The 81,222-nt window shown below is 43.1% G+C and carries 77 protein-coding genes and 4 tRNA genes (1 of these 81 only partly in view); 37 read left to right on the forward strand and 44 right to left on the reverse strand.

Annotated features, from left to right (window positions below):
- Positions 1–720, forward strand: the 3' portion of a protein-coding gene (locus B9T26_RS03490) for a glycosyltransferase family 4 protein (protein WP_086198420.1). Its footprint begins 381 nt before the window's first position; 720 of the gene's 1,101 nt are visible here — the last part of the coding sequence; its start codon lies beyond the left edge, outside the window; it ends in the stop codon at positions 718–720.
- A 93-nt stretch (positions 721–813) separates the two neighbouring features.
- Here the strand turns inward: B9T26_RS03490 and B9T26_RS03495 are convergent, their stop codons facing one another.
- The 3 genes from B9T26_RS03495 to B9T26_RS03505 form a co-directional block, all read right to left on the reverse strand.
- Complete coding sequence (locus tag B9T26_RS03495) at positions 814–1,221, reverse strand: GNAT family N-acetyltransferase (protein WP_086198421.1); 408 nt, start codon at positions 1,219–1,221, stop codon at positions 814–816.
- Between the two features lie 7 nt (positions 1,222–1,228).
- The gene (locus tag B9T26_RS03500; RefSeq protein ID WP_227518758.1) at positions 1,229–1,621 is read right to left on the reverse strand and encodes a hypothetical protein; all 393 of its coding nucleotides are present in this window, start codon (positions 1,619–1,621) and stop codon (positions 1,229–1,231) included.
- Between the two features lie 220 nt (positions 1,622–1,841).
- A complete protein-coding gene (locus B9T26_RS03505; protein ID WP_086198489.1) occupies positions 1,842–2,972 on the reverse strand; it encodes an endonuclease/exonuclease/phosphatase family protein in 1,131 nt (376 codons plus the stop codon).
- Positions 2,973–3,163: 191 nt separating this feature from the next.
- On the opposite strand from B9T26_RS03505, the gene asd reads away from it, so the two are divergent.
- The 5 genes from asd to truA all read left to right on the forward strand — a co-directional run bounded on the left by asd (position 3,164) and on the right by truA (position 9,080).
- Positions 3,164–4,282 (forward strand): aspartate-semialdehyde dehydrogenase, encoded by a 1,119-nt coding sequence (gene asd, locus B9T26_RS03510; protein WP_086198422.1) that lies wholly within the window; start codon positions 3,164–3,166, stop codon positions 4,280–4,282.
- Positions 4,283–4,428: 146 nt separating this feature from the next.
- Positions 4,429–5,865 carry a FimV family protein gene (locus B9T26_RS03515; protein ID WP_086198423.1) on the forward strand — a complete coding sequence of 479 codons (1,437 nt, stop codon included), beginning with the start codon at positions 4,429–4,431 and terminating at the stop codon, positions 5,863–5,865.
- Positions 5,866–5,935: 70 nt separating this feature from the next.
- Positions 5,936–7,252, forward strand: coding sequence for a hypothetical protein (locus tag B9T26_RS03520; protein ID WP_086198424.1), 1,317 nt, complete (start codon positions 5,936–5,938; stop codon positions 7,250–7,252).
- A 46-nt stretch (positions 7,253–7,298) separates the two neighbouring features.
- The gene (locus B9T26_RS03525) at positions 7,299–8,270 is read left to right on the forward strand and encodes an asparaginase (protein WP_086198490.1); all 972 of its coding nucleotides are present in this window, start codon (positions 7,299–7,301) and stop codon (positions 8,268–8,270) included.
- Positions 8,271–8,282: 12 nt separating this feature from the next.
- Entirely contained in the window at positions 8,283–9,080 is a 798-nt protein-coding gene (gene truA / locus B9T26_RS03530; RefSeq protein ID WP_086198425.1) for a tRNA pseudouridine(38-40) synthase TruA, read from the forward strand.
- A gap of 152 nt (positions 9,081–9,232) precedes the next feature.
- Here the strand turns inward: truA and B9T26_RS03535 are convergent, their stop codons facing one another.
- On the reverse strand, positions 9,233–10,240 hold the full coding sequence (locus B9T26_RS03535) for an AraC family transcriptional regulator (protein WP_086198426.1): 1,008 nt from the start codon (positions 10,238–10,240) through the stop codon (positions 9,233–9,235).
- A 231-nt stretch (positions 10,241–10,471) separates the two neighbouring features.
- Between B9T26_RS03535 and infA the strand changes: the two genes are divergently transcribed.
- Together infA and B9T26_RS03545 are read left to right on the forward strand one after the other, a co-directional pair.
- Positions 10,472–10,693, forward strand: coding sequence for a translation initiation factor IF-1 (gene infA / locus B9T26_RS03540; RefSeq protein WP_001284370.1), 222 nt, complete (start codon positions 10,472–10,474; stop codon positions 10,691–10,693).
- A gap of 135 nt (positions 10,694–10,828) precedes the next feature.
- Entirely contained in the window at positions 10,829–11,230 is a 402-nt protein-coding gene (locus B9T26_RS03545) for a hypothetical protein (RefSeq protein ID WP_086198427.1), read from the forward strand.
- 61 nt (positions 11,231–11,291) lie between these two features.
- On the opposite strand, the gene leuB is transcribed toward B9T26_RS03545, so the two are convergent.
- The 5 genes from leuB to B9T26_RS03570 form a co-directional block, all read right to left on the reverse strand.
- Entirely contained in the window at positions 11,292–12,371 is a 1,080-nt protein-coding gene (leuB, locus tag B9T26_RS03550) for a 3-isopropylmalate dehydrogenase (protein WP_086198428.1), read from the reverse strand.
- Positions 12,372–12,415: 44 nt separating this feature from the next.
- Entirely contained in the window at positions 12,416–12,979 is a 564-nt protein-coding gene (locus B9T26_RS03555; RefSeq protein WP_086198429.1) for a hypothetical protein, read from the reverse strand.
- Positions 12,980–13,084: 105 nt separating this feature from the next.
- The gene (gene leuD / locus B9T26_RS03560; RefSeq protein ID WP_086198430.1) at positions 13,085–13,735 is read right to left on the reverse strand and encodes a 3-isopropylmalate dehydratase small subunit; all 651 of its coding nucleotides are present in this window, start codon (positions 13,733–13,735) and stop codon (positions 13,085–13,087) included.
- Positions 13,736–13,849: 114 nt separating this feature from the next.
- Positions 13,850–15,283: a 3-isopropylmalate dehydratase large subunit gene (gene leuC / locus B9T26_RS03565; RefSeq protein WP_086198431.1), complete on the reverse strand. Its 1,434-nt coding sequence runs from the start codon at positions 15,281–15,283 to the stop codon at positions 13,850–13,852.
- Between the two features lie 243 nt (positions 15,284–15,526).
- Entirely contained in the window at positions 15,527–15,718 is a 192-nt protein-coding gene (locus tag B9T26_RS03570) for a hypothetical protein (RefSeq protein ID WP_086174008.1), read from the reverse strand.
- 183 nt (positions 15,719–15,901) lie between these two features.
- Between B9T26_RS03570 and B9T26_RS03575 the strand changes: the two genes are divergently transcribed.
- From B9T26_RS03575 to ovoA, 3 genes are all read left to right on the forward strand, one after another.
- Positions 15,902–16,156 carry a DUF2061 domain-containing protein gene (locus tag B9T26_RS03575; protein WP_086198432.1) on the forward strand — a complete coding sequence of 85 codons (255 nt, stop codon included), beginning with the start codon at positions 15,902–15,904 and terminating at the stop codon, positions 16,154–16,156.
- Positions 16,157–16,344: 188 nt separating this feature from the next.
- Entirely contained in the window at positions 16,345–17,217 is an 873-nt protein-coding gene (locus B9T26_RS03580; RefSeq protein ID WP_086198433.1) for a LysR family transcriptional regulator, read from the forward strand.
- A gap of 148 nt (positions 17,218–17,365) precedes the next feature.
- Positions 17,366–19,552: a 5-histidylcysteine sulfoxide synthase gene (gene ovoA / locus B9T26_RS03585; RefSeq protein WP_086198434.1), complete on the forward strand. Its 2,187-nt coding sequence runs from the start codon at positions 17,366–17,368 to the stop codon at positions 19,550–19,552.
- Between the two features lie 395 nt (positions 19,553–19,947).
- Here the strand turns inward: ovoA and B9T26_RS03590 are convergent, their stop codons facing one another.
- On the reverse strand, positions 19,948–20,193 hold the full coding sequence (locus tag B9T26_RS03590; RefSeq protein WP_086198435.1) for a DUF2789 domain-containing protein: 246 nt from the start codon (positions 20,191–20,193) through the stop codon (positions 19,948–19,950).
- 305 nt (positions 20,194–20,498) lie between these two features.
- The gene (locus B9T26_RS03595; RefSeq protein WP_086198436.1) at positions 20,499–21,149 is read right to left on the reverse strand and encodes an HAD family hydrolase; all 651 of its coding nucleotides are present in this window, start codon (positions 21,147–21,149) and stop codon (positions 20,499–20,501) included.
- Positions 21,150–21,331: 182 nt separating this feature from the next.
- Between B9T26_RS03595 and B9T26_RS03600 the strand changes: the two genes are divergently transcribed.
- Positions 21,332–21,808 carry an RNA pyrophosphohydrolase gene (locus B9T26_RS03600; protein ID WP_086198437.1) on the forward strand — a complete coding sequence of 159 codons (477 nt, stop codon included), beginning with the start codon at positions 21,332–21,334 and terminating at the stop codon, positions 21,806–21,808.
- 88 nt (positions 21,809–21,896) lie between these two features.
- Positions 21,897–24,194, forward strand: coding sequence for a phosphoenolpyruvate--protein phosphotransferase (gene ptsP, locus B9T26_RS03605; protein ID WP_086198438.1), 2,298 nt, complete (start codon positions 21,897–21,899; stop codon positions 24,192–24,194).
- Between the two features lie 7 nt (positions 24,195–24,201).
- Here the strand turns inward: ptsP and B9T26_RS03610 are convergent, their stop codons facing one another.
- Positions 24,202–24,393, reverse strand: a complete 192-nt coding sequence (locus B9T26_RS03610; RefSeq protein ID WP_086198491.1) for a hypothetical protein — start codon at positions 24,391–24,393, stop codon at positions 24,202–24,204.
- A gap of 285 nt (positions 24,394–24,678) precedes the next feature.
- The gene (locus B9T26_RS03615) at positions 24,679–26,340 is read right to left on the reverse strand and encodes an acyl-CoA dehydrogenase family protein (RefSeq protein ID WP_086198439.1); all 1,662 of its coding nucleotides are present in this window, start codon (positions 26,338–26,340) and stop codon (positions 24,679–24,681) included.
- A 94-nt stretch (positions 26,341–26,434) separates the two neighbouring features.
- Here B9T26_RS03615 and B9T26_RS03620 point away from each other — a divergent pair, with 94 nt between their 5' ends.
- Entirely contained in the window at positions 26,435–27,085 is a 651-nt protein-coding gene (locus tag B9T26_RS03620; RefSeq protein ID WP_086198440.1) for a TetR/AcrR family transcriptional regulator, read from the forward strand.
- Positions 27,086–27,150: 65 nt separating this feature from the next.
- Positions 27,151–28,098: an IS30 family transposase gene (locus B9T26_RS03625; protein WP_143222991.1), complete on the forward strand. Its 948-nt coding sequence runs from the start codon at positions 27,151–27,153 to the stop codon at positions 28,096–28,098.
- Positions 28,099–28,286: 188 nt separating this feature from the next.
- On the opposite strand, the gene B9T26_RS03630 is transcribed toward B9T26_RS03625, so the two are convergent.
- On the reverse strand, positions 28,287–28,724 hold the full coding sequence (locus B9T26_RS03630) for a hypothetical protein (RefSeq protein ID WP_086198441.1): 438 nt from the start codon (positions 28,722–28,724) through the stop codon (positions 28,287–28,289).
- 224 nt (positions 28,725–28,948) lie between these two features.
- A complete protein-coding gene (gene katG, locus B9T26_RS03635) occupies positions 28,949–31,141 on the reverse strand; it encodes a catalase/peroxidase HPI (RefSeq protein ID WP_086198442.1) in 2,193 nt (730 codons plus the stop codon).
- 386 nt (positions 31,142–31,527) lie between these two features.
- On the opposite strand from katG, the gene B9T26_RS03640 reads away from it, so the two are divergent.
- Entirely contained in the window at positions 31,528–31,968 is a 441-nt protein-coding gene (locus B9T26_RS03640; RefSeq protein WP_086198443.1) for a thiol-disulfide oxidoreductase DCC family protein, read from the forward strand.
- On the forward strand, positions 31,961–32,362 hold the full coding sequence (locus B9T26_RS03645) for a DoxX-like family protein (protein ID WP_227518759.1): 402 nt from the start codon (positions 31,961–31,963) through the stop codon (positions 32,360–32,362). The genes B9T26_RS03640 and B9T26_RS03645 overlap by 8 nt, the downstream gene beginning before the upstream one ends.
- Before the next feature lie 6 nt (positions 32,363–32,368).
- Here B9T26_RS03645 and B9T26_RS03650 read toward each other — a convergent pair whose 3' ends face one another.
- From B9T26_RS03650 to hcaE, 9 genes are all read right to left on the reverse strand, one after another.
- Positions 32,369–33,424 carry an MBL fold metallo-hydrolase gene (locus B9T26_RS03650; protein WP_086198445.1) on the reverse strand — a complete coding sequence of 352 codons (1,056 nt, stop codon included), beginning with the start codon at positions 33,422–33,424 and terminating at the stop codon, positions 32,369–32,371.
- A gap of 75 nt (positions 33,425–33,499) precedes the next feature.
- A complete protein-coding gene (locus B9T26_RS03655; protein WP_086198446.1) occupies positions 33,500–34,438 on the reverse strand; it encodes a cation diffusion facilitator family transporter in 939 nt (312 codons plus the stop codon).
- 289 nt (positions 34,439–34,727) lie between these two features.
- A complete protein-coding gene (locus tag B9T26_RS03660) occupies positions 34,728–35,636 on the reverse strand; it encodes a DMT family transporter (RefSeq protein WP_086198447.1) in 909 nt (302 codons plus the stop codon).
- A 467-nt stretch (positions 35,637–36,103) separates the two neighbouring features.
- Entirely contained in the window at positions 36,104–37,339 is a 1,236-nt protein-coding gene (gene hcaD / locus B9T26_RS03665; RefSeq protein WP_086198448.1) for a 3-phenylpropionate/cinnamic acid dioxygenase ferredoxin--NAD(+) reductase subunit, read from the reverse strand.
- Between the two features lie 11 nt (positions 37,340–37,350).
- A complete protein-coding gene (locus B9T26_RS03670; RefSeq protein ID WP_086198449.1) occupies positions 37,351–38,313 on the reverse strand; it encodes a 3-carboxyethylcatechol 2,3-dioxygenase in 963 nt (320 codons plus the stop codon).
- A 66-nt stretch (positions 38,314–38,379) separates the two neighbouring features.
- Positions 38,380–39,198 (reverse strand): 3-phenylpropionate-dihydrodiol/cinnamic acid-dihydrodiol dehydrogenase, encoded by an 819-nt coding sequence (gene hcaB / locus B9T26_RS03675; RefSeq protein ID WP_086198450.1) that lies wholly within the window; start codon positions 39,196–39,198, stop codon positions 38,380–38,382.
- A 2-nt stretch (positions 39,199–39,200) separates the two neighbouring features.
- Positions 39,201–39,527 carry a 3-phenylpropionate/cinnamic acid dioxygenase ferredoxin subunit gene (gene hcaC, locus B9T26_RS03680; RefSeq protein WP_005250582.1) on the reverse strand — a complete coding sequence of 109 codons (327 nt, stop codon included), beginning with the start codon at positions 39,525–39,527 and terminating at the stop codon, positions 39,201–39,203.
- Positions 39,527–40,045: a 3-phenylpropionate/cinnamic acid dioxygenase subunit beta gene (gene hcaF, locus B9T26_RS03685; protein WP_086198451.1), complete on the reverse strand. Its 519-nt coding sequence runs from the start codon at positions 40,043–40,045 to the stop codon at positions 39,527–39,529. Before hcaF ends, hcaC begins: the two co-directional genes overlap by 1 nt.
- The gene (hcaE, locus tag B9T26_RS03690; protein WP_086198452.1) at positions 40,042–41,409 is read right to left on the reverse strand and encodes a 3-phenylpropionate/cinnamic acid dioxygenase subunit alpha; all 1,368 of its coding nucleotides are present in this window, start codon (positions 41,407–41,409) and stop codon (positions 40,042–40,044) included. Before hcaE ends, hcaF begins: the two co-directional genes overlap by 4 nt.
- Positions 41,410–41,691: 282 nt before the next feature.
- Here hcaE and hcaR point away from each other — a divergent pair, with 282 nt between their 5' ends.
- Both hcaR and B9T26_RS03700 read left to right on the forward strand, forming a co-directional pair.
- Positions 41,692–42,591, forward strand: a complete 900-nt coding sequence (gene hcaR / locus B9T26_RS03695) for a DNA-binding transcriptional regulator HcaR (protein ID WP_086198453.1) — start codon at positions 41,692–41,694, stop codon at positions 42,589–42,591.
- Positions 42,592–42,880: 289 nt separating this feature from the next.
- Positions 42,881–43,552 (forward strand): DUF1345 domain-containing protein, encoded by a 672-nt coding sequence (locus tag B9T26_RS03700; protein ID WP_086198454.1) that lies wholly within the window; start codon positions 42,881–42,883, stop codon positions 43,550–43,552.
- Positions 43,553–43,623: 71 nt separating this feature from the next.
- Here the strand turns inward: B9T26_RS03700 and B9T26_RS03705 are convergent, their stop codons facing one another.
- The 7 genes from B9T26_RS03705 to B9T26_RS03735 form a co-directional block, all read right to left on the reverse strand.
- Positions 43,624–44,481, reverse strand: coding sequence for an alpha/beta fold hydrolase (locus tag B9T26_RS03705; RefSeq protein ID WP_086198455.1), 858 nt, complete (start codon positions 44,479–44,481; stop codon positions 43,624–43,626).
- A 294-nt stretch (positions 44,482–44,775) separates the two neighbouring features.
- Entirely contained in the window at positions 44,776–46,029 is a 1,254-nt protein-coding gene (locus B9T26_RS03710) for an OprD family outer membrane porin (protein ID WP_086198456.1), read from the reverse strand.
- A 427-nt stretch (positions 46,030–46,456) separates the two neighbouring features.
- Positions 46,457–47,476, reverse strand: a complete 1,020-nt coding sequence (gene dmpG / locus B9T26_RS03715; RefSeq protein WP_086198457.1) for a 4-hydroxy-2-oxovalerate aldolase — start codon at positions 47,474–47,476, stop codon at positions 46,457–46,459.
- 11 nt (positions 47,477–47,487) lie between these two features.
- Positions 47,488–48,384 carry an acetaldehyde dehydrogenase (acetylating) gene (locus B9T26_RS03720; protein ID WP_086198458.1) on the reverse strand — a complete coding sequence of 299 codons (897 nt, stop codon included), beginning with the start codon at positions 48,382–48,384 and terminating at the stop codon, positions 47,488–47,490.
- A gap of 37 nt (positions 48,385–48,421) precedes the next feature.
- The gene (locus B9T26_RS03725) at positions 48,422–49,219 is read right to left on the reverse strand and encodes a fumarylacetoacetate hydrolase family protein (protein WP_086198459.1); all 798 of its coding nucleotides are present in this window, start codon (positions 49,217–49,219) and stop codon (positions 48,422–48,424) included.
- A gap of 658 nt (positions 49,220–49,877) precedes the next feature.
- Positions 49,878–50,546: an HAD-IA family hydrolase gene (locus B9T26_RS03730; RefSeq protein ID WP_086198460.1), complete on the reverse strand. Its 669-nt coding sequence runs from the start codon at positions 50,544–50,546 to the stop codon at positions 49,878–49,880.
- A gap of 209 nt (positions 50,547–50,755) precedes the next feature.
- Positions 50,756–51,718, reverse strand: coding sequence for an RluA family pseudouridine synthase (locus B9T26_RS03735; RefSeq protein ID WP_086198461.1), 963 nt, complete (start codon positions 51,716–51,718; stop codon positions 50,756–50,758).
- Between the two features lie 764 nt (positions 51,719–52,482).
- Between B9T26_RS03735 and B9T26_RS03740 the strand changes: the two genes are divergently transcribed.
- From B9T26_RS03740 to B9T26_RS03765, 6 genes are all read left to right on the forward strand, one after another.
- Positions 52,483–55,845, forward strand: coding sequence for an Rne/Rng family ribonuclease (locus B9T26_RS03740; RefSeq protein WP_086198462.1), 3,363 nt, complete (start codon positions 52,483–52,485; stop codon positions 55,843–55,845).
- 196 nt (positions 55,846–56,041) lie between these two features.
- On the forward strand, positions 56,042–57,883 hold the full coding sequence (locus tag B9T26_RS03745; protein ID WP_086198463.1) for a long-chain-acyl-CoA synthetase: 1,842 nt from the start codon (positions 56,042–56,044) through the stop codon (positions 57,881–57,883).
- A 193-nt stretch (positions 57,884–58,076) separates the two neighbouring features.
- Positions 58,077–58,152, forward strand: a tRNA-Lys gene (locus B9T26_RS03750).
- 23 nt (positions 58,153–58,175) lie between these two features.
- Positions 58,176–58,251 (forward strand) — tRNA-Lys (locus B9T26_RS03755).
- Positions 58,252–58,310: 59 nt separating this feature from the next.
- A tRNA-Lys gene (locus B9T26_RS03760) sits at positions 58,311–58,386 on the forward strand.
- 221 nt (positions 58,387–58,607) lie between these two features.
- A tRNA-Lys gene (locus tag B9T26_RS03765) sits at positions 58,608–58,683 on the forward strand.
- A gap of 122 nt (positions 58,684–58,805) precedes the next feature.
- Here B9T26_RS03765 and B9T26_RS03770 read toward each other — a convergent pair.
- Complete coding sequence (locus B9T26_RS03770; protein WP_086198464.1) at positions 58,806–59,414, reverse strand: hypothetical protein; 609 nt, start codon at positions 59,412–59,414, stop codon at positions 58,806–58,808.
- A 308-nt stretch (positions 59,415–59,722) separates the two neighbouring features.
- Here B9T26_RS03770 and B9T26_RS03775 point away from each other — a divergent pair, with 308 nt between their 5' ends.
- Entirely contained in the window at positions 59,723–59,986 is a 264-nt protein-coding gene (locus B9T26_RS03775) for a PspC domain-containing protein (RefSeq protein WP_086198465.1), read from the forward strand.
- Positions 59,987–60,071: 85 nt separating this feature from the next.
- On the opposite strand, the gene B9T26_RS03780 is transcribed toward B9T26_RS03775, so the two are convergent.
- Positions 60,072–61,172, reverse strand: a complete 1,101-nt coding sequence (locus B9T26_RS03780) for an HPP family protein (protein ID WP_086198466.1) — start codon at positions 61,170–61,172, stop codon at positions 60,072–60,074.
- 711 nt (positions 61,173–61,883) lie between these two features.
- Here B9T26_RS03780 and glyQ point away from each other — a divergent pair.
- The 6 genes from glyQ (at position 61,884) to B9T26_RS03820 (ending at position 67,850) form a co-directional block, all read left to right on the forward strand.
- Entirely contained in the window at positions 61,884–62,852 is a 969-nt protein-coding gene (glyQ, locus tag B9T26_RS03790) for a glycine--tRNA ligase subunit alpha (protein ID WP_086198468.1), read from the forward strand.
- Positions 62,853–62,886: 34 nt separating this feature from the next.
- Positions 62,887–63,282: a tautomerase family protein gene (locus B9T26_RS03795; protein WP_086198469.1), complete on the forward strand. Its 396-nt coding sequence runs from the start codon at positions 62,887–62,889 to the stop codon at positions 63,280–63,282.
- 46 nt (positions 63,283–63,328) lie between these two features.
- The gene (gene glyS, locus B9T26_RS03800; protein ID WP_086198470.1) at positions 63,329–65,395 is read left to right on the forward strand and encodes a glycine--tRNA ligase subunit beta; all 2,067 of its coding nucleotides are present in this window, start codon (positions 63,329–63,331) and stop codon (positions 65,393–65,395) included.
- A 675-nt stretch (positions 65,396–66,070) separates the two neighbouring features.
- Positions 66,071–66,460, forward strand: coding sequence for a hypothetical protein (locus tag B9T26_RS03810; RefSeq protein WP_086198472.1), 390 nt, complete (start codon positions 66,071–66,073; stop codon positions 66,458–66,460).
- 361 nt (positions 66,461–66,821) lie between these two features.
- Positions 66,822–67,181: a hypothetical protein gene (locus B9T26_RS03815; RefSeq protein ID WP_086198473.1), complete on the forward strand. Its 360-nt coding sequence runs from the start codon at positions 66,822–66,824 to the stop codon at positions 67,179–67,181.
- A 204-nt stretch (positions 67,182–67,385) separates the two neighbouring features.
- Complete coding sequence (locus B9T26_RS03820; protein ID WP_086198474.1) at positions 67,386–67,850, forward strand: hypothetical protein; 465 nt, start codon at positions 67,386–67,388, stop codon at positions 67,848–67,850.
- Positions 67,851–67,949: 99 nt separating this feature from the next.
- On the opposite strand, the gene B9T26_RS03825 is transcribed toward B9T26_RS03820, so the two are convergent.
- From B9T26_RS03825 to B9T26_RS03835, 3 genes are all read right to left on the reverse strand, one after another.
- Positions 67,950–68,903, reverse strand: coding sequence for a 2-hydroxyacid dehydrogenase (locus B9T26_RS03825; RefSeq protein ID WP_086198475.1), 954 nt, complete (start codon positions 68,901–68,903; stop codon positions 67,950–67,952).
- Between the two features lie 112 nt (positions 68,904–69,015).
- Entirely contained in the window at positions 69,016–69,213 is a 198-nt protein-coding gene (locus B9T26_RS03830) for a hypothetical protein (protein ID WP_086198476.1), read from the reverse strand.
- Between the two features lie 142 nt (positions 69,214–69,355).
- Positions 69,356–70,636, reverse strand: a complete 1,281-nt coding sequence (locus B9T26_RS03835) for a hypothetical protein (RefSeq protein WP_086198492.1) — start codon at positions 70,634–70,636, stop codon at positions 69,356–69,358.
- Between the two features lie 120 nt (positions 70,637–70,756).
- Between B9T26_RS03835 and B9T26_RS03840 the strand changes: the two genes are divergently transcribed.
- Complete coding sequence (locus tag B9T26_RS03840; RefSeq protein WP_086198477.1) at positions 70,757–71,539, forward strand: class I SAM-dependent methyltransferase; 783 nt, start codon at positions 70,757–70,759, stop codon at positions 71,537–71,539.
- A gap of 10 nt (positions 71,540–71,549) precedes the next feature.
- Positions 71,550–72,164 carry a hypothetical protein gene (locus B9T26_RS03845; RefSeq protein ID WP_086198493.1) on the forward strand — a complete coding sequence of 205 codons (615 nt, stop codon included), beginning with the start codon at positions 71,550–71,552 and terminating at the stop codon, positions 72,162–72,164.
- Positions 72,165–72,208: 44 nt separating this feature from the next.
- Here the strand turns inward: B9T26_RS03845 and B9T26_RS03850 are convergent, their stop codons facing one another.
- The 3 genes from B9T26_RS03850 to B9T26_RS03860 all read right to left on the reverse strand — a co-directional run bounded on the left by B9T26_RS03850 (position 72,209) and on the right by B9T26_RS03860 (position 74,587).
- Positions 72,209–72,619, reverse strand: coding sequence for a GFA family protein (locus B9T26_RS03850; protein ID WP_086198478.1), 411 nt, complete (start codon positions 72,617–72,619; stop codon positions 72,209–72,211).
- An 83-nt stretch (positions 72,620–72,702) separates the two neighbouring features.
- Positions 72,703–73,905: a TIGR03862 family flavoprotein gene (locus B9T26_RS03855; protein WP_086198494.1), complete on the reverse strand. Its 1,203-nt coding sequence runs from the start codon at positions 73,903–73,905 to the stop codon at positions 72,703–72,705.
- Positions 73,906–73,912: 7 nt separating this feature from the next.
- The gene (locus B9T26_RS03860) at positions 73,913–74,587 is read right to left on the reverse strand and encodes an SAM-dependent methyltransferase (protein WP_171262926.1); all 675 of its coding nucleotides are present in this window, start codon (positions 74,585–74,587) and stop codon (positions 73,913–73,915) included.
- Between the two features lie 84 nt (positions 74,588–74,671).
- Between B9T26_RS03860 and B9T26_RS03865 the strand changes: the two genes are divergently transcribed.
- Both B9T26_RS03865 and B9T26_RS03870 read left to right on the forward strand, forming a co-directional pair.
- Positions 74,672–74,857, forward strand: a complete 186-nt coding sequence (locus B9T26_RS03865; RefSeq protein ID WP_086198480.1) for a DNA gyrase inhibitor YacG — start codon at positions 74,672–74,674, stop codon at positions 74,855–74,857.
- Positions 74,858–75,472: 615 nt separating this feature from the next.
- A complete protein-coding gene (locus B9T26_RS03870) occupies positions 75,473–75,661 on the forward strand; it encodes a hypothetical protein (RefSeq protein ID WP_086198481.1) in 189 nt (62 codons plus the stop codon).
- 34 nt (positions 75,662–75,695) lie between these two features.
- On the opposite strand, the gene B9T26_RS03875 is transcribed toward B9T26_RS03870, so the two are convergent.
- The 5 genes from B9T26_RS03875 to B9T26_RS03895 form a co-directional block, all read right to left on the reverse strand.
- A complete protein-coding gene (locus tag B9T26_RS03875) occupies positions 75,696–76,340 on the reverse strand; it encodes an MBL fold metallo-hydrolase (RefSeq protein ID WP_086198482.1) in 645 nt (214 codons plus the stop codon).
- A gap of 21 nt (positions 76,341–76,361) precedes the next feature.
- Positions 76,362–77,375, reverse strand: coding sequence for a ferrochelatase (hemH, locus tag B9T26_RS03880; RefSeq protein ID WP_086198483.1), 1,014 nt, complete (start codon positions 77,373–77,375; stop codon positions 76,362–76,364).
- A gap of 67 nt (positions 77,376–77,442) precedes the next feature.
- A complete protein-coding gene (locus tag B9T26_RS03885; protein WP_086198484.1) occupies positions 77,443–78,471 on the reverse strand; it encodes a DUF4062 domain-containing protein in 1,029 nt (342 codons plus the stop codon).
- 126 nt (positions 78,472–78,597) lie between these two features.
- Positions 78,598–79,470: a glutamate racemase gene (murI, locus tag B9T26_RS03890; RefSeq protein ID WP_086198485.1), complete on the reverse strand. Its 873-nt coding sequence runs from the start codon at positions 79,468–79,470 to the stop codon at positions 78,598–78,600.
- A gap of 48 nt (positions 79,471–79,518) precedes the next feature.
- Complete coding sequence (locus B9T26_RS03895; protein ID WP_086198486.1) at positions 79,519–80,130, reverse strand: DUF1285 domain-containing protein; 612 nt, start codon at positions 80,128–80,130, stop codon at positions 79,519–79,521.
- 188 nt (positions 80,131–80,318) lie between these two features.
- Here B9T26_RS03895 and B9T26_RS03900 point away from each other — a divergent pair.
- On the forward strand, positions 80,319–81,222 hold a 904-nt coding region (locus tag B9T26_RS03900; protein WP_143222992.1), incomplete at its 3' end, for an NAD(P)/FAD-dependent oxidoreductase.

Raw genomic sequence — 81,222 nt, forward strand, 5'->3', positions numbered from 1 at the left:
GCCCAGGCTGAAAAAGTCATTGCTGTATCCGACAGCGTGGTGAAATACATTAAGGACAATTACAAAAATTGCCCAGCACAGGATATTGTCCGGATTTACCGTGGCATTGACCCTACCGCTTTTCCACATGGTTATCAGCCCTCTGCAAAATGGCTGAATCAAACCTTTAAAGACTTTCCTGAACTGGAAAATAAGTTTTTAGTCTGTCTTCCTGGACGGATTACCCGCTTAAAAGGTCATGAAACCCTGATTGGATTGGTTGAAAAATTACAGCAACACTATCCCAATTTACATGCAGTCGTAGTGGGCGGAGCTGACCCGAAAAAAGCGGCCTATCTCAAAGAAATGCAGGAGAACATTCAAGCCAAAGGTCTTATTGAAAAAATTACTTTTGTCGGTCACCGTTCAGATATTCGTGAATGGCTGGCATTTAGCGATGTGGTGCTCTCCCTTTCCAATCAGGCAGAAACTTTTGGTCGTACCGCTTTAGAAGCCTTATCTGTCGGTACACCCGTGATTGGCTGGAACCGCGGCGGTGTGGCAGAGATTTTATCGAAGCTGTATCCGCAAGGTTTAATTGAAGTCGATGATCACACTGCGCTTTTCAATACAGTGAAGCATCATATGGATGATCCTCAAGAAGTTAAGCCAGTGATGATATTTAGCTTGAAAGAAATGTGCGATCAGACGCTGAATTTATATAAACAGATTCTGAAATAAAGTTAAGTGTATTTATCCCGGTCGCTTTTCATCTTGTCGTAACAGATTAAAGTGGACTGGGCAAAATATAAAATTGAATCAATCTAGAAATCATCAATGTTCTGTGCCTGCATAAATCCACATCGGTTCCGTTTGCCCTGCTCGAACAAAACCGATTGTCTGATAAAATTCTATGGCTTGATGTTCCGCAACCAGTATCTTTTGATGAAAATCTTTATATTTTAATAACATTGCTTTCATCATTAATCGACCCACACCCAAATTTTGAAAATCGGGATGTACCAGCAAATGTGGAAAATACACCACCAGGTGTCCATCAGATATCGCATTACCTAAACCAATGAGTTGTCCATCCTGCCTGGCTGTCACCAGACTATGTGAATGATGTAATGCCGCCATCAGCTGAGCTGGCTTTTGGGCGGATGACCAATGATTGGCCCGATAAATTTTTAAGACTTCTTCTTCATCAACTTCATCATGCATGGATATTGCAAAAGTCATCGCGTGATTACCCCTTCCACACTCTAAACCTTGCCATTAACCAGATCAGTAAAGGCCAGAAAATGGTATTGATCATATCGTGCATACTGGCCCCCACACGCCAATAACCATGATTAATCAAATCATCACGCGCATCAAACAGCTCTGCCGCAATTGCAACCATAACCACTGTCCAAATCGCCCAGCGTGATTTCACTTGCCGATGATGAATAAAGGCCACAATGAAGAACAGCAATAAACCCGCATAAATATGCAAAGAGTCACGTGATAAATCGGTAAAATTAACAATATAAATTTTAAGTTCTTGAAATTTTGATAAGTACATGGCCGAACGTTTATTTTTAGGATCTTCTATAAAAGCATAAACCCGAGTTCTGCATCCTGCAAAACTCGGGTACATGAGGTTGTGCTTTCACATCTTATTTTTATTATATTATTGCTATCCATTGCTGCATCATGTCCATGATGACTTTCTATCGGCCAGCGATTACGTCTTCCTTAATGGGATGTTCCTTTCCCGGTTCCTTGGCTGATGAATTTAGATTAAATGAATTTAGAAAAAAGAACCATTCGCAATTGACCTAAATCCCTGTAAGCCATTTCGTACACTTTTCTATTATTTACTCAGCTTGCTTGAATGTGTTTTTGTAAACCTGTGCAATTTCATCAGTCACTAATTTTTCTTCTTTCTCAGCCTTTTCTATCCCCTCTTGTATGGCTTCTCGTGCTTCCTGTTCATCCGTATCGCTCTGTTCTGGTTCGTCTTGCACCTGTTCAAACACCCGTCCGCTTTGTAAAACCACATAAACCGGAAAATGATCTGAGCCGATGTGAGGCAGGCGCTTCATGCTAATCAGCGCAAAATCGTTACTATGAAATACATGGTCCAAAGACCAGCGTAATAATGGATAATCGGCATGAAAGGTATTAATAAAATGTCGGCCAATTCGTGGGTCTAGCAAACCGCTAATCCGTTGAAACAATCGGGTCGTTCGTGACCAGGCCACATCATTCAAATCCCCCATCACAATACAGCTTTCATCCAGATCCTTGATCTGATCACCCACAATGAGAAGTTCTGCATCACGCAGGGTCGAATCTTTGGCTTCAGTGGGGCTGGGCGGTTTAGGGTGCAAGCAATAGAGTTGTACCGGTTGGCCTGAACGTAGAATCACTGTGGTATGAATAGAAGGAATTTCATCACTTAAAATGAATTTAACTTCGGTATCTTTCAACTCAAGACGGCTATAGAGATGCATGCCGTATAAATTATCCAAAGGGACAGGCACACGATAGGGATAATTTTTTTCAATCACGGAAAGTGCTTTTTGCCAGATTCGATCCGATTCTAAGGTCAGCACCAGATCGGGTTGATGCTTTTGAATTTGCTCAATCAATAAATGGTATTTGTTATTAGGAGCCAATACATTGGAAATAATCACAGAAATTTGCTTATCTGGATTCAGCTGATGCTTACGAACATGTTTGACCTGCTTTTTCCAGAGAAAGGTATAAGGCAGCACCATTTTCAGCTGGTACGCCAGTGCCGCAATCAAGGCAATAACAATCATTTCCCGCTGCAGATTCCAGGGTCGATCCCAGACCAACAATAGAATAAAAGCAATGAACCCTAAAACCAGAATTTGCAGTCGTGGAAAATCGGCACCCCGAATCCACCATTCATCTCGTGGAATCAGTGACCAGAATGTCAGCCATATGACAACAAATGCAATTATTTCCACCCAAACCATACGCATGCACTCTTATCAATTTTTCTTAATGTTCCCGAGGTCTTAAATCACTTTATCAATTTTGTATGTAACACAAACAAGATATTCCGCTCAATAATATTGATGTTTTGATTGTGTAGTACTTGCAGTTGCGGTCGCTTTTGATACACTCAAACCCCCTTTTATTTTTTAACGCACCGAGGCAAAGTGACATGAAAGTAGGTCTGGTCGGTTGGCGCGGGATGGTTGGTTCTGTCCTTATGCAACGTATGGTTGAAGAGAATGATTTTGCTCATTTTGAGCCATTCTATTTTTCTACCAGTAATGCAGGTGGTGAAGCACCTGCGTTTGGTGGTAAGACTGCCCCAGCACTTATGGATGCATCAGACATTAACAGTCTGAAGCAAATGGATGTCATTATTACCTGTCAAGGTGGTGATTATACTTCTGAAGTTTTCCCGAAATTAAAAGCGGAAAACTGGAATGGTTACTGGATTGATGCAGCATCTACCTTACGTATGGATGATGAAGCGATTATCGTGCTTGATCCGGTGAACATGAATGTCATCAAAGATGGTTTGGTGAATGGTACTAAAACATTCGTTGGTGGTAACTGCACAGTTTCATTGATGCTGATGGGCTTAGGCGGTCTGTTCCAAAACAACTTGGTGGAATGGGCAACTTCAATGACTTATCAGGCAGCTTCTGGTGCGGGCGCGCAAAACATGCGTGAACTCATCAATGGTATGGGCTACTTGTATAACAACACTAAAGATTTGTTAGACGATCCTAAATCACCGATTTTAGACATCGACTCTAAAATTGCAGCGCTACAACGCGGTGAAGGTTTCCCTGCTGCAAACTTCGGTGTGCCTTTAGCTGGTTCTTTAATTCCATATATCGACAAGCAGCTTGAAAGCGGTCAGTCGAAAGAAGAATGGAAAGGCCAGGTTGAAACCAACAAGATCTTAGGCAATCAACAGATTGTGCCTATTGATGGTCACTGTGTTCGTATTGGTGCAATGCGTTGCCATTCTCAAGCGATTACCCTGAAATTGAAAAAAGATCTTCCTCTTGATGAGATCGAAGATATTATTCGTCAATCTAACCCATGGGCTAAAGTGGTTGCCAATACCCGCGAAGCGTCAATGACTGACCTTACTCCAGTGGCAGTAACCGGTACATTGTCTGTTCCAGTGGGCCGTTTGCGTAAACTGAACATGGGTAAAGAGTACCTTGGCGCGTTCACTGTAGGTGACCAGTTGCTTTGGGGTGCTGCGGAACCATTACGCCGTATGTTACGTATTTTGATTGATTACAAAAATGCTTAATTGCTAGATGCAAGAAAAAAAGAAAAGCCGGTCTCAATTGATTGGCTTTTTTTATGTATCCTTTATGTTATTGTTTTACAATTCTTCAACAGCTAGTTAATCTATAACCGTCGCAATGCCATAAAAAAATCGAGCTAAAGATTAAGATGACCGTATATAACAAATTAAAGATAGCCATTTTAGCCATTATTGCTTCGCAGAATATTCATGCGATTACTATTGATCCTATTCAAATTCAATCTGCGCCAGGTGAATTACTGTATGCCGAAATGAATTTTCGCAATGCTGCTCCTCAGGCACAAATACAAGCCAGCCTGGCAAATGCAGAAGATATTGCAACTTTAGGGGTTGCCTATCAACCTCCCGGTCATCTCAATTTCTTTACCCGTCGCGATAGCTCGGGGAATGGCGTCATTACCATTACCTCTTCACGCCCTTTAACTGAAGCCGAACTCAATATTATTATTAAAATTCAGGAAGGCAACGCGACACGTTTACAGCATATTAAAACACCACTGCAACGTAGCTCGGCAAATGCTCAGGCACGAATTACCGGCAATGAAAAACCTTTAACCCCAATCACCATTGTCAGTGAAAAAGATATTGCTTTACAGCTGCCTGAAAGCAGGCAATATCAGGTTGCTCAAGCCCAGACCAGTACTGCTGCATCTTTTGACGCACCATTAAAGCTTCAAAAGTCAGCTCCGCCAAGCTTAAATACTGGCCTATCTGTACCGACAGTCGTTTCATCTATGTCCATGCCTGCAGCTCAAACTGTACAACCTAATCAAGCTGCAGCAGCTGCACAAAAAACGGCAACTCCCGAATCTGCCAGCACAAAAAATCCGATCAAAAGTACCAGTAACAGCCCATTGTCTGCAGATCCATTAGCGAAACAATATGCCGAATCTCGCTCTAAACAGCTTGCTGCAAATACAAGTGCAGAAAAACCGGCTCAGCAAACTGCTGAAAAACCTAAACCAGCTGCAACAGTGCCTACTCCATCCTCTCATCCTGCTGTTACCGCACAAACCACAAAGCATGTAGTGCAATCCAATGAATCGCTCTGGGCGATTGCAGCACGCGTGGCGACTGAGCAAAATCGTCCGATTGGCGATGTGATGAAACAAATCAAGGCCAACAACGAACATGCCTTTATTCAAGGCGATGTGAACCGTTTACGCCGTGGGGCGGCTTTGAATTTAAATACCACAGGCAACGCTAAAGAAGAGCAAAAAGCCAAAGTTACTCATTTAGCCAAAGCACCATCCCACCCTTCTAAGCAGTCGGCCAAGGCCAAATATCGCTTGAATCAGGCAGAAATGAGTCTGGTTGCAGAGAAAGAACAAGATTCAGCCAGCGGTTCTGCCAAAAAGAACACGGAAAAAAATCAAACTTCAAACGAGTTATCATTAAAAGTTATGACATCGCGTGAAAAAACCGTTAAATTACAGAGAAACGTAACACAATTAGATTTGGCACTGCGTCAAAAGGATCACAGAATTCAATTATTAAATACTCGTCTTGCTCAATTGCAACAACAATTGAAAGCACAGCAAGCAGAGAAAAAGCCAACACACTAAGGTGTTATACAATTTGATTTTTTAGGATGGGTTCCATTGATAACGACTCAATCCTGCAAGGGGTAACAACATGCTGCTTTATGTGATTCCGTTTATATTGTTATTAGTGATCGCATTTGTATTAAAAAAACGTGACTCAAATAAACAGGCAGAAGAAGCGTCAAAAGCGAAAACTAAAAAAGTCACTTCAACCAAAAAGTCACCGCAAAAAACTCAAATTGTGGAAAACTCGGTTGTTACCAAGAAAAAAACCACTCCTTTAGCTGCTGATGTACGCAATAAAATTGAAGGGCTAATTCGAGAAAACAATTTTTTCTCTGCTGAAGCACAAATTAACCAGGCTTTAAACAAAGACAATTCACAGCATGAGTTATATTTACTGTTGCTTGATATTCACATCTTGCAGAAAGACGAATTTGCAATTAGCCAGCTGATTAATCACCTGCGTTCATTAGAACTGGATGATTTTCTAGAACAAGCACTTGCAAAAAAAGCAGCCCATGAAAAAGAGTCTGTAAGCTCTAGAGATACCATTGATTTTCGACCAGAATCAACAGTGGCAACAACTCCAAATAACGAAGTTGCTACACCTAAAAATACCGCAGATTTTGATGCCTTGATGAATGATGCTGTTGCGCCAGCAGCAACAGCAACTGACCTGTCTTTTGATCAATTACCACAAGACAAGCTTTCTCCTCAAACAGAAACTGTTGAAGAAATAACCCCTCTTGATTTCAGCACTCTATCTCTGGATTCAACGGCAGAAACCAAAACTCCAGCAGCGGAAGAAGTTAAACCTTTAGATTTTGGTCATTTAAATTTCAATACAATCACGACTGAAGAAACAAAAGTAGAAACCGCTCCGGTTCAGGTCATTCAACCTTTAGATTTCTCGTTTAGTTTAGACACTGCAGCAGCTGAACAATCTCCCCCTACAGCTAATGCAACCGTAAATGCTGAACCTACGCTTGAAGATAAACCTGAATTTAATTTTGATTTCTCGCAAACAGAAACTGTTACAGCCCCTGAAGCCAAAATTGCGCAGCAAGAAACTAAGCCTGGCTTAGATCTGGACTTTAATTTAGAAGCTGCTACCCCGATTGAAGAGCCAGCTGTATCAGCAGCGCCAGCGAAAGCTGCTGGGGTAAGTTTCGATATTAGCAATGTCAGCGCTGCAGCAAAAGCTGACAAAAATGATCCATTGGTGCAATCTTTCCCCGAACTGGTTGAAGTCGATGAAATCAGCCTGAATCTAGAACTGGCACAGCAATATATTCAACTGGGTGCATTTGAATCGGCACGTGAATTATTGGCAGAGCAAGAAGCCGGATATACGGCTGAACAACGCCAACAGGCAGATCATTTGCGTAATCAAATAGCATCTTAAGCTATTTCGATCTACTATAAAGCAGTCATCCTTGGCTGCTTTTTTTATGATGAAAAAAATAGCGTTAATCTATATGGGCGGTACATTTGGCTGTATTGGTGATCCACTCAGTCCCATGCCGGCCGAGCAATTTATTCCAAAACTGCAACATATTCTTCCTCTAGATCAGCAGATCGAATGTTTTGTTGCACCGGTCATTCAAGACAGTAGTGCCTGTACAGCCCTAGATTGGCTGAAACTGATTCAGTATATTCAACGGCTTCAGCTACAGCAATTTCAGCATTTTGTGATTATTCATGGGACTGATACCCTCAGTTATGCCGGTGCCGTGCTGTCACGCTTTCTGGGTCAATCCGCGCATGTGGTCATGACTGGAAGCCAGTATCCGCTATTAAATGCTGCCGGCGACAATAGCCGTGAATTTACCGATGCCATTGATAATTTAAACTTCGCCTTAGACTGCGTGGTTAAATATCCTGTTGGGGTGTATTTAGCTTTTCATCATCATTTGGTTCATGCCCAAACTGCATTAAAAATCCACACCACAGAACTGGATGCCTTTAGCGGGGTCAATGCGGCACAGCCAATCACTCTATCCAGCCAATATCATATTGTGCAGGAGAATGATATCAGCAAGGCAGCGACATTTAACTGTTTAAGCCTGATGATGCAGCCGCTTGATTTGGCTCAGCAAGTGGCCAATCTGCAAAACATTTGCCAAGCCCCACCAAATTGCCTGATCCTGCAAGGTTTTGGTACAGGAAATCTGGCGGTAAATGAATCCTTCATTGCCTGCATTCAACAATTACAGGCAGCAGGTTGTGCCGTCATTTTAACCACTCAAGTGCCTTTCGGTGGTATCGATCAACGTTATGCCATCAACCAATGGACTGGGCAAGCCAATATTCTTCTGAATGATTGTTTGGGGCATGCAGATCTTTATGCAAAAGCACTGAAAATGTATTTACAATACGATGCTGTAGACCAATGGCAGGCTCATTGGCATGATCACGTGTAATTTGAGGTAAATATGCAACGTTTTGCGGTCGGTATTGAGTTTTCTGGGGTTGAGTATCGAGGATGGCAAACTCAGCAAACTGGCGTGCGTAGCGTACAGGAAACCATTGAAAAAGTACTGTCCAAAGTTGCAAATGAACCGATCATGCTACATGGCGCAGGTCGTACCGATGCCGGCGTGCATGCCACCAATATGGTGGCGCATTTTGATACTCAAGCCATCCGCAGTATTGATGGCTGGCTGATGGGCTCAAACAGCCAACTCCCTAAGGATATTTCAATACAATGGATTAAAGAAATGGATATGGCATTCCATGCCCGTTTCAAAGCACAAGCACGACGTTATCGTTACGTGGTGTATAACAATCCAGTGCGTCCAGCATTACTTTATAAACAAGTTACCCATGTATATTATCCGCTTGATTCAGACAAGATGATTGAGGCTGCGAAAAAATTTGAAGGCACGCATAATTTTGAAAGTTTCCGTGCCGCAGCCTGCCAGTCCAATCAGCCGGTTCGTCATGTCAGACATTGCCGTTTAATTCAACATGGCTGCTATCTGGTTCTGGATATTCAGGCTGATGGCTTCTTGCACCATATGGTACGCAACATCATGGGCTGTTTACTGGAAATTGGTCAGGGCATGTATGAAATTGACCATATTGACGAAATTTTTGCCGCTGAAGACCGTAAAGCCGCAGGAATCACCGCACCGCCAGATGGCTTGTATTTTATCCATGCGGATTATCCAGAACAGTTCGATCTTCCGAAACAGCCTTTGGGGCCGCACTGGTTAAATATGCCGGAATAAAAAGTATTTTCTAAATTTGAACTGTTCATTTAAAAATAACTACCTCCCCTAACCCCTCCTAACAGGAGGGGAAATTCCTCGCGTTAAAAATGCGTTTAGAAAAGTCCCCCTTTGAAAAAGGGGGATTTAGGGGGATTTTTTAATCAAAGAACTTAACGCTGCTTGCGTTTCCGATATTCCACAGGCGTTTCATTGGTCCAGCGCTTAAAAGCACGGTAAAAAGTACTCGGCTCGGAAAATCCGGTGAGATAGACAATTCGCTCTACACTTTCCGCTGTATTGGCCAATAATTTCTTCGCCAAACGACAGCGATAATCAGACAGAATTTGCTGAAAACTGGTATTGGCTTCACTCAGCTGGGTACGTAAACGGCGTGGAGTAATATTTAAATGGGTTGCTACGGTTTCCAAAGTGGTTTCGCCACTTTCTAACGTCGAGCCAATCGCACGGCGCACTTCCCCAACCAGATCATAACGCGCCAGCTCTTGCAGCTTTTCAATCGCCAATTGCTCATGCAACTGCAACAGCTCCGGTTCTGCTTGCCATAACTGGTAATCTAAAATTGCGGGATCGAAATATAAACGGGTTTCTTTTTGCCCTAAGCTAACCGGACATTCATAGACTCGGAAATACTCATCATCGGGCGCGCCCTGACTGAAGTTAAAATCGATATAGATCGGCTGAAAACGACCTTCGGTAATAAATTTGAAAAAACGCAATACGCCGGATAATGCACATTCGGAAAAATGCCGGTTGACGATATTTTCGCCCCAAGGCTGCTCACCATTGGTTAAATAGCAGCGATCATCTTCAATCACCAGTGTGGCATGAAAGGCATCACTAATCAGGCGCTGATAGGCCAAAGCACGCTTCAGCCCTTCACCAAAGTTTTCACTGGAAATGAAGAGGTGCTCAATGACCTGACCACGGTATAAAGGCAGGTGTTCACCCAAATGCAAACCAATATCTGGATCCTTACTAACCTCTTCAGCAGCCACCCAAAACGCATATTGAGCACTGAGCGGGGTACGATCATTGGTTTCAACCTGATTTAAGGCCACACCAGCTTTCATTAAAATTTCTTCAGTTGGCAAACCTGCACGACGAATGGCTTGATAACCCAATCGTAAAACAACTGATGCATCAGTTAGCTGACCCACGCAAAGACCTTCCTTGTATGTTCTTCATTTATACTTAAAAAGATTGATTTTAGATTAACTGCGATTGACCAAACTGACAACATGACAATGCGCTTTTTTACAGAAAATATTTATACGGCGGGTTCGCTTATTTAACTGACAGATGAACGAGCAAAGCCGCATTGCGCCTTGTTTTATGCAAAAAAATTGACTATAATTTGCGCCTTTCCAATTTATTCATTCAGGTAGGCTATGGCCAATAAAGAGGAACTCATCGAGTTCGAAGGCGTTGTCACCGAGACGCTTCCTAATACTATGTTCCGTGTACGTTTAGAGAACGGTCACGAAGTGATTGCCCACATCTCTGGTAAAATGCGTAAACACTATATTCGTATTTTAACTGGCGACAGTGTTAAAGTAGAAATGACTCCTTACGATTTGACGAAGGGTCGTATTACTTATCGTGCACGCTAAGTTTTAGCGTAAGCAAAAGCCACTTTTTATAGTGGCTTTTTTATTCAGCTTTATTCACTGACCGTTTATCAAATGACAACGTTCATGTAAATTTTCTCCGTATAAAATAAAGTTTTATCTTATGGAGAAAAGGCAATGTCATTTCTTCACTCTCTCGGTCTAATGACGGTATTGTGCCTGCTGTATGGATGCACAACCTCAGCAAGAACCAGTGCACAACAACGTGATGCCTATTTACAACAATTTATCGGGCAGTCCAGCCAAACTATTCAAACCAAGCTCAATTTGAGCAGTATCGGTTACCAGCAAGTCCTATCGCCTACCGTAGATGATCAGACACTCACTTATACGGTTATTCATCCTATTACCATTCCAATGCCTATGGCTCAAAATCCTGCTGACGTTGATTCTGGTAGTGTTCCCATACAAATCCCGCCTAGAGCGCAAAGTTATGATGTGAACTTGCAATGTAAAATTATCTATCGTTTGGAACACAACATTGCCAAATCGTTGTATTACACCGGCCGTACCTGTTAAAACGCTCTGAAAAGCAATAAAAAAACGCAGCTCATGGCTGCGTTTTTGGTGTTTGGTGAACTTAGTTCAAAGCAGCAACCACTGCTTGACCCATTTCCACGGTACCCACTTGTGTATTACCTTCAGACATGATGTCGCCAGTACGTAAACCTTGATCCAATACATTGCCTACTGCATCTTCAATGGCTTTCGCTGCTGCTTCTTCACGGAAGGTATAACGAAGCATCATGGCAACTGAAAGAATGGTGGCTAATGGATTGGCAATGTTTTGACCTGCGATGTCAGGGGCTGAACCATGGCATGGCTCATACATGCCTTTACCGTTTTCATCCAGTGATGCGGATGGCAACATGCCGATAGAACCTGTCAGCATCGCTGCTTCATCAGACAGGATGTCACCAAACAGGTTACCTGTCACGATCACGTCAAACTGCTTAGGCGCACGTACCAGCTGCATTGCTGCGTTATCTACATACATATGCGACAAGTTGATTTCTGGATACTGCTCTTCTTTCAATGCAGTCACTGTTTGCTTCCAAAGCTCGGTCACTTCAAGGACGTTGGCTTTATCGACTGAACATACCTTACCACCGCGAAGGTTGGCCATTTCAAAGGCAACTTTGGCAATGCGTTTAATTTCAGACTCTTTATAAACGTCAGTATTGAAACCTTGTTTCTCGCCATTTTCCAGCTCACGGATACCACGTGGTTGACCGAAGTAGATACCCCCAGTGAGTTCACGCACAATCAGGATATCGAGGCCTGATACAATTTCAGGTTTCAAGCTTGAAGCACCGGCAAGTTGCGGGTAAAGAATTGCAGGACGCAAGTTGGCAAATAAATTCAATTCAGAACGGATTTTCAATAAGCCACGTTCAGGACGAATTGAGCGTTCAATGCTATCCCATTTTGGACCACCGACAGCACCTAACAAGATCGCATCTGCGCCTTTTGCCTGTTCTGCTGTCACTGCAGGGTAGGGTTCGCCATGTGCATCAATCGCAGCACCACCCAATAAACCCTGTTCCCAAGTCAAACCCAGATTGAATTTTTCATTTACTCGTGTAAGCACTTGTTCAGCTGCTTTTACGATTTCAGGACCAATACCATCACCTGGTAAAATCAAAATATGTTTTGACATGAGTGTTTCCATTTATGAAGTCGATGGATTAAATCGACGGGATTTTAAATTTTCTTTTCTACAAATTCGCCCAGACCGGTTAAGGCATTATAGGGTCTGCAGAAACGTCGGATTGTCTTGTGTTCTTGTATGAGATCGACACACAAGGGTTCAGGTGCAGATACATTCAGCAAGCTGCCCTGCTGTTTGTTGCGATCACGATACATTTTAAAAATGTAATGGTGTTTCGGCTTAAACTGATGAAAAACATGAAGGGTTTCTGCCCGATCTTTGGAAATCGGATAAAAGCGGATCACCAGTTCATGTTGCCCCGGAGGGACTGAAAGATATAACGCATTCGGCTGATTTAAAGAGTTCGCCTGTAAACGTAAAATACCCGATTCAACTGCCGCGCTATTCACGCGACGCTGTGCTGCATCAATAATTTGAATTTTATCTAAACGTTCAAATTCACAGTTTGCAGTACCAGCACAGTAGATTAAGGCATTTGTTTTTGTGCTTTCAGTTTCTTTTATATGTTTAATGCGTACTGTATCAATGCTTTGGCATGCACTTAAGGATGCGACCATAAGACCAAGTACAGCAAGCTGACCGTAAACTTTTGTCATTATTCGAGCCCAACCCTCACCAATTAAAGCCAACTAAATATTTTTATGGATTCGATATTAGCAAGAGTTAAGCTCCGATACTACTAGCGCTGAAAATTCAAGTAATTAACCACGAATTTCCTGAAATACCCAAGGACGTGATTGCTTGGTTTTTTCTTCATAGGCACGAATATCATCTGCAGCTTGTAAGGTTAAGCCAATATCATCCAAACCATTCAACAAACAGTGCTTACGGAACGGATCGACTTCAAACTTGAAGGCTTCACCCGCTGGCGTACGTACTTCTTGTGCTTCCAAGTCGATGGTTAACTGATAGCCTTCTGTCGCAGCACATTCTTTAAATAACTGATCCACGATTTCTTCAGACAAAATCACCGGCAACATGCCGTTTTTAAAGCTGTTGTTAAAGAAAATGTCGGCATAGCTTGGTGCGATGACAGTACGGAAACCATATTCGTTCAACGCCCATGGCGCATGCTCACGGCTTGAACCACAACCAAAGTTGGCACGTGAAATCAATACAGTTGCACCCTGGTAACGCGGCTGGTTCAAAACGAATTCAGGGTTTTTCGGACGAACTGAATTGTCCTGACCCGGATAGCCTTCATCCAAATAACGCAATTCATCAAATAAGTTGTCACCAAAACCGGTACGTTTGATCGATTTCAAAAACTGTTTTGGAATAATTAAATCTGTATCGACATTGGCACGGTCTAATGGTGCAACGATACCTTGTTCAACGGTATATTTTTTCATGTTTATTTCCCAATGAATCCGTAACCTCTCCCTAACCCTCTCCTAAAATGAGAGGGAACTCCTTCTCTTGCGCCATTCATGGCTCAGGGAGAAGGTCGGGATGAGGGCTTAAACTTAGAATGAACGAACATCAACGAAATGACCGGCAATGGCCGCAGCTGCTGCCATGGCTGGACTCACCAAGTGAGTACGACCGCCATTGCCCTGACGACCTTCGAAGTTACGGTTAGAAGTAGATGCACAGTGCTCGCCCGGTTGCAATTTGTCAGCATTCATGGCCAAGCACATTGAGCAGCCCGGTTCACGCCATTCAAAACCAGCTTCTAAAAAGACTTTATCCAAGCCTTCAGCTTCAGCCTGCTGTTTCACCAAACCAGAACCCGGAACCACCATGGCCTGTTTAATTGAAGCAGCCACTTTGCGGCCTTTAATCACTTCAGCTGCGGCACGAATATCTTCAATACGCGAGTTAGTACACGAACCGATAAATACGCGGTCCAATTGAATGTCCGCCAATGCCTGACCGGCATTTAAACCCATGTATTGATAAGCACGGGTCCAGTCATTGCGTTGCACGTCATCTTTGGCCTGTTCCAAAGTCGGCACCGCTTGGGACACCGGAATCACCATTTCAGGAGAAGTTCCCCAAGACACTTGCGGTTCAATCTCTTCACCTTGCAACACTACTACGGTGTCAAAGTGTGCGCCTTCATCAGAATGTAAGGTATTCCAGTACTCAACCGCTTTATCCCAATCTTGACCTTTCGGTGCGTAGTTACGGCCTTTCACGTATTCAATGGTTTTGTCATCCACAGCGACCATACCGACACGTGCACCGGCTTCAATCGCCATGTTACATACGGTCATACGGCCTTCGATTGACATGTCACGGAATACCTGACCACCGAATTCAATCGCGTGACCTGTACCGCCCGCAGTACCAATTTTGCCAATGATTGCTAACACGACATCTTTTGAAGTCACGCCTTGACCTAATTTACCATCCACACGCACCAACATGTTCTTCATTTTCTTTTGAACCAGGCACTGGGTAGCCAATACATGTTCAACTTCTGAAGTCCCAATCCCGTGCGCCAAACAGCCAAATGCACCATGAGTTGCGGTATGCGAGTCACCACACACTACAGTCATGCCCGGCAAGGTTAAACCCTGTTCAGGCCCTACCACGTGTGCAATTCCTTGGCGAATATCATTGATATCAAATTCAACAATATCGAAAGTTTTACAGTTGTCATCCAAGGTTTGCACCTGGATACGCGAAGTTTCATCTTCAATACCGGCAATACCCTGTTCACGCTCAGTTTTTGAGGTGGGTACGTTATGGTCTGGTGTGGCTACATTGGCACTTAAACGCCAAGGTTTACGACCTGCAAGCTGCAAACCCTCAAAAGCTTGTGGTGAAGTTACTTCATGCAATAAATGACGGTCGATATAAAGTAAGGCTGAGCCATCATCGCGTTGTTTTACTAAATGGTCATCCCACAATTTATCATACAAAGTCTTTGCTTTTTGGGTATTGCCTGCCATGTCGACGCGCTCCATAGAACTGGGTAATGCTTTCATTAACTTCGATTATAACCACGTATTCACATAAATCTAATTTATCATTTTTATTAGTTTAAAAACTTTTTGGAATTAATATTAACCCGATTAAAACCCTGAATTTTGGCAAAATTTCATCTCTCAGTTTTTAAACCAAGTCGCAATCTCCTGATGTTAAAACTCAACTAATCCCGGGTTCTTTATCGCTCAAGAAATGAATGATTGAATTTAGTGCGACGAACTGTCTTTGGTTTCGATCAGCTGTTCAATCGCGCGGATGAGTTCTGCTTTCGCTGCACCGCACTGCGCCGCAGCCTGATTTTCGTCATCTTCATCATCGGCAATCTCATAAACCTGACTTCGCTTTTCCACCGCTCCCTCAAAAATATCAAGGAGGTATTTGATGTGTTTTATATCCATTCCTTTCATCCTCTAAAAAGTATCACTGTCCGATACCGTTGCCCTGTTGTTTATTGATTGTTAAGTTTGATCAGTTAATTATCAATAAAACCGATTAAAAATTAAAAAATATTCGTTTTTACAAATTAAATAAGACTGATTATCATTTAGCTATATCCCGAGGCAAAGATTGAGGAACAACCCATGGCTCATATTCAAAAATTTGTTGATAACAACCAGCGTATGTTTAAAAAAACCTTTAGCTATTACATTATGCACATCACCATTGCCATGTTGGTCGGTTATTTCGTGACAGGAAATATCTGGATGGCAGTTACGCTGAGCTTGCTTGAACCGACCATTCAGGCGATTGCCTTCTTCTTTCACGAAAAAATCTGGGAAGCAAAACCGGCTAAAAGACAAAATAGCAACCATATGGAAATGCTGAATCAGCAATAACAAAAGATCATGGGTTGCCACTTCTGCTTTATAAAGATCACTCTACTAATATGGAGTGATTTTTTTATTTTTACTCTTTAAATTCACATCTGCATACATTTTTCACTGTCTTTTTTTCAGATTAAACACCCTTTTTAGTATAAAAATATTTTATAATTATTTTAATATTTCATAACCAGATTATCCTTATGAATCTTGCTGCCTTTGAAGCGTTCATTAAAGTCATGGAAACAGGCTCTATTTCTATGGCCGCCGATTTATTGTTTATTACTCAACCTGCTGTGACCAAACGAATTCATAGCCTGGAAGAATATTTTGGCGTGAAACTGTTTGAGTCTGCCGGTCGTGGTGTTCAGGCCACCCATGCAGCACACTCTTTATTGCCGAAAGTGAAAAACTGGCTCAATGAACTGGGCGATATTCATCATACCCTCAGTCACGAACAGGAACAGGTGCAAGGCAAGCTGAAAATTGGCACCAGTCACCATATTGGTTTGCATCATCTGCCTCAGCATCTGCGCAATTATGTACAAAAATTCCCGGATGTGACTTTAGATGTGCACTTTGTTGATTCGGAGCAGGCACATGAGCAGGTACTCGCCGGTGATCTGGAATTGGCTTTCTTAACCCTTCCGCCCCAAGGTGATGAAAGGCTAAGTTATGTGACCATCTGGAATGATCCACTGGTGTTTGTGGCTGCACCTTTTCATCCGCTGGCGCAAAAAAAGCATTTGAGCCTGGAAGATCTGATCCAGTACCCGAGCTTACTGCCAGCATCGCAAACCTATACCACTCAAATCACCCTGGCAGAGTTTGAAAAGCAAGGGGTTAAACCGAAAATCACCATGAGCAACAATCCGCTTGAATCCATCCGCATGCTGGTTTCAATTGGTTTGGGATGGTCGGTACTACCAAAAACTTTGCTGAATCAGGACCTGCAAATGCTGGATATTAATGTGCAAATGCAACGTCAACTGGGCATGGTCTGGCATCCTGGCCGCACCCAATCACGTGCCGTACAGGAACTGGTGGCTATGATGCAAAACTCGCATCTTAGCTAGAATTTGCTTTAAATGCTGCATCGGTCGGGGTGCAGCATTTTGTTACCTAAATCCTCAGCACAGTAGCCGAGCTTTCGAGTACTTTTAAATACAGCATTTAAAACTTAATGCTTTAAATGTGTATAAGAATTCGACGGAGTGTGAGCACATGTTGAGGGATTTATTATCTGCGCGAGCTAAAAAAGACCAATCTGTAATCCACCCTCATAATTCCTGCGTGTGGCAAGGCGCGAAGATTTCCCTGCTACCGACTCCCAATTTAAACTTTGCCGATGAAGCCACTGCACGGCATGGCTTGCGTGATTATTTCCTGAATACTTTCGACAGCTATGAACTGCTGTTTGACTGTCTGAAAAATCCGGAAGGCTATTACCTCAAACCGATACCTTTACGTCATCCACTGATTTTTTATTTTGGCCATACCGCCACTTTTTTTATCAATAAATTGTTGCTAAGCAAACTGATTGGCGAACGCCTGAACCCGCAGCTGGAAAGTATTTTTGCTGTCGGGGTCGATGAAATGAGCTGGGATGATTTGAATGACCGGCATTATGATTGGCCGAGCATCGCAGAAGTCCGGGCTTATCGTCATCAGGTACGCAATCTGGTGCTGAATCTGATTGAGCATGCTCCTCTGACATTACCGTTGAACTGGCATAATCCATGGTGGTCGATCATCATGGGCATTGAACATGAACGGATTCATCTTGAAACATCCTCGGTACTGATTCGTCAGCAGCAGCTGAACTATGTGCACAATCATCCGCAGTGGCGTGCCCAGGTCATGACCGGGATTGCCCCTGAAAATACATTAATTGCAGTTCCTGCAGGACAGGTCAGTCTAAACAAAACTTTCGACAGCAGCTTCTATGGCTGGGACAATGAGTTTGGTCAGCATCAAGCTGATGTTAGCGCTTTTGAGGCTTCGCAATATCTGGTCTCTAATCAGGAGTTTTTGAGTTTTGTGGAAGATGACGGTTATAAAACTGATCGCCACTGGAGCGCAGAAGGACAGGCCTGGCTGAAATTTTCTCAAGCAGCATATCCCTGCTTTTGGCGAGAAACACCTGAAGGCTGGTCACTGCGTATTATGCTAGAAGAAATTCCCATGCCTTGGGACTGGCCGGTAGAAGTGAATTACCTGGAGGCCAAAGCTTTTTGCCACTGGAAAGCCGAAAAAACTGGTCAAAACATTCGCTTGCCCACAGAAGATGAGTGGTATCGGCTCTATGATGTGGCAGGTTTGGATCCTGAGCTGCCCTGTCCGGATCATGCCAATATCGAACTGAAATACGGAACCAGTTGCTGTCCGGTGAATTATTTCCAGCAAGGTGATTTTTTTGATATTCAGGGCAATGTCTGGCAATGGACTGAAACCTCGATTTATCCTTTTGAAGATTTTCAGGTGCATCCGATCTATGATGATTTCAGCACCCCAACCTTTGACGGACAACATAATTTAATCAAAGGCGGTTCCTGGATTTCTGCCGGCAATGAGGCTTTGCACAGCGCACGTTATGCCTTCCGCAGGCATTTCTTTCAGCATGCCGGATTCCGCTATGTTGCCGCCTCACAAGCGCTGCAGAAGTTTCAATCGCAGTATGAAACGGACCAGATGATCTCGCAATATCTGGAATTTCAGTACGGCGCAGAATATTTTAACGTGCCCAATTTTGCCCACAGCCTGATCAATATTGCACGCCCCTATTTTAAAGATCTTGCTACACATCAGGCATTAGATATCGGTTGTGCCACAGGTCGGGCCAGCTTTGAACTGGCAGCTTATTTTGATCAGGTTACAGGACTGGACTTTTCCGCGCGCTTTATTCAGCAGGCAGTACAGTTGGCACAAGGCGAAACGCTACGTTATACCCTGCCGATTGAAGGTGAACTGGTCGAATATAAAGCCTGTCACTTAAAAGAATTGGGTCTGGATGCCCATGCAGACCGGGTCAATTTTTTTCAGGCCGATGCCTGCAATTTAAAGCCACATTTTAGCGATTACAATTTTATTTTGGCTGCCAATTTAATTGACCGTCTGCATCATCCCAAAGATTTTTTAACCTCTATTCATCAGCGTTTAGCCATGGGTGGAGTTTTAATGCTGGCCTCTCCTTATACCTGGCTAGAAGAACATACCGCACGTGCTGAATGGATCGGGGGCTTTAAAAAAGATGGCGAAAATTTTAGTACGCTGGATGGTATTGCTGAACTTTTACAAGCGCATTTTGAAATGCTTGCTGAGCCGCAGGATATCGAATTTGTCATTCGTGAAACAGCGCGTAAATACCAACATACGCTGTCCCAAGTGACCTTATGGAAACGGGTGAGATAAAATTTTTATCTCAAAAAAAACAATCTACTGATTCAATACTGATCAGTTAAGGGATTTTACTATAAATGCCTTAGCTTTAAGTTATCCACAGCGGAGTCTTATCTTTTTAAATCAAATATTTGGAGCTCATTTGTTCTTTTGTTTAGCCAAATGAGAAGCAAAGCTTCGCAAGAAAAGCATCTGTCATTCGCAAAACTCGTCCACTACCACCGAGTAGTACATCTATCGCAGAAACAGTAATTTTTTAATCTTGCAGTGCAATGCACCTCATGCCTCAAACAGTTGCGAATGACGTTTCCGCGTATCAGAAACATAGTGAATTCAAAATAAAATACCAGTCAATTTCTTAACTGACTGGCATTCATTCTGTGGATTGGCTTTTTTCTCTTTGATCCTTATTGAATCACTGAATCTTCATGCAGCGATTCATTCAACTGGTCGACTATAATCGCCCATGAACCATCCGACTTGATTTTTTCTGCCAAGAACTGGCGCTGTGCTTCAGTCCAATATTCCGCTTCAGTAATTTTGGTGTGGGCATTCAGTTGATGCGTAGCAATAAACAGGGCGATCGCCTCTTCACTCGAGTCGAGTCCCAACTGCTCAAAAAGATTGGTCATTCTTGGACGTGTTTGGCTCATTTTGATCTCCCATTCTTCAAACTAAAGTTTAATTTTTTATCAGTACTGATCATCATCTTCATATCTAATATACGGCAAAGGCATAATGATAGTAAGGCTTATTTATAGTCTCTTGTTATAGCTTCTGGGTCGATATGACGCATCCAACTCGATTCGCCACATCGGTAAAAATTATCGCAAAGACAAAATGATGTCGGCACAATCCAGTTTTTTATTTTAAGGTTTATTTTTAACGTTTAAACCAGGGAGAACGGCGCTATTCCGCACGGTTCTCCTGTTACCCACAACATTTAAAAGTAGAGATGCTAGATTGACCAGTCCTGGATTTCCCAGTTTTGCTCTTTGGCTAAAATGGCTAAACGATCATCTGGATTGACCACAATGGCATGGTCGGCATGTTCCAACAGGAAGCGGTCATTGATTGAATCCGAATAAGCCCAGGATTCTTCCACATTGCGTCCTTCAAGCCATTGTTCCAGACGGATCAGCTTGCCTTTTTGGTAACACGCGGTATTGATCACTTTACCGGTGTATTTACCCTCAATCACTTCGGCATTGGTGGCAATAATTTCAGTAATGCCAAACTCATTAAAAATCGGTGCAGTAATAAAATCAGAAGTCGCGGTAATACCGACCAGTTCATGCCCTGCATCTTTGTGTTTTTGAATTGCAGCAAAACCTGCTGGACGCATTTGCGGGCGAATCACTTTTTTCATGAATAATTCATGTAATTCTTTCAAATAATCATTATCGTGCTGGGTTAAAAACTCAAATACAAATTCGTTATAGGCAATCGGGTCAAGTTGCCCTGCTTTATAGTCTTCATAAAACTTGTCATTCATCTGACGATGTCGGATTGGATCGACTAAACCCTCGGTTACTAAAAACTCACCCCATGAATAATCTGAATCGGTATTGAGGAGGGTGTGGTCGAGGTCAAATAAAGCCAATTTCATGAAAATACTCGTAAAAACTGCAATTTAAGAAAAAAATTGTAAATCTATCTCCGCTAGTCGATAGAAATTCGTTAAGATCATAGCAATTTTTAACATTTAAGCTGTGCTTTTTTTCGAGATGGATATAGAAATAACAATCCCCGAACAAAAAGTCATACATTACAGAAAATTTAGGTAGCCAAATGATCGACTCAGAAGGTTTCCGACCGAATGTCGGGATCATTTTGGCAAACGACATTGGACAAGTTTTATGGGCAAAACGCATTGGACACAATGCTTGGCAATTTCCACAAGGAGGTATCCAGTATGGAGAATCCCCCGAACAGGCACTTTACCGTGAGCTGAGAGAAGAAGTTGGCTTATTGCCCGAACATGTACAAGTTATAGCGCAAACAAAAGGTTGGCTGCGTTATCGTTTGCCGCAACGGTATATACGCTCGGATTCAGATCCAGTGTGTATTGGTCAAAAACAAAAGTGGTTTTTACTCAAACTGACGGCTCCAGCCCGAAATATTCAGCTGGATTTGTCTGACCCACCCGAGTTTGACCAGTGGCAATGGGTAAGTTACTGGTATCCATTAGGACAGGTCGTGAATTTTAAACGCGATGTATACCGTAAAGCGATGGTGGAACTGTGTAACCAGTTACCTTCCATCTAAACTTAAAAAATCGTATGAAAATGCAGATTTTTTAGTGACATGTTGTTATAAATAAAAATAGTTTTAAATCTTTTTTGGAGCAGATTTTATGTCGAATATGCAACTGGATACCTTAAGACGCATTGTGCAAGAAATCAATGCGTCCACCAGTTTGCATGAGTCACTCGACATCATGGTCAATCAGGTGGCCGAAGCCATGCATGTAGATGTCTGCTCCATCTATCTGCTGGATGAGCGTAACCAGCGTTATCTGCTCATGGCATCTAAGGGATTGAATCCTGAAGCTGTGGGACATGTTTCTTTGCACACCAGCGAGGGACTAGTGGGACTGGTGGGACAACGCGAAGAAATCGTCAATCTGGACAATGCACCAAAGCACGAACGCTTTATGTACCTGCCTGAAACCGGGGAAGAAATTTATAATTCTTTCTTAGGCGTTCCTGTCATGTACCGCCGTAAAGTGATGGGCGTTCTGGTGGTGCAAAATAAAGAATCTCAAGATTTTAGCGAAGCCGCTGAATCCTTTCTGGTCACTTTGTGTGCCCAGCTTTCCGGTGTGATTGCCCATGCCCATGCGGTCGGCAATATCGATGTATTCCGCAAGCCAAGTAACCTGCCCGCTTATAAAACCTTCCAGGGTGTTTCAGGTTCAGGTGGAATTGCCTTAGGTCGTGCCGTCATTCTCTATCCGCCTGCAGATCTGGCTGCCGTACCGGACCGTGAAGCGGATGACATCAGTGAAGAACTGGAACTGCTTGATCATGCGCTGAATGCAGTGCGTCAGGAAATTCAATCACTTGATGAAAAAATGCAGGATGCCTTAATGGCTGAAGAACGGGCTTTATTTAGCGTGTTTTTGCGCATGCTGGATGAAAATGCTTTACCTTCTGAAATTAAAGCTGAAATCCGCGATGGTAACTGGGCACAAGGTGCAGTCAGGAATGTCATAGATAATCACATTGCCCTGTTTGCACAAATGGAAGATGATTATTTACGCGAACGTGTGTCTGACCTGAAAGATCTGGGGCGTCGCATTTTAGCCTTTTTACAGGAAGCTGATGCCAGCCATCGCGAACTGACTGATGAAAGCATTCTGATTGGGGAAGAAATTTCAACGGCAGCCCTGGTTGAATTACCGGTCGATAAAATCGCCGCGATTGTCACCACTGAAGGTGCCATGAATTCACATATGGTGATTGTGGCACGTGCGCTGGGTATTCCAACTGTGGTGGGTGTGACTGAACTGCCAATCAATACCCTGGATGATGTCGAGATGATTGTCGATGCCCATCAGGGACGTGTATTTATCAATCCGCCTCGCCGTTTGCGTAGCCGCTATAAAGAAATCCAGAAAGAAGAAGAACAGCTTGCTAAAGACTTAAAGCAATACGAAACCAAAGATGCCATTACTCCGGATGGGGTGGCCGTTAAACTGTTTGTGAATACCGGTTTGATGATTGATGTAGTACGTGGGGTACAACGTGGCGCTAAAGGCGTCGGTTTATACCGTTCTGAAATTCCGTTTATGCTACGTGACCGCTTCCCCGGCGAAGAAGAACAGCGTGCCATTTATCGTCAGCAGCTTAGTCACTTTGCCAATAAACCTGTGGTGATGCGGACCCTCGACATTGGTGCAGATAAAGATTTACCCTATTTCTCGATTGAAGAAGAAAACTCAGCGCTGGGCTGGCGCGGCATCCGTTTTACCCTGGATCATCCTGAAATTTTTTCTGCACAAATTCGTGCCATGCTCAAAGCCAGTATTGGTCTGAATAACCTGCACATTTTACTGCCCATGATCACCAGTGTCAGCGAAGTAGAAGAAGCCTTATATCTGCTTGACCGTGACTGGGCCGCAGTGCAGGAAGAAGAGCAGGTTAAAATTACCAAGCCCAAAATTGGCATTATGGTTGAAGTACCGAGTGTGCTGTTACAGATTGAAGAATTTTCTGAGCTGGTGGATTTCTTCTCGGTCGGTTCCAATGACTTGACCCAGTATTTGCTGGCAGTTGACCGTAATAATCCTCGGGTTGCCAATGTCTATTCTCACTTCCATCCTGCGGTTTTACGTGCCTTGACCCGTCTGGTTCAGGAATGTCATAAATACGATAAACCGATCAGTATTTGTGGAGAAATGGCCGGAGATCCATTGGCGGCTGTACTGTTAATGGCGATGGGCTTTAATACCCTGTCGATGAGTTCAAGTAATATTTTGCGGGTGCGTAAAGCGATTTGTCATGTTCCAATGACCGACGCGCAGGAACAGCTGGAACGGGTATTAAAAATGAGTAATCCGCTGATGATTAAAAGCTGGATGGAGTATTACTTCAAGACCCATGGTCTGGGGGATATGGTGAAATCTGCAACCCGTATTGTAGGTGCTTAAAAAAGATTTATAGAACAGCAAATACTGTGCAAGAAAAAGGGAGATAGTCATTTGAGTATCTCCCTTTTTTGTGCTTGTCATAGCCACGTTTTGCATTTTTCTTGCGGTCTACAAAGACCTGGCTTTTGTTGACTTCATACATATGTTTTGCCACAAAGTTGTGAATCACAACCTCTGGCAGTACTTTTTTCTTTGCCATTTTACTCACCTGTTTTTCAAGTTTCACATCATGGATGATGTTGAACATATATTGCGCTATTTTCTTAAAATTTCAAGTGGATTAAGCTTTTCGATTTAGCTATATCTAACTATCTGCTAAATAAAAATCTCCTCTACTTTTAAGGCAAGAAATTATTCTTTTCTAGACTAAACAAAAACTTAAAACTGTATCCAATACTAGTTGATCACTACAATGATTCAGCAAGAGGGAAAATAATATTATTTACCTCTCCCTAACCCTCTCCTAAAAGGAGAGGGAATATTCTCAAGATGCAAAAGCCCTTTCCAACACACGCTCCACATCTACCATTTTCGCATCCAGCATACCCACCACACGCCCATGAAATGCACTATACCGGCTTTGAATAAAACCATTCGCTACATAGTCAGGTGCATAACGTTTTAGTAAAACTGCTTGCGCCAAAATCACCAGACGGCTGACCAGACTACGCCCCATAAACTGCAACTCATCAGCAGGTTGCTGCAACAGTTTAAACAGGCTTTGTAATTCATTTTTTAAGGTTTCATGTTGCATCGCCGTTGATGCCAGATCTTTAAACAATAGCTCAGTCGATTCAGGTTCACGGCCCATCGCGCGCAGCACATCCAGGCACATGACATTGCCCGAACCTTCCCAAATGGTATTCACCGGGGCTTCTTTAAAAATACGCGCCATGATGCCGTTATCCACATAACCATTGCCGCCAAAGACTTCCATGGCTTCACCTGTCAACTCGACTGCCCGCTTGCAAATCCAGAACTTGGAAGCTGGCGTCATGATGCGTTTCCAAGCTACGGACAGCTCATCATCCTGTTCATAACAATGCGCCAGATGAAAACTGAGTTGCATTGCTGCTTCGGTTTCCAAGGCTAAATCGGCCAATACAGCGCGCATTAAAGGTTGTTCGGCCAGACGTTTGCCAAAAGCCGTACGCTGACGGGTATAAGCAATGCACTGTACCAATGCCTGACGCAGCATGGCTGTGCTGCCAACGGAACAGGTCAGGCGGGTGTAATTTGCCATTTCAATAATGGTCGGAATGCCGCGCCCTGCTTCACCAATCATGATGCCCCAAGCTTCTTTAAATTCCACTTCGGAACTGGAGTTACTGCGGTTTCCGACTTTGTCTTTAAGTCGCTGAATGTGAATTTTATTTTTTGTGCCATCTTCCAGCCAGCGCGGCACAAAGAAACAGGCCAAACCATCCTGTTCGGTTTTCGCAACCACCAGATGAGCATCACACATCGGCGCGGAGAAAAACCATTTATGCCCGGTCAGTAAATAGGCCTTACCCCGGCCTGATTCAGCGACAGGAACAGCTAGGGTTTCATTGGCCCGCACATCGGAACCGCCCTGCTTTTCGGTCATACCCATGCCCAGCCAAATCGATTTCTTCTGGCTGATGGGTAGGTCACGTTCATCGTATTCGGTAGATAATAGTTTCTCGCCAATTTTGGCCCACAGTTCAGGTTCACGCTGAATTAAGGGAATGCTGCCCAAAGTCATTGAAGTTGGACACAGACTGCCGCATTCGACCTGTCCGCTTAAGTAAAAACGCGCTGCCCACTCTACCCATTTGGAGGAAGATGCCGCATGGTTAAATGGATGGGCATGGCTGTCGAATTTGCGGTTTAAAGCCATCCATTTATGCCATGCAGGATGAAACTCGATGTAATCTTTACGGCGGCCACGGGCATCAAAGGCATGCAGAATGGGCGTGTGCTTATTGGCTAAATCGGCATATTGATAATATTCGGCTGATCCCACCACTTTGCCCATATCACACAAGGTTGCTTGATCATGGCTGCCATAACGCTTCAATATTTCATGTAAAACCGTATCGGATGAAAATAGATTGTAATCTTGCAGTTCATCAAACTGGTTGCTGATTTGATGGGTCATCCATGTCTGATTCGATATATGCATCGTCTATACTTCCTGCTTGTTGTTCTGGGCTTTTCATTCCAGTATAGAGAAAAAATAGCCGCAGGTTGTTCGGCTTTGTTTGATCAAGAGTTTTATGAAAAATCCCGAGATTCAAGTACGGCGTAAGCCACGTCAGTCCAGAGCCAAGCTGACTCAGGAAGCCTTGCAGGACAGTTTTGTTCGGCTTTTGCATGAGCGTGCCGCACATGACATTACCATTCGCGAGATTACCGATTTGGCCGGTGTAGGCTTAGGCACGTTTTATGAATATTTTTCCAAAAAGGAAGATTTGATTGCGCTGACCATTTACAGACACGTAAAAAACAATGCCGAAGACTTAAAAACTTATGCACAAAGCCTGATCAAGTTATCCACAGATATGGCTCTGGATGATTATTTAAAACCGGTGATTCACTTTCAGCTTAAGCAGATTCAGGCACAGCAGTTTTTATGGGCACAGACTTTTTTGCTGGAACGGCAGATTTCCAATATTGAGAGTTATCGCAAGAGTTATGAGATGATGGTGCAGATGTGGCAAAGCATTCTTGTGCCATTTATTCAGGATGCTGAACAGCTGAAACGCATGAGTTTAAATGTGCAGCGGGTATGTTATGGCTTTGTGTCGCAGACGTTGTTGGTAGAGCCTGAGTTTGGGGAATGGAAAATTTTAGAGGAGGACATTATTCAAACTTTTGCCAATATAATTTTTAACTTAGATTCTCAAATGAAGTGCAACAGAGATTAAATTATTGGAAAGAAGCAAGATGAGCTAGCATTCTGCTTCCGACCGACCAAAGTCAAAGTTGCATCATGAACTATACTCATCTTACCCAAGAAGAAAGATATCAGATTTATACCTTGTTACGTGAAGGTTTTTCTAAACGTTATATTGCTTCGAGACTGAATCGTTCCCCTTCAACCATTTTTAGAGAAATCAAACGTAATCGAGCCAGAAATGGCTATTTCGCTAAACATGCCCATAAACTAGCTCGAAGACGCCATTGTCCCAATCCTAAAACAATCCCGGGTGAAATGTGGGCACATGTCACCTCTTATCTTGAGCTTCAATGGAGTCCTGAACAGATCGCTTCTCGTGTTCCAGTCAGTTTGCATTCAATTTATCGCTTCATACGCCAGGATAAAAACAAGGGCGGTACACTCTTTCACAACCTACGTTTCAGAAATCAAAGAAAGAGGAAATACGGCTCTACTGAAACCCGTGGTCAGTTGAGCAACCGTAAAAGTATTCATGACAGACCTATGGAGATTGAGCAGCGCACTCGCTTTGGGGATCTGGAAATAGATACGATTGTGGGTAAGAACCATCAGCAATCATTGGTTTCAATTGTAGATCGCAAGACAGGTTATTTATGGCTGAAGAAGTGCAGCTCACGCAAGGCAGAGGAAATTTGCCAAGCAACCATCAGTTTGCTTAAGCCGGTCAAAGATCAGCTACAGACGATTACCGCAGATAACGGTAAGGAGTTCAGCCTGCATGAGTATGCTGCTGAAGAATTAGGGATAGACTGGTATTTCGCTGATCCTTATAGCGCCTGGCAACGAGGCACGAATGAAAATACCAATGGCTTAATCAGGCAATATATTAGAAAAGGCAGTGATTTGAATGCCTATACGGATGAATATATCTCAGAAATTACTCAACGTTTGAATCATCGGCCAAGAAAAAGACTCGGCTTTAAAAGTCCGAGTCAGGTATTATGGCAACAACATGGTGTTGCACTTCAAATGCTAATCTAAGTAATTAAAAATGTCCTTTTTTGAAGTTAAATATCCGTTTTTAATTGACAAAACACATCAAAATCGCTCACAAAAAAACCGACTTGTTTCCAAGCCGGGATTCTGCTGATCTTTTAACTTTTTATTTTATCTTAACATGTTGATATTAAAACATTATTTAAATTTAATTTCGTATAACGGCCATTATGTTAAATGGGATACTCATCATGGATATTAGAACCAAAAACTACTCTTCCATGATGAATGTATAGTCCCCAATTTAGGCTATTATCAAAAATTGATATCTCATCAGAAGAGTAATAAAAATCATCGAAAAACTTTACGAAAATTTTCCAGTTAGTACTAACAGCAATATCAGGTTGCCAAACGACATAAATATCTTTTTGAAAAGCTAACCCTGTATGAAATAACCATTTTTTTATTGTTTTATCTTCGGCATTAATTTCTCTAAAACAATTAAAATTCTTTTTTTCTATCAAGTTTTTAGTAATTTCAGAACTATAATTCCAAAGGAAATTTGAAGCCTGTGGAGTCATAGGCTTTATTTGATCTAAATGTATCTGATTAAGCTGATTATAAGAATCATCGTCAAATCTCCAATGTATTGGAAATTGATCAAATGACATTATGAAATTGTTTAAACTTTTTAAATCCATAGTTATTAGAAAGTCTTTAACTTATTCTAAAATTAACATAATACACCTTATACGAAATTCAATATAAGTTAAATAAGATCAATATTTTAAAATCTATAAAAAGCTAAGTGAGTAGAAATTCAGCTTTTTACATGACATTTCTACGTTCATTAAAAAACCGCCCCTCAAGGCAGTTTTTTACATCTCAATGCAAATTATTTCTTCACATCAAAACGGTCTGCATTCATCACTTTGGTCCAGGCAGCAACAAAGTCTTTGATGAATTTTTCTTTGTTGTCATCTTGCGCATACACTTCTGCATAAGAGCGCAGAATCGAGTTCGAACCAAACACCAGGTCCACACGTGTTGCAGTCCATTTCGCTGCCCCCGTCGCACGGTCTACAATTTCATAACGGTTCTTGCCGACTGGCTTCCAGTTGTACGCCATGTCAGTCAGGTTCACGAAGAAGTCATTGCTTAACACGCCTTCACGGTCTGTGAGCACGCCTTCTTTCGTACCCGCATAGTTGGTGCCTAGTACACGCATACCACCGACCAGTACCGTCATTTCAGGGGCAGTTAAACCCAGTAACTGAGCACGGTCTAACAGCAATTCTTCAGGTTGCGCAGTGTAGTCTTCTTTTAGCCAGTTACGGAAACCGTCATGTTTTGGCAACAAGTCTTCAAATGAATAGACATCGGTTTGCTCTGGGATGGCATCCCCTCGTCCCGGCGTGAATGGAACTTGAATGTCCACACCCGCAGCCTGCGCCGCTTTTTCCACCGCAGCCGTACCGCCCAGTACAATCAGGTCGGCAATGCTGACTTTCTTCTCCAGACCGGACTGAATTTCTTCAAGTTTCGCCAACACTTTCGCCAGACGTTCAGGTTCGTTACCGACCCAGTCTTTTTGCGGAGCGAGACGGATACGCGCACCGTTCGCACCGCCACGGTAGTCCGAACCACGGAAAGTACGCGCGCTGTCCCATGCGGTGCTGATTAACTCGGCAGTGCTTAAACCGCTGTTAAGTAATTTGGCTTTGATTTCTTCAACTTCTGCTTCAGACAAAACGTAGTTCACCGATGGAATCGGATCTTGCCAGATCAGCTCTTCATTCGGCACATCGGCACCTAAATAACGCGATTTTGGCCCCATGTCACGGTGAGTCAGTTTGAACCAGGCACGTGCGAACACTTCCGAGAAGTAAGCAGGATCTTTGTAGAAACGCTCTGAAATTTTGCGATATTCAGGGTCAATTTTCAGTGCCATATCGGCATCTGTCATCATCGGGTTACGGCGGATATTCGGGTTGTGTGCATCAACAGGTTTGTCTTCCTCTTTGATGTTGATCGGTTCCCATTGTTTCGCGCCTGCTGGGCTGATGGTTTTCTCCCACTCGTAGGTGAACAATAAATGGAAGAATTCGTTGTCCCATTGGGTTGGATGGGTAGTCCAGGCACCTTCCAGACCACTGACCATAGTATTGGCACCATTACCGGTACCTTCAGGGTTATGCCAGCCTAGACCCTGGAATTCAACATCTGCACCTTCAACGTCTTTACCCAGCAATTCAGCTTTACCGTTACCGTGTGCTTTACCAATGGTGTGACCACCTGCAGTCAATGCCACAGTTTCCTCGTCATTCATGCCCATACGGTCGAATGTCACACGCATATCCTGTGCAGTACGAAGCGGATCCTGTACACCATCCACACCTTCTGGGTTCACGTAGATGAGGCCCATCTGAACCGCAGCAAGTGCATTGTCTAATGTCTTACGGTCTTGGTCATTCTCATAACGGTTTTTAGTTGCGTCTAACCATTTATCTTCAGAACCCCAATTAATATCTTTTTCAGGATGCCAGATGTCTTGACGGCCTCCGGCAAAACCAAAGGTTTTCAAGCCTGCTACGTCATAAGCGACTGTGCCTGCCAGTACGATTAAATCGCCCCAAGAGATTTTGTTACCGTATTTTCTCTTGATCGGCCAAAGCAGACGGCGGCCTTTGTCGGTGTTGACGTTGTCTGGCCAGCTGTTCAAGGGTGCAAAACGTTGGTTACCGGTATTGGCACCGCCGCGACCATCCTGCTTACGGTAAGAACCGGCCAAATGCCAGGCTGTACGCACAAACATGCCAATGTAGCTGCCATAATCTGATGGCCACCACTCTTGGCTGCTGTTAATGAGTTCACGTAGATCTTGTTTTACTGCTTCTAAATTCAGTGAATTGAATGCCTTCGCATAATCAAAGTCTGGATCTAGCGGATTGGTTTTTTTGTCGTGTTGGGAAAGAAGATCAAGATTGAGTGCATTCGGCCACCAATCTCTGTTTGAGCGGGCAGCATGGCTATGAGCACCCTGTTGGTGAAATGGGCATTGCCCTGCAACTTGTGTATCGTTACTCATATCTAAACTCCAAATGAATTATCTATATGATTATTGTCATGAACCGTTAAATAAAATTTTACTTTATGAATATAGCTTGTTTAGAGAGCTTGCTAAAACTCATTTTATAAATAAAAACCATCGTTTTATTCTATCTAAGATACGAGGAAAAAAAGATTTTTTAAAATTCAGAAAATTATTTTCTGAAGATATAACGCTCTATTTAAAATCCATATAAAAAAAAATTTTTTCATATTTCGATCATCATTTTGACTAAAAAATACTGAAAATTTCCCTAAAAATCATTTTGAATTTTAGATTTACAAGCTGCTGATCCAAACAATAAACTGTATACAATATATACAAATCGTTGTAATTTATAACTCGAGAAAATAGGGCTTAGACCTATGCAAAATAAGATTGAGCACATCATTCAACAACATGACATTATTTTATTTGACGCGATTTGCGTCATATGTAATGGCTGGGCTAAATTTTTGATCAAGCATGATCGGCAGGCAAAATTTAAACTGGTTTCCGCACAATCCCCTTTAGGTGAAGAAATCCTGAAATATTATGCGATGTCGACCGAGCATTACACCACCATGCTGGTCATTAAAGATGGGCAACTTTATACAGAGTCGTCTGCTTTGCTCAAAGTTATGCAGCATCTCGGATTGCCATTTTCCCTGATGAATTTAGGTTATCTCATGCCGCGTTTTATTCGGGATTTTCTCTACAGACGTGTAGCCTTAAATCGCTATCAACTTTTTGGAACCACCAATAACTGCCTGCTTCCATCAGCTGAGAATAAAAGCCATTTTTTGGATCATGCCATTCGTGAATGATAAGCTGCAATTAGAAAGACCCCTTCGACTTATTCAGATCACGCTTGCGGTACTTTGGATTTATCAGGGATTGATACCCAAAATCCTGTTTCAGTCGACTGCGGAAATCGAAATTTGGCAGAGCTTGGGCTTAGAACTGGCTCTGTCAAAAAGCTGTGTTGCACTATCGGGCATGATTGAAATGATATTTGGCTGTAGTTTTCTGATTTGGCCACGAGCCATTTTCATCCATCAGCTTAATATTTTGGGCTTAAGTGGATTATTAGTGCTAATTATGCTCACGAATCCCTTACAACTCACCACTGCATTTAATCCAGTGGTGATGAATATGGCCATGATCGTCATTTCAATGGTTGCCATTCAAATTTTAAAGCTCAGAAACCAGCAACCTTAACAAAGATCAGACCACCAAACGCCGCCCTTCCCGTATACAGATAAAAGGTGTCATCAGTTTAGAGGTATTTTTCATCGCGATCTTTAAGTCGATTTCCGGCTGTTCCCGACTTTCATCGGTTAACTGGAAAGTTCGATAATGAATTCCAAGTGAACATTTTGAATGTAAATCCTGATGCGCCTGAAAAGCCTCTTGCGGGTTCATGTGCATATAACGCATGAGCTCGCGCGGTTCATACGCGCCTATCGGCAACAATGAAATACGTGGAGCACCCAAACGGCTGTGAATTTCTTTAAAGTGTGGCGAATAACCGGTATCACCAGCAAAGAAACAATGATCTTTGCCATTCAGCACCGAAAATCCGCCCCAGAGTGCCCGGCTATGATCGCGCAGGCCGCGACCGGAAAAATGCTGCGCCGGGGTATAGATAATTTTTAACTCATGCAATAAAGACGATTGCCACCAATCCATTTCCAGCACATGGAAACTTTTAGGCAAATACCAGGAGTTGCCCAGTCCGGTATAAATCGGCATGGCAAATTTATCATGTAGCCACTGCAAGCTGGCCAGATCCATATGGTCATAATGATTGTGACTCAGCAGCACCGCATGAATAGTCGGCAACTCTTCCAGAGCAATGCCCGCAGGAATTACCCGTTTCGGACCTTTGCCTTGCGCAGGGCCGGCATATTCACCCCAGACCGGATCGGTTAATAAATTATAGGGTCCGATCTGCAACAGCACAGTGGCATGTCCGACAAACCACACCTGCCAATCATCCATATCCGCCTGAGGCCGATCCTGGGGAATGGCACGTTTGTTTGCATGGAATTCGGCATGCTCCTTAGCGCTATCGACATTCCATGTGGATGACTTACGGGTTAACAGCCATTTTATCAAGTCGGCGCGACCACGCCCTGCTGGCCGTGGTAAGACATTGACGAATCGCTCACCATTATGGTGATTCGAATACATAAACTGAAATGAAGGCTGACGCCAGGTATGTGACCAGCATGATTTGGTCGGGAGTTGAAAGTGTAATTGCTCAGGCTTTTGCTTCATGTACATTTAATTTCTTAGTGTGACCGCAACATCCAGAATCCGATATTCTGAATGCCATGCCATATATATCACGTTTTATTCCAAACGTCCTTGCATACGTTCCAACCACACCTGTTTGGTTTGCGGTTTAATAAACAATGCCACAATTTCCGGATGAATCTGTTTAATTTTCGCTTCAATTCTGTTGACGCAAGCCTCAATATCATCCGAACTCAAATTATCTTCAAATTCCAGACTTAAGGAAGCCAATACTTGATGTGCCCCCATCTGTTCAGTCAGCACGCCATTGGCCGACTGTACCGCCTCATCTTGCTGCGCAATCAGCAGAATGTCATTACGCAGTTTTGGATCGGCCGTTTCACCCAGCAATAAGCCCTTGGTTTCTCGCGCCAGTAAGATAGCAGAAACCGCCAATACTATACCAATCAGGATCGAAGCCACGCCATCGAGTTCAGGGATATTCAGGGCATGCGCCAGATAAATCCCGATTAAGGCAATGAACAGTCCGCATAAAGCAGCGGTATCTTCAAACAAGACGGTAAAGGTGGTGGGATCTTTGCTGCGCCGAAACGCCTCAAAATAGCCTTGCTTGCCTTTCACCTTGCGGAACGCTTTCAAGGCCACAAACCATGAAGTACCTTCACATACAATGGCAATCACTAAAACAATATAATTGATGCTGGGATTGAGCATTTCTTCAGGATGCAACACATGCTGTATGCCCTGATAAATAGACACAATGGCACCCAGTGCAAAAACCATCAGTGCGACAATAAAGGCCCAAAAATACAGTTCACGGCCATAGCCAAAAGGATGCTTGTAGTTTGCCGGCTGCTGGGATTTTTTCATGCCATAGAGCAGCAGAATTTCGTTCAGGGTATCCACCACCGAGTGAATGGCTTCACTGAGCATGGCTGAACTATTGGTGATATATGCCGCGACAAACTTGACCAGTGCAATCGCCAGATTACCTGCCAGCGCAGCATAAACCACAATCTTGTTCGAATCAGACATTCAAGTTTGTCCTACATTTATTTTTATCAAATAGATCTATTTGATTTTTCTGTATATCCAACTGCATCTTACCTAAACTGCTGCAATAAATTGTTTATTGTTTTGTTGTTATATCTCTTAATCGGTGAATCACTAGAGCAATACTTTCACAGTCACATGCGACAGCAAGAAAGTTAGGTGAGGCATCGTCATTTTTATCCCTATAAAAAAGGAAGCCAAAGCTCCCTATTTAAATTTCAAAATCTGCTTTTTTAATCTGCTTTTTTAAGCTGTTTTTTCAAGTCGAATGTTAAAGTTTAGAAAAATACTGCTCGCGCCATTCTTTCCAGAAATACAGCACAATTCCGAACATCACCACCACAATGCCGGCAAAAGCATTTGGACTGATATGTTCATGATTTAAGGTTGCTCCCAGTACCAGTGCAATCACCGGCGTCATGACATTACTCAGTGATACAGTCGATGCAGCCAAACGGCGAATCAGCCAGAAGTAGCATAGCATCGCGACGATAGATGACATGATCATGGTAAAGACAAAACCAATCATGGCCTCGGTGCCTGGAAGACGGGTTGGCATATGCTGCCAGATAAATGGAATCATCAATACCGAACCCAAGGCAGAAACCAGCAGTGAACCTGCGGCTTGTGACATCGGGCTGAGTGGTGCATTAATCTGTTTGACCCAGAAGATCGAGCTGATATAGGACACCATACTGATCAGCATCAATACTACACCAATCGGATTTATTTTACTGTCGGCAGAATCGGCAAAGACAAAAGTTAAACCCGAAACTGCAATCGCCATACCCAGCCATTGCAGCCAGATCAGTCTTTGGGTTTTTAAAATCACATGCCCGATCAGGCCGGCGATCAACGGTGAAAAGCCGAAGATCAGCGCCATTAAACCGGAAGTTAAATAGTTCGCCGCAATGTAAATAAACAGCTGTGCCCCGATCAGGTTCAGGCTACCTGCCAGATAACTTTTTAAAGAAGTCTGATCAAAAGGCAGCGGATCACGCATCAGCTTTAGCAACAAAAGCGCAATGATGGATGCGCCGAAATAACGGATAATCAGCACCCACATTGGATGGACTTCCTGCACGCTCCAGACAATGGCGAGCGGCGTGGTGGCCCAGATCAGCACCAGCAAAGCATAAATACTTGCCGTGACAACAAGTGGCGAAGAATTAGAATTCATAAGCTCATCAATCGCAATTTAAATCAGGGATCAGACTAAAAATCGAGTCCTCCCCATCATTAACTATGCTGGGGGCGACATGGATGTCGCCTGTAGTGCTGGGGGATATGGATGTCCCCTCAGCACTACAGAAGATTTTTGTTACTTTTAATCTCTTAAAAGTAAAAAATGCCTATATAACAAGTACCAGTCAGTTAAGCAAAATGATTGCTTAAATAATGAGGAATCTCCCCTAGCCCCTCTTTAAAAAGAGGGGGATGATCAAAACTGAATCAGTTTCTAGCAAGAATAACTCCCTCCTTTGAAAAAGGAGGGCTGGGGAGGATTTAAATCATCTTTTAACTGATCAACATTACCTATACAGCTGCCTTTCAATTCAAAACACATAATGTGGCAGTGACAACAAAGCCAAAGACATAAAAAAGCAGACCTAGGTTGCCCAAGGTCTGCCCTTTTGTAAACTGAAATTACTTCACAAGCTTACGAAGATCTTGGCTAAGATCCAAATACTTATCCGCTTCAAATGCTGCATTCTTGCTGATCAATTTTTTCAAATGGCGCATCTCTTTCGCAGCATTCACGGTAATACCACCCACGATAATATCGTTGCTCACACCGAAAAGCACAAAAGAAGAATCCGCACGTTGTTCAGCATTTACATCACCACGTGCAACCCATTGCTCAGCCGCCATATCACCGACAAATTGATAGTTGATGTTCAACTGATCGGTCCAGAACCACGCTGGATTTGGCGTAGGATGCTCAACACCCATCACATGACGCGCAAAGATACCCGCTTGAAGATTGGCATTTTCCCAAGTTTCCACGCGGCGGTGATTACCACAGTCACGAAGTTGAGTCGCTACATCGCCTGCTGCATAAATGTCAGCATTTGAAGTCTGGCAGTTCTCGTTCACTTTAATTGCACAGTCAACATCTAAACCAGCATCTGCTGCTAGCTGCATATTCGGCACAATACCAATGCCGTATACTACCGCGTCGGCACGAAGCTCTTCGCCACCTTCTAAAGTGACCACAACTTCTTCACCATCCAACTTACAATCCGCAATGGCAGTTGAAAGACGCACATCAACACCAGCAAGACGTTGCTGCGCCAATAAGAATTCACTCAACACGCGTGGAGACGAACGTCCCATCACCATAGGACCCATTTCAATTACAGTCACTTGACAGTCTTTGTAACGTGCTGAAGATGCAAGCTCTAAACCGATTACACCACCACCAATCAAGATCAGGCGACGACCTGCTTGAAGTACAGGAACCAGTGCTTGTGAATCTTCAAGGTTACGTAGCGTATAAACGTGTTTACCCAAAGCATCGAAGTTTGGTAAACGGCGCGCTGCACCGCCAGTAGCAAGCAATAACTTGTCATAAGCAACTATATCGCCATTTTTAAGTTCAATGGTTTTTGCGTCGCTGTTGATTTTCACCACGCCATTGCCACGAATGGTTTCCACACCCAAATCTGCCAGTTTTTGTTCTGACAGAATTTCGATTTTGGTTTCCTCCGGCTTTAAGATCACATCTTTAGACAAAGGCGGACGTTCATACGGCAGATGTGTTTCATCACCCACCAAAATGATTTTGCCTTCGTATTTGTTGGCACGGAGTTCTAAAATGGCGCTAGCACCAGCTTGACCAGCACCGACGATAACGATGGTTTCGATAGCATTTTGGCTCATGGGTTCAATCCTTATTTCAATTCTGCAGATACGATGCCGAAGCCCGCAATCCACTCACTAATATCTTCGTAGCAATGAGTTGTCATTTCATACTCACCGACTTCATGTAATGCAGCAAAAGCAGCCATCCAGGAACGGACTTCCTGACCGCCACGACCACCCTCGACACGAATTTCAGCTTCGGTCATTGCCTCAATTGCAGCAAAGTCTGCTTTGGCAAAAGTTTCCAGCAATGCGCGATCCCACTCAGGGTTCAACGGTACGGCAATTGATTTATCACCTGCAGCCAGTTTTTGACCAACCGCAATAATCTTGGACTGACGGTTATGACGCGACTCTTCAGACGGGTTACGACCACAAATCAGGAACTCTTCCACTTCCGGAGGAACCGAACCCATTTGTGGCGTTGGTGGATCATGAGAAAGACCGCCAGTACCGAGTACCAGTACACGTTCGTTTTCAAGGTTCAATGACTTGATGAACTGACCTACTGCACGACCCAGCGCCACAGTGCGCTTGGTGGTTGGCATCGGCGCAGCTGCACCATTGATGAAAATCGGAATCGTTGGATAACGGTCAAGTTTGCCACCACACAAGAAATGCAATGGTTGAGTTACGCCATGGTCAGCTTGCATACGATATGAGTACGCAACATCCACACCTTCATCCAACACACGACGCACTAGATTAATGGCTGTTTCTTCAGGCACATCAATGTGGTCATTGTCTTTACCGTAATCCCAGTCCCCTGCGGCTTTGGCACGAATACCCACGCAGAAGCTTGGCATCAGGTCATAAAAGAAACCATTGAAATGGTCTGGACCAAAAGTAATGATTAAAGTCGGATTGTAGTCTTCAACTTCTTGGGCAAGTTTGGCAAAAGCTTCACGAACGGCTTGTTCTTTATGCTTTTCTTGCGGTGAAGCGAATTCCATTAATGGGCTGTGCGATGCACAAATGAGTTTAACGGCCATGAGTGACTCCTAAACGGAAGGCAGCCTGATCAGGCTGCCGAGTAAGTCCATTACGATTTAGGCTGATTAGATCTCATCAAAGAAGCCGGCACGTGGCTGACGTAAACCACGAATACCTAAGCCACATTCCGCGTTAATTAAAACGCCGGTCAATGGGCGGTTGTTTTGACGAGAAGCCAGTAATACATATGAACCAGTCATATCTTCAGGTTCTGGTAAGAAGCCAAGCGGCATACCACGTCCAATTTTTTCAGGATCGCGGGCATCCAATAAGCCAAGGTTTTCCTGGCCTAAAGATGCTGCACCTTTGATATTTACATTCATACCTGAGGGTGCAACTGCGTTCACTCGTACTTTAGGCGCAAGCTCATAAGCCAGTTCTTTCATCACGCCCACACCAGCATGCTTAGATGCAGTGTAGATAGGGCCTCCGCCTGCTGAGTACAGTGCAGAGTTAGACAAAGTAAATATGATAGAACCTTCAGAAGCTATCAATGCATCCAGTGCAGCCTTGGCACCCAAGATGAGAGATTTGGTGTTAATGCCCATAATCTCATCAAAAGCTTTTTCCAGCTGTTCACCAGAGGTATTGACGATATCTGCGTAGTGATCCCAGATACCTGCGTTTCCAACGAAACAGTCGAGCTTGCCGAAGCGCTCAACGGTTGCGTTCACGGCACGGACGTTGTCTTCATAGCTGGCTACATCGCCTTCGATCGCAAGAACTTTACCGCCAAAGTGTTCATTTAATGCATCCACTTTTGCTTTTGAACGCTGAAGTACGGCAACTTGTGCACCTTCTTCTAAAAAGCGCTCAACCAATGCCCAGCCTAAGCCTGAACCACCACCGGTAATAAGTGCAACTTCGCCTTGTAGCCAACCCATGATTACTCTCCTGCCATTTCTACAAACAATTGACCATCTTCAACAATCACCGGGAAAGTTTTGATTGGATCAGTTGCAGGTAGACATAATGCTTCACCTGTTTTCAAACAGAAACGTGCTGAATGCAGCGGGCATTCTACTGTGCCGTCATCTTCAAGATAACCTTCTGACATAGAAGCGTTACCATGTGAACAGCGGTCGTTCATAGCGAAGAACTCACCGCCATTGTTGAAAACTGCAAGCGCATCGATACCGTTTACGCCGCAATCCACTTTCAATGCTTCGCCTTCGTCTAATTCATCAACTTGGCAAACAAAAATCTTATTCATTAGAAGAACACGCTCAGGTTATGTGAGTTATAAGTCACCTGATCAAGGGTGATCTTACGATTGAAGATCTCAAAGCCTTGTTCAGTATCGACTTTACGGATTTTGTCGTGACGCTTACCACAGTAGATGGTGACATCTTTTTCTTTCTGGGTACGGTACAACAAGTAAGTCACGTAAACGTCGTATTCGCCTTCAACTTCCGTTGCCTCAACAATGATGTTAGACACCATGTGAGTGGTACGTGAAGGAGGTTCTTCAGCCCATGCCATACCGGTCTCAAGACGGGCAACACGGCGTTCCAGCAAATCTTTGGTATCGTTAAATACCCAAGTTGTAGGCGGCTCGATTGAACGGCGACGGTCACGTGTTTGAGCGTTTGGTGTAGTACGCAGGGTGTAAGAAATATCTTCTGACAGCACCGCTAACCAATCGCGGAATTTCCAGTCGTCCAGCATTTTTGCTTCACGATAGAGGAACTGACTAATTTGATGTTGAAGTTCTAAACTGATCTGACTCATTTCATAAGCTCCTTCTCATATTCGTCAGCTGCTTTTTCCACGTCTTCCCATTTTTCATGGATCAATAAATCTGCCCAACGGCGATACATGCCACGTGCTGCAGTTTCAGAGAAAATATAGTTGGTGATACCCGGAATACCGTCTTCACGAACTTTCTCGTTGCCTTTACCCATTTCCATGATCAGGCGGTTTTTACGCGCTTTATAACCACGAAGTACTTTTTGGATTTCGATCCAGTTTTCAGAGTCATCTTGCTCTAGGAAACCAGCAGGACCGAAGGCACGCGTTGCAGAACGTTCAAATGCTTCTTTCACTTCTTGAGAAGCTTCAGCATCGGCAATACAGAATGCCCACACTTCAGTTTTGTTTGGACCACGTGGGTGCCATACGCGAAGTGTTGCAGTACCGTTCAACCAAGACATGGTTGGGAACATGGTGTTGTGACCTGCAAGACGAAGCGCACGAACTTCACCCAGACGTTCTTTTACTTCTTCATACGTTTCACGGAAGTAGTTTGCTACTTCACCATCAACCCAAACGTTCGCATCTGGTTTTTCTGTAAAGAAGAAGCCTGAACCGTGACCACGTGAACCGTACTGGATCGCATCTTTAGCCGTTTCCCAAACCGGACGTGCGGTTTGTGCAGCACCTAATTTTTTAGATGATTCATCATCTGGTTTCGCGCCCAACACCTGAATGGCAGATGCGTGAGAGAACAATGCGTGATATTGGTCAGATGCGAACTGTTCAGCTGCAAATTTCCAGTTACACTCGATTTCCCATTTGTGCACACCACCGATGATTTCAGTACCACCCGGACGACGGTCAACTACACCATCGAGGTACCAGGCGATATCACCCATGTATTCTTCCAGATCTGGAGTGGTTTCATCCCAGCATCCGAAGATTAAGCCTTTGTATGACTTCACACGGTTAACTTCAACCAGACCCCATTGCTCTTTGCATGCACCTTGCGGGAAAGCACGCTCTTCAAGCGGGATGTCTTTTAAAGAACCGTCAATACCGTAAGACCAGCCGTGGTATGGGCAAGTAAATGCACGGGTATTACCACAGTCTGCGAAGCTCACACGCATAGAGCGGTGACGGCACTGGTTTAAGAATGCTTTGATTGAACCGTCTTTTTGACGTGCCACAATAATTGGATCTTCACCCATGTAGGTATTGAAGAAGTCACCAGCCTTAGGAATCTGGCTTTCATGGCAAAGGAACAACCAGGTACGACCGAACACACGTTCAAGTTCTAATTCGTATAGATCAGGGTCTGTATAGATCGACGGCGAGATACGTCCATTTTGTGCATCGACTAAAGCGTCGATTTCGCGCACATCAATTTTTCCACTCATGAAAAGCTCTCCTGTGACCAGTAACGGCACAAAGTAAATAGACTCAACTTTTCAGCGATAATGGATTTTTAGCCAGTTTTGGTGAAATATTTTTTTTGTTTCAATTAAGATATTTTATGGATTATTTAAAACTGTGGTTTATATATTTAAACACTAATAGAAAACGCAAGACCATTTATTTTCTAAATGACAGAATAATCTTCACCTAATAGTTGTTTATAGATTATACTGCTACAAAAATATAGTAAGACATTTTTTGGATTACTCTTTTGGACGAGTTATATGGAATTACGACACCTACGCTATTTTATCACCGTTGCAGAAGAACTTAACTTCAGTAAGGCTGCACTAAAGCTTTATACCGCTCAACCCTCTTTAAGCCAGCAAATTAAAGACCTGGAAGAAGATGTCGGAGTAAAACTGCTTTATCGTACCAAACGCAAGGTTGAGCTGACTGAAGAAGGTGCCGTATTTCTTGAACAAGCCCGCTTAACCCTGGCCCAGGCAGACAAAGCCATTGCCATGGCGCGCCAGGTGTCTCAGGCCAAACAGCAAATGCTGCGTATAGGCTTCGTTCCGGTGGCGGAAATGAAAATTTTCCCCTATGTGCTGCCGAATTTACGCGTGCAAAACCCTGATTTAAAAATTGATTTGCTCAGCTTAAACAACAATGAACAAATGAAGTTGCTGAAAAAAGGCGAACTTGATGTCACCTTTACCCGACACAACTTTAATAGCGATGAAATTGAAAGTTTATTTGTACTGCGCGAGCCATTGATCTTTATTTTGCCAGAAAATCATCCGCTGGCTAAATATGAACGCATACCAGTTAAAGAGTTGAATGGTATAGATTTTATTATTCCAGCAGCAGAACAGTCTTTAACCTTACACAACGCAATTTTAGATTTTGCTCACGCCAATGGGATTGAATTTAATATTGTGCAAAAAGCCGACAATATCCTGTTTAACATCAACTCTGTAGGGATGGGCCTAGGCTGTACCATTCTACCGGGTTATGTGGCTCCCCTCACCACCAGTAATTCAGTGATTCGTACTTTAGATGTAGAACTGCCTTATCTTGACCTGTATGTGAGTTACCATAAAAACAGCAGTTCGATGGCAGTGAAAAAATTTATTGAATTACTGACTCATGTGTTTTATCTGAACATTAATCGCGGTTAAGTCATCTTTTCTACACTTTTGTGCTGAATTAAAGCCACCATTATTTTGCTAATAAATAATGGTGCTTTTTTTTATTTCAATTTGTGTATTTTTAGACCCGCTTAGACTTAAGTCTTACTCATTTTTTATATCGTCAACACTGCATTAATAGGAAATAACGCATAACTTTTCTTTTAAGGACTTATAATCAATATTTCATCAGCAAAAAATTACAACTTAAGTCTAATAAATTCTTGGCAGGCTTTTTAAAATTTACAAAACAAAAACAACCATAAAGGAGATGATAACCATGCAGCTACTGCTCCGTATAAAAACAGGGATTCAGCACCATCTTCATTTCTTTCTTATCTTTCCTCTTATTGCGGTACTTTATGCCGCTTTTCAGTTCATGACCGCATGGAACTGGTCAACCTGTCTGTTAATGAGCTGGAATCTTGCTGTTTATACTTATTTATTCCTTACCCTTAAAAAACTCTGGCACGTTGACCATGCACATATCCTGCAACGTGCAGAGCAACAGGATGCCAGTAAATGGCTGATTCTTTTTCTGGTGATCCTCACTTTAATTATTTGTTTCATCGCGATTATTATTGAAGTGAATAATTTGCCTAGCAATACTGCCATTCGAACGGGTCATTTAATTTTATCCATGCTGACCATTACTTCAGCCTGGTTCCTGATGCATACCATTTTTGCGATTCATTATGCGCACGACTTTTATTTGGCATTAGACCAGAATAATGAAGGTGGACTGGATTTTCCGAAAACCCCCAAACCGACTTATCCCGACTTTTTATATTTTAGTTATATCGTGGGTACTTCTGCACAAACTGCCGATGTATCGGTTACCCACTCCAAAATGCGGGTGCTAAATACCTTGCACTTGCTTCTGGCTTACGGATTTAACACGACTATTCTGGCCATCACCATCAATGTGGCAGCGAACTTTATTAGCCCCTAAATATATTCATAAAAATATGCTCATAAAAAAGGATGACCGAAGTCATCCTTTTTTATCTTTAACAGCCGTGATTAAACACCACGGGCAGTTAAGTAGTCTTTAATGACAGTATTGAACTCTTCAGCTTTTTCCACTTGAGACCAGTGACCACATTGGCTGAAGATGTGTGCATCAGCATTCGGTACAGTATTTAAAATGTCCCAAGTACGTGAAACCGGAATCACCACGTCCTGTACACCGTGAATCAACAATACCGGTACAGTGATGTCTTTCATTTTTTCGAAGTCTAGCGGGAATTCGAAACGGTCACGGTCACGTGCACCCACTACGTCCATCAAACGGTTCGACGCATAGTCATTTGCAGCAGAAGCAAAACGTACTTTCACCAATTCATCGGTGATCAGGTCTTTGTTCACCACGAACATCGACAAGGTTTTCTTGATGCCTTCTTCAGTCAATACCGGGTTGGCATGCGCTTTAAGTGCAGCAGTCTGTTTTGCACCGCCAGTACCCATAGACACAATACCCAATACGCGATCTGGATAATCCAGCGCCAATTGGAACGCTAACCAGCCGCCCAATGAGTTACCGACCAACCAGGTTTTCTCAATGCCAAGCGCATCTAAAGTACGAACCGCATGATCTACCCAGGCACGGATACCGTAAGCTGTACCTGGTGCAACCACAGTTTGACCATAACCAATGGTGTCGATGGCGATACAACGTGCCTGCTCACCAATTTGTGGCAAGTTTAACCACCAGTTTGCCGCAGCAGATACACCAGTACCTGAACCATGCAAAAACAGAATAGGCGTACCCTCACCAACTTCGTGATAGTGAGTCAACTCACCTTCTGCTGTTTCAATCCATTTGTCTTCTAAGCCAAAGAATGGATCTGTTGTATATTCAGGGATTTGAACAGTGCTCATACATACTCCTCGTACAGTCTTTAGCTTGCGTTTCCATCTCTATTCAGAATTTAACGTCAAGTTGACTCAGTGAAATTTACTTTTTTACCGCCTTATATTACCTGTTCAAACCGGTCAAACTGATACAAATTTACGATCAAATACTATAAAAAAACGATAATTCAACTATTTGTTTTTAAATATTTTATTAAAACTTAAACCCTTATTTTTCTTAAGGCATTTAATAAAAAAATAGCTTTCTAGACAGCCAAAAAAGCGACTTATTTAAAGTCGCTTTTTTATTGCACCGCTTAATTAGAACTTATAGGTATAAGTGGTCGCTACACGGTACTCTTTTAAGTCTGATTTCCAGTCGAAATCGGTATCAATATACATCGCCTGGAAGCCTAAACCTTTCAGCTTACCCTCTGGAACGGTGTAGTTAACAATCAAATTCAGCTCATCCGATTTCTGATCTTTCAAGGTTCCTGCCTGGGTTTTCACCTCAGCACCTGAACCAGTGAAGTACACTGCCGTAGCATTTAAGCCTTTGGCACCCAATCCAGAGAAGTCATAACCATAGGTGAAGCCCCATGATTTTTCATTGGCATTGGTAAATGTTGCTACACCCCAGTTAGCCAGATAAGGCTGCGGTACCCAGCCACCCAATGTCGGGAATGCTGAATCACCGAACATTTGCTGGTAGCCCAAACCAACAGTATGCGCGCCATAATTGACTTTAGCACCTACAGACAAAGCCTGGTTATCAATCTCACCATACAGCTTGTCACCTGACTCCGAGTTATCGAAGTAACGGATGTGGCTGTCTAATTTGGCTTTTTCACCCAGCTTGGTTTTGTAGTTTGCACCGACATAATGCTGCTGATAAATATCTTTAGCATCGGCATACCAGTAGCTGCCGCCAATTTCAGGCGTGAACTGGTGATCAACACCTGCAATATACATACCGTCCGCTTGTGCACCATTGTCATAAGCTGGCGGTGCAAATTTGGTTAAATCACGGAACTGGTTGTCATAACGGTTGTTGATCCCGTCAATATAAGCAAGGGTAAGTTTAGTATCCTTAATATCTTTGGATTCTAACCACGCACCGCTATATGTAGTCAGCAACTGACGTGATGGATCGAATACCAGTACTGGAGATACCGGTAATAATTCACCTACTTTCAATTCAGTTTGTGAAACTTTGGCTTTTAAGGTTGCCCCTACTTTACCAAAATTGTCTTTCGACTCTTGACCATCATGTGGCAAAACCCAGTCCGGATTTTTATCACGGCCATTCAATTTAAATGCGTGCTGCACCAAAAGGTCTGCACCCACTTGAATACCGCCACCGATGTCCTGATAGCCAGATTTTGCATCTAGTGTGATGCCCTGAGACCAAGAACCCCAGTTGTTTTGCGGAAGATCTGCATACTGACGGTCTAAATAAAAGTTTTTGAATTTAAGTTGCACTTGGCTGTCGTCAACAAAATCTGCATTTGATGCAGTTGTTCCTAAAGTTGCTGTCGCAGCAAGTATTGCTATCCATAAGTTTTGACGACGCATGGCTGAATTCCCAGTAATCAAATTAAGCTATGACGCCATCATGCTTAACAATTGCAAATTACGAAATCCGACCAGAGTATTAAGATTTATTACTTTTATAGCTATTTTTGCTTTTTTATTTCAGTGATTAAAATCACGTTAAGAACTTTAAACAATAAGTTATTTTATCCTGCTTTTATTTCATTATTGTTAAACCCTTGTTCCGGTGTTTATTTTGAAAGAATTCGAGCTTTTTGACCGTAAAAAAAATTTGATTAATCGCTTTTAAGTTTAACCCAAGCTTAAAGATGTTTAAGCAATTGATTATATTAATATATTTCACCTATGACATGATATTTTTTATCTATAAAATCAAGTGTAAAATCAAGGTTTAGCCATAAAAAAAGCGCCCTTTCGGACGCTTTTTTCAGCTTTAACTTAAATTCAATTAAGCAGTCGCTTCTTTGGCTTTAGACATGGTCAATGCCAAGTCTTCAATCATGTCTTCCTGACCACCAACAGTACCACGGCGACCAAGTTCCATCAGGATTTCACGCGCAGAAACGCCATATTTCGCTTCAGCACGTTTCGCGAATAACAAGAATGATGAGTAAACACCTGCATAACCTAAAGTTGCTGCATCACGGTCAGCACGGATCTGATGTGTCATCATTGGAATGATTAAATCTTCCGCAACATCTTGAACTTTAAACAAGTCCACACCTGTCTCCATTTGCATACGGTTGGCAACCGCAACAAACAATTCAAGTGGAGTATTACCTGCACCTGCACCTAAACCTGCAGAAGCTAAATCGACACGCGTTGCACCAGCTTGAACCGCTGAAACAGAGTTCGCAACACCCATACCCAGGTTATGGTGACCGTGGAAACCGATTTCGATCTCTGAAGCCAGGTTGGCACGTAAAATACCCACGCGGTCAGTCACGTCTTGAGGCAACATATAACCAGCAGAGTCAGTCACATAAATACAGTTTGCACCGTATGACACCATTTTGCTGGCTTCTTCCAAAAGTTTTTCAGGAGTTGCCATGTGCGCCATCATCAAGAAGCCCACAGTGTCCATGCCAAGTTTACGTGCAGCAGTAATGTGCTGTTCAGAAACGTCAGCTTCAGTTGAGTGCGTTGCAACACGAATGGTTGCTACACCAACATCATGTGCCATTTTCAAATGGTCAACCGTACCAATACCAGGAAGTAAAAGTGCAGATACTTTCGCCTGTTTCAGGTTTGGAATCACCGCTTTTAGGTATTCTTCATCGGTTGCTGCTGCAAAACCATAGTTCACAGAGTTACCGCCTAAGCCGTCACCATGCGTAACTTCGATTAAAGGTACACCTGCATCATCCAAAGCAGTTGCAATGGCAACCATTTGTTCAGGTGTAGTTTGATGGCGCATAGGATGCATACCATCACGTAAAGTCATATCATTAATAATAATCTTAGACATTTTGGTATTCCTTAAGCTTCAGCAGTGTTTAATACGCGTTCTGCAAACATTTCTGCAGTACGTGCAGCAGCTGCAGTCATAATGTCGAGGTTACCGGCATACTTAGGCAGGTAATCACCCAGGCCTTCAACTTCCAGGAAGATAGATACACGGTTACCGTCAAATACAGGACCATTTACAAGTTTGTAACCTGGTACGTATTTTTGAACCTCGAGGATCATCGCATGCACTGATTCAGTGATTGCTGCTTGATCTGGTTCACCTTCCACCAAGCAGTGCACAGTGTCACGCATCATCAATGGTGGTTCAGCCGGGTTAATGATGATGATTGCTTTACCCGCTTTTGCACCACCGACTTTTTCAATCGCACCGGCAGTAGTACGGGTGAATTCGTCAATATTTTTACGTGTACCCGGACCGACCGATTTAGTCGATACAGTCGCGATGATTTCGCCATATTCAACCGGTTGAACACGTGAGATTGCAGCCACCATCGGAATAGTTGCCTGACCGCCACAAGTCACCATGTTCACATTTGGTAACTCACCCGCTTCAAGCAAAGCTTCAAGGTTTACTGGTGGTACACAGTAAGGACCAATAGCCGCTGGGGTTAAGTCAATCATCAACACGCCAAGTTCGTTTAACTTACGGCTATTTTCTGCGTGAACGTATGCAGAAGTTGCATCGAATGCAATTTTAATTTCGTCAGCTTCAACGTGAGGAAGTAAACCGTCTACACCGTCACTTGTGGTTTTTAAACCCATTTTCGCAGCACGCGCCAAACCTTCAGAAGTCGGGTCAATACCTACCATCCAAACAGGCTCTAAAAATTCACTGCGTTGTAATTTATACAGCAAGTCAGTACCGATGTTCCCTGGACCGATCAATGCACATTTAATCTTTTTCATGAACAATTTCTCTTAAAAACGCTCTTAAAATCTGGACTTATTCAGCAGCGAATGCAGCAGTTACAGAACCAAAACCTTCAATTTCAACCACGAATTCATCACCCGGATTCGCGACAACCATAGGACCTAATGCACCAGTCAGGATGATGTCACCTGCAAGTAAAGGACGGCCACGGCGCACCATTTCATCCGCCAGCCAAACAGCGGCATTTAATGGATTAGCAAGACAGGCTTTACCCACGCCTTGAGACACGATTTCTTCACCGCGTTTCATGATCATTTTGCAATTTACGAGGTCTAAATTTTCCAGTTTCACAGGACGTGAACCTAGTACATAAGCCGCAGAAGATGCGTTATCTGCAACAGTATCGATCAATGAAATTTTCCAGTTTTCGATACGGCTATCCACCACTTCTACAGCAGGCAATGCATATTCAGTTGCACTGATAATGTCTGCATAAGTGTGTTTTTCTTGGGTTAAATCTTTATTGATGATTAACGCGATTTCCGCTTCAACTTTCGGTTGAATCAACAGACCCGCAGGAATGGCTTCGCCATCACCATAAGCCATATCAGCAAACAACATACCGAAGTCCGGTTGGTCTACGCCAAGCTGCGCTTGCACAACTTTAGAGGTTAAACCGATTTTACGACCGGTTAAACGGCGGCCTTCAGCCTCTGCACGTTTGGTATTTACTTCCTGAACTGCGTATGCAATATCCACATCAGCATTTTCACCGCCAAGTTGCGGGCGAACTGGTGCAATCGCAGTTTTTGATAATTCAGCGTCACGTAATGCTTGCGCAACTGATTCAACAACAGCAGAATTCGACATCAATGTTTCCTTAAACTGCAAAAATTGGACTTATACCGTTAGCGATGGAAATGCGATGAACAACGAGAAAAAATCTGTGAACTGATCAAAGCCATCAGCAAATGGGTGCTGCCCATCTTGGCAAACGCGTATATGTATAAACAGTTTTAGAATCGGAAAATTGCGGTTTTTATGCCAATACTTATTTTATTTATGACAATAGCTAATTCCTATAAATTAACTTGGTTTTATTTTTAAAAAACAGACATATGAACAAAATATTAAAAAATGCTTTCTTGCATCTGCTGCGAGGTAAATTGCCAGATTCATAAAATAACCATCGATCTACGACTAAAAGACTAGATGCTTTGTCTATTTTTAATACAAGCTTTTTTATTAAATAATGAGTTCTAAAAACATCAATTAAAAATCAACATCTTATATTTTAATTATCCATCAGTTTCATCTTCAGCTCATATGCTGCCGATTAACTTTACAACCCTCATTTCTGTTCCATCGCAGTACTTTTTCGATATCAATGCAGATCTGCACACATGCCAGTAGAGCCTTATTGCAGTCAAATTTTTAAATGATGAACATGAACAGATCAAAATGAAAATAAAGATATAAAAAGATATAAAAGGATGATTTAAGATCATCCTTTTATATATCTCAATAATTAAACTGCCTGTTTTAAATTCACATGCTTTAATAAAAGCTGATGCAAATCCGCAACATCATCTGCAATCGCCAGCGGATTATAGCGGGCAAGGATTTCAGGCGTATGCACGCCATAACTTACCCCTATACGCGGCATGGCAATATTTTGCGCCATTTCCAGATCATAGGAGGTATCACCCACCATAATGGCATTTTCCGCACAGATTCCTGTGACCTGTAAAATTTCAGTCAGCATTAAAGGATCAGGCTTGGATTTGGTTTCACTGGCTGCACGGGTCACCTCAAATAATTCATAACTCTGTGTTTGATGAAGTACACGGTCTAAACCTTTACGGCTTTTTCCTGTCGCCACAGCAAGTTTCACCTCTTGTGCCTTTAAATCCTGCAACATAACCGAAACCCCTTCAAACCAGGCATCTCCTTTGGAGTTTTCCACATAGTGAGTGGCATAGCACTGCAAAATCTCATCATGTAATTCAGGCACTTCTGGAAACAAGACTTGCGCCACTTCCGGCAAACCCAGACCAATAATGCTTTTTGCAGCAGCTTCTGTCAGCGGCTGCTCGAACTGCTGTGCCGCAAACTGTAGGCTCGCAACAATCTGACCGACTGAATCAAATAGCGTTCCATCCCAGTCAAAAATGATGAGTTCTACAGGTGTGTTCATAAATGCTTTCCTAGTATTTGATTCAGTATTTAATTGTTCACCTCTCCCTAGCCCTCTCCTACAAGGAGAGGGAAACCCTTTTGCTTAGTCATTCATTTATTACTAAATCAAAATACTGACTACACGAAGTCTGAGTTAATGACAGAATATTTTACGTGATGTCCCCTCTCCTTTTTAAAGGAGAGGGTTAGGGAGAGGATTAAAACTTACTAGTCGTCAAAAGTAACGACCGGCTTATCCTTCTTCTGCGCTCTTAACTGCGCCACCAAACTCTGCATATCTTCAGGTAATGGCGCTTCAATAGTCGGATAACCCGGAATTTCCAGTCGCATCGCATGTAAACATAAACGACGTGGCTTCGGCCCGTTATATTCGGTTTCATGACCATATTTTTCATCACCAATGAGAGGATGACCAATACTTAAACCATGGACACGAATCTGATGGGTACGACCAGAAAGCGGCGAAGCATACACCAATGTGCCATGCATGAAACGCTCTGCCACATTCCATTGAGTTTTACTGTCTTTACCTTCTTTCGACACACGTACCCGACGCTCGCCATTGGCCAGCTCATAGCGATGTAAAGGTGCATCAATCAACTGTTTATCCAGACTGACCTGCCCTTTAACAATGGCAGCATAGGTCTTTTTAATTTTGTGTTCACGCAGTAAATCTTGCAATGTTTTTAAAGTACTACGTTTTTTACTGATCATCACCAGACCAGAAGTGTCACGGTCAATACGGTGAATCAGTTCCAGATATTTCTTGCCCGTTGCAGCACGCAGACCTTCAATCAGGCCATAAGCCACACCACTGCCGCCATGCACGGCAATTCCTGAAGGCTTGTTTATCACCATCAGGCCTTCATCTTCATAAACGACACGGCTGAGCAGGCTTTGCGCCACTTTATCCGATACCGGTGCCGCCGTTTCATCTTTTTGCTCATAACGAATCGGCGCAACACGAATCTGGTCGCCAATATTGAGTTTGGTTTCCGCTTTAATACGCTTTTTATTAACCCGAACCTGTCCTTCACGAATTAAACGATAAATCCGACTTTTAGGCACACCTTTGAGTCTGGAAAATAAAAAATTATCGATACGTTGACCCAATTGATGCTCGTCCACTTCAAACCAGGTGACACTTTGCCATTCTTGCGTAGAATTCATACAGTTACGATGACCCAAAAAAAATACTAAAATTGATTAAAAACTGATCACTTAGGCTATGCTTTACACAAGAAAGATAAGCTTAGCCCATAGGCAGATGATGCAAGGTTTGATATAGTCAGCGCACGGATACCACCGTTAGTGTGAAAAAATTTAATTCCTTCAATATTTTTGAAGCTCAAAATTAAATTTCACAATTCACATTAAACACGGAAAGGTCCCTAAAGAATATGCCGACGCCGAAGGCTTATTATATCGGCAAAAAAGCAAACTGTTGCGTTTAATTGTACTTCGTACATAAATCAGTTTGCCCTAAAAAATATGTCGCCAACGTTAAGTTGGTTTTTAAACGTAAACTGATACACATCAGATTAGTCGCACCCTGAAGCTGTATTCAGGCTATAACGTTGATGCATTGGATCTGCACATAAAGCAACGATACGATGATAATTCCGTATCAAGACGCCCGATCATGAATTAATGAAGGGACGGTCTTCAAGCTACGTGACAGTGAAAGTTACTCACATCTAATGCACCGTTAGTCCGCCAGTGAATCGTTCAGGTGACTTTAATCGTTTATAAGATTGAAGCCGTATTGCCATCTTCAATACGTGAATCAAAAACCGAAGCCCAAAAAAAAGGCCGGTAAAAAAGCTCAGACCACAATTGCGTCATTTTGAGATCTGGGTGTTGATCCGTAATGTGTGATGTTCGCTACGTGTATAGCGATGTTTTGGTGTGTATCACTATTAGGTGTTACACCCATGAAACGTATGTTGATTAATGCAACACATGCCGAAGAGATTCGCGTTGCACTTGTCACTGGTCAGCGTCTTTACGATTTCGATCTGGAAAATCGTACCCGTGAACAAAAAAAATCCAATATCTATAAAGGTCACGTGACTCGCGTTGAACCTTCTTTAGAAGCTGTTTTTGTAGAGTATGGTGCAGGTCGTCAAGGCTTCCTGTCTATGCGTGAAATCGCAAACTCTTACTACAAGGCAGATCCTCGCCAAACTTCAAATATCCGCGAATTGATCACTGAAGGTACCGAACTTTTAGTACAAGTGGAAAAAGAAGAGCGTGGCAACAAAGGTGCTGCCCTATCTACATTTATCTCGCTTGCTGGCCGTTATTTGGTCCTTATGCCAAATAATCCGAAAGGTGGCGGTATCAGCCGTCAAATTTCCGGTTCAGTTCGTGAAGAATTGAAAGAAATGTTGGCTTCACTGAATATTCCTCGTGGTATGAGCGTGATTGTACGTACCGCAGGTATTGGCCGCTCTCAAGAAGAATTGCAACTTGACTTGCAACACTTGATGGACCTTTGGGCACAAATCCAGAATACGGCTGGTTCTGGTCCATCACCAATGCTGGTACATCAAGAAGCCGGTGTGGTAACACGTGCAATTCGTGACTATTTACGTGATGATGTTGCAGAAATCCTGATTGACTCTGAACAAGCCTATAACGAAGCCTATAACTTCGTGAAAGCAGTCATGCCACGTCAAATCGACAAGCTCAAAACCTATACTTTAAATGAGCCTTTATTTGCTCATTTCGGTATTGAAAGCCAAATCCAGACTGCCTATGAACGTGAAGTAAAACTTCCTTCTGGCGGTTCAATCGTGATTGACCAGACTGAAGCTTTAGTGTCAATTGACATTAACTCGGCGAAATCGACGCGTGGCCACGACGTTGAAGACACCGCTTTAAATACCAATCTGGAAGCAGCCGAAGAAATTGCACGTCAACTGCGTTTACGTGATATCGGCGGCCTGGTGGTCATCGACTTCATCGACATGACCAAAGACCGCAACCAGCGTATGGTTGAAGCCAAACTTCGTGAAGCGACTCAAAGCGACCGCGCCCGTATCCAATTCGGTCAATTGTCTCGTTTTGGTTTAATGGAAATGAGCCGTCAACGCTTACGCCCATCTTTGGAAGAAGCCACTGGTTATGTTTGCCCACGCTGTCATGGTACAGGCATGGTGCGTGACCTACGTTCGCTTTCTCTTTCTATCATGCGTAAAGTGGAAGAAATTGCACTTCGTGAACGTCATGGTGAAGTTCAGGTTGAAGTGCCAGTTGAAATCGCAGCTTTCTTATTGAATGAAAAGCGTCATAGCTTGATTTATCTGGAGCAAACTTCAAACGTACGTGTAACCGTGTTGCCTCACCCGCATCTAGAAACACCACATTACGAAATTTCCTATAATCCTGAAGGTTTTGCACCAACCAGCTATGAACGTACAGAAGCAACACGTTCTAGCGAAAAAGAGTTGGGTTATGAAGCCTCTGAATGGCATCTGGAAGAAGAGCAACAAGCTCAGCAAGCTGCGCAACAAGCTTCCAACCAGCCAGAGCGCAATAACAAGAAAAAACCACAGCAACAGGCGGCTCAGCCACAAACTCAAGCTGTGGTTCCAGCAGCACCGTCTGCAAGTCCATGTGCCTGGTTAGAAAACCTGTTTGTACAAAAGCAGGCCACAACTGTAGATCAAGCACGCACTGCAAACAATGCCGCTGCTGCAATTGAACAAATGGTCAATGCCGGTGCGGTCAGCCGTGGTCAATTCGGTCAGGTTGTAACATCTGCGCCTACTCAGAGCGCACCAGCTGTTGCCACTGCAAACAACAATGCTTACTTATCGCCAACTGCGCCTGTTACACAAAAACAGGAACAGCGTGAAGTTGCAGATAAATATTCTGATAAAGAAGAAAAATCGCAACGTCACAACAAAAAGCGTAACAAGCCTAAAGAGCAACGTGAACAAACTCAGCACGACAATCAGCAAAACCAAGTGCATGAAGAAATTGTTCAGGTTTCTCGTCATGAGCAGCGTCAAGAACAACGTCCGGAACAGCGCCAGGATTCACGTGAAAACAAGCGCCCGACTCGACGTCAACACGCTGAACAGCAAAACGCCGATCAACAAGCAGAGCAAAATGCTGTGCCACGTCGTGACCGTCGTAACCAGCAACGTCCTGAACGCCCAAATCGCCACCGCGATCAAAGCGTATTGAACGAACAGCCAGCACAACAAGCTGCACCTGCTGCAGTAGTGAATGAACAGCAACCTAAAGTCGAAGTGATTGATACACCTCGTCAGGATGTTCTTCCAACAGCATTGCTGATCAATATCGATCAGGCAAAAAGTGAAATTGTTGCATTAAATTCAACTCCTGTGGTTGAAGCGCCAATTGCACCATCTGCACCTGAAGCTGTTGCAGCCCCAGCACCTGTTACTGAGAAAGCAGTGGCCGCCGCGAAGGAAGAAAAACCTGCTGCTGCAACTGAAACTCAGGAGCAGCACAAACCACGTTCTGCAGAAAAACGTGCCAGCAACGATCCGCGTATGCATCGTCGCCAAAAACGTGAAGCTCAGGTAAAACAAGCTCAGGCACCGAAGTTAAGCCCTTCTCAGGTTCCAACTTTGGGTCAATACACCGTGGGCAGCCTCATTCGCCATGTTTATGGTGAAGATTGCTCAGTATTGATTGAACAGTTTGGTTTAATTCCGACTTTCAACCGCGCCTTGGTAAAATTTACCGAGCAATATGCCGAGACCATCAGCCAACAGGCAACTGAAGCGCAAGCACCAGCACAGCCTGTGACGCGTGATGTAGCATTAACCAAAGCAGCACCTGAAGCAGAACCCGCACCCGTGCTGGACTTAACGCCGCCAACACCGGTATCTGACAAGCGTGTGGCAAATGATCCACGTGAACGTCGCCGTTTGGCAAAACAGGCTGCAGAACAAGCTTTAGAGCAAGCAAAGCAGGCACATAGCGAACCTGAAGTGACTCCAGTGGAAGCTGTTCCAGCTGAAGCTACTCCTGTCACAGAAGCAGAAACAGTGACAGCCGAAGTGGCTGAGCCTGTAGTGACTGTAGCGGTTGCTGAAACTGCTGTAGAAACAGTAGCTGCCTCAGTAGAAACTGAACAGGCAGCAGAACCGGTACAAGCTGAATTGGCGGTAGAAGCTGCTCAGGATGTACCAACTGAGCTTGAGCCTAAAGCAGAAGCTGAAAAAACCGAAGGTGAAGATGCTGACAAACCTGTCCGTCCTCGTCGCCCTCGCGGTCGTCCACCAAAGAAAGCAACGCCTGCAAGTGAGTCATAATTAGTCACATAATTAGCTCTAATGCAGCGAAATAAAAAAACCTAGTCATTCCGGTGACTAGGTTTTTTTTGATACTTTTATCGGATTAGGTTGATTGCACTAGATTGAAACGGATAAAAGACAAGTGTACAAATGACTGCAAGCGTATTGCGAACAAATAAACTGTATTGGATTACGAAAAATAAATAGGATTCATATGAACCATACCACACCGAGCGATCTTATTGGTATTGCGGATGTCGCAGCAAAATTACCTAAATTTATGAGCAAAGTCCCTCACCTGTTGAGTGGTCTCAAACAAGCCTATTTGCGTACCTCCAATACTCCTGCAGGCTTAGGGATTGCCTTTGAAAGAGCGGTAAAACACAATCCGCACGGCATGGCTTTATTATTTGAAGACCAGAAATTCAGCTATCAGGAACTGAATGAATGGGCCAACCAGATTGGACACTTTTATCTATCCATCGGTGCCTGTAGAGGTGATGTGATTGCGGTGATGGTGGAAAACCGCCCTGAACTGGTGGCCACAGTTATTGCCTTGGCAAAAATTGGGGTGACAGCTGCATTAGTCAACACCTCACAAACAGGCAAAGCCCTGACCCACAGTATCAATCTGGTGAAACCGATTGCCATCATTGTCGGTGAAGAATGCCGTAATGCTGTTGAAGAAGTTCGTCAGGATTTACAGCTTCAAGCAGACCGTTTTCATTGGTTCGCCGATCAAGCCACACAAAAGGATGCAGGCAAAACCCCAGAAGCCTGGGCCAATCTTGCAGAAAAAGTGGATCAATTTCCCAAATTCAACACCCCAACCACCCATACGATTCAAGGTAAAGATGGTCTATTTTACATCTACACCTCGGGCACTACGGGCTTGCCTAAAGCGGTCATTTTCACGCATAGCCGCTGGACACTGGCCTATGGTACCTATGGACATGTGCTGGATTTAAAATCTGATGATGTGATGTACTGTACCCTGCCGCTGTATCATGCCACCGGTATTGTGGTGTGCTGGTGTGGCGTGATTGCCGGCAGTGCCACTTTGGCATTGCGTCGTAAATATTCGACCTCTTCCTTCTGGAAAGATGTGCAAAAATTTGATGCTTCTGCCATCGGTTATGTCGGTGAACTTTGCCGTTACTTAATGGATGCGCCGGTGTCTGAACTGGAAAAAGGCCACCGTGTCACCAAAATGATTGGTAATGGCATGCGCCCGAATATCTGGGACAAATTCAAGGAACGCTTTGGGATTGAAGAAGTGCTGGAGCTGTATGCGTCCAGTGAAGGTAATGTCGGTTTTAGTAACGTGTTTAACTTTGACAACACGGTTGGCTTCTCTCCAACGCCTTATGCCATTATTGAATTTGATAAAGAAAACAATCAGCCCGTGAAAGATGCGAAAGGCTGGTGTAAAAAGGTCAAAAAAGGCGAAGTCGGCTTGCTGGTGGGTAAAATTACCCGACGCTCCCCTTTTGATGGCTATACCGATCCGGAAAAAAACAAAGCCGTGATTATGAAAGATGTGTTTAAACATGGAGATGCATATTTTAATACCGGTGATCTGGTACGCGATATCGGTTTCCGTCATGCCCAGTTCGTAGACCGTCTGGGTGATACTTTCCGCTGGAAAGGCGAAAATGTTTCGACCAGCGAAGTTGAAAATGCGGTCAGTGAATATGAAAAAATTGCTGAAGCGGTGGTTTATGGGGTGGAAATTCCGCATACCAATGGTCGTGCCGGTATGGCAGCCATCACCTTGAGTGATGGCGCAGAATTAACTGCTCAAGACTTAAAGCAAATGGCAAGCGAGTTTAAAAAATGTTTGCCGGCTTATGCTGTTCCGGTATTTTTACGCATTCAAGCTCAGGTCGAAACCACAGGCACCTTTAAATATCAAAAAAACAAGCTCAAAGAACAGGCTTTTGATCCCAACAAGACCGATGAACGCTTGCTGGTATTACTCCCGAATGCGACCGAATATTGTGATTTAACTGCGGAAATATTCAGCAATATTCAAGCCTATCAATACCGTTTCTAATTTCAGAACAGGTGTTTTTTAACAAGATTAAGCAAATTTGTTGTATTTATAATCAAACATCAACAAGTTTGCTAATTTTTACTTGCGCTCGTTTGATATCTTGCTACAATACGCTCCATCAAAACAAAGTGGTGTTTAGAAAGCCTTTATTTTCTTGCACTGCACATTCAGACAAGCGCTGAATGTTGGTTCAGGGTCGTTAGCTCAGCTGGTAGAGCAGCGGACTTTTAATCCGTTGGTCCCGCGTTCGAATCGCGGACGACCCACCACTTATTTTGATCAACCTAGAGATGGGTCGTTAGCTCAGCTGGTAGAGCAGCGGACTTTTAATCCGTTGGTCCCGCGTTCGAATCGCGGACGACCCACCATCTTTTAAAAGGCTTCTGACATGAAGCTTTTTTAGCTTTTAAAAGCACTCTTTCTGAATGGGTCGTTAGCTCAGCTGGTAGAGCAGCGGACTTTTAATCCGTTGGTCCCGCGTTCGAATCGCGGACGACCCACCATTCTTTCTTAGGGCTTCTTTCTGTACTACAATAGAAACGAAACCTGCAATATTCCGACCAAGACAAACCACACCGTTTCGGTTGATTCGCCATTCTCGAAATTTTGCTACACCGATTTTGCAAAACACAGTGCTTGAATGTACTGTAAAAAAATCTCAGATTTTTTCTTGCACTCGGGTGAACTCTTAAAGCGATGCTTTAAGTTCACTAATCCTTGCTCAGGGTTGTTAGCTCAGTTGGTAGAGCAGTAGACTCTTAATCTATTGGTCGAGGGTTCGAGCCCCTCACAACCCACCAGATTTCTTTATATTATTGTTCTTATTTTTATACGCACATATAATAAAAAATGCTCCATATTTAGAGCATTTCCATCTTTTTAAATTGCAAGCCTGGTTAAATCAACCGGCTCCCTCTCTTCTTTAACTGAGTTTTTCTTTAAGCAAACGGTATGCCTGTTGTGGAAAGGGATTGCCTTCGGCAAAATATTGCTGGTTTAGCGCAGAAGCATGGGCAATTTTGTCTAAATCCATCACCAGATTTTCATCTTTATCAATATCATAAAAAAACTCCACCCCATTTGAGCGATGCAAAATTACCTGATGATGCTGGGCATCGTAAGACCAACGATCTTGCTGGTAGTGAAAATTAGAATCAAAGGTAATTTGTCCCAGATGAATCAGGGTACGGTGTGCTGTGCCATCAGCCAATAAATTGATGACAAAGTCACTCGTGCCTTGGTCACACTTCACAAAAGGGTCTTTGCAGCTAATGGTAATTTGATAACGCCCGATATAGGGCTGGGCATTTTGCGGCATGGTATTTTTCAGCACTGGCTCAGCTTTTTCTACTGGAACAGTCGCCTGTCCTGCAACCTGGGTCAGACTTTTCGCCTGCTCACTGGCTACTTTAGCTGAAGTTTCTGCTTTGATCTGTTTCGCCACAGAATCCTCCGGTGGTTTATGACAACCGATTAGAGCTGCTGAAACTGCAATCAAGATACATAGCTGATAATCTGCTTTTTGAAACACCTGTTCCTCCCTGAATCCTCTATTTTCTTCGGCGACTTGTACATCTGTTCAATTATTTATTGCTTAAGTCATGAGAGGCTTTTCATCATCTTGCAATACATTTCCATATTTCATTGATTTTTATTGATATAAATCAACTTTTTTAGGACAAGTGTATTTTATATCCCAAGTCTGGTTATAGTAATTATTTATTTACATAACTTAACCATTTTTTGGGGCTTGCCACTTTAAAAATGTATGGGCATCTCCATCTCTTTATTATGAGTATGTTGTTTTAACTTTTATTTTCTCATTCTAAGGAGACCTAGATGGCCAATGTTGGTTTATATCGCTCTAAGCGCCAGAACATGATTGCCGGTGTAATGGGTGGTATTGCTGAACGTTTTGGTTGGAATGCCACTTTACTGCGCGTTATTTTTATTCTTGTCTCTGTTATGAGTGCAGCATTCCCGGGGATTTTGGTTTATTTAATTTTATGGTTGGTGATACCAAAACAGCAAAATAGTATGTTTGGTCAGTCACAAGCCTATAACAACCCGATCCGCACAGTAAATTCGGATCAAAATCGCTAATACCTCGCTGAACTCTAATGAGTTCGTTTTATGCTACGACTTATACCCCAATCAGTCGTAGCTTTTTTTTTGCCTGATTTTTAGCTTATGCAGCTGCATTCAACTGCTGATTCAATGCCGCAATCATATCGGCGCGGCTAATAATGCCGACCATTTTCTGTTTTTCCACCACGGGAATATAATTAAATGAGCGCTCCACAAAATACGGCACCAAGTCCTGAATCGGCTGCTCCGGTTTCACGGTCACGACCTGTCGAATCATAATATCCTTAACCTGACGCTGCCAGGTGGTTCTTAAATCGGTGGCACGCTTAAACCATTCCACCACTTCATATAAAGCCAGGGTTCCTACCAGTTGCTGCTGCGCATCAATCACAGGCAGGCTCATTAAATTCATGTGCTTGAATTTATCCAGCGCTGAATGGATATCGTCATTTTCATTTAAGCTGATCACGTTTTTGGTCATGATGTCCTGACATTTAAACTGGCTCACACCCCGGGCATTAGCTTTCTCTTGGGCTGCCAGAATAATTTTTTGCAGGTCATATTCACTAATATCCAAAAGCTCGGTCTGCTGATCCAGCGTTGCCTGAATATCCTGCGGTTGAATGGTGACTTTTTGAGTCGGCGTTGGGTCTTTAGAACGCTGGTTGATCTGGGCCACTTGCGGATATTGTTTTCCCAGCAAGCGGTTAAATACAATCGCAATGACCAGCAACAACATGGAATTTAATAAAACCGGGTAAAAAATAAAGTGATAACCTAGCTGATGTACCGCATCCCCACCCAGTACCGCTGTAATGGCCACCGCTCCACTCGGCGGATGCAATGAGTCGGTGCTCATCATCAACATAATGGACAACCCGACCGCCACACTAAAGGCTTCGGTCAGGTTAGGAATGTACATTGCACAGGTCACGCCAATAATGCCTGCAATACTATTTCCGACCACCATATTCCACGGTTGAGCCAATGGACTGGCAGGTACGGCAAACAGCAACACTGAAGATGCACCCATCGGTGCGATATACCAGGCATTGATATCACCCAGCACCCACCAGCTAATGAGTGAGGAAAGCGCCAGTCCAAGTAATGCACCCAGACCGCACAATAGACGGTCTTTGAGGGGAAGCACTTTAAAATTGGGTTTTAGGGTATTCAGCCAGTCTGCTTTTGAGTGAAACACAGTGTGCCTATTGTGGTTTTGCCATGGAATGCAAAATTATAGAATGATGAGATATAAAGGTGTATTTATTTTCCATCTTTAAATCATTCATTTTTCTACTTATGATAAAAGCATTCATGCTTAATCAAAAAACATCTACATTTAATCAATAATTATCTAAACCCTTATCTATAAAAATGAAAAAAACATATTTTATCTTTCAGCCATTACAGCAAACCAAAGCACGAATTGCGCTGAATTTGATACTTGCTCCTATTGGCGGGATACTGATCTACACACCATTACTTTTATTTTTGCCACACAGCACAACTCCAGCATTAGATTCCCCATTTACTGTGATGAGCATGATTTTACTGCTTTTCATCACCGTATATATGTTAATCGGCTATCTTCCCTTGCTGGCATATCTATTGCTGCTCAAGCATTACAATAAATTTAATCTATTGAATATCTTGTTTGTCATATTCGTTATAACGCTAATTTTCAGCTATTTTTGTAACAGCCGTGATTTATTTAAGCCCTTTTATATGCTGCTCTTCTTTAACCTGCCGGCAACCCTATTTTTTATTTTGCTGACCCTGCGCAGCCATCGAAAAAATTTAAATCCGACTTTTAAAAAGCAACAAAGCGATTGAGCGATAACCCTTTGCCACTCTCCTACAAAATCCTTATACTTAGAGCCAATTTTTCTCTAATTTTAATGGATGCTACATGAGTCGCGCCATATCGCATATTGATACATTTCAAGGCTTAATTCTTGCCTTACAAAACTACTGGGCTGAACAAGGTTGTGTGGTGTTACAACCTTACGATATGGAAATGGGTGCAGGGACATTCCACACTGCAACTTTCCTTCGTGCTTTAGGGCCAGAAACGTGGAACGCGGCTTACGTACAACCTTCACGTCGTCCGAAAGACGGCCGTTATGGTGAAAACCCGAACCGTTTACAACACTACTATCAGTTCCAGGTGGTGCTTAAGCCAAACCCGGACAATATCCAGCAGCTTTATCTCGATTCCTTAGAAGCCATTGGTATTGATACCCTGACTCACGACATTCGTTTTGTTGAAGATAACTGGGAATCACCAACACTTGGCGCTTGGGGCTTAGGTTGGGAAGTTTGGCTTAACGGTATGGAAGTGACTCAGTTCACTTACTTCCAGCAAGTCGGTGGTGTTGAATGTTACCCGGTAACAGGTGAAATCACTTACGGTCTTGAGCGTTTAGCGATGTACCTGCAAGGTGTAGATTCAGTTTACGATTTGGTTTGGACCAAAGGTCAGTTCGGTACAGTAACCTATGGCGATGTATTCCATCAGAACGAAGTAGAACAATCGACGTATAACTTTGAATATGCCAACGTTGAAAAAATGTTTGAACTGTTCGACTTCTACGAAGCTGAAGCGACACGTTTAATTGAAGCTGAACTGCCACTTCCTGCATATGAACAAGTAATCAAAGCCTCACATAGCTTTAACTTGCTGGATGCGCGTGGAGCAATTTCGGTCACTGAACGTCAGCGTTATATTTTACGTGTACGTACTTTGGCACGTTCAATCGCAACAAGTTATGTGGCAGCACGTGCGAAGCTTGGTTTCCCAATGGCTGAACCTGAACTTCGTGATGAAGTGTTGGCGCAGTTAAAAGCACAAGTTGAAGCAGAAGCACAGCAAGGTTAATAATTTGATAAAAATAATGATAAGGAAGTGAGTTATGCCAAGTGTGACCATTGAAGTAAGACGTGAATATACAGTCGAGCAAGAAATTGCAATTATTGAAGCGGTTCAGTCTGCTTTAGTGACACACTTTAAGATTCCTGAAAAGGATAAGCATATTCGCTTTTTTAGTCATTTACCGCATCGTTTTGCCTGTCCGCCGCATCAGGATCAACCCGAGTTTTATACTCAAATTATCATTGATGCCTTTGCTGGACGCTCTGTGGAAGCAAAACGAAATCTTTATCAAGGTATTGTAGATAATCTTAAGCTGCTCGGCATTCCACCGACCTATGTCACCATTGTACTGCGTGACATTCCCCTGGAAAACTGGGGCATTCGTGGTGGTCAGGCAGCCTGTGATGTTCCTTTAGGATTTAAAGTTGATGTTTAAATCAACTACGCAGTGATACATCAACATTTAAAGAAGATATTTAAAAATGACACATACAGTTTTATTTGAATTGGGTTGTGAAGAACTTCCACCAAAAAGCTTAAAAAAATTACGTGATGCATTACACGCAGAAACGGTTAAAGGTTTAAATGATGCAGGCTTGGCCTTCGATGCGATTGAAGCCTATGCCGCACCTCGCCGTTTGGCATTGAAAATTGTCAATGTTGAAGGTGCACAAGCAGATACGCAAAAACGTTTTGACGGCCCTGCCGTTCAAGCAGCTTATGATGCAGAAGGCAAACCGACTCGCGCACTTGAAGGCTTTATGCGTGGTCAAGGCATCACCGCGGATCAAGTATCGACTTTTAAAGCCGGTAAAGTTGAAAAAGTGTGTTACTTAAAAGATGTCAAAGGCCAAAGCCTAGACGTGCTTTTACCACAAATTTTACAATCTGCTTTAGATAACCTGCCAATTGCAAAACGCATGCGTTCAGCGGCAAGCCGTACTGAGTTCGTACGTCCGGTAAAATGGGTTGTGTTGTTGAAAGACAACGACGTGATTGATGCAACCATTCAGGATCACAAAGCAGGCAACGTGACTTATGGTCACCGTTTCCACGCGCCTGAAGCAATTACTTTAACCCATGCTGATGAATACCTAGCGAAATTAAAAGCAGCGCACGTGGTGGCATCTTTTGAAGAGCGTCAAGCCATCATCGACCAACAAGTGAAAGCACTTGCAGATGAAGTCAATGCCATTGCGATTGTGCCAGCAGATCTTCGTGACGAAGTAACAGCATTGGTTGAATGGCCTGTTGCACTTCGTGCAAGCTTTGAAGAACGTTTCCTTGCTGTACCGCAAGAAGCGCTTATTACGACGATGCAGGACAACCAGAAGTATTTCTGTTTGGTAAATAGCGACAACAAACTTCAACCGTACTTCATTACTGTTTCAAATATTGAGTCGAAAGATCCGACTCAAATTATTGAAGGTAACGAGAAAGTAGTTCGTCCACGTTTGTCTGATGCTGAATTCTTCTTCCTGCAAGACCAAAAACAACCGCTTGCTTCTCGTAAAGAGAAATTAGCAAACATGGTTTTCCAAGCAGAACTCGGTACGCTTTGGAACAAGTCTGAACGTATTGCGAAACTTGCAGTAGCTTTAGCGCCGATCACTGGCGCAAACCCTGCTGATGCTGAAAAAGCTGCCCTTCTTGCAAAATGCGACTTAACCTCTGAGCTGGTGGGTGAATTCCCTGAACTTCAAGGTATTGCGGGTACGTATTACGCACGTATTGAAGGCGAAAATGATGAAGTTGCAGAAGCACTAGGCGAGCAATATTTACCTAAATTCGCAGGTGATGTTTTACCGAAAACCAAAACTGGGACAACCATTGCCCTTGCAGACCGTTTAGATACTTTGACGGGTATTTTCGGTATTGGCCAAGCGCCTACAGGTTCTAAAGACCCGTTTGCACTACGTCGTTCTGCGATTGGTATTCTGCGTTTAGTGACTGAAAATGAGCTTGATGTGTCGATTGAAGAATTAATCAAATTAGCACTCGCTGCGTATGGTGATGTACTGAAAGATCACAACAAGACTTTGGCCGATGCTGTTGCATTCCTGGAAGGTCGTTACCGTGCGAAATACGAAGACCAAGGCGTTGCAGTGGATGTGATTCAAGCGGTTCAAGCCTTATCGCCAAAATCTCCGCTTGATTTTGACAAACGCGTAAATGCGGTCAATCACTTCCGTGACTTGCCTGAAGCTGCTGCACTTGCTGCTGCCAACAAGCGTGTTGCCAACATTCTAGCTAAAGAAGCAGAGCCTACAGGTGCTGTAGTTGAAGCAAACCTAGTAGAAGATGCTGAAAAAGCATTGTTCGCTGAACTTGCAAAAATTACGCCTGTGGTTGAGCCATTATTTGCTGCCAAAGAATATACAGAAGCATTGTCTAAGCTTGCTGCTTTACGTGCGCCTGTTGATGCCTTCTTTGACGGTGTAATGGTCATGGCTGACGATGCTGACCTGAAAGCAAATCGTTTACGTATGCTTGCGCAATTACGTGGCTTGTTTACCAAAGTGGCTGATATTTCTGTACTTCAGCACTAAGTTGTAATTGAAATAAAAAGCCCGCTTTAGAGCGGGTTTTTTATTGTGAATCGTTGTCATCCGAATCACTTCCTATTTTGGATAATAAATTTATTATCCCGAGCAATAAAACCACGAGAAGTACAAATGCAAATATTCCAAACAGAATAAGGTCTGGCACATTAAAAGATTGATGTGCACTTGCTAGACTCGGCAATAACAGCAGAAAAACACTGAAACAAACTCCTTTCTTATTCATCCTTATCATTCTTTTTAGCATTATATCTCCACCTACTAACAGCGCTAGGAATGCAATCACAACTAGGATAAAGAATCCCATTACAAAAAGTTGGCCTAGTAGAATAACTCCATATGCATGTGCAAATATCAGCAGACCCAGTCATAGTACTGCCATTAAAAGTTGATTCATATTTTTCATTTTTAGTATTTAATTTTTTTAAATGGTTTGAAGTTTACTAAAAATAGTACATGCATAGAAGCTACTAAGCGATGGAAAACCTTATTAAAAGACAATTAAAATATTACTAAAAATCACTGATTTTTATAGCAACAACTTAGACATCTTTATTCACAACCCTCAAGGAACTTCGAACAAGCATAAAGTATTAAAACTATGGTTAATTCCAGTCCAATTCCCTATACTCAAACCAACAACACTCAACAAGAAAGAATCACATGAAACTTAAAATGCTTATTTTGACTGGTCTTGCGGGTATTGCTGTTACGGGGTGTACAACTACTCCTACTATTCCCACACTTGAAACGGGTGTCTTACAAGAAGTTCAAAATCTGGAAGTCTATCCAAATACCACCGACAACAAAGCCAAACTGACTAAATTCATAGACAAATGCGTAATTGAATTTACCGGCAACCTGCAAGCTGGCAAAGCCATAGAACACTGGTCATTTAAGGGCAATACCTTAATTACTGGCGGTTCGGCAGTCTTTGCCCAAGATGGAACAAGTACCGCTCAAAACTTTGACCTCAATGATGCAGCTGTGCAAAAAAACTTCCTTGCACTACGCCACCATTTTCATAAAGATGCTTTAGCACAATGTGACTAATACACTAAAGAATCACTGATTCAATATTGATTTGGTGATTCTTCTCTCCCCTTCAATAAAAAGCCATTTATTCTTTTAATTTCTATTCAAATACCGTTTATCGTTATTCATCTTAAGATGTTACATATCAATACTTTGTATCCAAGCTCATTCCTGATTTTTGAAAAAAAAATTAAAATTCAAAAACTAAAAAACAAAAGCTAAAAATCATATTCACATATTTGTCCAGATTGTTAATTCGCTGTTGCTAAAACGTTGGAATTTATTCTTAAATTCAAAATTTAGAAATTGAACCGATTAAGATAATGATCTTATAACTCGGTAAATACTCGGGTTTTATCATGCAAGGATAAATCGAGCTATGAAAACAATCAGAACAATAGTGATTAGCACTGCTGCACTTTTAGCTTGTACCTCTCTTTTTGCCAACCCCAGCACCAAAGCAACTTCAGAGCTAAAAGCCAAACCTAGTGATCAAAATACTGCTGACAAAGTGGATAGCATTAAAAAAGGAATGAATAAAACTCGGACATCGAGCAGAAACTCCCGAGAGAATACTCAAAACTTTGCCAGTAAAAACGCCCAACAAAGCAAAGACAGCAACAATTCACACCCAAGCAATATGGATATTAATGGTAAAACTCATGCAGAGCTGGATACTTACTCAGGGAAAATGCATTCAGGACTTACGATTGAAACACCAAGTCATGAGGACGAGTAAATCCATAGTTCAGCTCTTTTGGAAAAGCCCATCTCTATGGGCTTTTTTCTTGCTGGATAAATTGTAGATATATCTCAAATGTAATAAATCTGTATTAATTTCGCCACATTTCACATTTTAAGCCAAATTCACTCTTAAAATAAAATCAAACAGATCATATTGAAACGAATTGAAGTCATCGCTAAAACAGGAATAAAACCCACAATGAAAATGATGAAAACGGTATTAATAACCAGTGCAATTTTGGCCTCTACTCCCCTTTGGGCTCAAACAGCCACAACCGCTCCAGACCATACTTCAACTCATACTCAACCAGCGCCCTATGGTGATAATCCCAGCATCTTTAAAGTACTAGGCCATAAGGCACAGCAGAAGGTTCAGCATACGGCGGAAAAAGTCGATTATGGGGTACAAAAAGGCATCGCCAAAGTCAAACCAAAAGTAGAAAATGCCTGGGAAGAAACCAAAGATTTTGCTACTGAAAAATCAGAAGTGGCCAAAGAAAAAACCGAGCGAGCTGCAACAACAGTGAACCGAAAGCTGAATCAAACCAAAGATAATATTATTGGCAGTCCAAATGACCAGCCTGCACCGATTGTTTCTCGTCCGCTAAGCGAATCTTCAACAGATCAGCAGGCGGTTCCTGTACAGCAAACACCAGCCAGTTAAATATATTTAGACTCAAAATAAATACGCGTATTCAAAATATAAAGCAAAAATATAAAGCCTCTCTCTGACAGGAAGAGGCTTTATTGATTTTTATATTTCTTAATTCACCTGTCGAATTGGTTGTCCTGCTTTAAAGGCTTCTACATTTTCCACCATCTGCTGCACAATACGTTGCCGTGCATCTACACTGCCCCATGCGCTATGCGGGGTAATAATCAGGTTGGGAATATCATCAGCCAAAAGCACATTACCGTCTTTAGGCGGCTCTACCGTGAGCACATCGGTTGCAGCACCTGCAATTTTGCCTTGGCGTAAAGCATCGGCAAGCGCGGCTTCATGCACGATTCCACCTCGGGCACAGTTAATTAAGAATGCGCTCGGTTTCATGGCATCGAAGGCCTGATGATCTATCAGGTCTCGGGTATCTTCCGTTAAGGGACAATGCAAAGTTAAAAAATCGACCTGTGGCAGCAGTTCGGCAAAAGGCACACGGCTCGCATCGCCAGGACGGTTCGGCAATGACCCGACCAAAACCTTCATCCCAAAAGCCTCAGCCAGTTTGGCTACCGCCTGCCCCAGTTCACCATAACCTATAATGCCCAAGGTTTTGCCGGCCAGTTCAATGATTGGGAAATCCAGCAGACAGAATTGCGACGCTTTATTCCATTGTCCCTGTTTCACTTCCCGATCATATTGAATTAACGAGGTTGCTAAAGCCAGCATCAAGCTTAAGGTGTGCTGCGCCACTGCGGCAGTGCCATAACCCTGACAGTTGCACACCACAATGCCCTGCTTACGTGCCTGAACCAGATCAATATTATTGGTGCCGGTTGCGGAAATTAAAATCAGTTTCAAATGAGGACATTGCTGCATGGTCGCTGCATCGACCACGACTTTATTACTGATAATGACCTCTACCTCTTGCACACGCGCGAGTAGCTGTGCCGGAGTCGTCATTGGAAACAGTACCAACTCATCAAATCCAGCTTCAAGCTGACTGAAATCCAGATCATTTTTATCCAGCGATTCATAATCTAAAAATACGGCTTTCATGCTGCTTTCCTTGGCTGAGTTTGATGAATATCTAAAAATTATTGCCCAGACATTAAAAGCCAGTTTTACATTCTTTTTCAACCAAATTTAAAGATTAAAAATACAAAACCCACTATTTAGTGGGCTTGTTGATATGCAGTTGAATAGACCTGCGAATTTCATAAAACACATAGATTGCCAGGACAAAAACCAGAAGCAATCCCCCGCCCATAATCATGTAAGTCGAATCCGGACTCTGGGCAAATGTTAAAGTAGATACTGTGCTAGACAGCAGGGTTAAAAGTACAGCCGGTAGAAAATCCAGTTTCATCCTTAGCACCTGTTATTTGTTTATTATGTGATTTTGGGCAAATTGAACTTGCCTTATATGTCTATCTTAGACCGATTTAAAGATAAAGCAAGTGATCAAAATTAAAACAAATTAGGGTGTAGTCCAACCCTGTCCGCATATGCTATAGGGCTGCTACCGCTTCAGGCTGGGTGATAAATTGCGCCGTTTCCGGAATATCTTCAACAAACTGATGGCTGCCATATTCGTTATTGCTCAAGTTTAAATGCTTATAACTGAGCAGGTAATAATCACTGTATTTTTTAATCACCAATGGATGCATGCCCAAGGTCAAAGCTTCCTGTTCCTTGAACAGCTTCATCACCTGCCGGTCATTCATGGCCACAATATAACGTTCATCATTCAATGAAATTTGTACCAATCCACTGCCTTTGGCAAAGATAGGAATCAGAAATTTATGGTTCAAGGCAATGGCACTGGCGGCATAGCTTTCAATTTTCTGGCTAATCACATTAAATACCAAGCCATGACCAAAACAGTCCATTAACTGGCTACGATTTTCCTGCGGTAAATTGACCTGTATGCCCAGTTTCAGTAAATCTTGCTGACTGACCTGTTTATTGCGCAGCAATTCCCTGAGTAAATTGTGCTTGAGCTTGGCATCAAAAAACTGGCTGTCCAGCTGCAAATCATTATTGACCAGAATGGAACCTAAGGCATTGCGATGTCGGGGCAACAGATTTTCAATGACTTTGCGATAATAAAACTTGCTGTTCTTTTTCACCTGACGGATTTTGCGATAAAAATAGCTGGCATCAAACTTGTGCAGCAAAAAGTCATGCAGCAATTCCGAGCTGGCCAGCACGGCAATGGCATCATGTCCAGTAAAAGGTAAATTCAGGGTCTGAATTTTTGGCAGTACCTGTTCAAGTTTTAAATAATGCGCACGGTCTTCCGGGCAATAGGGATCATAGACCACAATATATTCACGTTCAGCCGCAACATCCTGTGGCTGAATGTGCATATTGGCATTCTGTTCAGCATGAAAGAACATGTTATAACGTGGGTCTTCGACATCTTCCGGATCGATGGAATACTGTGGCACCAATGCCACCACGCGTTTTAAATCCAGCAGGTTGGAATACTTGATCACCGCATATCCACCCATGGAACCGCCATAACCAATGCGGGTTTTAAACGGCGCAATCAGTTCCTGAATCTGGGCAAACATCTCGCGCATCGAGCTTTCAGGAAACCAGGATTTCTGCTTGGGCATAATGCCAATCACATTAAAGTGATATTTATGCAGGGATTTTTCGGCATTAACCGACAGCCCTTTGGCCCGCGTAATCAGGTCGCCAAAAGAGAAAATCAGCTCATCCGATGAGCCTTTGAGAAAGATTACACGAATTTGTTCGTCTTCAAAAATAATGTGTTTATCCATTTCCACACCGAAGCAAATCGGCCCTTTATCAGAATCAATATAACAAATAGACACCTTGCCTATTTACGAAAAGCGACTATGTTATTTTATAGATGCCAAGAAGATTAAAAAGCGCAAAATATGACACAATCACTTCATCCTGCTGCTCAAAAAGGCTTCAGTTCTGCTGCTGAACTTTATCAGCAGGTTCGCCCAAGTTATCCACAAGACATCGTCCATTGGCTGCGAGATCAGCTGCAACTGGATGAACAGTCGCAGGTGATTGATCTGGGTTCGGGCACTGGCAAATTCTTACCTTATTTAAAACCACTCACTTCACACATTATTGCCATTGAACCCATACAGGCCATGCTGGCACAGTTGCAACAGGCCTATCCTGACATTCAAACCCTACAGGCGTCGAGTGAGTATCTACCTTTAGCAGCGCATAGTATAGATGCAGTGATTTGTGCACAATCTTTTCACTGGTTTGCCAATCTTGAGACTCTAACGCAAATTCATCAAGTGCTCAAACCGACCGGACATCTGGCACTGATCTGGAACCAGCGTGATGTGCAGGTAGACTGGGTCAACGCTTTGGCAGAACGTATTCAACCCTTAGAGGGTAACACACCGCGCTATCATAGCGGTCAATGGAAACAGGTCTTTGAGCAACAAGCGCTGTTTCAGCTCGCGCATAATCAAACCTTTCAGCAGCAACACATCGGTACAGTGGAACAGGTGGTCTCTAAACGTTTGCTCTCCACCAGCTTTATTGCAGCAATGTCAGAACATGAACAGCGGCAGTTAAAAGCCGAATTTGAACAGATTGTTTTAGCGTACACAGGCAAGCATCCACAAGATGAAATTGCATTTCCCTATGTGACCTATGCCTATGACTTTAAAAAAATTGATCAGAAATAAAGGAACCATCATGATAAAACTTCAACTCAAACACTTTGGTCTTCCTGTTTTATTGTGCTCAAGTGTATTGCTGAGTGCCTGTGATCGTCATCAAGATACCGCATCTCAAAACGATAAGATTCAGCCTGAAGATAAGGTGATGCAGGAGCTGGTTACAGAACCGGTTAAAGAATTTAAAAAAACTCCAGATGACCAACACGATATTGCCTTGCTGACTGACTTTGACCAACGTTTTACCCAAATGAGTGACCAGATGGAAGATGAACTGGTCAAAATGGAGGAGCAAGGTTCCCTGACTGATGAATTTGCGCATAACCGTAAACGCGACAACATCCGCTCGGCTTTATACATGCTCAAAGAACTGGATTTAAAAACTGAACAAGGACGCTATATTCAAGGCCTGATGGCGGGGTATTGGCAGGCTCAAGCCAAACTTTATGATCAGCACAAAGATAAAAAAGCAGAACCAATTAAAAATTCAGCAGATCAGGTCAAAGACCTGGGCGAATTTTTACATGCTCAGGAACAGCTGGAACACTGGCAATCTCAATATCCGCAAATGAACCAAGCCGAAACAAAAAAAGCTGAAGTAGCTAAATCCGAGACCACCCTATCTGGCTACTAAAATTTGGTCCATAAAAAGTCTGTTAATCACAGGTTTCACCATAACTAAGGCCGCTCATCATATTGTGGCAGGCCATCACAGATGGTCTCCCACTCGGCTTTGGACGCCACAAAAATATGTTGGGTCGGCTTTTGTTGCAACGGTGTATCCAGCGTGCCTATTCTCAGGCGATACAGATCAGGCGTTTCGGTTTTAATACTGATAATCGGTGAGCCACAATCGGCACAGAAACAGCGCTGTGTGGTTTCGGTCGACTGAAACCTTTTCAGTAAATGCTCCCCTTGCACAATCTGAAAATCGGCTTTTCGAATCGGTGCATTGCTGGCAAAAGCGCTGCCATTGGCTTTACGACAGCGCTGGCAATGACATTCTATGATGTCGCCAATTTCACCCCGAATTTCATAGCGTAAACCGCCACACAAACAGCTTCCGGTATATTGTTTTGCTTCTGACATAGCGATGCATTTTTTTATGATGACTGAGTATGCAAATTAGCATGCTTCCCATCACAGTTCAAAACCTGCCCAATCATGCGCTGCTATTTTTGTGCAGCCAGATAAGCATGCACGCCCTCACCTGCAGCGCGACCTGTGGCAAAACAGGCAGTGAGCAAATACCCCCCAGTCGGCGCATCCCAGTCCAGCATTTCTCCACAACAAAACACATGCGGATTAGACTTTAATTGCAACTGTTCGGACAACACGTCTCGTTTCACCCCACCTGCACAGCTAATTGCTTCTTCAATCGGGCGGAATCCTGTTAAAGGAATCGGTAGCTGTTTGATCTGCTGCGCTAAAGCCAGCGGATCGTTCCATAGATGTTTCGCCACCAGTTCACGCAGCAGATTGGCCTTAACCGCATCCAATCCCGCCTTACGCCAGACATTGCTTAACGATTGCTTTTTGCTTGGCTGTAATTTTTTCGCCAATTGTTCCATGCTTTGTTCGGGGATTAAATCCAGATACAGCTGCATGGTTTGACTCTCTTTGAGCTGCTGACGTAATGCCCGCCCCTGCTTATAGACCAAGCCACTTTCCAGACCATAATGGCTAATCACAATATCGCCCATGGTTTTGGTTTGTCCCTCTACCCAGGCTTCGACACGCTTTAAAGGCTGACCAAATACCGGCTGCATAAACTTGGACCAGGCATGTTCCACCCCGGCATTACTGGCCTGAAAGGCTTCAATGTCATGCGCAGACAGCCACCGCTGCCATGCCCCATCGCTGCCCAGTTGTGACCACGATACCGCCCCACAGGCCATGATGATGGCATCAAAGCTTTGCTCGATAATGTCCTGATTAAGCAGGTTTTTGATACTAAGGGTTGCGCCATTTAAATTTAAACATTGATGGCGATAATGAAATTTTATCCCTTGTTCAGCCAGGCGTTTGAGCCAGGCGCGCAGTAGCGGTGCGGCTTTCATTTCTACCGGAAACACCCGGCCTGACGAACCTATATAGGATTCAATCCCCAAGCCTTTCATCCATTTCTGAATCCAGTGGGCATCCCATTTTTTTACCCAAGGCGCCAGCCATTCCGCCTGATCATAACGCTGAATAAACTGCTCAACAGGCTCGGCATGGGAAATATTCAGTCCGGTTTTACCCGCCATCAAAAATTTGCGTGCAGCAGACGGTTTTTGTTCATAGACATGAATCTCGTAGCCGTATTGGCTCAAGACTTCTGCAGCCATCAACCCTGCGGGGCCTGCCCCAATAATTGCAACACGCTTTTTCATCAGCGACTTATTCAACATCTTTAACATCGGTTTCTGATGCTACAGCTTGAACAGCATTTTGGCCTTGTAAAGGCATAAAATCATCAAAGCGCGTGCTGTAGCCTTCAGGTTTGCTGATGATCAGTTGCTGACACAATTCACCACGCTGCAAATATTTAATTTCAAAATGGGTACGTGCCGATGTGCCTGGAATCACTTCTTTAACAAAAGGTAATTTCCAGACTTCGATTAACTGCTGCTGTGCTTCTGTAATATATTTAGGAATATTACTGGCCAACGTGACTGTACCGCCGACCTGTAAACGTGACAGTAAAAATTCAAAAAATGGCATGTTTAACCAGCGTTGCGCCGGGTTATGCGGTTCAGGATTCGGATAGAGTATAAAAAATTGCTCGACTTGAGCAGGCAATAACGAATGCACAACCCAGGGCATGGCATCGGCATGAATCGCCTGCAAATTGCTTTGTCCTTCCAGGTCATGCTGTTTTTGCATGGCCAAATATTTTTCACGCGTGCGCTCAATAGCAATCAATTTTTTTTCAGGATTTTGAGCTGAAAACAGCAAGGCATGTTTACCTTTGCCGGCACCAATTTCCACACAAACTGGATCTGGGCGAATCATTTGAAAATCACGAGGCGCATGCATACGCTGTGCTTGAAATTGACGAATTGGCATAATCAGATCAAACTAACAAAAATCCGCTCAAGTCTAGCAAGTGCGACTGTATTTGCCTAATTGAATCCTTATTTTTATTCGGAGAATAAGATGCCCCGTACTTTTCCATGTCCACGATGTGGCAAACCGACCATCTGGGAAGGCAATGAATTTCGTCCTTTTTGTTCAGAACGTTGCAAAATGATTGATCTGGGGGCTTGGGCCAATGATGAATATAAATTACCAACTCAAGATGCGCCACAGGCAGATAATAGTGGCGAACAAGATGATTTTTAATCTTGCATAATCAGCATTAAAAGCTCTTCTAGAGGTTGATAAAATGTATTTATCAACCTTAATCAAATGGATTGGAAAGCATTTTCTTATATTCTAAACCTAAAATAATAATACACAAAATCAGAAGGATACCAATCGCCCCAATGAACATATCATGACTATAAAAACCAAAACCTGAACATATACATGACAGAATAATAAATATACACAGCACTATTTTTGTAAATATTAGCTTCACAAATCCCCCCAACAAAAAAGAATAATTATAAATCACGTGATCTAATCAACTTTTTATAGAGAAAAGGGGAATTTGTCCATTTATTTGTACTAAATTTGTTCTTATTTTTTTCAATATGTAATCAAAATACATTAAAAAAAACGATTAAGAAACACTCTTTTACACATGTTAAATTTTCTTATTGATCGATAAAAAAGGATAACCAGCGCTCACTTTTTAAACTATAATGACTTTATAATAATACCAATAAAATTTTTCCTACAACTGAATATTTAAAAACAATACAGCTTAGCGATAAAGCCTAAAAACGATAAAAACGATAAAAACGATAAAAACGAACAATTATAAATCTTAAAAACTATAAAAAGGAGAATTCCATGACGGGTCTTTGGTGCTTAAGAATTCTATTTTTTCTGTTTGTCGGCCTAAGTATTATTGGCCTGATTTTTGGAATTTATACCCATGATGGCATTATTATTTCGATTGGCATTTTATTCATTCTTGCAGCCATCATCATTGCACTGGAATTAAAACAGCTGCGCAGTGGACCCTTTCACCGAGATTGATGAAACTAATTCATCAATCTCTTACAGGAATGCATTAACCCGCTTTACCTGCAACAAAAGGATTATGCTGTTTTTCAAAACCAATGGTACTTAAGGGGCCATGACCTGAAATAAACTGGGTTTCATCGGGCAAACTAAAACATTCACGCTGGATGGAATCTAATAATTGCTGATGGTTGCCTCGTGGAAAATCGGTACGTCCAATCGATCCCTTGAACAACACATCCCCTGTCCACAACAGACCATAATTTTTGTTATAGAACATCACATGACCCGGAGTATGCCCCGGGGCAAAACGGACTTCGAATTCCTCTGCTCCCAGCTTTAAAACTTCTCCGCCTTCGAGCCATTGAGTCACTTCTACTTTTTCTGGAATCGGGAAACCATAACGTGCCGATACTTCCTGAATCATATCCAGCCAAAAGGCATCTTCCTTATGTGGCCCGATCACCGGAACATTCCAGAGCTTGCTTAAATTACCCACTGCCCCGGCATGATCCAGATGTCCATGGGTTAACCATAAGGCTTTCACCTTGAGTCCCAAGGCTTCCACCTCGGCTTTTAATTTTTCAGGCTCACCGCCTGCATCAATCAAAATGGCTTCTTTGGTTTCCGCATCCCAAATAATGGAACAGTTTTGCTGAAATGCCGTGACCGGAACAATTTTGACTTGCAGCATGATAGTGAAACCTCAGGGAAATTAATGAGCGAATGTTTGCTTTAATCCATCAAGATTAGCCTGAAGCATCAGATTGAGCAATTGCAAATGATCTTCACGGACATTTAAGGCGGGAATATAACTGTAACTTTGCCCACCAACCGATTTAAACAATTCGGCATTTTGAATTGCCAGTTCTTCCAGGGTTTCCAGACAATCTGCAGAGAAGGCAGGACTCATGACCTGAACAGATTTCACCCCTTGCTCGCCCCATTGTTGAAGTAAAGCATCGGTATAGGGTTTTACCCACTCCTGTTTTCCAAAACGCGACTGGAAACTGATGGCCCATTGATCTTCTTTCAAACCTAAAGCTTGTGCCAATAATTGTGCAGTCACGCGGCAACGATCGGCATAAGGGTCGCCTTTATCGGCATAGGGCTGAGGAATCCCGTGGAATGACATCAACAGTTTTTCTGGCTGGCCATGGACTGCCTGATAGTCTCGGACACTTTGTGCCAAAGCCTGAATAAATGCGGGATGCTGATAATAATCCCGAATGATAGACAGGCCCGGCAAATTACGTTGCGTCAGAATCCACTTTGCTACGGCATCATATAAAGGTGCGGTTGAGGTGGCTGAATACTGCGGAAATAAAGGCAATAAAATCAGATGATCTGGCATATCCTGTGACAAGCGTTGTAAGGCAGCCTGAATACCTGGATTACCATAGGTCATGGCAGGAATCACATCGAGGTCAAATTCAGGATACTGTCCGCTTAATGCCTTTTTTACTTCAAGCACTTGATTGAATAGCACTTCACGCATGGGTGAATCGTTCTGCCACACCATCTCATAAGCGTGTGCCACACGTTTGGGGCGAAATGGCAGAACAAACAGACGTAAAATGATTTGCCAAATCGGCTTCGGGATTTCAATGACACGCTGGTCAGAGAGAAATTGTTTCAGAAAACGACGTACCGCAGGGGCCGTGGGTTCGTCTGGCGTACCCAAATTGGCCAAAATAATAGTGACTTTCGTTTTAGGTGCAGAAGACATCAAAACCCTTTTCCAATATAAATGTACTGCTTTACTTTAACAGCTTTCTGCACTTTCTCTATATGGATTAAAACGCAGATTTAAATTGAAAAACACGATCATTATCAAGCAAATTGCTCTCAAGCAGCTTTTGTCCTTTGAGGGTCAATTGCCAGAGCATCCGTTGACGGTCATCCCGGCCTGACTGAATAATCCAGTCATTTTGACGCATTTGCATTTTAATGCTGTGTAAGGCACGAATATTGATTTGTGCACGGGCAACGGCATGCGCACGTGGCATTTCCATCCGGGCATCGGCCAGCCCTGTATCATTCAAATAGTCATTGATGCATTTGGAAAAATATTCTTCTGGCGTTGGATTTTTAAACATGCTGCCTAAAATGGCAAGTAACTGCGCCCAAGTCAGTTTCTTCTCAATTTTCAGCTCTTTAAAATTACCATCTTGGTAGGCATGCATACGATATTCAAATGAAAACAATTCATTCATGGAAACTTTAGGCAAAGACAGGAACGGGTCTACTTCCCGTTTTCCGACTTCCGTTTCAAGCTGTTCGATTTTGGCTTTCAGTTGATCAATCTCGTCATGTAAAGATTGAGTGTTCTGCGGTCGAACCCATCCCGATACCGGATAGCGCTCCAGCATTTGTGGCATGTTAAAACGTACTGCCATTTCCAGATCACGGATGCTGCGGTAAGTAAAAACCTGATCCACTTCTTGCTGTAATAATTTACGGAATTCTAAAAATTTTTCACGTAATTCAGGCTTTTGATCATGTAAAGATTCATCACGTGATGCAGGATCATCATGCATAAACACAATAATCGGTTTCTGTTTGGTGACTGCATAAATATATTCCAGATGCATATAACCTACACCTGACACAGATTGTTCACCATATTGACTGCCCACAAGTAGCACCACATAGTCACAATCATCAATCTGACGACGTGCAAATGCTGTACTTAATGGCGTGCGCTGTTCTAATCCCCAAGAAAAGAAACCCATGCCCACTAAAGTTTGAGCTAAAACAATGCGTTCCGGCTGCATTTCACTGCCAGAAGTAGAAATAAAAACCTGATAACGCTTATCGAGCATTGGTTATCCTCTTCCAATTGCTTATTACATTCTGACTAACACATTTCTGGGTAATCACAATGTAATTCAACGACCCCAATATAAAATTTTTTAATATATTTCAAAAGACTAGCTGCATTTGTTTATTTATTCAACACCAATATTGCGAATATCCCAAGTCAAATCCCCTTGAATCAGGTACTGCAGCACAGTTTTTAAATTTTCTGCATTATTGCCACTGACATAGCACTCGATACGTAAGCCATTATTTCGATCTTGCTCAAATAATAATTGATTTTTGATCAAAATACGGGCTGTTTGTCGCGCAACTGCCAGTCCAGAGTCAATTAATGTCAGTTTCTGACCAAATATAGACTGAATTGCAGGTTTTAGGAAGGGATAATGTGTACAACCCAAAACTAAATAATCGGCACCCTGATCGACCACAGGTTGCAAAATTTCTTTTAAGGTGATTAAACATGCCTCGCTCATCTGTGCGCCACTTTCTACAAAAGGCACCAGATCCAGACAGGTCACGGGCATAACCTTTACATTGGCGGGAAGAGCAAAACGCTGTATGACATCTTTAATCAGCTGACCACGAAAGGTAGCAGGCGTGGCAAGCACAGCCACAGTTTTGGATTTAGTTTGCAGAACGGCCGGTTTCAGTGCAGGTACCAAACCGATAATAGGAAAATTTTCTCCATAATGATCACGTAAATAATCCAGACTAAATGCGGAAGCGGTATTACATGCGACGACTGCGACTTTACATCCCTGACGATACAGCCATTCAATGGCATGCGCGGTAAGCTCACGAATATCCTGATCCTTACGCGGCCCATAAGGTACATGCGCAGTATCTGCATAATAAACAATACGTTCTTTGGGTAAGTGTCTGGCAATTTCTTGCGCTATAGACAAACCACCTATTCCAGAATCAAAAATCCCGATGGGTGCATCAGCTTGTGCCTTGGGCATTGGGTCGATTAAAGGGTAAATAGGATGAATGGCTGTCATCGTTTCACTTTCAGCAGTTCAAGAAATCGGAAGATCAAAGCTTAAACCTCAGGTGCCTAATTGCAAGTGAAAATCGCCACTTTGTAGCGTTAAAATGGTTTCATTTTTGTCATTTTCAAGGAGCTGTCCCATTTCAATTAAATGAAAAAAAGCAGAACGTTGAATTAAAGCATTGATGCCAAATCGCACATGCACATATGGACGCAATTCACTTGCATATTCACGCATAAAAACGGGATGCGACTGATCCATAATCACAATGTCTTGCGTGGTTGTGGTGAGCTGGATATAACGTTTACCATCAATCTCGACCCGATCGACCTGATTGACAAATAAAGGCTCATCTTCCACCTCAATTTCAATCTGCTCCACAGGTGTTTTTAAATAAAATTTGCCCTCTTCTTTCCAGAGTACGCTCGAGAACAGGTCAATCATGGCTTGACGCTTGATCAATTGACCTTCGTGCCACCATTCTCCATTGGCTTTTACCTTCAAATCCATTGCCCCACAATGCTTTGGATGCCATTGCTCTAGTGGTGGAATTGACCTTTTGTGACCGGTCTGTGCATCTTTTAAGTATTGTGCAATACCCATTAAATTTTTATCATCGGGAATAGCTACTTTTTTCGTCGGATTTGGTAAATTATTTTGATTAATCATAGCTAAAGACCCTGCTGACGGAAAAATAATATGATTCAGCCAATTGGCTAGATCAAGCTTTAAAACTATACTAGCCCACAATATAAAAGACACGATAATAAAATTGTGTCTGGGCATCAAGAACACTCATGGCAGCACCGGATTAAATGATCGCGGTTGCCACCTTCTAATACTATGAGGAGTCCTACATGGAACACATCGAACGTGAATCGATGGAGTTTGACGTCGTAATCGTAGGCGCAGGACCGGCCGGTCTGTCTGCCGCCATCAAGATCCGTCAACTTGCAATTGAAAACAACCTGAACGATCTGTCGGTTTGTGTCGTGGAAAAAGGCTCTGAAGTCGGTGCGCACATCTTGTCTGGTGCGGTGCTTGAACCGCGTGCCATGAATGAACTGTTTCCTGACTGGAAAGAACAAGGTGCGCCTTTAAACGTTCCGGTCACGGAAGACAAAACTTTCTTCTTATTGTCAGATGAAAAATCCCAGGAAGCGCCGCACTGGATGGTGCCAAAAACCATGCATAACGATGGCAACTATGTCATCTCCCTCGGCAATGTGGTGCGCTGGTTAGGCACTAAAGCCGAAGAGCTGGAAGTGTCGATCTTCCCAGGCTTTGCTGCTGCTGAAATTCTTTATCATGAAGATGGTTCAGTAAAAGGCATTCAAACCGGTGACATGGGCATTGGCAAGGATGGCGAACCGACACATAACTTTACTCCGGGTTATGAACTGCATGCCAAATATACCATTTTTGCCGAAGGCTGCCGCGGTCACTTGGGTAAACGCCTGATCCAGAAATTTGACCTGGCCAAAGATGCCGATCCGCAGCATTACGGCATCGGGATTAAAGAACTCTGGGAAATCGATCCGGCCAAACATAAACCAGGCTTAGTGATGCACGGTGCCGGCTGGCCTTTAAACGAGACCGGTTCCTCAGGTGGCTGGTGGCTGTACCACGCGGAAAACAACCAGGTGACTTTGGGCATGATCGTAGACTTGTCCTACACCAACCCGCACATGTATCCGTTTATGGAAATGCAGCGCTGGAAAACCCATCCTTTAATCAAGCAGTATCTGGAAGGCGGCAAGC

The organism is Acinetobacter sp. ANC 4169 (assembly GCF_002135355.1).
GTDB lineage: Bacteria > Pseudomonadota > Gammaproteobacteria > Pseudomonadales > Moraxellaceae > Acinetobacter.

Excerpts from the sequence above, each read along its gene's own strand:
- katG (WP_086198442.1), bottom strand. The coding sequence starts at position 31,141 with ATGAGTAACGATACACAAGTTGCAGGGCAATGCCCATTTCACCAACAG.
- B9T26_RS03610 (WP_086198491.1), bottom strand. The coding sequence starts at position 24,393 with ATGGCAAAGAAAAAAGTACTGCCAGAGGTTGTGATTCACAACTTTGTG.
- B9T26_RS03810 (WP_086198472.1), top strand. The coding sequence starts at position 66,071 with ATGAAACTTAAAATGCTTATTTTGACTGGTCTTGCGGGTATTGCTGTT.
- B9T26_RS03505 (WP_086198489.1), bottom strand. The coding sequence starts at position 2,972 with ATGGTTTGGGTGGAAATAATTGCATTTGTTGTCATATGGCTGACATTC.
- B9T26_RS03545 (WP_086198427.1), top strand. The coding sequence starts at position 10,829 with ATGTCATTTCTTCACTCTCTCGGTCTAATGACGGTATTGTGCCTGCTG.
- truA (WP_086198425.1), top strand. The coding sequence starts at position 8,283 with ATGCAACGTTTTGCGGTCGGTATTGAGTTTTCTGGGGTTGAGTATCGA.
- B9T26_RS03725 (WP_086198459.1), bottom strand. The coding sequence starts at position 49,219 with ATGTCGAATTCTGCTGTTGTTGAATCAGTTGCGCAAGCATTACGTGAC.
- B9T26_RS03595 (WP_086198436.1), bottom strand. The coding sequence starts at position 21,149 with ATGAAATTGGCTTTATTTGACCTCGACCACACCCTCCTCAATACCGAT.
- B9T26_RS03775 (WP_086198465.1), top strand. The coding sequence starts at position 59,723 with ATGGCCAATGTTGGTTTATATCGCTCTAAGCGCCAGAACATGATTGCC.
- B9T26_RS03740 (WP_086198462.1), top strand. The coding sequence starts at position 52,483 with ATGAAACGTATGTTGATTAATGCAACACATGCCGAAGAGATTCGCGTT.
- dmpG (WP_086198457.1), bottom strand. The coding sequence starts at position 47,476 with ATGTCTAAGATTATTATTAATGATATGACTTTACGTGATGGTATGCAT.
- B9T26_RS03840 (WP_086198477.1), top strand. The coding sequence starts at position 70,757 with ATGACACAATCACTTCATCCTGCTGCTCAAAAAGGCTTCAGTTCTGCT.
- B9T26_RS03555 (WP_086198429.1), bottom strand. The coding sequence starts at position 12,979 with ATGACAAAAGTTTACGGTCAGCTTGCTGTACTTGGTCTTATGGTCGCA.
- B9T26_RS03710 (WP_086198456.1), bottom strand. The coding sequence starts at position 46,029 with ATGCGTCGTCAAAACTTATGGATAGCAATACTTGCTGCGACAGCAACT.
- B9T26_RS03720 (WP_086198458.1), bottom strand. The coding sequence starts at position 48,384 with ATGAAAAAGATTAAATGTGCATTGATCGGTCCAGGGAACATCGGTACT.
- hcaB (WP_086198450.1), bottom strand. The coding sequence starts at position 39,198 with ATGGGTTGGCTACAAGGCGAAGTTGCACTTATTACCGGTGGTGGTTCA.
- B9T26_RS03745 (WP_086198463.1), top strand. The coding sequence starts at position 56,042 with ATGAACCATACCACACCGAGCGATCTTATTGGTATTGCGGATGTCGCA.
- B9T26_RS03705 (WP_086198455.1), bottom strand. The coding sequence starts at position 44,481 with ATGAGCACTGTTCAAATCCCTGAATATACAACAGATCCATTCTTTGGC.
- B9T26_RS03600 (WP_086198437.1), top strand. The coding sequence starts at position 21,332 with ATGATCGACTCAGAAGGTTTCCGACCGAATGTCGGGATCATTTTGGCA.
- B9T26_RS03650 (WP_086198445.1), bottom strand. The coding sequence starts at position 33,424 with ATGAAGCAAAAGCCTGAGCAATTACACTTTCAACTCCCGACCAAATCA.
- B9T26_RS03795 (WP_086198469.1), top strand. The coding sequence starts at position 62,887 with ATGCCAAGTGTGACCATTGAAGTAAGACGTGAATATACAGTCGAGCAA.
- ovoA (WP_086198434.1), top strand. The coding sequence starts at position 17,366 with ATGTTGAGGGATTTATTATCTGCGCGAGCTAAAAAAGACCAATCTGTA.
- B9T26_RS03590 (WP_086198435.1), bottom strand. The coding sequence starts at position 20,193 with ATGAGCCAAACACGTCCAAGAATGACCAATCTTTTTGAGCAGTTGGGA.
- B9T26_RS03820 (WP_086198474.1), top strand. The coding sequence starts at position 67,386 with ATGAAAATGATGAAAACGGTATTAATAACCAGTGCAATTTTGGCCTCT.
- B9T26_RS03735 (WP_086198461.1), bottom strand. The coding sequence starts at position 51,718 with ATGAATTCTACGCAAGAATGGCAAAGTGTCACCTGGTTTGAAGTGGAC.
- glyS (WP_086198470.1), top strand. The coding sequence starts at position 63,329 with ATGACACATACAGTTTTATTTGAATTGGGTTGTGAAGAACTTCCACCA.
- B9T26_RS03570 (WP_086174008.1), bottom strand. The coding sequence starts at position 15,718 with ATGGATATAAAACACATCAAATACCTCCTTGATATTTTTGAGGGAGCG.
- asd (WP_086198422.1), top strand. The coding sequence starts at position 3,164 with ATGAAAGTAGGTCTGGTCGGTTGGCGCGGGATGGTTGGTTCTGTCCTT.
- B9T26_RS03870 (WP_086198481.1), top strand. The coding sequence starts at position 75,473 with ATGACGGGTCTTTGGTGCTTAAGAATTCTATTTTTTCTGTTTGTCGGC.
- B9T26_RS03575 (WP_086198432.1), top strand. The coding sequence starts at position 15,902 with ATGGCTCATATTCAAAAATTTGTTGATAACAACCAGCGTATGTTTAAA.
- B9T26_RS03830 (WP_086198476.1), bottom strand. The coding sequence starts at position 69,213 with ATGAAACTGGATTTTCTACCGGCTGTACTTTTAACCCTGCTGTCTAGC.
- B9T26_RS03700 (WP_086198454.1), top strand. The coding sequence starts at position 42,881 with ATGCAGCTACTGCTCCGTATAAAAACAGGGATTCAGCACCATCTTCAT.
- leuB (WP_086198428.1), bottom strand. The coding sequence starts at position 12,371 with ATGTCAAAACATATTTTGATTTTACCAGGTGATGGTATTGGTCCTGAA.
- B9T26_RS03885 (WP_086198484.1), bottom strand. The coding sequence starts at position 78,471 with ATGCTCGATAAGCGTTATCAGGTTTTTATTTCTACTTCTGGCAGTGAA.
- B9T26_RS03515 (WP_086198423.1), top strand. The coding sequence starts at position 4,429 with ATGACCGTATATAACAAATTAAAGATAGCCATTTTAGCCATTATTGCT.
- infA (WP_001284370.1), top strand. The coding sequence starts at position 10,472 with ATGGCCAATAAAGAGGAACTCATCGAGTTCGAAGGCGTTGTCACCGAG.
- hcaF (WP_086198451.1), bottom strand. The coding sequence starts at position 40,045 with ATGAGTCAGATCAGTTTAGAACTTCAACATCAAATTAGTCAGTTCCTC.
- leuD (WP_086198430.1), bottom strand. The coding sequence starts at position 13,735 with ATGAAAAAATATACCGTTGAACAAGGTATCGTTGCACCATTAGACCGT.
- B9T26_RS03895 (WP_086198486.1), bottom strand. The coding sequence starts at position 80,130 with ATGATTAATCAAAATAATTTACCAAATCCGACGAAAAAAGTAGCTATT.
- B9T26_RS03875 (WP_086198482.1), bottom strand. The coding sequence starts at position 76,340 with ATGCTGCAAGTCAAAATTGTTCCGGTCACGGCATTTCAGCAAAACTGT.
- B9T26_RS03670 (WP_086198449.1), bottom strand. The coding sequence starts at position 38,313 with ATGGCCGTTAAACTCATTTGTGCATCGCACAGCCCATTAATGGAATTC.
- B9T26_RS03640 (WP_086198443.1), top strand. The coding sequence starts at position 31,528 with ATGCAAAATAAGATTGAGCACATCATTCAACAACATGACATTATTTTA.
- hemH (WP_086198483.1), bottom strand. The coding sequence starts at position 77,375 with ATGTCTTCTGCACCTAAAACGAAAGTCACTATTATTTTGGCCAATTTG.
- B9T26_RS03815 (WP_086198473.1), top strand. The coding sequence starts at position 66,822 with ATGAAAACAATCAGAACAATAGTGATTAGCACTGCTGCACTTTTAGCT.
- B9T26_RS03835 (WP_086198492.1), bottom strand. The coding sequence starts at position 70,636 with ATGGATAAACACATTATTTTTGAAGACGAACAAATTCGTGTAATCTTT.
- hcaE (WP_086198452.1), bottom strand. The coding sequence starts at position 41,409 with ATGAGTGGAAAAATTGATGTGCGCGAAATCGACGCTTTAGTCGATGCA.
- B9T26_RS03850 (WP_086198478.1), bottom strand. The coding sequence starts at position 72,619 with ATGTCAGAAGCAAAACAATATACCGGAAGCTGTTTGTGTGGCGGTTTA.
- B9T26_RS03500 (WP_227518758.1), bottom strand. The coding sequence starts at position 1,621 with ATGTACCCGAGTTTTGCAGGATGCAGAACTCGGGTTTATGCTTTTATA.
- B9T26_RS03625 (WP_143222991.1), top strand. The coding sequence starts at position 27,151 with ATGAACTATACTCATCTTACCCAAGAAGAAAGATATCAGATTTATACC.
- ptsP (WP_086198438.1), top strand. The coding sequence starts at position 21,897 with ATGTCGAATATGCAACTGGATACCTTAAGACGCATTGTGCAAGAAATC.
- B9T26_RS03630 (WP_086198441.1), bottom strand. The coding sequence starts at position 28,724 with ATGTCATTTGATCAATTTCCAATACATTGGAGATTTGACGATGATTCT.
- B9T26_RS03660 (WP_086198447.1), bottom strand. The coding sequence starts at position 35,636 with ATGAATTCTAATTCTTCGCCACTTGTTGTCACGGCAAGTATTTATGCT.
- hcaR (WP_086198453.1), top strand. The coding sequence starts at position 41,692 with ATGGAATTACGACACCTACGCTATTTTATCACCGTTGCAGAAGAACTT.
- B9T26_RS03615 (WP_086198439.1), bottom strand. The coding sequence starts at position 26,340 with ATGCATATATCGAATCAGACATGGATGACCCATCAAATCAGCAACCAG.
- B9T26_RS03525 (WP_086198490.1), top strand. The coding sequence starts at position 7,299 with ATGATGAAAAAAATAGCGTTAATCTATATGGGCGGTACATTTGGCTGT.
- B9T26_RS03580 (WP_086198433.1), top strand. The coding sequence starts at position 16,345 with ATGAATCTTGCTGCCTTTGAAGCGTTCATTAAAGTCATGGAAACAGGC.
- B9T26_RS03865 (WP_086198480.1), top strand. The coding sequence starts at position 74,672 with ATGCCCCGTACTTTTCCATGTCCACGATGTGGCAAACCGACCATCTGG.
- B9T26_RS03655 (WP_086198446.1), bottom strand. The coding sequence starts at position 34,438 with ATGTCTGATTCGAACAAGATTGTGGTTTATGCTGCGCTGGCAGGTAAT.
- B9T26_RS03495 (WP_086198421.1), bottom strand. The coding sequence starts at position 1,221 with ATGACTTTTGCAATATCCATGCATGATGAAGTTGATGAAGAAGAAGTC.
- glyQ (WP_086198468.1), top strand. The coding sequence starts at position 61,884 with ATGAGTCGCGCCATATCGCATATTGATACATTTCAAGGCTTAATTCTT.
- B9T26_RS03620 (WP_086198440.1), top strand. The coding sequence starts at position 26,435 with ATGAAAAATCCCGAGATTCAAGTACGGCGTAAGCCACGTCAGTCCAGA.
- B9T26_RS03855 (WP_086198494.1), bottom strand. The coding sequence starts at position 73,905 with ATGAAAAAGCGTGTTGCAATTATTGGGGCAGGCCCCGCAGGGTTGATG.
- B9T26_RS03730 (WP_086198460.1), bottom strand. The coding sequence starts at position 50,546 with ATGAACACACCTGTAGAACTCATCATTTTTGACTGGGATGGAACGCTA.
- B9T26_RS03520 (WP_086198424.1), top strand. The coding sequence starts at position 5,936 with ATGCTGCTTTATGTGATTCCGTTTATATTGTTATTAGTGATCGCATTT.
- murI (WP_086198485.1), bottom strand. The coding sequence starts at position 79,470 with ATGACAGCCATTCATCCTATTTACCCTTTAATCGACCCAATGCCCAAG.
- hcaC (WP_005250582.1), bottom strand. The coding sequence starts at position 39,527 with ATGAATAAGATTTTTGTTTGCCAAGTTGATGAATTAGACGAAGGCGAA.
- hcaD (WP_086198448.1), bottom strand. The coding sequence starts at position 37,339 with ATGAGCCAAAATGCTATCGAAACCATCGTTATCGTCGGTGCTGGTCAA.
- B9T26_RS03845 (WP_086198493.1), top strand. The coding sequence starts at position 71,550 with ATGATAAAACTTCAACTCAAACACTTTGGTCTTCCTGTTTTATTGTGC.
- B9T26_RS03825 (WP_086198475.1), bottom strand. The coding sequence starts at position 68,903 with ATGAAAGCCGTATTTTTAGATTATGAATCGCTGGATAAAAATGATCTG.
- leuC (WP_086198431.1), bottom strand. The coding sequence starts at position 15,283 with ATGGCAGGCAATACCCAAAAAGCAAAGACTTTGTATGATAAATTGTGG.